102 protein-coding genes (1 of these 102 running past the window's edge) are annotated in these 114,197 nt (G+C 63.7%); 62 read left to right on the forward strand and 40 right to left on the reverse strand.

Annotation, left to right across the window (positions count from 1 at the left end; translation table 11 throughout):
* The 7 genes from cysD to DXT59_RS04605 all read right to left on the reverse strand — a co-directional run.
* On the reverse strand, nt 1–687 hold a 687-nt coding region (cysD, locus tag DXT59_RS04575), incomplete at its 3' end, for a sulfate adenylyltransferase subunit CysD (RefSeq protein WP_116135858.1).
* A 58-nt stretch (nt 688–745) separates the two neighbouring features.
* Nucleotides 746–1,555, reverse strand: coding sequence for a sulfite exporter TauE/SafE family protein (locus DXT59_RS04580; RefSeq protein WP_116135744.1), 810 nt, complete (start codon nt 1,553–1,555; stop codon nt 746–748).
* Nucleotides 1,556–1,672: 117 nt separating this feature from the next.
* Nucleotides 1,673–2,800, reverse strand: coding sequence for a sulfotransferase family protein (locus DXT59_RS04585; protein WP_116135745.1), 1,128 nt, complete (start codon nt 2,798–2,800; stop codon nt 1,673–1,675).
* A 24-nt stretch (nt 2,801–2,824) separates the two neighbouring features.
* On the reverse strand, nt 2,825–3,862 hold the full coding sequence (locus DXT59_RS04590; RefSeq protein WP_116135746.1) for a hypothetical protein: 1,038 nt from the start codon (nt 3,860–3,862) through the stop codon (nt 2,825–2,827).
* On the reverse strand, nt 3,849–4,565 hold the full coding sequence (gene cysC / locus DXT59_RS04595; protein WP_116135859.1) for an adenylyl-sulfate kinase: 717 nt from the start codon (nt 4,563–4,565) through the stop codon (nt 3,849–3,851). Before cysC ends, DXT59_RS04590 begins: the two co-directional genes overlap by 14 nt.
* 93 nt (nt 4,566–4,658) lie before the next feature.
* Nucleotides 4,659–6,320, reverse strand: coding sequence for a methyl-accepting chemotaxis protein (locus tag DXT59_RS04600; protein ID WP_116135747.1), 1,662 nt, complete (start codon nt 6,318–6,320; stop codon nt 4,659–4,661).
* 399 nt (nt 6,321–6,719) lie between these two features.
* The gene (locus DXT59_RS04605; protein ID WP_116135748.1) at nt 6,720–6,938 is read right to left on the reverse strand and encodes a hypothetical protein; all 219 of its coding nucleotides are present in this window, start codon (nt 6,936–6,938) and stop codon (nt 6,720–6,722) included.
* Nucleotides 6,939–7,434: 496 nt separating this feature from the next.
* Here DXT59_RS04605 and sap1 point away from each other — a divergent pair, with 496 nt between their 5' ends.
* Complete coding sequence (gene sap1 / locus DXT59_RS04610) at nt 7,435–7,779, forward strand: surface attachment protein Sap1 (protein WP_116135860.1); 345 nt, start codon at nt 7,435–7,437, stop codon at nt 7,777–7,779.
* Nucleotides 7,780–8,028: 249 nt separating this feature from the next.
* On the forward strand, nt 8,029–8,583 hold the full coding sequence (locus DXT59_RS04615) for a YaeQ family protein (protein ID WP_116135861.1): 555 nt from the start codon (nt 8,029–8,031) through the stop codon (nt 8,581–8,583).
* A gap of 41 nt (nt 8,584–8,624) precedes the next feature.
* Here DXT59_RS04615 and DXT59_RS04620 read toward each other — a convergent pair whose 3' ends face one another.
* On the reverse strand, nt 8,625–9,050 hold the full coding sequence (locus DXT59_RS04620) for a VOC family protein (protein WP_116135749.1): 426 nt from the start codon (nt 9,048–9,050) through the stop codon (nt 8,625–8,627).
* Between the two features lie 509 nt (nt 9,051–9,559).
* Between DXT59_RS04620 and ada the strand changes: the two genes are divergently transcribed.
* The 4 genes from ada to DXT59_RS04640 all read left to right on the forward strand — a co-directional run bounded on the left by ada (nt 9,560) and on the right by DXT59_RS04640 (nt 13,964).
* Nucleotides 9,560–10,678, forward strand: coding sequence for a bifunctional DNA-binding transcriptional regulator/O6-methylguanine-DNA methyltransferase Ada (ada, locus tag DXT59_RS04625; protein WP_116135750.1), 1,119 nt, complete (start codon nt 9,560–9,562; stop codon nt 10,676–10,678).
* The gene (locus DXT59_RS04630) at nt 10,675–11,607 is read left to right on the forward strand and encodes a DNA-3-methyladenine glycosylase family protein (RefSeq protein ID WP_116135751.1); all 933 of its coding nucleotides are present in this window, start codon (nt 10,675–10,677) and stop codon (nt 11,605–11,607) included. Before ada ends, DXT59_RS04630 begins: the two co-directional genes overlap by 4 nt.
* A 231-nt stretch (nt 11,608–11,838) precedes the next feature.
* Nucleotides 11,839–13,455 carry a glutamate--cysteine ligase gene (gene gshA, locus DXT59_RS04635; RefSeq protein ID WP_116135862.1) on the forward strand — a complete coding sequence of 539 codons (1,617 nt, stop codon included), beginning with the start codon at nt 11,839–11,841 and terminating at the stop codon, nt 13,453–13,455.
* Nucleotides 13,456–13,526: 71 nt separating this feature from the next.
* Nucleotides 13,527–13,964, forward strand: a complete 438-nt coding sequence (locus tag DXT59_RS04640; RefSeq protein ID WP_116135752.1) for a hypothetical protein — start codon at nt 13,527–13,529, stop codon at nt 13,962–13,964.
* Between the two features lie 6 nt (nt 13,965–13,970).
* On the opposite strand, the gene DXT59_RS04645 is transcribed toward DXT59_RS04640, so the two are convergent.
* Nucleotides 13,971–15,524 carry a DHA2 family efflux MFS transporter permease subunit gene (locus DXT59_RS04645; RefSeq protein ID WP_116135753.1) on the reverse strand — a complete coding sequence of 518 codons (1,554 nt, stop codon included), beginning with the start codon at nt 15,522–15,524 and terminating at the stop codon, nt 13,971–13,973.
* A gap of 233 nt (nt 15,525–15,757) precedes the next feature.
* Here DXT59_RS04645 and DXT59_RS04650 point away from each other — a divergent pair, with 233 nt between their 5' ends.
* Nucleotides 15,758–17,248 (forward strand): efflux transporter outer membrane subunit, encoded by a 1,491-nt coding sequence (locus DXT59_RS04650; RefSeq protein WP_116135754.1) that lies wholly within the window; start codon nt 15,758–15,760, stop codon nt 17,246–17,248.
* A gap of 56 nt (nt 17,249–17,304) precedes the next feature.
* On the opposite strand, the gene gspN is transcribed toward DXT59_RS04650, so the two are convergent.
* The 8 genes from gspN to gspG are packed head-to-tail and all read right to left on the reverse strand — an operon-like array spanning nt 17,305 to nt 23,315.
* Complete coding sequence (gene gspN / locus DXT59_RS04655) at nt 17,305–18,081, reverse strand: type II secretion system protein N (RefSeq protein WP_116135755.1); 777 nt, start codon at nt 18,079–18,081, stop codon at nt 17,305–17,307.
* A 52-nt stretch (nt 18,082–18,133) separates the two neighbouring features.
* Nucleotides 18,134–18,655: a type II secretion system protein GspM gene (gspM, locus tag DXT59_RS04660; protein WP_116135756.1), complete on the reverse strand. Its 522-nt coding sequence runs from the start codon at nt 18,653–18,655 to the stop codon at nt 18,134–18,136.
* Nucleotides 18,652–20,079: a type II secretion system protein GspL gene (gspL, locus tag DXT59_RS04665; RefSeq protein WP_116135757.1), complete on the reverse strand. Its 1,428-nt coding sequence runs from the start codon at nt 20,077–20,079 to the stop codon at nt 18,652–18,654. The genes gspM and gspL overlap by 4 nt, the downstream gene beginning before the upstream one ends.
* 30 nt (nt 20,080–20,109) lie before the next feature.
* Nucleotides 20,110–21,246, reverse strand: coding sequence for a type II secretion system minor pseudopilin GspK (gene gspK / locus DXT59_RS04670; protein WP_116135758.1), 1,137 nt, complete (start codon nt 21,244–21,246; stop codon nt 20,110–20,112).
* A gap of 3 nt (nt 21,247–21,249) precedes the next feature.
* On the reverse strand, nt 21,250–21,933 hold the full coding sequence (locus tag DXT59_RS04675) for a PulJ/GspJ family protein (protein WP_116135759.1): 684 nt from the start codon (nt 21,931–21,933) through the stop codon (nt 21,250–21,252).
* Nucleotides 21,911–22,306, reverse strand: coding sequence for a type II secretion system minor pseudopilin GspI (gspI, locus tag DXT59_RS04680; RefSeq protein WP_116135760.1), 396 nt, complete (start codon nt 22,304–22,306; stop codon nt 21,911–21,913). The genes DXT59_RS04675 and gspI overlap by 23 nt, the downstream gene beginning before the upstream one ends.
* A 1-nt stretch (nt 22,307) precedes the next feature.
* Nucleotides 22,308–22,790 carry a GspH/FimT family pseudopilin gene (locus DXT59_RS04685; RefSeq protein WP_116135761.1) on the reverse strand — a complete coding sequence of 161 codons (483 nt, stop codon included), beginning with the start codon at nt 22,788–22,790 and terminating at the stop codon, nt 22,308–22,310.
* A 60-nt stretch (nt 22,791–22,850) separates the two neighbouring features.
* Nucleotides 22,851–23,315 (reverse strand): type II secretion system major pseudopilin GspG, encoded by a 465-nt coding sequence (gspG, locus tag DXT59_RS04690; protein WP_116135863.1) that lies wholly within the window; start codon nt 23,313–23,315, stop codon nt 22,851–22,853.
* 138 nt (nt 23,316–23,453) lie between these two features.
* Between gspG and DXT59_RS04695 the strand changes: the two genes are divergently transcribed.
* Nucleotides 23,454–23,867 (forward strand): general secretion pathway protein GspC, encoded by a 414-nt coding sequence (locus DXT59_RS04695; protein ID WP_116135864.1) that lies wholly within the window; start codon nt 23,454–23,456, stop codon nt 23,865–23,867.
* 78 nt (nt 23,868–23,945) lie between these two features.
* Here DXT59_RS04695 and gspF read toward each other — a convergent pair whose 3' ends face one another.
* Genes gspF through gspD form a run of 3 tightly spaced genes read right to left on the reverse strand, consistent with a single transcriptional unit; the run spans nt 23,946 to nt 29,050 of the window.
* Nucleotides 23,946–25,163 (reverse strand): type II secretion system inner membrane protein GspF, encoded by a 1,218-nt coding sequence (gene gspF, locus DXT59_RS04700; protein WP_116135762.1) that lies wholly within the window; start codon nt 25,161–25,163, stop codon nt 23,946–23,948.
* 3 nt (nt 25,164–25,166) lie between these two features.
* Nucleotides 25,167–26,663 carry a type II secretion system ATPase GspE gene (gspE, locus tag DXT59_RS04705; RefSeq protein ID WP_116135763.1) on the reverse strand — a complete coding sequence of 499 codons (1,497 nt, stop codon included), beginning with the start codon at nt 26,661–26,663 and terminating at the stop codon, nt 25,167–25,169.
* Nucleotides 26,660–29,050 (reverse strand): type II secretion system secretin GspD, encoded by a 2,391-nt coding sequence (gspD, locus tag DXT59_RS04710; RefSeq protein ID WP_116135764.1) that lies wholly within the window; start codon nt 29,048–29,050, stop codon nt 26,660–26,662. The genes gspE and gspD overlap by 4 nt, the downstream gene beginning before the upstream one ends.
* A gap of 441 nt (nt 29,051–29,491) precedes the next feature.
* On the opposite strand from gspD, the gene DXT59_RS04715 reads away from it, so the two are divergent.
* Both DXT59_RS04715 and DXT59_RS04720 read left to right on the forward strand, forming a co-directional pair.
* Nucleotides 29,492–29,935, forward strand: a complete 444-nt coding sequence (locus DXT59_RS04715; RefSeq protein WP_116135765.1) for a lytic transglycosylase domain-containing protein — start codon at nt 29,492–29,494, stop codon at nt 29,933–29,935.
* 135 nt (nt 29,936–30,070) lie between these two features.
* The gene (locus DXT59_RS04720; RefSeq protein ID WP_116135766.1) at nt 30,071–31,405 is read left to right on the forward strand and encodes a GTP-binding protein; all 1,335 of its coding nucleotides are present in this window, start codon (nt 30,071–30,073) and stop codon (nt 31,403–31,405) included.
* A 142-nt stretch (nt 31,406–31,547) separates the two neighbouring features.
* On the opposite strand, the gene DXT59_RS04725 is transcribed toward DXT59_RS04720, so the two are convergent.
* Nucleotides 31,548–31,826 carry an HU family DNA-binding protein gene (locus DXT59_RS04725; protein WP_018441348.1) on the reverse strand — a complete coding sequence of 93 codons (279 nt, stop codon included), beginning with the start codon at nt 31,824–31,826 and terminating at the stop codon, nt 31,548–31,550.
* A gap of 423 nt (nt 31,827–32,249) precedes the next feature.
* On the opposite strand from DXT59_RS04725, the gene mnmC reads away from it, so the two are divergent.
* The 6 genes from mnmC (at nt 32,250) to DXT59_RS04755 (ending at nt 40,117) form a co-directional block, all read left to right on the forward strand.
* A complete protein-coding gene (gene mnmC, locus DXT59_RS04730; protein ID WP_116135767.1) occupies nt 32,250–34,217 on the forward strand; it encodes a bifunctional tRNA (5-methylaminomethyl-2-thiouridine)(34)-methyltransferase MnmC2/FAD-dependent 5-carboxymethylaminomethyl-2-thiouridine(34) oxidoreductase MnmC1 in 1,968 nt (655 codons plus the stop codon).
* A gap of 860 nt (nt 34,218–35,077) precedes the next feature.
* The gene (locus tag DXT59_RS04735; protein WP_116135768.1) at nt 35,078–36,286 is read left to right on the forward strand and encodes a cation:proton antiporter; all 1,209 of its coding nucleotides are present in this window, start codon (nt 35,078–35,080) and stop codon (nt 36,284–36,286) included.
* Nucleotides 36,287–36,313: 27 nt separating this feature from the next.
* Complete coding sequence (locus tag DXT59_RS04740; RefSeq protein ID WP_116135769.1) at nt 36,314–37,432, forward strand: YbdK family carboxylate-amine ligase; 1,119 nt, start codon at nt 36,314–36,316, stop codon at nt 37,430–37,432.
* A 549-nt stretch (nt 37,433–37,981) separates the two neighbouring features.
* Complete coding sequence (locus DXT59_RS04745) at nt 37,982–38,629, forward strand: MarR family winged helix-turn-helix transcriptional regulator (protein WP_116135770.1); 648 nt, start codon at nt 37,982–37,984, stop codon at nt 38,627–38,629.
* Between the two features lie 115 nt (nt 38,630–38,744).
* On the forward strand, nt 38,745–39,464 hold the full coding sequence (locus DXT59_RS04750; RefSeq protein ID WP_116135771.1) for a glutamine amidotransferase: 720 nt from the start codon (nt 38,745–38,747) through the stop codon (nt 39,462–39,464).
* A gap of 185 nt (nt 39,465–39,649) precedes the next feature.
* Nucleotides 39,650–40,117 carry an SET domain-containing protein gene (locus DXT59_RS04755; RefSeq protein ID WP_116135772.1) on the forward strand — a complete coding sequence of 156 codons (468 nt, stop codon included), beginning with the start codon at nt 39,650–39,652 and terminating at the stop codon, nt 40,115–40,117.
* A gap of 28 nt (nt 40,118–40,145) precedes the next feature.
* Here DXT59_RS04755 and DXT59_RS04760 read toward each other — a convergent pair whose 3' ends face one another.
* Both DXT59_RS04760 and DXT59_RS04765 read right to left on the reverse strand, forming a co-directional pair.
* Complete coding sequence (locus tag DXT59_RS04760; RefSeq protein ID WP_116135773.1) at nt 40,146–41,609, reverse strand: sensor histidine kinase; 1,464 nt, start codon at nt 41,607–41,609, stop codon at nt 40,146–40,148.
* 97 nt (nt 41,610–41,706) lie between these two features.
* Complete coding sequence (locus DXT59_RS04765) at nt 41,707–42,393, reverse strand: response regulator transcription factor (RefSeq protein WP_116135774.1); 687 nt, start codon at nt 42,391–42,393, stop codon at nt 41,707–41,709.
* 119 nt (nt 42,394–42,512) lie between these two features.
* On the opposite strand from DXT59_RS04765, the gene DXT59_RS04770 reads away from it, so the two are divergent.
* A complete protein-coding gene (locus DXT59_RS04770; protein WP_116135865.1) occupies nt 42,513–42,734 on the forward strand; it encodes a DUF3717 domain-containing protein in 222 nt (73 codons plus the stop codon).
* A 20-nt stretch (nt 42,735–42,754) separates the two neighbouring features.
* Here DXT59_RS04770 and DXT59_RS04775 read toward each other — a convergent pair whose 3' ends face one another.
* Both DXT59_RS04775 and phhA read right to left on the reverse strand, forming a co-directional pair.
* The gene (locus DXT59_RS04775; RefSeq protein ID WP_275895762.1) at nt 42,755–43,072 is read right to left on the reverse strand and encodes a 4a-hydroxytetrahydrobiopterin dehydratase; all 318 of its coding nucleotides are present in this window, start codon (nt 43,070–43,072) and stop codon (nt 42,755–42,757) included.
* Between the two features lie 136 nt (nt 43,073–43,208).
* Nucleotides 43,209–44,096, reverse strand: coding sequence for a phenylalanine 4-monooxygenase (gene phhA, locus DXT59_RS04780; protein ID WP_240324402.1), 888 nt, complete (start codon nt 44,094–44,096; stop codon nt 43,209–43,211).
* 137 nt (nt 44,097–44,233) lie between these two features.
* On the opposite strand from phhA, the gene DXT59_RS04785 reads away from it, so the two are divergent.
* Nucleotides 44,234–44,725, forward strand: a complete 492-nt coding sequence (locus tag DXT59_RS04785) for an Lrp/AsnC family transcriptional regulator (protein WP_162877952.1) — start codon at nt 44,234–44,236, stop codon at nt 44,723–44,725.
* A gap of 39 nt (nt 44,726–44,764) precedes the next feature.
* Here DXT59_RS04785 and DXT59_RS04790 read toward each other — a convergent pair whose 3' ends face one another.
* A complete protein-coding gene (locus tag DXT59_RS04790; RefSeq protein WP_116135778.1) occupies nt 44,765–45,298 on the reverse strand; it encodes a class IV adenylate cyclase in 534 nt (177 codons plus the stop codon).
* 207 nt (nt 45,299–45,505) lie between these two features.
* The gene (locus DXT59_RS04795) at nt 45,506–46,402 is read right to left on the reverse strand and encodes a LysR family transcriptional regulator (protein ID WP_116135779.1); all 897 of its coding nucleotides are present in this window, start codon (nt 46,400–46,402) and stop codon (nt 45,506–45,508) included.
* Nucleotides 46,403–46,550: 148 nt separating this feature from the next.
* Between DXT59_RS04795 and DXT59_RS04800 the strand changes: the two genes are divergently transcribed.
* The 27 genes from DXT59_RS04800 to DXT59_RS04925 all read left to right on the forward strand — a co-directional run bounded on the left by DXT59_RS04800 (nt 46,551) and on the right by DXT59_RS04925 (nt 75,475).
* A complete protein-coding gene (locus DXT59_RS04800) occupies nt 46,551–48,248 on the forward strand; it encodes a GMC family oxidoreductase (RefSeq protein ID WP_116135780.1) in 1,698 nt (565 codons plus the stop codon).
* A gap of 253 nt (nt 48,249–48,501) precedes the next feature.
* Nucleotides 48,502–49,281 carry an ABC transporter ATP-binding protein gene (locus DXT59_RS04805; RefSeq protein ID WP_116135781.1) on the forward strand — a complete coding sequence of 260 codons (780 nt, stop codon included), beginning with the start codon at nt 48,502–48,504 and terminating at the stop codon, nt 49,279–49,281.
* 35 nt (nt 49,282–49,316) lie between these two features.
* Nucleotides 49,317–50,045: an ABC transporter ATP-binding protein gene (locus tag DXT59_RS04810; protein ID WP_420823358.1), complete on the forward strand. Its 729-nt coding sequence runs from the start codon at nt 49,317–49,319 to the stop codon at nt 50,043–50,045.
* Between the two features lie 94 nt (nt 50,046–50,139).
* Nucleotides 50,140–51,360, forward strand: a complete 1,221-nt coding sequence (locus DXT59_RS04815) for an ABC transporter substrate-binding protein (protein WP_116135783.1) — start codon at nt 50,140–50,142, stop codon at nt 51,358–51,360.
* 66 nt (nt 51,361–51,426) lie between these two features.
* Entirely contained in the window at nt 51,427–52,311 is an 885-nt protein-coding gene (locus DXT59_RS04820) for a branched-chain amino acid ABC transporter permease (RefSeq protein WP_116135784.1), read from the forward strand.
* Nucleotides 52,311–53,282 (forward strand): branched-chain amino acid ABC transporter permease, encoded by a 972-nt coding sequence (locus DXT59_RS04825; protein WP_116135785.1) that lies wholly within the window; start codon nt 52,311–52,313, stop codon nt 53,280–53,282. Before DXT59_RS04820 ends, DXT59_RS04825 begins: the two co-directional genes overlap by 1 nt.
* A gap of 200 nt (nt 53,283–53,482) precedes the next feature.
* Nucleotides 53,483–53,893, forward strand: coding sequence for a hypothetical protein (locus tag DXT59_RS30445; RefSeq protein WP_162877950.1), 411 nt, complete (start codon nt 53,483–53,485; stop codon nt 53,891–53,893).
* Between the two features lie 60 nt (nt 53,894–53,953).
* A complete protein-coding gene (locus DXT59_RS04830; RefSeq protein WP_116135786.1) occupies nt 53,954–55,111 on the forward strand; it encodes an ABC transporter substrate-binding protein in 1,158 nt (385 codons plus the stop codon).
* Nucleotides 55,112–55,245: 134 nt separating this feature from the next.
* Nucleotides 55,246–56,301, forward strand: coding sequence for a branched-chain amino acid ABC transporter permease (locus DXT59_RS04835; protein ID WP_116135787.1), 1,056 nt, complete (start codon nt 55,246–55,248; stop codon nt 56,299–56,301).
* Between the two features lie 3 nt (nt 56,302–56,304).
* Nucleotides 56,305–58,092: a branched-chain amino acid ABC transporter ATP-binding protein/permease gene (locus DXT59_RS04840; RefSeq protein ID WP_116135788.1), complete on the forward strand. Its 1,788-nt coding sequence runs from the start codon at nt 56,305–56,307 to the stop codon at nt 58,090–58,092.
* Entirely contained in the window at nt 58,092–58,850 is a 759-nt protein-coding gene (locus DXT59_RS04845) for an ABC transporter ATP-binding protein (protein WP_116135789.1), read from the forward strand. The genes DXT59_RS04840 and DXT59_RS04845 overlap by 1 nt, the downstream gene beginning before the upstream one ends.
* A 206-nt stretch (nt 58,851–59,056) precedes the next feature.
* Nucleotides 59,057–61,027: a tRNA uridine-5-carboxymethylaminomethyl(34) synthesis enzyme MnmG gene (gene mnmG, locus DXT59_RS04850; RefSeq protein ID WP_116135790.1), complete on the forward strand. Its 1,971-nt coding sequence runs from the start codon at nt 59,057–59,059 to the stop codon at nt 61,025–61,027.
* Nucleotides 61,024–61,710 carry a 16S rRNA (guanine(527)-N(7))-methyltransferase RsmG gene (rsmG, locus tag DXT59_RS04855; protein ID WP_116135791.1) on the forward strand — a complete coding sequence of 229 codons (687 nt, stop codon included), beginning with the start codon at nt 61,024–61,026 and terminating at the stop codon, nt 61,708–61,710. The genes mnmG and rsmG overlap by 4 nt, the downstream gene beginning before the upstream one ends.
* Nucleotides 61,711–61,776: 66 nt before the next feature.
* Nucleotides 61,777–62,547, forward strand: coding sequence for a ParA family protein (locus tag DXT59_RS04860; RefSeq protein ID WP_116135792.1), 771 nt, complete (start codon nt 61,777–61,779; stop codon nt 62,545–62,547).
* Between the two features lie 26 nt (nt 62,548–62,573).
* Nucleotides 62,574–63,461, forward strand: coding sequence for a ParB/RepB/Spo0J family partition protein (locus DXT59_RS04865; protein ID WP_116135793.1), 888 nt, complete (start codon nt 62,574–62,576; stop codon nt 63,459–63,461).
* Between the two features lie 58 nt (nt 63,462–63,519).
* Entirely contained in the window at nt 63,520–64,668 is a 1,149-nt protein-coding gene (locus DXT59_RS04870; protein WP_116135794.1) for an SLC13 family permease, read from the forward strand.
* 238 nt (nt 64,669–64,906) lie between these two features.
* Nucleotides 64,907–65,440, forward strand: coding sequence for an ATP synthase subunit I (locus tag DXT59_RS04875; protein ID WP_116135795.1), 534 nt, complete (start codon nt 64,907–64,909; stop codon nt 65,438–65,440).
* A 130-nt stretch (nt 65,441–65,570) separates the two neighbouring features.
* The gene (gene atpB / locus DXT59_RS04880; RefSeq protein WP_116135796.1) at nt 65,571–66,419 is read left to right on the forward strand and encodes a F0F1 ATP synthase subunit A; all 849 of its coding nucleotides are present in this window, start codon (nt 65,571–65,573) and stop codon (nt 66,417–66,419) included.
* Between the two features lie 85 nt (nt 66,420–66,504).
* Nucleotides 66,505–66,774 carry a F0F1 ATP synthase subunit C gene (gene atpE, locus DXT59_RS04885; protein WP_007180033.1) on the forward strand — a complete coding sequence of 90 codons (270 nt, stop codon included), beginning with the start codon at nt 66,505–66,507 and terminating at the stop codon, nt 66,772–66,774.
* A 140-nt stretch (nt 66,775–66,914) separates the two neighbouring features.
* Nucleotides 66,915–67,385, forward strand: a complete 471-nt coding sequence (locus tag DXT59_RS04890) for a F0F1 ATP synthase subunit B (protein ID WP_116135797.1) — start codon at nt 66,915–66,917, stop codon at nt 67,383–67,385.
* A gap of 2 nt (nt 67,386–67,387) precedes the next feature.
* Nucleotides 67,388–67,927: a F0F1 ATP synthase subunit delta gene (locus DXT59_RS04895; protein WP_116135798.1), complete on the forward strand. Its 540-nt coding sequence runs from the start codon at nt 67,388–67,390 to the stop codon at nt 67,925–67,927.
* Nucleotides 67,928–67,979: 52 nt separating this feature from the next.
* Entirely contained in the window at nt 67,980–69,521 is a 1,542-nt protein-coding gene (gene atpA / locus DXT59_RS04900; protein ID WP_116135799.1) for a F0F1 ATP synthase subunit alpha, read from the forward strand.
* An 89-nt stretch (nt 69,522–69,610) separates the two neighbouring features.
* A complete protein-coding gene (gene atpG, locus DXT59_RS04905; RefSeq protein ID WP_116135800.1) occupies nt 69,611–70,486 on the forward strand; it encodes a F0F1 ATP synthase subunit gamma in 876 nt (291 codons plus the stop codon).
* A gap of 57 nt (nt 70,487–70,543) precedes the next feature.
* Nucleotides 70,544–71,938 carry a F0F1 ATP synthase subunit beta gene (atpD, locus tag DXT59_RS04910; RefSeq protein WP_116135801.1) on the forward strand — a complete coding sequence of 465 codons (1,395 nt, stop codon included), beginning with the start codon at nt 70,544–70,546 and terminating at the stop codon, nt 71,936–71,938.
* Nucleotides 71,939–72,039: 101 nt separating this feature from the next.
* Nucleotides 72,040–72,468, forward strand: a complete 429-nt coding sequence (locus DXT59_RS04915; RefSeq protein WP_116135802.1) for a F0F1 ATP synthase subunit epsilon — start codon at nt 72,040–72,042, stop codon at nt 72,466–72,468.
* A gap of 208 nt (nt 72,469–72,676) precedes the next feature.
* On the forward strand, nt 72,677–74,398 hold the full coding sequence (locus DXT59_RS04920) for an AMP-binding protein (protein ID WP_116135866.1): 1,722 nt from the start codon (nt 72,677–72,679) through the stop codon (nt 74,396–74,398).
* Nucleotides 74,399–74,995: 597 nt separating this feature from the next.
* Complete coding sequence (locus DXT59_RS04925) at nt 74,996–75,475, forward strand: CoA-binding protein (RefSeq protein WP_116135867.1); 480 nt, start codon at nt 74,996–74,998, stop codon at nt 75,473–75,475.
* Nucleotides 75,476–75,499: 24 nt separating this feature from the next.
* On the opposite strand, the gene DXT59_RS04930 is transcribed toward DXT59_RS04925, so the two are convergent.
* Nucleotides 75,500–76,312, reverse strand: coding sequence for a transporter substrate-binding domain-containing protein (locus DXT59_RS04930; protein ID WP_116135803.1), 813 nt, complete (start codon nt 76,310–76,312; stop codon nt 75,500–75,502).
* 178 nt (nt 76,313–76,490) lie between these two features.
* Between DXT59_RS04930 and hemE the strand changes: the two genes are divergently transcribed.
* Nucleotides 76,491–77,591 carry a uroporphyrinogen decarboxylase gene (gene hemE, locus DXT59_RS04935; protein WP_116135804.1) on the forward strand — a complete coding sequence of 367 codons (1,101 nt, stop codon included), beginning with the start codon at nt 76,491–76,493 and terminating at the stop codon, nt 77,589–77,591.
* A 452-nt stretch (nt 77,592–78,043) separates the two neighbouring features.
* Entirely contained in the window at nt 78,044–80,323 is a 2,280-nt protein-coding gene (locus tag DXT59_RS04945; protein ID WP_116135806.1) for a primosomal protein N', read from the forward strand.
* Between the two features lie 407 nt (nt 80,324–80,730).
* On the opposite strand, the gene DXT59_RS30450 is transcribed toward DXT59_RS04945, so the two are convergent.
* Complete coding sequence (locus DXT59_RS30450) at nt 80,731–80,904, reverse strand: hypothetical protein (protein ID WP_162877953.1); 174 nt, start codon at nt 80,902–80,904, stop codon at nt 80,731–80,733.
* Nucleotides 80,905–81,192: 288 nt separating this feature from the next.
* Between DXT59_RS30450 and putA the strand changes: the two genes are divergently transcribed.
* The 5 genes from putA (at nt 81,193) to DXT59_RS04970 (ending at nt 89,461) form a co-directional block, all read left to right on the forward strand.
* Nucleotides 81,193–85,146 carry a trifunctional transcriptional regulator/proline dehydrogenase/L-glutamate gamma-semialdehyde dehydrogenase gene (gene putA / locus DXT59_RS04950; protein WP_116135807.1) on the forward strand — a complete coding sequence of 1,318 codons (3,954 nt, stop codon included), beginning with the start codon at nt 81,193–81,195 and terminating at the stop codon, nt 85,144–85,146.
* An 85-nt stretch (nt 85,147–85,231) separates the two neighbouring features.
* Nucleotides 85,232–86,380: a branched-chain amino acid ABC transporter substrate-binding protein gene (locus tag DXT59_RS04955; RefSeq protein WP_116135808.1), complete on the forward strand. Its 1,149-nt coding sequence runs from the start codon at nt 85,232–85,234 to the stop codon at nt 86,378–86,380.
* Nucleotides 86,381–86,610: 230 nt separating this feature from the next.
* Complete coding sequence (locus DXT59_RS04960; RefSeq protein WP_116135809.1) at nt 86,611–87,765, forward strand: methionine aminotransferase; 1,155 nt, start codon at nt 86,611–86,613, stop codon at nt 87,763–87,765.
* Between the two features lie 10 nt (nt 87,766–87,775).
* Entirely contained in the window at nt 87,776–88,657 is an 882-nt protein-coding gene (locus tag DXT59_RS04965; protein WP_275895763.1) for a carbon-nitrogen hydrolase family protein, read from the forward strand.
* An 18-nt stretch (nt 88,658–88,675) separates the two neighbouring features.
* Nucleotides 88,676–89,461: a transporter substrate-binding domain-containing protein gene (locus DXT59_RS04970; protein ID WP_116135811.1), complete on the forward strand. Its 786-nt coding sequence runs from the start codon at nt 88,676–88,678 to the stop codon at nt 89,459–89,461.
* Between the two features lie 12 nt (nt 89,462–89,473).
* Here the strand turns inward: DXT59_RS04970 and cadR are convergent, their stop codons facing one another.
* Entirely contained in the window at nt 89,474–89,905 is a 432-nt protein-coding gene (gene cadR, locus DXT59_RS04975) for a Cd(II)/Pb(II)-responsive transcriptional regulator (protein ID WP_116135812.1), read from the reverse strand.
* Between the two features lie 82 nt (nt 89,906–89,987).
* Here cadR and DXT59_RS04980 point away from each other — a divergent pair, with 82 nt between their 5' ends.
* The gene (locus DXT59_RS04980) at nt 89,988–92,324 is read left to right on the forward strand and encodes a heavy metal translocating P-type ATPase (protein ID WP_116135813.1); all 2,337 of its coding nucleotides are present in this window, start codon (nt 89,988–89,990) and stop codon (nt 92,322–92,324) included.
* A gap of 406 nt (nt 92,325–92,730) precedes the next feature.
* A complete protein-coding gene (locus tag DXT59_RS04985) occupies nt 92,731–93,057 on the forward strand; it encodes a hypothetical protein (RefSeq protein WP_116135868.1) in 327 nt (108 codons plus the stop codon).
* Between the two features lie 3 nt (nt 93,058–93,060).
* Here the strand turns inward: DXT59_RS04985 and DXT59_RS04990 are convergent, their stop codons facing one another.
* The 3 genes from DXT59_RS04990 to mnmE form a co-directional block, all read right to left on the reverse strand.
* Nucleotides 93,061–94,107, reverse strand: coding sequence for a S1C family serine protease (locus DXT59_RS04990; RefSeq protein WP_116135814.1), 1,047 nt, complete (start codon nt 94,105–94,107; stop codon nt 93,061–93,063).
* A 200-nt stretch (nt 94,108–94,307) separates the two neighbouring features.
* Nucleotides 94,308–94,655 (reverse strand): outer membrane protein assembly factor BamE domain-containing protein, encoded by a 348-nt coding sequence (gene bamE / locus DXT59_RS04995; protein ID WP_116135815.1) that lies wholly within the window; start codon nt 94,653–94,655, stop codon nt 94,308–94,310.
* Nucleotides 94,656–94,810: 155 nt separating this feature from the next.
* A complete protein-coding gene (mnmE, locus tag DXT59_RS05000) occupies nt 94,811–96,214 on the reverse strand; it encodes a tRNA uridine-5-carboxymethylaminomethyl(34) synthesis GTPase MnmE (RefSeq protein WP_116135816.1) in 1,404 nt (467 codons plus the stop codon).
* 434 nt (nt 96,215–96,648) lie between these two features.
* Here mnmE and DXT59_RS05005 point away from each other — a divergent pair, with 434 nt between their 5' ends.
* Nucleotides 96,649–97,071 carry a helix-turn-helix domain-containing protein gene (locus DXT59_RS05005; protein ID WP_116135817.1) on the forward strand — a complete coding sequence of 141 codons (423 nt, stop codon included), beginning with the start codon at nt 96,649–96,651 and terminating at the stop codon, nt 97,069–97,071.
* 114 nt (nt 97,072–97,185) lie between these two features.
* Here the strand turns inward: DXT59_RS05005 and yidC are convergent, their stop codons facing one another.
* From yidC to rpmH, 4 genes are all read right to left on the reverse strand, one after another.
* Nucleotides 97,186–98,841 carry a membrane protein insertase YidC gene (gene yidC, locus DXT59_RS05010; protein ID WP_116135818.1) on the reverse strand — a complete coding sequence of 552 codons (1,656 nt, stop codon included), beginning with the start codon at nt 98,839–98,841 and terminating at the stop codon, nt 97,186–97,188.
* Nucleotides 98,842–98,871: 30 nt separating this feature from the next.
* Nucleotides 98,872–99,102 carry a membrane protein insertion efficiency factor YidD gene (gene yidD / locus DXT59_RS05015; protein WP_116135819.1) on the reverse strand — a complete coding sequence of 77 codons (231 nt, stop codon included), beginning with the start codon at nt 99,100–99,102 and terminating at the stop codon, nt 98,872–98,874.
* An 86-nt stretch (nt 99,103–99,188) separates the two neighbouring features.
* On the reverse strand, nt 99,189–99,671 hold the full coding sequence (rnpA, locus tag DXT59_RS05020; RefSeq protein WP_116135820.1) for a ribonuclease P protein component: 483 nt from the start codon (nt 99,669–99,671) through the stop codon (nt 99,189–99,191).
* A 25-nt stretch (nt 99,672–99,696) separates the two neighbouring features.
* Nucleotides 99,697–99,831, reverse strand: coding sequence for a 50S ribosomal protein L34 (rpmH, locus tag DXT59_RS05025; protein WP_004198824.1), 135 nt, complete (start codon nt 99,829–99,831; stop codon nt 99,697–99,699).
* Between the two features lie 439 nt (nt 99,832–100,270).
* Between rpmH and dnaA the strand changes: the two genes are divergently transcribed.
* From dnaA to DXT59_RS05050, 4 genes are all read left to right on the forward strand, one after another.
* Complete coding sequence (gene dnaA / locus DXT59_RS05030; protein ID WP_116135869.1) at nt 100,271–101,887, forward strand: chromosomal replication initiator protein DnaA; 1,617 nt, start codon at nt 100,271–100,273, stop codon at nt 101,885–101,887.
* Between the two features lie 252 nt (nt 101,888–102,139).
* A complete protein-coding gene (gene dnaN / locus DXT59_RS05035; protein ID WP_116135821.1) occupies nt 102,140–103,243 on the forward strand; it encodes a DNA polymerase III subunit beta in 1,104 nt (367 codons plus the stop codon).
* Between the two features lie 194 nt (nt 103,244–103,437).
* Nucleotides 103,438–105,909, forward strand: a complete 2,472-nt coding sequence (gene gyrB / locus DXT59_RS05040) for a DNA topoisomerase (ATP-hydrolyzing) subunit B (RefSeq protein ID WP_116135870.1) — start codon at nt 103,438–103,440, stop codon at nt 105,907–105,909.
* A 725-nt stretch (nt 105,910–106,634) separates the two neighbouring features.
* Entirely contained in the window at nt 106,635–107,033 is a 399-nt protein-coding gene (locus tag DXT59_RS05050) for a VOC family protein (protein ID WP_116135823.1), read from the forward strand.
* A gap of 47 nt (nt 107,034–107,080) precedes the next feature.
* Here DXT59_RS05050 and DXT59_RS05055 read toward each other — a convergent pair whose 3' ends face one another.
* Nucleotides 107,081–107,803: an SDR family oxidoreductase gene (locus DXT59_RS05055; RefSeq protein WP_116135824.1), complete on the reverse strand. Its 723-nt coding sequence runs from the start codon at nt 107,801–107,803 to the stop codon at nt 107,081–107,083.
* 130 nt (nt 107,804–107,933) lie between these two features.
* Between DXT59_RS05055 and DXT59_RS05060 the strand changes: the two genes are divergently transcribed.
* The 3 genes from DXT59_RS05060 to DXT59_RS05070 all read left to right on the forward strand — a co-directional run bounded on the left by DXT59_RS05060 (nt 107,934) and on the right by DXT59_RS05070 (nt 112,156).
* Nucleotides 107,934–108,839 carry a LysR family transcriptional regulator gene (locus tag DXT59_RS05060; RefSeq protein WP_240324403.1) on the forward strand — a complete coding sequence of 302 codons (906 nt, stop codon included), beginning with the start codon at nt 107,934–107,936 and terminating at the stop codon, nt 108,837–108,839.
* A 190-nt stretch (nt 108,840–109,029) separates the two neighbouring features.
* Nucleotides 109,030–110,595 carry a methyl-accepting chemotaxis protein gene (locus DXT59_RS31425; protein ID WP_116135825.1) on the forward strand — a complete coding sequence of 522 codons (1,566 nt, stop codon included), beginning with the start codon at nt 109,030–109,032 and terminating at the stop codon, nt 110,593–110,595.
* 133 nt (nt 110,596–110,728) lie between these two features.
* The gene (locus tag DXT59_RS05070; protein ID WP_116135826.1) at nt 110,729–112,156 is read left to right on the forward strand and encodes a cytochrome P450; all 1,428 of its coding nucleotides are present in this window, start codon (nt 110,729–110,731) and stop codon (nt 112,154–112,156) included.
* Between the two features lie 13 nt (nt 112,157–112,169).
* Here the strand turns inward: DXT59_RS05070 and DXT59_RS05075 are convergent, their stop codons facing one another.
* On the reverse strand, nt 112,170–113,414 hold the full coding sequence (locus DXT59_RS05075) for an NAD(P)/FAD-dependent oxidoreductase (protein WP_116135827.1): 1,245 nt from the start codon (nt 113,412–113,414) through the stop codon (nt 112,170–112,172).
* 20 nt (nt 113,415–113,434) lie between these two features.
* Nucleotides 113,435–114,197: the 3' portion of an ABC transporter substrate-binding protein gene (locus DXT59_RS05080; protein WP_116135828.1), read on the reverse strand. Its footprint extends 17 nt past the window's final position; 763 of the gene's 780 nt are visible here — the last part of the coding sequence; its start codon lies off the right edge, out of view — the gene reads right to left on this strand; it ends in the stop codon at nt 113,435–113,437.

Raw genomic sequence — 114,197 nt, forward strand, 5'->3', positions numbered from 1 at the left:
GATGTACTGCCACACGTCCAGTTCGGTCCAGTTCGAGATCGGGAACACGCGCAGGTGCTCGCCGTTGTGCAAACGCGCGTTATACAGGCTCCACAATTCCGGACGCTGCGCTTTGGGGTCCCACTGACCGAATTCGTCGCGGAACGAGAAGATGCGCTCCTTGGCGCGCGCCTTCTCTTCGTCGCGGCGCGCCCCGCCGATCATCGCAGTGAAGCCGTGCTGCTCGATCGTCTCGAGCAGCGTCACAGTGAAGCCGTGCTGCTCGATCGTCTCGAGCAGCGTCACCGCTTGCGCGGCGTTGCGCGAATCGGTCTCGCGGCGCAGCCGCACCGTGCCGCGTTTGATCGAATCCTCCACGTGACCGACGACGAGTTCGGCGCCGATCTCGGCCGCGCGCCGATCGCGGAAATCGATCACCTCCGGATAGTTGTGCCCCGTGTCGATGTGCACGAGCGGGAACGGCAGCGTCGTCTTGCGCTGAGCGCCCAGGCCGAACGCCTTGAGCGCCAGATGCAGCACGACGACCGAATCCTTGCCGCCCGAAAACAGCAGCGCCGGCTTGCTGCATTCGGCCACGAGCTCGCGCAGGATGTGAATCGATTCCGCCTCGAGCCAATCGAGGTGGTCCATGCGGGTGGCCGCCATCGGCACGGCCGCCGCTTTGGCGGGGTCTAGAAGGATAGACATGGTGTTTTTTTGCATTCGACGATAAACATACGTTGCGCCGCAAACCAACGAGGTACGGCTAGTGCAAGCTTCGGTAAGCGATATAGACGGCGATGGCCAGCAGCAGGACCGCGAACACGCGCCGCAGCGCGTGGCCCTTGACGGCGATCGCCTTCGCGGCACGCATTCCGCCATGGCCGCCCAGCACGCCACCGGCCACGAGCGCGGCCGCCAGCGGCAAATCGACCTTGCCGGCCACCGCATAATTGACCGCCGTGGTCGCCCCGAATACCACGACGGACACGAGCGATGACGCGACGGCCTCCAGCATGGACACCCGCGCGACGATGTGCAGCGCCGGAACAGACAAGAACCCGCCGCTGATGCCGAACAAGCCCGCCAAGCCGCCCACGCACGCGCCCGCGCCGGCCGTGGCCAAGTCGCGGCTCGCGACCGGCGTCAGGCTCGCCGCCGCCTGCGCGCCATGCCCCGGAGCCGCCGATGCGCGCGTGCGCGAGAGCATGAGCACGGCGACGAGCGCGACGATCATCGCAAGCAGCAGCATGAGGGCGCCGCCGTCGATATGCAGGGACCAGCGCGAGCCGCCGAATGCGCCGCCCATGCCGGCCGCGGCAAATACGGCGCTCGTGCGCCAACGCACGAGCCCGGCGCGAGCATATGAGACGAGATTGACAAGCGCCGTAACGGCGATCGCGGCGGCGGTCGTGCCGATCGCCACGTGCGCGTCGCCGATCTTGACGACATACAGCAGCAGCGGCACGGATAACGTGCCCGCACCGCCGCCGACCAATCCCAGGGCGAAGCCGATCGATAGGCCTGACAGCGAGGCGAGCACGATCTGCACCTGCAGGGTGAATGCTATCGGCATGATTGGTTTTCTCTCAGGTTGCACGGCCGTCCGTCAGCGCCGGTGCGCGCGGGTCGCGCGCGTCAGGCGCATGCGGCTGGTCTCGGTGCGTTTATCGGAACAGCGGTGTATCCCGGCTTAGTCTGTCACTTCGAATGCCTCGGTCAACTCGTCCAGCTTGACGGGCGCCGAATCGTGCCGCCCCAAGCGGGCCTGCGCCCATTGCTGCATGCGCGCGCGCACCGCCGCTAAATATTCGGCACGATGCCGCCGCAGCGCGAAGTCGCGGAAATTGGTCCGTTCGAGCGTCTCCCACGCGCGTCCGCGGGCGGCATCGGAGGCGGCACGCGCCGCCTCGAAAGCCGACGCGTCGATCTTCGCGGTCGCATCGGTCAGGCGGGCATAACCATAGCGCGCCATGTAATCGGACGTCAGCGTCTCGATTACCGAGATCTCGTCCGCCGACAGCACCTTTTTGTACTTGTCGATATTCGCCGCGATCGGCGCGAAGCAATTGCTCGACCAGAGCGCCGACATCCGCGAGATCTGCTGGGCTTCTCGAGAGCGGGCCACATCCACCATGGCGGGCAAGAAATCGATGCCGAAGAACGCGCAGACTTGCTTGAGCACGGCTTGCTCGTCGGCCAGGAAGTCTTCGTAGCGGATCGTCATGGTCCGCTCGGGATACTCGGTCACTACCGCATCGGCCGCGCGATGCGCTTCGAGCCAGGTATGGGTGTTCAGCAGCGTATCGAAGTCGTGAATGATCGCTTTGTTCATCGACGCGATCTGCGCGCGCGGATCGCGTACGACGTTCAAAAAGAGCATGTCGGGGAACTGCCGCATCAGCGAATCGGCGTAATGGACGCTGTCGAGCGATTTGTCCATGACCACGCGCGCGCCGCGTTGGTCGCCCGCCCGCAGCAGCAACTCTCCTACGATGCGGTGCACGCTGCGCGGCTCGCGACGAATCGCTTCGAAGATCTCGACGGGATCGAATGCGATTCCCGGCCACTTGACCATGCTCGCCGCTTGCAGCCCGACGACGTCGCTCACGAGACGAAAGTACGCTCGATCGTCCTCGAGGTTGCCGTAGAGCGGCACGATCGGCATGAAATCGACGATATGCAGGGGATACGGCGAATAAAAATCGGGGTTGATGTTCAGTCTCAACCGCAGTGCATGGCTTCCGCACCGGCGCAGCGGAATCATCAGTACTGGCCGTGGGCGCCCTTGCTCGGGTGCCCGATCTCGTGCATCGCTCATTTTTCGAATCCTCATTTCTTCTTGCTAGCTTCTAACTTCGGCGGAACGGCACGTCTGGGCACCGCCCGATGCCTCGGTCGTGAAATAGTTGAAAAACGCCTCGACGAACGCATCGAGGCCGGCGGCCGGGACCGCGTTGACGCCCGCTGCCGCGCGCCGCCCGCCGCCGCCCTCGAAGCCCTCGCATAGCGTGTTGGCCGGCCGCGCCTCGGGATGCGCCGAGCGGACGCTCGCGCAGAACGAGCCGTCGGCGCGCTCCGTCAACACGGCGAACGACCGGCCGCCGCGCTCGTCGCCGAGTTGATTGGCGAACGTGCCCGAGATGCGCCTAGCCCAAGGCGCGTTCGGCAGGACGTAGACGGCGCCGGCGGTGCCGCTTCGATAGGGCGCAAGCGCATCGGCGTGAGCCAGATCGTCGCGATATCCCTCGTCCAATCGCGTAAAGCACGGCGACTCACGGACGAAATCGCGCGGATCGGCGAACGCATGCAGCGCGCGATAGAGCACCTCGGGGTGAATGTGCAGATCGTCGATCGTCTCGCCGTAGGCGTTGTAGTTGAGCGTCCGCCCGAGCGTTCGCAACGATTCGATCGCTCGCTCGTCGAAGCCTTCGGCTCGCGCCAGCGCATGAGCGGTGGCATCGAGGTTGTCGCCGAATGCGCCGGCGATTGCCCATGGCCGGTACCGTCCGCCCAGCGCGCGATCGACGATCAGGCTCGTGCATACGCGCGGCGAGTCGTCCCACTCGAGACGCAACCGAGCGTGAGCGAATGCGCGGCGTGCCGAATGGTGGTCGTAGTACTCGACGCGCGCGCCCGCTTCGAGCAAGGCGGCGAGTGCATCGGCGTTCGCATCGAGCGAGACGTCCAACACCGTGACGTCGATGCCCGCCTTCGCGGGCACCCGCCGCAGCAGGGCAATGTCGCGCTTGGCGCCCGTCACGCACCGCGCTTCGCGCGGCGTCGCGAGCCGCAACTGATGCAGGGCGCATAGGCCGTCGGCATCGCCGTTGAATACGTCGTAAGCCTGCGCTGCCGCATCGATCGCTTCACTCGTCGACATGGCCGGCTCCCTGCGCCGCATCTCGAAGCGCCAACTGCGCGCGCAGCAACGCCGCGGCGTCGCCGGGCCGCAGTTGCGCGGTATCGAGCGTCAACGCCGGCGCGAGCGGCGCCTCGTAGGGCGCACTCACCCCGGTGAATTGGGGCAACCGGCCGCTGCGTGCCTTGCGATAAAGGCCTTTGGGATCGCGCGCCTCGCACACTTGCGGCGACGTGCTCACATACACCTCGACGAAGCACGCCTCGCCGATGATGGCCCGCGCGGCGGCACGGTCTTCGCGCAAGGGCGACACGAGCGAGATCACGACCACGAGGCCCGCATCGTTCATCATGCGGGCGACCTCGGCCGTGCGGCGAATGTTCTCGCGCCGGTCGCTGTCCGAGAAGCCGAGATCCCGGCTCAGCCCCGAGCGCAGGTCGTCGCCGTCGAGCACGACGCACGGACGGCGCTCGATCCTGAGCCGTTGCTCGAACTCGAACGCGATCGTCGATTTACCGGCGCCGCTCAGTCCCGTCAGCCAAAACGTCCGCGGCGGATATCCAAATTGAAGAGCGCGCGCTTCGCGCGACTCGGGGCCGATATGGCGAAACACATTGGCCGGCGCATCGGGCGCATGCACATACCGCACTGCGCTTTCGTGCGCGTCGGGCGCGGCAGTGCAAGGACGCTGCTCGATGCCGCATACCGATCCTTGATGTTCCATCGATTTGTTCTCCACCATGTATCGGACGACCGTTCGCGGGCAGCGAGCATCGCCGCACAAACGTTTGCGCGACGAGCCGCAGCGCGAGAAACGTCAGGCAGCCTCATAGACGAGTCCGGCTCCAGCCGTGACGGCGCGACGTTCATACGCCGACGCTCGCGCACGGGTCTGCCCGGTCGCGGCCTCGCGCAGCTTGAATACGCTGACGGCTTCCACGAGCGCGCCGGCCTGCTCGCGCATCGATTCCGCGGCGGCAGCCGCTTCCTCGACGAGCGCGGCGTTCTGCTGCGTGACCTGGTCCATCTGCGTGAGCGCCTGGTTGATCTGTTCGATGCCGGTAGCCTGCTCTTCGCTCGCGTTCATGATTTCGCCCATGATCAGCGTCACGCGTTTGACGCTACCCACCACTTCGCGCATCGTCGTGCCCGCTTCATCGACGAGCCGGTTGCCCAGTTCGACCTGTTCGACCGAGCCGCCGATCAACGCTTTGATTTCTTTCGCCGCCGTGGCGGAACGCTGGGCCAGCGAACGGACCTCGGAGGCCACGACCGCGAAGCCGCGGCCTTGCTCGCCCGCCCGCGCCGCCTCGACGGCTGCGTTCAGCGCGAGGATGTTGGTTTGGAAGGCAATGCTGTCGATCACGCCGATGATCTCGACGATTTTTTGCGACGCCTGATTGATCGCACCCATCGTCTGCACGACCTCCGAGACGACGTTGCCCGCGCGTTCCGAAACGTGCGACGCCGAGGCGGCAAGCTCGTTCGCTTGGCGCGCGTGCTCGGAGTTGCGCTTGACCGTCGCCGTCAGCTCTTCCATCGATGCCGCCGTTTGCTCGAGCGAGGCTGCTTGCTCTTCGGTGCGCGAGGACAGATCCAAGTTGCCGCTCGCAATCTGGCCCGCCGCCGACGCGATGGCGCCGGTACTGACATGAACTTGGCTCACGATGCCGACGAGGCTCGTACGCATCGTTTTCATCGCATGCATGAGGCTCGTGCTATCGCCGTGCTTGATGTGGACTTCGGTGGTCAAGTCGCCGGCGGCGACGCGATCGGCGGCCTGCGCCGCATCGGCGGGCTCGCCGCCGAGCTGCGCGATGATGCCGCGCGTAATGAGCGAAGCCGAAACGACGCTTACGACGAGCGCGGCGATCGCGAGCCCGATGATGCCGAGGCGGCTCGTCGCATAGGATGCCTTCGCATCGACGGTCAACGCATCGTTTTGCTTATGCTCTAGTTCGCGCAAGCGGCGGACGTAGCCCCACCACTTGGCTTGGATCGGCCGCAATTCGAAACGAAGCAGGTGATAAGCGTCGTCGCGTTGACCCGCGAGCGCGAGCGCCTTGGCACGTAGCATCAGCGGCACCGCAAGCGCGCCTTGCTCGTTGATTTGGTTCAGCAACTCCGTTTCTTCCCGCGTCGTTCCCGGCGCCGCGAACATTCGGGCCAGTTGTTGCCGACTCGTTTCGTACGCCGCCGTTTCATCCTCGAAGCGCTTGGTCTCGATCGCCACCTGGTCTTGTTGATCCGCCTGCAGCAGGATGAGATTGCGCAACGCAAGCGCCCGGTTCGAAATACTTTCGTCGAGCCGGTTGGCCAGGGCGGCCTCGACGGCATTGATGTCCGTGATGTCGGTCATCGATGTCTCGAGTTCAGACATGCGCAGGAGCGCGAATGCCGTCACTACGGCGAGCAGTATCGACACCAAGGCGAAACCGATTCCCAATCGAGTCGCCACCTTCATATGGGTAAAGTTCATCTTTTGCTACCTTTTAATAAAAGGACGTCTCTCACCGTCCACGGGTGCCATCCCCGATAGCACCGTCACAGGCCCGTGAACGGCATATAGGGAAATAGCCTTAAGTGATTTATCCGATGAAATCGTTTTTAATGACGAGAGAGTTGGAAGATGGTCTAGACCTAATTCTTTTAAGTATGACGAATAGCGGGGAGCAACCCTCTTGTATAGCGCGACCCTTCGGGCTGCGTTTTGACCGAGGGCAATGGCCCCGTTTGTTAGTGGTATTACAGGAGCGCGATGGCCAAGCGAGCCGCTTCGCGGACCAGGCGTTTCGTTTGACTATTTAGTTGGACCGCTCGCGATAGCCCAACCGCGGGCGCGGGTCGGCCGGGGTGAAAAGCGCACCGCAGGCGCCGGCTAGTGCCGGTGCAATAAACTGCGCAGCGGATGCCGCCAATCTAGGCGGCGTGCGTCGGGATCGCGCGCTTGACGCACATGGTCCTGCCACAATTCGTCGGAAAACAGGAACGCCACGATCAGCAGCGGCAGCACGAGAAACGCACCCAAAATCACTCGTTCGATCACGATGAGTCTCCCGTGCCCGTAGAAGGCGTCAGCTTGCAACGTGAGATTCATTCTAAGCGCATGCCGCGTCGGCGGCGCGATCGGGAGTGCGCATTTCGTTCGGCCGCGCTCACCGGGGGTAAGCCTCGGACCTTCGGGAACGATGCGTATCGGGCCGGGCATCGTTTTTGTCCTGTAGCTAAACCGTTATTAAGCGTTTTTGCCCCGCGGCGCAAAACGACTTTATGTGCGGCGCGGCAAAACCGATTTTCGATTTATTAAGCGGCTTAATTCGTTTTCGGCGCAAATCGCGCGCATGGCTGGAAGCCTTGCACCAGGCGGGGGCGCCGCCTTACGAGCCGCCTGAGGCTGCGTCCGGCAAGGGCCGCGAAGGAGCCGTACAGCATGCCGGAAGGTACTCAAAATGCCTGCGACAATCCGTCGCTTTTGCAACCGCACACAGAATGTGCTTGAGCTTTCATACACATGATCTACGCTAAAAACCGCGGGTTTTGTATTGCCTTTAAATACATAGCTAACCTACGTAAAAACCCGCATGGAGGCAGATATGAAAAAACGAGCCGGCATGCTTTTGTTGATGGTGGGGCTCACCGCTGGCGCGACGATCGCGCAAGCGCAGGACGATGTCCTGAAGCCTCAACAGACGTTTCAATTCAAGGCGAATGCCTACGGTTGCTTGTCCAAGGATAAGCTGGATGCGGCTTATGAGCATGCGCAAGCAGGCGAACGGCAAAAGATGCAGGAATTCTTCTCGGGATTCCAATGCCTGTCCGCTCCCGAGCATGCCGATTTCCGCGTCGTACGCGTCGTCGGCCGGGACGTCGAATTCGTGAATGCGGCCAATACCGATACCGAGGGTCTATGGACCCACGCCGAATTCATCAAGCAATAAGGCGCTAGTTCGGCGGGGTGTGGCCACCGCCCGGGCGAGATCGCCCGTGCGCCATTCGCATGGCCGCGCTCGTGCGCGCTTTACTCGTCGACTCATCGATTCGTCGGAGCCGGCCCGGTGCATGAACCGGGCCCTTTGGCATTGGCCGGTTCGTTTTTCGATATCATCACGCGCCGAGAGCGGCCGTGCGCATCGCATGCGCCGCGGCCCCGCGATCGATTCGCGCAAACGACGAACTTCCCACGCCGCATGGCCCTCAAATCGACGATTTACAAAGCCGAACTGCAAATCGCAGACATGGATCGGCACTACTACGGCGATCATTCGCTGACGATCGCTCGCCATCCCTCCGAAACCGACGAGCGAATGATGGTGCGCCTGGCTGCGTTTGCGCTGTTCGCGAGCGAGCGGCTGGAACTTGCCAAAGGCCTCTCGGATACGGACGAGCCCGATCTTTGGGAAAAAGATCTCACGGGCGCGATTCAAACATGGATCGAGGTGGGGCAGCCCGACGATCGGCGGCTCGCGAAGGCGAGCGGACGCGCCGAGGACGTCAACGTGATCGCTTACGGCGGGCGCACGTCGCAGATCTGGTGGGATGCGCTGCGCGGCAAGGTCGAGCGGCTGCGCAATTTGCAAGTGTGGTCGCTCGCCGAAGGTACCGGCGAGGCGCTCGCCCGAGTGGCGCAACGCACGATGCGGCTCCAGTTCACCGTGCAAGACGGCTCCGCTTGGATCAGCAGCGCGAGCGCCGACCCCATCGAGCTGCAATGGACCGTGCTCAAAGCACGAAACGAGACCTAACGGAGCTAGGGCAGGGGCTAAGGGCGCGGCGGTATGCGCACTTAGAGCGTCGTTGCCCGAGCCGCTTCCGGCGGACCCTTGAGTTCGACCATATTGCCCTCGGGGTCGAACAGATAAAGCGATCGGCCATAGCCGTCCGCACCGTAGCGGCGCCCCTCGGGCCCGAGCCGGGCGCCGTGCGCGGTCAAATACGCGGTGAGTTGCGCCGCGTCGTAATGCTCGATGCGCAGGCAGAGGTGATCCATGTTGCGCCCGGCGCCCGGCACGCCGCTGTCCGTACGGTCGATCGAAGCGCCGACGGCCAGTACATCGATCATCGAGCGCCCCGCCCGCAACTGCGTGAGGCCGATGTCGGCTTGCTCCTTTTCGATCGTGCACCCGAGTGCGTCGCAGTAGAACCGCGCCAGGGCCGAGGGATCTTTCGCACGAATGACGACGTGGTCGATTTCGCGAATCGTCGGCTTCATCGAGGCTTTCCTCCATATCGAGCGGCCGCCCGCCCAACGAGCGGCGCAGGGATCCCGGTGAGTGTACGGCAAGGCGCCGCGTGCGGCGAAGCCGCGCTGAGCGCTCACGCCAGGAGCAGGCGGGCGGGCAAAAAAAAGCCCGCCTATGTGGGCGGGCTGAATCCATATCAGGAGGAGACATGGAGGAGACGGTTCCAACTATACACACGTCGATGGTGCAATGCAATATCTTTTTAATGACGGAAAATGACGAAGGTTTCCCGTCATCGTGGATAGCGGCTTGAAGGCGCGCCGGCAGGCCGAGCCAGCGCCGGCCGGCGGCGAACGCCGGCCCGGTTCGAGGAATGACTCTAGACCGCGGAACTCCCTAGGGCCCGATTGTCCGGCGCAAATCGACGAATGCGCCCCACGCCAAAATGGCGCAAATTAGACAGCAACATTCGGCGCGCACGGCCGCGCGAGGACGCATAAAGTTGGCATCGTTGATCGAGCCAATATCGAGGACCATCATGGATACCGCCTATCAAACGGATACCGAGCGCTGGGACGCCGTGACCCATCGCGACGCCCAGGCGGACGGCGCGTTCTTTTACGCAGTCGCGACGACGGGCATCTTTTGCCGGCCGTCGTGCGCGTCGCGCTTGCCGCTCCGGGAAAACGTCGCGTTTTACGGTACGGCCGACGAAGCGCGGGCAGCCGGTTTTCGCCCTTGCAAGCGCTGCCGGCCGGAAGGGCTGCCGCGCGAGATGGCCATCGTCGAACGCGCATGCGCCGCGCTCGATGCCGATCCCCAAGCGAGGATGACGCTCGCGCAGTTGAGCGAAGCCGTGCATCTGAGCCCGTTTCATTTGCAGCGGCTGTTCAAGCGCGTCGTCGGCGTCTCGCCGCGCGAATACCAGGCGGCGCGGCGTGGCGCGGCCCTGCGCGATGCGCTGCAACGCGGCGAGGGCGTCACACGCGCCGCGCTCGATGCAGGATTCAATTCGCCGTCGCGGCTTTACGACAGCGTGGCGGGCGAGCTCGGGATGGCCCCCTCCGTCTACCGAAAACAAGGGGAGGGCCTGCGCGTGCATTATGGCAGCGCCGCCACGACCCTCGGCCACGTGCTCGTCGCGGCGACCGATCGGGGCATCTGCCGCATCGCATTCGGCGACGATCCTGCCGAGCTCTTTCAGGCGCTCAAGCAGGCTTTCTTGAAAGCCGAACTCGTGCAAGAGCCCCGGCGCATCGCGCCGTTCATCGATCAGATCGAAGCCTATCTGCACGGCCGCCGCGAGACGTTCGACTTGCCGCTCGATATCAGCACCACGGCGTTTCGTCAGAGGGTATGGGACGCCTTGCGCCGCATCCCCTACGGCGAGACGCGCAGCTATACGCAGATTGCCGAATCGCTCGGCGTGCCGCGCGCCGTGCGCGCCGTGGCGAGCGCTTGCGCCTCGAATCCGGTCGCGCTCGCAATTCCCTGCCACCGCGTGCTGCAAAAGGGCGGTTCGCTGGCCGGCTACCGGTGGGGGCTCGCACGCAAGGCCGCCTTGCTCGACGCGGAGGCCCGGCGCGCATCGGTCGAGCCCGCGCCGGCGAGCGTCGCAGCGGCGGCGGCGCATCAAGACATGGACGACGCCGCTTGAGCACCGCACTCGCAACGAGCTTCGAGCTGCCTTTCAAGGCACCCTACGATTGGCCGCGCATCCTGCGCTTCTTCGCCGGCCGCGCGACGCCGGGCGTCGAAACGGTCGAGCAGGGCAGCTACCGGCGCGCGATCGAATGGGCGGGCGAGAGCGGCACGCTTAGCGTCGCCCGCCATCCGCGCAAGCACCGTCTCGTCGTCACCGTCGAGGGCGACGCGGGGCGCCACGCGCAAGCGCTCGCGCCGCATGTCGCGACGATGTTCGACGTGGGCGCCGATCCGCGCCTGATCGGCGCCCACCTCGGCCGCGATCCCTGGCTCGCGCCGCTCGTCGAGGCCGCGCCCGGATTGCGCCTGCCGGGTGCCTGGTCGGCATTCGAACTCGTCGTACGCGCGATCGTCGGGCAGCAAGTCAGCGTGAAAGCCGCGACGACGCTGATCGGCCGGCTCGTCACCCGAGCGGGCGCGCTTATCGAGGACCATCCCCACCCCGGTACCGCCTGGCGCTTTCCCACCCCGGCCGCGCTGGCCGACGCCGATCTCGCGCAAATCGGCATGCCGGGCAAACGCGTCGCAGCGCTGCAAGGGCTCGCACGCGCCGTAGCCTCCGGTGAAGTACCGATCGACGACATTGACGCCGCCCGCATATCGCCCGCGGCATTGGGGCAAGCGCGGGCCGCGCTGCTCGCGCTGCCCGGGATCGGGCCATGGACTGTCGAATATATCGCGATGCGCGCGTGGCGCGACGTCGATGCGTTCCCCGCGACCGATCTCGTGCTGATGCAGGCGATCGCGGCGCGCGATCCGTCGCTCGCTCGCGCACCCGCCCAACGCGCCCGCACCGAGCGTTGGCGGCCGTTCCGGGCGTATGCCGCGATTCATTTGTGGAACGAAATCGCCGATCGCGCGCAGGGTCAGCGCGGCGGCTAGCGGCAACCGTTTAGCGTACGCTCCATAGCGCCTGCCGCACCGCGAGGCGCAAACCCAATCCCCCCTGCCGCACCGGCGCAGCACGCGCGCAAGCGCTCCGCCACCGGCCGCTTTCCCGCGCCCACATTGGCTGCAAGCGAGGTTCGCGGCTCGGTGTTAAAGTGCCCGCTACTCAAAAATAATTGCATCGCGGTGTGGCGCGCAGTGCGGCGCAATGCCCGATCGGCTTCGATGTCAGACATTCAAACACTGTCCCTGCCGGAAGCATTTGCCCAGCGTTTGTCGGCGTTGACCTCGCCGGCCACGCGAGGCTTGCTCGCCCATGGTTTGCGCGGCATCGAGAAGGAGAGCCTGCGCGTCGGGCGCGACGGCGCGCTCGCGATGACGCCGCATCCGCGCGCGCTCGGCTCCGCGCTCACGCATCCTTCGCTCACGACCGATTATTCCGAAGCGCTGCTCGAGTTGATTACCCCGGCCGAGGCCACGCCCGAGCAGGCGATCGCGCAACTCGACGCATTGCACCGTCTCGTTTATTCGCAGCTAGGCGACGAATTGCTGTGGACGCACTCGATGCCCGGCCGCTTGCCGGCCGACGATGAGATTCCCATCGCCGAATACGGCACATCGAACATCGGCCGGCTCAAACACGTCTATCGCCACGGGCTCGCGCTGCGCTACGGCCGGACCATGCAGTGCATCGCAGGCATTCACTACAACTTCTCGCTCAGCGAGGAGGTGTGGCGCACGCTGCATGCGCAGCGCCCGACGAATGCCACCGCCGTCGATTATCAGTCGGCCTGCTACCTCGCGCTGATCCGCAACTTCCGCCGCACGAGCTGGCTGTTGATGTATCTGTTCGGCGCCTCGCCCGCGCTCGACGAGCCGTTCCTGCGAGGACGGCCGCATGCGCTCGAGCGGTTCGACGAAAGCACGCTCTATCGCCCCTACGCGACGAGCCTGCGCATGAGCGACCTCGGCTATTCGAATACGACGGCTCAGGCGGCATTGCAACCGGACTACGACACGCTGCCCGGTTATCTGGATGCGCTGGCGCGCGCGGTGAGCGAACCGTATCCCCCCTATGAGGCGATCGGCACGCATCGCGCGAACGAGTGGGTGCAGATCAACACGAACGTGCTGCAAATCGAGAACGAGTTTTACTCGACGATTCGCCCTAAACGCGTGACCTACTCGGGCGAGCGTCCGTTGCACGCGCTCGCCTCGCGCGGGGTGCAGTACGTCGAGGTGCGCTGCCTCGATATCGATCCGTTCGAGCCGTGCGGCATCAGCGCCGAGACGGCGCGTTTTCTCGATGCCTATCTGGTCGCTTGCGCGCTCGAGGACAGCCCCGCGTTGCCGCCCTCCGCCTATGCCGAAGCGAACGCGAACTTCGGCCGCGTCACGCTCGAGGGGCGGCGCCCCGGCTTAGTGCTCTCGCGCGACGGTAAGAGCATCTCGATGCGCGATTGGGCAGACGAATTGATGGTGCCGATCGAGGCCGCGGCGCGCGCGCTCGATGCGATCGGCGGCAACGATGCGCACATGCTCGCTTGTGCCGCGCAACGCGACAAATTGCGCGATCCCGAAGCGACCCCTTCCGCCCGCGTCCTGCGAACGATGCGCGAGCGCGGTCAGAGCTTTCTCGCATTCGGCTTGGCGCAAAGCGAAGCGCATGCGGCCTACTTCCGCTCGCGGCCGCCCGCGCCGGAGGCGTTGGCGGCCGCACGCGAGCTCGCCGAGCGCTCGCTCGAGGAACAAGCGGAACTCGAACGCCGCGACGCGCCGGCCTCGTTCGACGACTTCGTCAACGAGTACCGCGGTTATACGCTGGAGCGCTTCAGCGTTTAGCCGGGCCGCAGACAGGCATCGCTCGCTCGAGCGGCGCGAAAAGTGCTCCGAGATAGGAGGAGGACTTGCCTATGAAAGCGATTGGACCCGTGCTTGCCTGTCTGGCGTTCGCCGGTTGCGCGGCGACGAATCGAGTCGATCCCGACACGATGTTGATTGCCGCGCAACCGCTCGTGTGCCGCGCCGACGAATGCACGCTGTGGTGGCAACGCGCGCGCGAGTGGGTGACGGGGCATACGCAGTACGCGTTGCAGACCGATACGAGCCAAACGATCGAGACGTCCGGTCCGACGGGCGGCAGCGGCGAGCCCGCCTTCCAAGTCACGCGGGCCCGCAATCCCGACGGCTCGTCGACGATCGGCTTCGCCGCGCATTGCGATCGCCCGGCGGCCGGATGCCGCCCCGACCCGTGGAACGCCGCCGCCGATTTCAAGCAGTTCGTCAGATCCGGCGTCGAGCCGGCGCAAGGTCGGGGCGATACGGCTGCGCAGCCGCAACAGCAGCAGTAGCCGAACTCAATGCCCCATGGCGGCGCCGGCGCCGCGCTTCGGTTTAGTGATCCAGACGAGAACGGCCAAGAACACGAACGCGGCGCACGAAATACGGAAGAAGTCGTTCGTCGCCATCATGTAGCCTTGCTGCGTGACGAGCGAATCCAACTGCGCCCGGACGGTGTCCCCGGCCATACCGAGCGCGCCGAGCGCGCTTTGGTAGTCTGTCGTGCTTTGCGAATAGGTGCTGACCGATTCCGACAGCACGGCATGATGGTAGATCGCGTCGTTTTCCCAAAACGTGGTGCTGATCGCCGTGCCGATCGCCCCCGCGAGCGTGCGTAGAAAATTCGACAGCCCCGACGCGCTGGCCAGACGTTCGTCGGGAACGCTCGAGAGCGTGATCGTCGTCATCGGCACGAAGAAGCAGGCCACGCCGATACCCTGCACGAGACGCGGCAAGATGACATGGCCGAACGGGACGTCGAGCGTGAACGTGCCGTTCCAAATCGAAACGACCGCAAACACCGTAAAGGCCAAGCTCGCCACCATCCGCAAATCCAGCCGATGCAAGTTACGGCCGATGATCGGCGAGAGCACGAGCGCGAGCAGGCCCACCGGCGCCGTCGCGAGCCCGGCCAACCCGGCCGTATAGCCCATCACTGTCTGCAGCCACAACGGGAAGATCACGACCGACCCGAAGAACGTCATGTAGCCGAGAAAGATGATCAACGCGCCGAGCGCGAAGTTGCGATCCTTGAACAGCGTCAAATCGATGACCGGCGTTTTCTCGGTGATTTCCCATGCGAGCAGGAAGGCGAGGGCGACCGCGGCGATCAGCGCCAGCGTGACGATGAAGGTGGAATTGAACCAATCGCGGTCCTTGCCCAAGTCGAGCATCATTTGCAGGCACGACACGCCGACGACGAGCAGCGCGAGCCCGACCGCATCGATACGCTGCTTGGTCGTCTTCGTTTCGCGGCCGCGCAGCAAGAAGTACGACGACGACGCCGAGATCAAGCCGATCGGCAAGTTGATGTAAAAGATCCACGGCCAGGAATAGTTGTCGGTAATCCAGCCGCCCATGACAGGGCCGAAGATCGGCGCGACGATCACCGTCATCGCCCACAGCCCCAACGCCAACCCCCGCTTTTCCGGGGGATAACTGCGCATCAAGATCGTTTGCGAGAGCGGCACCATCGGCCCCGACACGAGCCCCTGCAACAGCCGGAATGCGATCAGCGACGGAAAATTCGCGGCCAAACCGCAAAGCGCCGACGCCATCGTGAACGCCAGCACCGACATCGTGAACAACCGCACCTCGCCCACACGCCGCGCGAGCCATCCCGTCAGCGGTACGGCGATCGCCGCGGCCACCGAGTACGACGAAATGACCCAGGTCCCGTCGCTCGTCGCCACGCCCAAACTGCCCGAAATCGTCGGCACGGCGACGTTGGCGATCGAGGTGTCGAGGACCTCCATGAAGGTGCCGAAGGCCAAACCCACCGTCAGCAGCGCCAGCGCGCCGCCCTTGAGCGGGGCCGGGCCCGCGGGCGGCTTCGATGCCGCGTTCGTCATACTCGTTCTCCTTGTTCTCGACGTACCGGCACCACGACTGCAGCGCCGCACTGTTACCGTTCGCGCAAATATCGTCGATATTTACTTGCCCTGTCAATATTTTTCTATGCAATGATGGCTTCGTCCTGTAAACGGGGCGAAAATCAGCGACGGTAACGGCGGTAACCTGCCGTAACTTCGGCCCCGTGCCCCGTGCGTTACCATCGCCGCATTGCACGGAAACTCACGTCGGCATGCTGTCTCATCGCACTTACTCCCTGGCCGCCTCACTGGCTTGCGCCGCCGCGCTCGCCGGGTGCGCCGTCGGCCCCGATTACCACCGGCCCAGCGCACCGGTCGCGGCGTCCTATAAGGAAACGCCCGCGGGATGGAAGCGCGCCGAACCGGCCGATCACGCCGATCGCGGCAACTGGTGGTCGATCTATGGCGATGCGCGTTTGAACGCGTTGATGGATCAGCTCGATGCGTCGAACCAGACGATCGCGCAGTACGCAGCCGCCTATCGCCAAGCGCGTGCGCTCGTCGCGCAGGCGCGCGCCGCGTACTTCCCCACGCTCGGGCTGTCGGCCAGCGCCACGCGCTCGGGGCAGCAGCTATCGCGCGGCACTACGCTCGGCCAGACGAGCCGGGGCTCCGGCGTCGGCAACGTGTTCGATGCCACGCTCGACGCGTCGTGGGAGCCTGACTTGTGGGGCAAGGTGAGCCGCTCGGTCGCGGCCGAAAAGGCGGGGCAGCAAGGCGCCGCGGCGGATCTCGCGAACGCGCGGCTGTCCGCGCAGGCCACCCTCGCCCAAACGTATTTCCAGTTGCGCGCGCTCGATGCGATGCAGCGCCTGCTGGACGACACGGTGAGTGCCTATGCTCAAGCGCTCAAGCTGACGCAAAATCAATACGCGCAGGGCGTCGCCGCCCGCGCGGACGTGATCCAAGCTCAGACGCAATGGCAGTCGGCGCAGGCAAGCGCGATCGATAACGGCGTCGCACGCGCGCAAAACGAGCATGCGATCGCGGTGCTCGTCGGACAGAGCGCGTCCACTTTCTCGATTCCGCCTATTCCGCTCGAAGCGGAGCCGCCGCCGGTCCCGGTGGACGTGCCTTCGGCACTGCTCGAGCGGCGCCCGGACATTGCGGCGGCGGAACGCCGCACGGCCGCGGCCAACGAGCAAATCGGCGTGGCGATCTCGGCCTACTTTCCGTCGCTGACGCTATCGGCGCAAGGCGGGTATCAAAACTCGGTGCTGTCGAACTTGTTCACGCTGCCGTCGCGTTTTTGGAGCGTCGGACCGCAACTCGCGGCCACGCTGTTCGACGCGGGGCTGCGTCACGCGCAAACGCAAGCCGCCCGCGCCGCGTACGACCAGCAAGCGGCCGTCTATCGGCAAACGGTGTTGGGCGCGTTCCAAGAGGTCGAGGACGCGCTGGCCTCGCAGCGAATCCTAGCGCAGGAGGTCGTCGTTCAACGCGAAGCGGTCGATTCGGCCAAGCAGGCGCTCGCGATCGTGACCAATGAATACAAGGCCGGCACCGTCGCTTTCGTCAGCGTGTTGACCGCGCAGACGACCGCGTTTTCAGCCGAACAAAAGCTCGCCAATTTGGCCGGGCAACGGATGGTGTCGTCGGTCGGGCTCGTCAAGGCGCTCGGCGGCGGATGGGATACCGCTCAGATCGATCGCGAAACCGGTGCGATGGCGGCGCCCGCGGCTTCCGCTCCTCGCACCGAGTAAGGACGCGGCGCGGTTCGCCGGCGCCATTGGCGCGAGCGCCCGGGCCGCGCCGGCCGCTACCGGTTGTAGTCGAGCGAAACGACCCCGTCGCCCGTGGGGCGACCGAGCAAATTGAGCAGCCCCGCGAGATTGTCCCGCGTCTCGCCCGTCGCGCTCGCTTGCCCATGGAACGAACTCGCGTTCGCGCCGAGCGTGCCGTGCCCGCTCAGCAACAGCGAGCCGCTGAGCGTGGCGAGATCGATCGTCGACGAGTCGCCCTGCGCTTGCAGCGTCACGCGGTAAGAACCGAGCGGTTTGACCGGCGATACGCGCGAACTCATATCGGTCAGCGTAATGACGAGTTGCCCGTATGAGCGCGCGCCGAGCAGCCGCCAAGGCGTCCACGCGAGCTGCACGGCCCCTTGCAAATCGAGCGTATTGAACGGCGCGCCCAAGCCCGTGAGCAACGCCGCCGGCACCGCGATCTCGCCGGACGTGACCGTCGCGGCGCGCGCGGTCGCGTCCACCTCGATCGCCGCGGGCATCGCCGGCGTCTGCCGCATGCGCATCTTCAACCGGCCCGCGAAGAGCGGCCAAAACGCCGTATCCCAGCTAACGCGGCCCGGCAGCAACGTCCCCGCGCTACCCCCGCCCGCGGCCAGCACGAGCGTAGCGGAGCCATGCCAAAACGAGCCGGACGGGTCGACGAGGTTGACGTGGCCCTGCGTCGCTTTGGAAAACTGCGGCGTGATCCAAGCGGCCGGCGCCATGACGACGAGGGTCACCCCGCACGACACGACGGCGACGACGAGCCACGGCGCAACGGCGAGCAAGCGCCGCCACGCCCCGGTCATACGCAACCTCGCGGCCGGCGCGCGCCATGCGCGCTCGTCATCGAGGCGGCCGTCATTGCGCGGTCCTCGCCGGGGCCGTGGCCGGTTGCAGCATGACCGTGAGATCGACTTGCCCGTCGTCCTTCAACGCCGTCGCATGAAGTTCGATGACGCGCACCTTGAACTGCTTGCGCGCATCGTCGAGCCACATCGTCCACGCGGGGAACGAGGCGTTCTTGGCGTCGATCTGCACCGCATCGCCGGTCAGACGCAATTGCGTCGTCGCGAGGCTCGCTTGGGTCAGCGACGCCGTCAGCGCATCGCGCAGCGCGCCGCCCGTGGGCGCGGCACCTTGCGCAGCGGGCGCGAGCGCGCGCGCCTCGTCGGCCTGCGCCGTCATCTGCGCGATCTGGCGTTGCATGGCCGGCAGCGTATCGCGCAGGCGGGCGCGGCCTTGCTGCGCCGGGGACCATAAGACCGAATAAGCGATGACGACGGCGACCGCGGCGCCGCCCCACGTCAGCAACATTTTTTCGCGCGCGGTACGCGGCTCCCAGAAGCCGGCCCAGAGATCGCCGAGTGTGCCCAGATTCATTGCCCGCCCCCGTTTCGAATGACCCATTTGCCCGTGTTCGTATCGATTTCGCCGCCGAGCCCGTTTTGCGCGAGCCGCTGCGTGAACGCGGGATCGGGTTTCACGTCGGGTTTGAACGTCACGTCGAGGCGGCGGTCGTGATAGTCGAGTGCGGCAATGCCGTTCACGGGGATGCCGCCGAGCGAATGCTCGAGCCGCGCGGCCAGCGAAAGGTAGTCGTCGGGCGACAGTTCGCCGGCGGCGACGCGCAAATGCTCGAGTTGGGTCGTCATTTGCGAGGCCGGGTCGAGCACGACCGTGGTCTTAGGGAATGCGTTGAGCAGCAGCTCGGTCATCTGCGCATTGAGCGCGTCGTGCTCGCGCGTGAGCATCATCCACTGCACATTGGCGCCGATCACGGCGGCGAGGAGCGCCGCGCACGCGAGCGCGATCGGCAATCGCAGGCGGCGCAGCGTGGCGCGATCGAGCCGCCACGGCCGCGATTCGAATTCGAACTGGCACAGATCGAACCGGCCGGCGAGCGCATTGTGCGCGAGCGTTTCGAACGGCAGCGGCGCGACGCCGACGTGCACGCCGTGCGCCGGGACCGCCTCGCCCGCCAGCGTCGGCTCTCCGCCCGGCAACTCCGTCAATTCATAGGCCGTGACGGGCGCATCGCCGGCCAATGCGGCCAGCGTGCTGCCAAGCGCCGAGAGCGGCACCGCGAGCCCCTCGCCATGTTCGCCGCGAGCGAGCGCAAGTTCGACGCGCGGCTCGACCGCATCGACGAACGCCGGCTCGGGCGTAGCGGCGAGCACGGCATCGGCCAGAATCGCGGGCGCCGTTTGCGCGACGGTGCCGAGCACCGCCGCGACCAGCGGCGTCGATGCCGACGGCAGCGCGTCGACGCCGGGCAGGGCAGGCGCCGGCTCATCGAGCGCAACGGCGCCGACCGCCTCGGCAGCGGCCGCCTCCGCTGCGGCAACGGCTCCGGCGGCGACATCGGGCACGGGCAGACACCGCGTGACCGGCACCGCCCGTAAGCTGCGGTGACCGGCCGCGTTGAACGCCTCGACGATGAAGCGGAACCAGCCTCGATCGATGACGGCCAGCATGCGCTTGCCGTCCGGCAGCGGCTGCGGGTCCAGCGCGATGTGGCAAGTCTGCGCGTCTTGAATCAGATAGTCCTCGACGACGTTCGGCAAGGCTTGCTTCAGCCTCGGCCCCTTCAGCGGCGGCAGCGTCGCGGCCAGCATCAGCAGGTCGCGGGCCGCGACGATCAGCACCGTCGTGGAGGCGCGCGGCAAGAACGCCAGCGCCGCGCGGCCCGCGCGTTCCTTGCGCCCGGTCTTGTCGAGAAGAATGAACGGCATCTCGGGGAGTTGCCATTCCTGCGACGGCACCGCCGGATCTCGCGGCGGCAGTAAGACGATCAACGTGCTCAAGGCCCGTCCTCTCTTGGTTTCGAATCCGGTTCAAAGCTGATCGCTTACACGCACGACGCGGGTCGTGTGGGTAAGCGGATCGCGGTAGATGAGCGTCGTGCGATCCACTTCCGCTCGCTCGTATTGCACGCGGCCATGGACTAAAAAGTAGCTCGTCGTCACATCGATGGGAAGCTGGCTGATATCGAGGCCCGGCACCAACGCACCGGCCCCCTGCAACGCAAGCTGCACATCGGACGTGTTGCGGAAGAACGCGGTTTGCCGGCGCGAGACCAGCGTTTGGGCGCTCGACAGCGACATACCCGGCACCATCGCGGCAATTACTTCCGCCGGGGCCGTATTCATATTGACGGGCGTTTGCGTAGGCAGCACGGTCACGAACGGACGCAGCCGCGCGACCATGTCGGGCGTGAATCCCGGCACGTTCAATAGCGAGTCGACGCCCGTAAACTGCAACGGCTCCGCGTCGATACTGCCGGCGCTCGTTTCGTCTTGAGGCCCCTGCTGATCGGTGGAGCTATCGCCGCCGCCGGCATTGCCGGGCTGCAGCGTTTGCGCCGCCGAACCGAGGCGGTTGCTGAGCGGATTCTGGAACCGCGTGGCCGATTGCAATAACGAGGCGCGCATACGCACCGCGACGGTCTTGGCCAAACCGCCATCCAAACCGAGCGACGCCAATAGGCGGGCAAAAATCGCCGTTTCGGTTTGATCGACTTGCAGCAAGCCGGGCGCCGGTACCGCGATCAGATTGCGCAGGTTGAATCTCGCCTGGGCATCCTCGATCGATCCCGACAGATAGGTTTGAGCGCCCTCGGCTGCGTCGGCCTCGCTGACCTTGCCGAGAAAATCGGAGAGCCGCGTTTTCGCGATGGGCACGGCCCAAATACCGCCGAGATACGTGACGGTTGGCGCCGTATCGGCTTCCGACCGCAGGATCAGGCGCGTCCAATCGACGGCGCCACGCGAAACCCAGAGCGCCTGCGACATCAATCGCTGGTTTTGGATACGCCGGATTTGCACTTGCTGGCGCCAGAGCACGCCGGCCACGAGAATCGCCGACAGCGTGACGACGAGCAGCGCACTGATGATTGCCGCGCCGCGCTGACGCTGGCGCGCGGCGCGCGGTCGCGATACCGGATGTTTGAGCGAAGCGAATGAGGATCGCATCGATCACTCCCCGACGACGAACATGCGCCGGATCGGCACATGCAACGAAGGCGCGCCGATCGACACTTCGAGGCCCGTCACCGCTCGGCTGAGCGGTGCGCCGCCGAACTGCGGCACTTTGACGTTATTGGCGCTGCGCGCGATCTCGGCCGTCACGTCGTCCATCTTCGTCGTCCAACCGATATTCGGGACGTACATGCGGGCCGTGATCTTGCCGACACCGGCGATGAGCGGCACCGCGCTCCAATCGCCGCCCGTACTCGAGGCGGAGAGCGCGCGGCGCAATTGACCGACCGTTGCCACGGGCGGCGACGCATAGCGCGTGACGCGGCCCTCCTGCACTTGGTAGCGCACGACTTGCAAACGCGGCGCCTCGCCGCTGAGCCCGAACGCACGCACGATTTGCAAACCCTCGCTCGTGGCCGATACGGCCGGCTGGCCGACTTCGTCGTCGGTGGCGGCTTGGCGCGCATCGACGCGAAGCTGATCGAACAATTGGACGAACACGCGCTCGTCTTCCATCGCCGTCGAAATCGTCTGCCGGCCACGCATGATTTGGTCCAGCCCGCGCCACGACAAGATGGCGATCACGGCCAGGATGGCGATCGCCACCATCAGTTCGATCAGCGTAAAACCACGCTGGCGCCTCATGGCGCGTCTGCGCTCAAAGCCCACGGTTCGTCTCATTGGCGACCACGGTCACGAGTTGGGCGAGATCGCCGGAGCGCCCCGGGGTCGTGACCGAAATTTCGACGCGGCGAAAGATCGGATTCGGCGTCGCGCTGACGCGCTCGGTACAGACGAGCGGCAAATTGCCTTGCGAACAATCGAACGTGACGACGCCGAGGTCGGGCCACTCGCGCATCAAATGCACTTCGGTCAGTGCGTTATCGGCGCTCCATCCGGCGAGCAGGCGCCGATGCAGTTCGCCCTCGTCGTTCGCGAGCATGCCCACCGCGCGCAGCGACGCGGCCAGCGCGACCGCGATGATCGCCAGTGCGACCAGCACCTCGATCATCGTGAAGCCGCGCGCAGGCACGGTCGGACGGGAGGCGCGCATGTCAACGCACCTCGTAGCGGCCGTTGCCGGTGCCGACGATCGTTGCACGGCCGACCGCCGAGTAGAGCGTGACGGTCACCGCCTGACCGATGCTTTCCACACCGAACACCACACGATCGGGATGCAAGTCGGAGCCCGGGTAATCGATGGTCACGTCGGTCACGCCCCCTTCCCAGTTGCGTTGATGCAATAGATCGTCGCGCAAGATCGGGCGCCAGCCGTCCTCGGTATGCATGTCGAAACGATAGCCGCCCGTCACGGGCTGCCAAGCGATCGGCCGCGAGCGCACCTGCGCTTCGTCCGACGCCGATTCGAACAGCAAGGCAAGACGCTGCGCTTGTTCGTTCAGATCCGTGCGCGGATTACGCGTGAGCGAAACGGACGCGAGCGAGACGAGCAGCCCCGCGATCACGAGCACGACCATCATCTCGAGCAGCGTGAACCCCCGTGCGCGAGACGAGCCGACGCCGCCGTCGAGCGGCATGCGGGTTCGCAATGTCGAAGCGTCAGGGCTGCTCACGCGCCGTATCCGGCATGTGCCGCGTTACTGCCACGAGCCGATATCGGCATCGTTGCCTTCGCCGCCGGGCTTGCCGTCGGCGCCGTAACTAAACACGTCGATCTCGCCATGCACACCGGGATTCAGATATTGGTAGCTATTGCCCCAAGGATCGTTGGGCAAACGCTCGAGATAGCCGCCGTCTTTCCAGTTATTCGGGATCGGATCGGTCGTTGGCTTTTCGATCAGTGCGCGCAGCCCCTGGTCCTGCGCGGGATAGCGGCCATTATCGAGACGGTAGAGCTTCAGTGCTTGCATAATCGTCCCAATATCTTGTTTTGCCGCCACGCGGCGCGCTTCGTCGGGGCGGCTCATGATCTTGGGCACGATCAGCGCAGCAAGAATGCCGAGAATCGCGATCACGACCATGATCTCGATCAGCGTAAAGCCTCGTTGGCGCCGCGCGCGCAAAGCGGTTGCTTCGTTACGGCGTAGATTCCACAGTTGCATCATTCGCTACCTCGTTTCAATGAATAGTTCGCGAAGCACGAGCAAGCGCGCTTCGCATGGCGTCGTCGATTGTAATGGCCCGCTCATCAGGGTTCGAGTATGAGCGCAAAGCCGAAAATAGCCCTTACAATGGCACGCATGAATACACTCCAAATCCGCCTACTGTCGCTCGCGCTGTTCGCGGTTTTCTGCGCGACGCTCACCTATTGGATCGTCGTGCTCACCGCGCATCGCGCGCCGCCGCCGCCCGCGGCCGCCGTCGCACCGAGCGTATCCGTCGAAGACGCCGCGGCGCTGTTCGGCGGCAAGCTCACGCGCGAGGTCAATCGCAACATCAAACTCGTCGGCATCCTCGCACTGCGCGAAGGCGCCGCCGCCATCGTCGGCGTGGGCGACGATCCCGCCCGCGCCATCGCGCGCGGCAGCAAAATCACCGAAGGCACGACGCTCGCCGAAGTGCGCGCTCGATCGATCGTCGTCGATCACAACGGCGTGCGCTCCGAAATCCCGCTCGCGCCGAACGCCGGCGGCCCCACCATCTACGTCCGCTAAACCGTCCGAACCGGCCGCGTCGACAAGTGCGCGCCGTGCTCACGATCGCGCGGCCACGCCGCGCGATTGCCGCCTCTTCTACTGCACCATATTGTTCAAATCGATGATCGGCAGCATCACGGCCAGCACGATCACGAGTACGACCCCACCCATCGCCAAAATCAGCAGCGGCTCGAGCAAGCTCGTCAGAAACATCGTGCGGCGTTCGAGTTCGCTCGCTTCGCCTTCGGAAGCGCGATCGAGCATCGTCGTGACGTCGCCCGTGGCTTCGCCCGAGCGGATCAAGTGCACGAGCACCGGCGGGAACGTCTTCGTATTGCCGAGCGCGCGCGAAAGCGACGTACCCTCGCGCACGCGCACGATCGCATCGTCCACGTTGCCGCGCATCGCCCGGTTGTTCAGCGTCTCGCCGGCCGCTTGCAGCGCGCGCAGAATCGGCACGCCGGCCGCCGTCAAAATCGCGAGCGTGCTCGCGAAGCGCACGGTGTTGTAGCCCCGCACGAGTTTGCCGACGAGCGGAGCGGTCAGCAACCAGCGGTCGAACGAAAGACGCGGCCCCTTCTGCGACAAAACCGCGCGCACCGCGTAGACGAGCACCATGACGCCGATCAGCACGGCCCACCACCAATGACGCACGAAGTCCGATAGCGCCATCATCAGTACGGTCAAGATCGGCAAGTGCTGCTTCGTCGAAGCGAACACGTTGACCACCTGCGGCACCACGTAACTGAGCAGAAACGTCACGATGCCGAATGCGATCAGCGTGACGATCGCCGGGTAAGTGAATGCGAGCAAGATCTTTTGCGTGAGCGCGTTACGCTGCTCGATGTAGTCGGCCAAGCGCGAGAGCACGAGGCCGAGCTTGCCCGTATGTTCGCCGGCCGCCACGAGCGCGCGATAAATATCGGGGAAGTCGCGCGGATGCTGCCCCAGTGCATTCGCGAACGAATGTCCGCCCAACACCTCGGCGCGGATCGCCGCGACGAGCTCGCGAATGTAGTCGCGCTCGGCTTGATCGGTCAGCACGGCCAGCGCTTCGTCGAGCGGCAGCCCGGCCGTCAGCAGACTCGCCAGTTGGCGCGTGAGAATCGCTTGCTCGCGTGCCGATAGCTTGCGCCCGATCGACAAACGCTTCGTTCGCTCGCCGCGCGCGGCGCTACCGGCCGGCTCCACGACGAGCGGCGTAAGCCCTTGCGTGCGCAATTGCGCGCGGGCGGAACGCGCACTGTCGGCATCGAGGACCCCTTTTTGCGGGTGCCCGGCCGCATCGATCGCCTCAAAGCGAAAGGCCGGCATGGGCTACACCCCGCCCGTCACGCGAATCACCTCTTCCAGCGAGGTGACGCCCGAGGACAGCCAGCGCTCCGCATCCTCACGCAACGTGCGCATGCCTTGCGCGCGGCCGGCGGCCAGGATCTCGGCATCAGCCGCGTTGTGATGGATCATCGTGCGGATCGCATCGTCGATCGTCAGCAACTCGTACACGCCGCGCCGTCCCGAATAACCCGATCTCGCGCACTTGTCGCAACCGACCGGGTGCCATTGCGCGCGGCCTTCCTCGACGCGTTCTTCCTTGCAGACGGGGCACAAGCGGCGCACGAGCCGCTGCGCGAGCACGCCGAGCAACGACGACGCGAGCAGATACGGCTCCACGCCCATGTCGGTCAAACGCGTCACGGCCGAGGCCGCGTCGTTCGTGTGCAGCGTCGCCAACACCAAATGGCCCGTCAGCGACGCTTGCACCGCGATTTGCGCCGTTTCCAAATCGCGGATTTCACCGATCATGATGATGTCCGGGTCTTGCCGCAGAATCGAGCGCAGCGCGCGCGCAAAGGTCATCCCGATCCGCTCGTTCACCTGCGTCTGACCGATGCCGGGCAAGTCGTATTCGATCGGGTCTTCCACCGTCATGATGTTCGTCGTCGCCGTCTCCAAACGAGAGAGCGACGCATAGAGCGTGGTGGTTTTACCCGAGCCCGTCGGCCCCGTGACGAGCACGATGCCATGCGGACGTGAAATTAATTTGTCGAATTTCGCTAGCGTGTCGGGCCCCATGCCCAGCGCTTCGAGGTTCAGATGCTGCGCGTCCTTTTCGAGCAGACGCAGCACCGCGCGCTCGCCGTGGCCGGTCGGCAGCGTCGAGACGCGCACGTCCACCGCGCGGCCGCCCACGCGCAGCGTAATCCGGCCGTCTTGCGGCAGACGCTTCTCGGCGATATCGAGCTGCGCCATGATCTTGATCCGCGAGATCAGCGCGCCGTGCAGCGCTTTTTTGGGCCGCACGACGTCGCGCAGCGTGCCGTCCACGCGAAAACGCACGACCGACGCGTTTTCAAACGGCTCGATGTGGATGTCCGACGCATGCTCGCGCGCCGCTTGCGTGAGCAGCGCGTTGATCATGCGGATGATCGGCGCGTCGTCTTCCGATTCGAGCAAATCCTCGACCTCGGGGATGTCCTGCATGAGCCGCGACAGATCGACTTCGCCTTCGACTTCGCCCACGACCTGCGCGGCGCTGCCGTCGTTGCGTTCGTAGGCCTGATTGATCGCTTGCGCGAGCTCGTCGGCCGGCAGGCGCACGGCCGTCAGCGCGCCGAAATTGCGCGCGACCTCGGCCAGCGCCGCGGCACTCGTGCGCTCGCTGATCCAAACCTCGATGCCCTCGGCACGCTGATGCGCGACGAGGATCTGCCCGTTGCGCGCGAACCCATAGGGCACGAGCCGGGCCGCGAGCGGCGAGGGCGGTTGACGCTCGCCCGGCGCGCCTTCGCTGGAAGAAGCGAGAACGTCGCTCACTGGGCCGCTCCCGGCGCTCCCGGCGTGGCCGTTTGCGGCTGTTGCGGTTGAGGCTGAAGCGGCGCGGCCTGCGGCTGCGGCTGCGGGACGGCTTGCGGTTGCGCGCCCGGCGGTGGAGCCGACGGTAGCTGCTGAGGCGCGGGCGCGCGCGCTGCCGGGTTGTTCGTCATCTGCCGCAGGTCGAATAGATTCGCCGCGGGGGAGGCGCCCTGGTTCGGCCCGGCCGGCATGGGCGGCACGACCGGGAAGTCCTTGTCGCGCATCACGCGGTTATCCGAGCGATACCCGTCCGTCACGCCTTGGACGTAGTTGTAGCGATTCTCGGTGATCTGCTGGGCCGTATCGCTGTCGCTGATGATGACGGGACGCAGGAAGACCATCAAATTCGTCTTCGTGCGCTGCTTCGTTTCCGAGCGGAAGAGCTGGCCGAGCCAAGGAATATCCCCAAGCAGCGGTACCTTGCTGTTCGACACTTGGTAGTTGTCTTGCATCAAGCCGCCGAGCACGATGATTTCGCCGTTATCGGCAAGCACGGTCGATTGGATCGAGCGCACGTTGAACGTCGGCCCCGGCGAGTTCGCCACCGTCGTTGCGGCGATGCTGCCGACCACCGAAGAATCTTCCGTATAGAGCTGCAGTTTCAGAATGCCGCCTGCGGTGATCTGCGGCTTTACGTGCAGCGTCAGGCCGACATCGCGGCGGTCGTAAGTATTGAATGCGGTACCCGCGTTGCCCGACGTCAGGCCCTGATACGAGCCGGTGGGGATCGGCACGTTCTGGCCCACGACGATCTTCGCTTCCTCGTTATCGAGCGTGATTAAGTTCGGCGTGGAGAGCACGTTCGCATCGCTCACGCCGGCGAAGTACTGGAGCAGGCCGCCCAAGCCTTCCACGCCGAACATGTTGTGTAGCCAACCAACGTTCAGACCCTGGCCGAGCGTACTCGGCAGCGACGCCACGCCGCCGCCGCTCGCGAGCGGCGCGGCGAGGCCCGCCGTCACGGCGAGAATGTTCGAGCCGGATACGTTGCCGGCGGTACTCGCAAGGTTGGTGCCCGCGAGCAGGTTACCGTTGGCCACTTGCCACTGAATGCCGAGATTGCCGGCCCGCGTCGAGTTCAGTTCGACGACGAGCGCTTCGATATAGACCTGGGCTCGCCGCTTATCGAGTTGATCGATGACCGCGCGCAGGTTCCGATAGACGGGATCGGCCGCGGTGATGATGAGCGAGTTCGTCGCCGCATCGGCCTGGATCATGCCGCCCGGCTGATTCTCGTCGCTGTTTTCGCCTTGCTTTTCGCCAAGGAAGCCGCCGCTGTTGGAGCCGCTCGCGCCGCCCATGCCGCCGCTCGTCGAACCCGACAGCGAGCTGCCGCCGAGCGAGCTGCCGCTGCTGCCGTACGACGACGGCAGCGGCGGCGTGCCGCTCGTGCCCGTGGAGGTCGAGCTGCCGCTCGAATTGCCTTGGCTGAACGAGCTCGCATTGCTCGAATCGGCGCTGTTGCCGGAGCTGCCCTTGCCGAGCATCCCGCGCAGCGTCTTCGCAAGCGTCACCGCGCTCGCGTTGTTGATATGCACGACGTGCATGTTGCCGGGCTGCGAACCGGGCGCATCGAGTTGCCCGACGAGCCGTTTGGCGGCCTCGAGCCGCGCCTTGTTCGACGCGCGCAGCATCAAGGAATTCGTGCGCGCATCGGCCATGACCGATACCTTCAGCGTCGCATCGGTGCTGCCGATCGAGCCCGGGTCGAGCAGCTTGGACAATTGCGGCTCGAGATCGAGCGCATTGGCATTCTTCAGCGGCACGACCACGATCTGCTGCCCGGCCGCGTTATCGACGCCCGCGATGATGGCCGCGATGCGCCGGACGTTGTCGGCGTAATCGGTCACGACGAGCGTGTTGTTGGCCGGATAGGCCGCAATCGTGTTGTTCGGCGAAATCAGCGGGCGCAGCACGGGCAGCAGGTTGTTGGCCGATTCGTTATGAAGCTCGAACACCTGCGTGATGATCTGATCGCCGCGTGCCTGCGGCGCGTTACCCACGTATGTCGGCGCGCCTTGCAGCTTCGCGTCGGCTTCGGGCAAGACCTTGAGCACGCCGTGGTCCTGCACGATCGCGAAACCTTGCATGCGCAGCGCCGCCTCCAGCGTCTTCAGCGCTTGGTCCTCGGGAACGGGATTTTCCGACACGAGGTTCAACTGCCCCTTCACGCGGGGGTCGACGATGATCGTCTTGTTGGTCGCGGCGCCGATCGCCTTGGCCACTTGGTCGATGTCCGCGTTCACGAAGTTCAACGTCACTTCCGCGTGCGCGGCTTGTGCGGTCATGAGCCCGGCCATCAGGAGCGCGGTAGCGATGCGACGCAGTGCCATACGATTTCTTGTCATGGAAGATAGGTTCGATGCGTAAGTGCTGGCCCTGGGCGGTCACGCCTCACGAACACCGCGCGGCCCTCGCCGGTGTAATAGTGTCGGATGTTCGCCCCGCCTCTCAAGAAAACGAACATTAGCAGTTTTTTGTGTCCGATTAATCACGAAGCGCCGAGCATCGCTTCACTTTTAGCTCGGAAATTTCCGAATTTTCATCGTGTCGTTCCTTAACGGGGCGACAATGAGCGCCGTTTTCCCTTCGCTGTCCGCCAATGGCTCGGTGATGTCGGACGGCATGATGAGGAGCACGCGCGGTACCCGGTATCATACGGGCGAATATTTCGACTGAATCGCACGGCAAGCTCGGGTTTTCCCCAGCCTGCCCGCGTGACGCCGGCCCCGGCCGGGGCAGAGCACGCAGCGCGAATAACAAAGTTATCTGTCGAAGGCACTCGAACCATGAAACGGACAATTCTGATCTTGGCGGCTTGGCTCGCGTCGTTCGCGTCGGCGAGCGGGCGCGCGGACTGCTTCGACGAAGCCGCGAAGTACCAAAAGGTCAACCCGTTGATCCTGCGCGCGATCGCCTGGCAAGAGTCGCACAATCGTCCGGACGCCTTGCACAAGAACGCCAACGGTTCGACCGACTACGGGGTCATGCAGATTAATTCGGTCCATCTGCCGACGTTGGCCCAATACGGGATCTCCTCCGATACGCTGATGGAGCCTTGCAAGAACGTATACATCGCGGCATGGCATCTGCGGCAAAAGATGAACAAGTACGGCAACAGTTGGGCCGCCGTCGGCGCGTACCACTCCGAAACGCCCTCGCTGCGCGACCGTTACGCGCATCAGATCATCGACATCCTTTCGCAGTGGAAGCTGCTGCAAGCGCAGCGCTGACGAGTTCCAACGCGCGCTCGATCCCGGCCTGAGACAGCGCGCGCGGGGTGGGGGGCCGGCGTTTGGTGCACAATGCTCCCTACGCCCTTCATGCGGCGGCGCCTCGCGCCATCGCCCCACCCGATGTCGACTGCAATGAACCATCCGCCTGTGCCCGTCACCGTGCTCTCCGGCTTCCTCGGAGCGGGCAAGACCACGCTGCTCAATCACATTCTCGCCAATCGCGCCGGCCTGCGCGTCGCCGTCATCGTCAACGATCTGGCGGCGGTAAATATCGACGCGTCCCTCGTCAAGGACGCCGCGTCGCTCTCGCGCGTCGAAGAGCGGCTCGTCGAGCTTTCCAACGGCTGCATCTGCTGCACGCTGCGCGACGATCTATTGGCCGAGGTGCGCAAGCTCGCGAGCGAAGGCCGCTTCGACGCGATTTTGATCGAATCCACGGGCATCGCCGAACCGATGCCGATCGCTGAAACGTTCGCATTCACCGACGATGAGGGCCGTACGCTGGCCGATGTCGCCCGGCTCGATACGATGGTGACCGTTGTGGACGCATTCAATTTTCTGCGTGACTACGCTTCGGCCGATGCCCTCGCCGAACGCGGCCTAGCCGCCAGCGAGGAAGACGACCGCACCATCGTCGAGCTGCTGATCGAACAAATCGAATTTTGCGACGTACTCGTCGTGAACAAGGCCGATCTCGTCGACGCGCCGGCGCTCGAACGTCTCGAACGGATCCTGGCCCGGCTCAATCCCCGCGCGGTCCAACTCGTGAGCCGCTTCGGCGAAGTGTCCTTGAGCGAAGTCATCGATACCAAGCGGTTCGACTTCGAAGCCGCGGCGAGCGCGCCGGGCTGGCTCGCTTCGCTCGAACACGAACACGAACACGAACACGAACACGAACACGAGCATGACGCCGATCACGCTCACGGTCATAGCCACGGCCATGGCGCTCACTCGCACGTCAGCGAAGCCGATCAATACGGCATCGGCAGCTTCGTCTACCGGGCGCGCCGGCCGTTCCACCCCGAACGGCTCTGGGCGTTGCTGCACGAGCAATGGCAGGGCGTGCTGCGCAGCAAGGGCTTTTTCTGGCTCGCCACGCGCAACGACGTCGCCGGCTCGCTGTCGCAAGCGGGCGGCGTCTGCCGCCATGGGCCGGCCGGCATGTGGTGGGCCGCCCAGCCGCGCGACGAATGGCCGCAAGACGACGAACTCGCGGCTGAGATTGCCGCCGATTGGTACGGCGCGGCCGACGATGCGACGATCGGCGATCGCCGTCAGGAACTCGTGCTGATCGGCATCGGGCTCGATGCCGATAGCTGGCGCGCGAAATTCGACGCCTGCCTATTGACCGACGACGAATACGCGCTGGGCCCGCGGGGCTGGGCCGCGATGTCCGATCCGTTCCCCGCGTGGGACATGGACGCCGACGATCACGAAGGCGACGACGAAGGCCAAATCGTGCACTGAAGCTTCCCGCTAGACGCGCCCGGCGTGTAATGCTCCGGGCGCATTAGTCGAGAACAAAGGGCGAACAAAGCGCGGACGAAAAAAAACCCGCCGTGGGCGGGTGTCGACAAGACGTCAAGCGGGGCCGCTTTGGGCCCGCGGCTTAGCGCTTGTTGACGGCATCCTTGAACGCCTTGCCTGCCGTGAACTTGACGGTCTTGGCTGCCGGGATCTTGATGGTCTCGCCCGTCTTGGGGTTGCGGCCCGTGCGCGCTGCGCGCTTGCCGGAGCCGAAGCTGCCGAAGCCGATGAGCTGCACCGAGTCGCCCTTGGACACTGCCTTCTTGATCACTTCGAGCAGCGTGTCGAGCGTTTCGCCGGTTTGAGCCTTGCTGGCGCCCGTCTGACCTGCGACGGCGTCGATCAGTTCCTGTTTGTTCATTAACGTTCCTCTTTATCAGATTGAAGTGACACGGACAGCGCAAAACGCGCCGAATTATACGTACGCAAGCTGTGCCGTCGAGTAGCTGTGGCGAAGCGTGCGCCGCTCGGTCGCGCTGAACCCCCGGGCCTGCGGCCTTGCGGCGCTTGCTATGATAGCTCAGCGCAAACCCAATAACGGCAAGGCTTCCAAAGAATTTAACGCGGAAGAGCCTTGTCGGCGCTGGGTTTGAGCATTGTCGTACTCGCGAACCCTTGCTGCCAAGGGCTTCGCGCGGTTAACCGGGTATCCCGTTGGATTTTGCCAACGCCCGCGGAGCCCCGCCCCATATGGGTTTGCGGCCAATTGGCGCTAGTTGCGCGTGCGTAGGTTAGGGTAGCCCCTTATCCCGGCGCGCGCGCCTCCTACCGTTTCGCTTTTCCGATGAGTGCCAAGCTGATCCCCGCCATTCCGGCTTTTCGCGACGACGGAACGCCGTTTTCGCCCGCCTACGACGACATTTATCACAGCGCCGCCGGTGCTTTCGCGCAGGCCGAGCACGTTTTTCTGCGCGGTAACGGCTTGCCGGAGCGTTGGCGCGGACGGCGCCTCGTCACCGTCGTCGAGACCGGCTTCGGCATCGGCGCGAACTTTTTGGCTACCTGGAAAGCCTGGCGCGCCGACCCCGAGCGCTGCGAGCGCCTGGCGTTCGTCTCGATCGAAAAGCATCCTTTCAGCGCCGCCGACCTGAACGCGCTCCATGCGCGTATGGTCGACGACGCCACGCTTGCGCCGTTGGCCGGACAATTGACGCAAGCGTGGCCGATACTGACGCCGGGGCTGCACCGCCTGGAGTTCGAGGACGGGCGCGTGACGTTGACGATTGCTTTCGGCGATGCGCTCGATCTCCTGCCGAGGCTTTGGCTGCGCGCGGATGCGTTCTATCTCGACGGTTTTTCTCCGGCCAAGAACCCCGATCTGTGGTCGCCGCCCGTCTTCAAGGCATTGGCCCGGCTCGCCGGCGAAGGCGCGACGCTCGCCACCTATAGCTGCGCAGGTCACGTGCGGCGTGGCTTGACCGACGCGGGTTTCGAATGCGAGAAGGCGCAAGGCTTCGCGGGCAAGCGCGCCATGCTCGCCGGCCGGTTCATGCCGCGCTGGCGCGTGCGGCGGCATGAGCCGCCGGTGCCGTTCGCCGCGAGCGAGCGCCACGCGATCGTCGTCGGCGCCGGTTTGGCCGGCTGCGCGCTGGCTGAACGGCTCGCCGCGCGCGGCTGGCGCATCACGATCGTCGAACGCCACCCGCACTCCGGGGCCGAGGCATCGGGCAACCCGGCAGGCGTGTTTCACCCGTTGATTTCGCGCGACGACAGCGTGGCCTCGAAAATCACGCGCGCCGGCTTTCTCTACGCCCTCAACCGGTGGCGCGCGCTCGAAAAGGCGGGACACGCGTTCGCGCGCACGCACGAAGGCTTGCTGCAAATCGCCGAAGACGAGCACGAGGCCCTCGCGCTGACCGAGGCCATCGACGCGAGCGGCTATCCGCAAACACTCGTGCAATCCGTATCGGCCGATCAAGCACGCGCGATCGCCGGCCTCGGCGTGCCGCGCGCGGGATGGTTCTATCCCGAAGGCGGAGCGCTCGATCCGGCCGCGCTGTGCGCGGCGCTGTGCGCGCAAGCGGGCGACGCGCTTACCTGGCGCACCGGCATTGCCGCGCAGACGATCGAACGCGACGGCGATGCGTGGACGGTCCTCGATGCCGGCGGCCGGACGATCGCGCGCGCCCCGGTCGTCGTCTTCGCCAATGCGCGTGACGCGGCGCGCCTCGCCGGCCTACGCTACGGTCAAACGCGCATCGTGCGAGGTCAACTGACGCGCCTGCCGCCGAGCGTCTCCCCTGGCCTGCGCGTACCGCTGATCGGCGACGGCTATGCCGTTCCGCTCGCGGACGGCTTACTGACCGGGGCCAGCTACGACGTCGACGATACCGGCGACGATTTACGCATCGAAAGCCATGCCGAAAACCTCGAACGCTTGGCCCGCCTGCTGCCGGGTTTCACCACGGTGCGCTCGATCGAGCCCGCGACGCTGGCCGGCCGCGTCGCGTTTCGCTGCGTGACGAGCGACCGTCTGCCGATGATCGGCCCGCTCGCCGACGAAGCCGCGAGCGCCGCTCGAGCTGACTCGCTGCGCGGTGCTTGGCCGCTCGACCTACCGCGCGCCTCGGGTCTATACGGCAGCTTCGCTTTCGGCTCGCGCGGCCTCGTGTGGGCATCGCTGGGCGCCGAACTCGTCGCCTCCCAACTCGAAGGCGAACCGTGGCCGCTCGAACGCGATCTGGCGGAAGCGCTCGACCCGGCCCGGCAACTGCAGCGCGCTTTACGACAGGGCGCGCTCGATCGAACTTAACTCGACAGCCTGAACTGACAACAATCCGGCCTGTTGCGCCAAGTTATCCACCGGCAGGTGTGGATAAGCAGGTGAATCGGCGGTGAAATGCGTGTGGGGCCGATGTGGACGTAAACGGGACAACTCTGGCCGCGCCGAAAATTGTCGAAAGTTATGCTTCGAATCCCGGGCGCCCCACACATGCTGCACATGCGGTTATGCCTTCACTAAGACGTTGATCTATCTCGGTAAGCAAGGGTTTTGCACAGATTTGCCGAACCCTTGTTAACTGCTACTACGTATACATACGTAAACAGTAAACCCTATCTAACCGCGCACGCCTCGGGACACGAACTGTCCAAGCACCAGCGAACCGCGGGAAGGCGCGCTTCCATCCGACCGAAACCCGGTGCGCAAGCCAGAACCAAGCCGGAATCGGCCATTTTTCCCCCGCAATACGAAATTACATGTCGTTTGTACCGAGATGGCGGCAAATGGACGATGAATGCTGCGAGTTGTAAGCAAGCTATGGCACAATCGGCGTTCCTCTTGCACAAGTTGCATGGCGGCGCACCGCTCGCGCGCCGCATCCATGGAGGCGGTGAAGCCATCCCGGCCAGTGTGAGCCGGCCGCAAGCATTACCGCTTCCGATCCGCCCGCGCCGGGCACGCGCCGCGCTCTGCCTGAGCGCTCGGCGTCACGCATCGCATCCGGCGCGTTTCGTCGCCGCCACGGTCGGCAGCCGCCGAACCGCCGGCAATCACCGTTTTCGTCCGCATGGCGGCATCTCGCCGCACAACCGGACAAGCAAGCCACGAGAATTCGCCGCGAGCGAGGTCTGCCGCCTTGCCCGGCCTATCCGTAAAGGAGCAGCTATCAGATGAAATCGGCGTTTTCCTTCCTTCCGCATTGGCCCTCCGTGCCCGATGCCGTCTTTTGGGCCGGCCTGGTCCTACTCGTCGCAGGCCTGCTGGGCGAGCTTTGCTACCGTGCTTGGCGGCTGCCGCGCATTTCGGGCTACGCCGTGATCGGTCTCATCGCGGGCACGGCCGGCTTCGGCACGGGCGCCATCGACGCGAGTTTCGGCGGCACGTTGCGCTTGTTGCTCGACGTCGCCTTGGGGCTGCTCTTGTTCGAGCTCGGCGGCCGCTTGGATCTGCGCTGGATTCGCCGTAACCCCTGGCTCGTGGCATCGAGTTTGGCCGAGGCCTCGTTGACCTTCGTACTCGTGCTGCTCGCCCTGTTGGCCGCGCATATCGGCGGCGCCGTCGCCACGGTGATCGCCGCCATCGCCATGTCGACCTCGCCGGCCATGGTGATTCAATTGAAGACCGAATTGCGGGCGGAAGGGCAAGTCACGCAGCGGCTCCTGACGCTAACGGCACTGAACAGCATGTACGCGGTCGTCATCGAGAAAATCGCCTCGGGTTGGCTGCATCAGGAAGTCTATGGGAACGTTTTCGCGACGATCGTGCAGCCGCTGTATCTGCTCGTCGGTTCGCTCGTGCTGGCTTACCTGCTCGCCAAGGCCTGCATGTTCTTCTATCGCTTCATGCAAGTGCAGGACGAACATTCGTTCGTCGCCTTGTTCGGCCTCGTGCTGCTCGCGATCGCCATCGCCCACCTGTTCAAGCTTTCGACGATCCTGAGCCTGCTCGCGGCCGGCATCATTGTGAAAAACCTCGAAGCCAAGCCCCAGCTTTGGCCCGAACACTTCGGCACGGCGGGATGGCTGCTCACCGTGATCCTGTTCGTCCTCACGTTGACCGCCTTCGAATGGCACGACATCGCGCTCGGCGGGCTCGCCGCGGTATTGCTCATCGTGGCTCGTTTCGTCGCCAAGCTCGTCGGCGTGCTCGCCTTCGCCAAGCCGAGCGGCATCGGTTACAAGCAGGGCGTGGCGCTCGGTTTGTCGCTCTCGCCGATGTCGGCGCTGGCCTATTTGCTCGTCGACGACACCTATGCGCTCTACCCGAACTTCGACCCCACGCTGCGCGCCGTCGTCATGTGCGCGATCGTCGTGTTGCAACTCGTCGGGCCCTGGCTCGTCTACCGCTCTCTTACGTTGGTCGGCGAACGGCGTACTTGAGCCCGCTCGCACTGCAAGGAAATCATCATGGCACTTGAACCGTTCATCAATTCCAAACCGTTCACGTTCGGCGTCGAGCTCGAGATCCAGGTCGTCAACACGCACGACTACGACCTGACGAAGGCCGCCTCCGATCTCATGCGGCTCGTGAAAGACCACAAGGTGCCCGGCAACATCACGCCCGAAATCACCGAGAGCATGATCGAGCTGTCCACGGGTATCTGCAATTCGCACGAGGAAGCGCTCTCGCAGTTGCGCACGCTGCGCGATACGCTCGTCGCGGCGGCCGATCAGCTCAACGTCGGTTTGGCCGGCGGAGGCACCCACGCGTTCCAGCAGTGGAGCGAGCGGCAAATCTTCGATGCGCCGCGCTTTCAGTACCTCTCCGAGCTGTACGGGTATTTGGCGAAGCAATTCACCGTATTTGGGCAACACGTGCACATCGGCTGTCCCGACCCGGACAGCGCGCTATTTCTGCTGCACGCGATGTCGCGATTCATTCCGCATTTCATCGCGTTGTCGGCTTCGTCGCCGTACGTGCAGGGGGTGGATACCGGATTCCATTCGGCACGGCTGAACTCGGTGTTCGCCTTCCCGTTGTCGGGCCGCGCACCGTTCGTGCTGACCTGGACGGCCTTCGAGGAATATTTTTCGAAGATGGTTGCAACGGGCGTGGTCAACAGCATGAAAGACTTTTACTGGGACATTCGACCGAAGCCCGGGTACGGCACCATCGAAGTTCGCGTCATGGATACGCCGCTGTCGGTCGACCGCGCGGCGGCGATCGCGTGCTACATCCAAACCTTGGCGCGGCACCTGCTCGTCGATCGGCCGTTCGTGCCGAAGGAGGACGACTATCTCGTCTACACGTTCAACCGGTTCGAAGCGTGCCGCTTCGGGCTCGGAGGAACCTGCATCAATCCGCAGACTGGAGAACGCCGGCCGATATTCGAGGATATCCTCGAGACGCTTCGCGTGATCGAGCCGCATGGCGAAGCGCTTCATTCCTCAGCCGCATTGCGCGAAATTGCCGGTATCGCACAAGGGCAAGTCAACGATGCGACTTGGCTGCGCACCGTCGTCGCAAAAGAAAAGTCGTTGCATGAAGCGGTTCGTCAGCAGTGCTTGCGATGGCGCGGGGTTTAGTTTGTTTACGTTTACACGTATACATACGTAGTAGTAGTTAACAAGGGGCCGGAGCGTCTGTGGAAAACTCGATTTTTTCTTGACGCTTCAACCACCTGGAGAAACCATAACCGTATGGTTCTCGCGTGTGGAACTGGCATGAGGCCGGGGCAACTCAAGAGGCATTTCAATTTGGTCCGATGTTATCCAGAAATGCCGCACAATCGTCTCGACTCGTTATACACGGCTTGTCCACAACCGCCACTGAATAACTTAGCTGTACTATTTTTCCTCGTCGCTTAAAATGGCGCGTCTGTCGGGTCCAAAGTCACACCGATGACGCGGCTTCGAGGTAAAACAAATGCGCTGATTGGCCCGTGACGGGCCGCCCTCGGGAGGGCGGGAATTACGTCGCAACGGGCGGGCGCTTCTGAAATAGTAAAATCGGCACGCCGTGAGCACGAGGCGAGCCGTCCCACGGGGCTGCCGGGGCGCCGCGAGGCAAGGCGCGAGCAGGCAACCGAATCAGCAGCGGCATGCTGTCAAATTGCGAAATAGCGAACAAAGACTATGAGCGAAGGTGTATACGGAGAGCAGGCTACCGGGCGCGTGACCCACAGCTTGCTACGCTTAAGCACGGCGATGCGCAGCCAAGCGTGGGAATGGGCTGAAAGCGCGGGGCTTACGCCTACGCAGGGGGAGATTCTCGTGCTGCTGATGCAGCGTAAGACTCCCATGCGGCTCGGGGAGATCGCTCGCGAGACGGCGCTCACGGCGGCCACCACGAGCGACGCGGTCAGCACGCTCGAAGCGAAAGGACTCATCGAAAAACGACGCACCACCGAGGACGGCCGCGCACTCGCGGTCAAGCTCACCGCTCGCGGCCGCACGGCTGCCAAGCGCGCTCAGCAGTGGCCCGATTTTCTCTCGGAGGCTATCGGCACGCTGCGCGACGAGGAACAAGCCGTCTTCTACCGCATGATGATCAAGATGATTCGCCAATTGGAAGTGCAAGGCGATATTCCGACGCATCGCATGTGTGTGACTTGCAAGTATTTCGAACCGAGCAAGAACCCGAAAAAAGTCGCGCATCGCTGCGCGGCCCTCGAATTGCCCATCGGCGACGCCGAGTTGAGGCTCGATTGCCCGGTGCACGAAGAGGCCGACTCGCTGACGCAAAAGAAAACCTGGAAGATCTTCGCGCAAAACGCCGCCTAGCCGGCTCGCGCGAACATCGTCCCCGCCCGCGGGGCGTGCCGACGTTGTGTTCCTGCAAAACGAATGAGATGCCGGTGCGCGCCGCCGCATTGTCCATGTTCGCCGTGAGGGATCGATGAATCGCGAAGCGCTCGCCGTCCGCCATGTGCACTTCGAGGATCTCGGCACGCTCGAACCCGTCCTAGGGGAGCGTGCGTGGTCGGTACGTTATCTCGATGTCGGGCTTGCCCGCGTGGATGCGCCTAGGCCCGAGGGGCCCGCGCTGACGGTCGTGCTGGGCGGTCCGATCGGCGCTGACGACGATCTGGCCTACCCGACGCTCAAGCCGCTGCTCGCGATGCTCGAAAAGCGCATTGCCGCGGGCCGGCCGACGCTCGGCATTTGTCTCGGCGCGCAATTGATCGCGCGCGTGCTCGGTGCACGCGTGCATAGCGCGGGCTGCAAGGAAATAGGCTGGTCGCCGCTATCGTTGACGCAAGCGGGGCTCGATTCGCCCGTGCGGCACCTCGACGAATCGCGCACCTCGATGTTTCATTGGCACGGCGATACGTTCGATTTGCCCTCCGGCGCCGTACGGCTTGCTTCCACCGCCGTTTGCGAGAATCAAGCATTCGCTTGGGGCTCGAATGTGTTGGCATTCCAATGTCATCCTGAAATCCGCGCCGATCGTTTCGAGCGCTGGCTGATCGGCAATGCCAACGAAATCGGTACGACGCCGGGGATCGACGCGACGCGTTTGCGCGCGGATACCGAGCGTTTCGGCCCGGCGCTGGAACGTGCCGCGCATGAGACGTTCGGCGAGTGGCTGGACTCGATCGCGGCTGCTCACGGATAAAGAAGATGCAAATTCGTCCGCGCGACGTTGAACGAAGTTGCCGTCCGCGTGTACGATTGGCGCTTTGTGATGTCGACGACGTCACTGCCTAGCGCGGCGCCCCTCCGGCGCCGCGTTTTCCATCCCGCGATCGAAAACGCACTGCCGCTTGAATGCGGCACCCAGGTTTTTCTGAGGATTTATCGATGAGTTCACGCAAGTTGGTCGTGCGCCAGTCCGGCGTGCATGGCAAGGGCGTATTTGCCGCCGTGCCGCTGAAGGAGGGTGAGCGTCTGCTGGAATACAAGGGTGAGCGCATCTCGTGGAAGGAAGCGTTGCGACGGCATCCGCACAATCCCGCCGAACCCAATCACACGTTCTACTTCGCGCTCGAGGACGGCCGCGTCATCGACGGCAAGGTGAACGGCAATAGCGCACGCTGGATCAACCACTCGTGCGCGCCCAATTGTGAAGCGGAGGAAGTCGATGGCCGCGTGTTCATCCATGCGTTGCGCGATATCGCGGCCGACGAGGAGCTTTTTTACGACTACGGCCTCGTGATCGACGCGCGCCAGACGAAGAAGCTCAAAAAGGAATACGCATGCCGATGCGGCGCGCGTAAGTGCCGCGGGACGATGCTTGCGCCCAAGCGCGGTAAAAACGGGAAAGGCTAGGCTTGCCGTGGGGCGATCGGCTTCGGGATCAGGGGTGCGCCGTTTGTGCCGTTTCCTGAGCCGCTTGCGTCCCGATCGCGAGCGGCAGGCGTAGCACGAAGCGCGCGCCGCCTCCCGTGGCGTCCTCGTAACGCACGCTGCCGCCGTGCAGGTTGACGATGTCGTGGACGATCGCGAGGCCCAAGCCCGCACCCGATTCGACGCCCGGATCGGCGGCATCTCCGCGAAAGAAACGTTTGAACAAATCGGCTTGCAAGGCGGCCGGCACGCCCGAGCCGTTGTCCTCGACGGCGATCTCCGCGAAGCGCACGCCGTGTTCGTCGGCCGTTTCTCCCACCGTGACGGTGACGTTGCCGTCCGGTCTCGCCGACGGCAAATACTTGAGTGCGTTATCCAGCAAATTCGCGATGACTTCGCGCAGCAGCACCGGGTTGCCGCGTACGTTGAGCGGTTTGTCTTGCGCCGCTCCATCCAAACGTTGATAACCGAGGTCCACGTGGGCGGCCAATGCGCGCGGTACCCATTCAGCCCCCGTTTCGAACGCCAGCGCGGCGATGTCGAGTTCGGCGAAGCGCGCCGCTTGCGCACCCGGCTCCGCCCGGGCGAGCGATAACAATTGGTTCGATAGTCGCACGGCGCGATCCGCGGCGGCTCGCAACTCGTGCACGGCCGAGAGCGTCTGATTCGGATCGCGCGCGTTGGCCGCCTGCTCCGCGTGAAGTTTGACGGCCGTCAGCGGCGTGCGAAGCTGATGCGCCGCATCGGCGATGAATTTTCGCTGCGCATCGAGGGCCGTCTTCAGCCGCACGACGAGCGCGTTCATGGCGCTCGTCAGCGGTTGAATCTCCATCGGCACGAACGTCTCATCGACGGGTTCGAGCGACATATGGGTCTGCCGGTTCAACGAATCGGCCAGCGCCGTCAACGGATTGAGCTGCTGATTGACCACGCGCCAAACGATGCCCCACCCCGCAAAGAGCAGCAGCAGCAGCGGCATCATGATCGCGACGAGGAATTCGGCGGCGATGCGGTACCGATAACGCAGCGGCTGAGCGACTTCGACGATGATCGGGTTGCCGACGTCCTGCAGTACGCGCACCTGCGCCACGCGCACGTGCATGCCTTGGAATTGCGCTTCGAAGACGTAGGCCGCGCGCTGCTCGCGCACCTGCGTGCCGAATAAAGGCAATTCCTTTTCGCCCGCGATTTCGTGTTCGCCGTCGCTGATGCGGTAGATCAGTCGGTCGTTCGGATCGGAGAACATCGCTTGGGCGAGCGGCGGCACCGTCGAGCGTGCGTTCGGACCGGCGATTTGCACCTGCTTCGAGATCGCCGTCGCGAGGTCGGCCAACGAGCGATCGATGACGTGTTGCGTGTATTGCCAAGCGAGCCAATACGCGATGAGGCCGCTCATCAGCGCGAGCATGGAGAGCGGCGCGGCGAGCCGGCGCAAAAGCGAGCGGCGCAAGCTGGTCGCGGCGGGGCGCTGCATGGTGGCGGTCGCTCTCAGACGGGAAGGAAACGATGACGATGGCGCGTTCGGCCGCGGGCCGGCGCGGCGAGGCGCGGACGGCCCAGGCGTGCTCATCTCAAGACGCTTGGCGGATTTCCTGCAACAGATAGCCGAAACCGCGCACCGTCACGATTTCGACGCGGCAGTTTTCCAGCTTTTTGCGCACTCGGTGCACGTAGACTTCGATCGCCGTATCGCCGAGGTCGCCGCCGAAGTGCGTCAGGTGGTCCTGCAATTGCGCTTTGCTGACGACGCGGCCATGGCGCAGCAGCAGCATCTCGAGCACGGCGAATTCGCGCGGGGACAGCTCGAGCGGCTTATCGTCGTTGAAGATGCGGCGATCGACGCCCGATAGGCGGACACCGCCCAGCGATACTTCGGGCCGCGGCACGTCGCTATGCGGGCCGCTGCGGCGCATGACCGCGCGAATCCGCGCTTCGAGCTCGGCGGGCTCGAATGGCTTGAGCATGTAGTCGTCGGCGCCAGCATTGAGTCCTTGTACGCGGTCGTTCAATTCGTCGCGCGCCGTCAGCACGATGACGGGCGTGTGGCGGTTCGACTGGCGAAAGCGCGAGAGCAGCGTCATGCCGTCGATGCCGGGCAGGCCCAAATCGAGGATGACCAGTTCGTGGCGGTTTTGCGTGAGGGCCTGCTCGGCAAAGATGCCGTCGTGGACCATATCGACGGTGAAGCCGGCTTGTTCCAGGCTGCTTTGAATGCCGCGCGCGATAGGGCGGTCGTCTTCGATCAGAAGGAGTCGCATAAGATTCGCTCAAGTACAATGGATTACGCGTTCTTGGCACGCCGACCGGCGATGCCTTCGCCACACAGCAAAGCGTGCCGCAGCAAGTGAAGCTTCGGCGCTCCCAAACGATCACGAACATGTCCGAGATCACGATCAACGAACTGGAAGCCGCGATCAATTTTTGGCGCGCCCGCTCGCCCTCGAGCGGCGATGAGCTCAGCTTGTGCAAGGAGGCTAGCGCACTGTCCAAGCCGTATGCGCTGATGATTGTACAGCGTCGTGGCACCGTATCGTCGGACGGGCTCGATGCGGCCGCGCGCGATGCGTGGGAAGCATACGTACGAGCCGGGCGCGATTAAGCGCGATCGCCGGGACTGCGTTAGCCGCGCATCCGTTTCGCGGCGTCCTCGATGAAATGCGCGAGTTCGATGTCGCGCTCGGTCACGCCCCCCGCATCGTGCGTCGTCAGCGTGATATCCACCGTGTGATAGACGTTGAACCATTCGGGGTGGTGGTTCATTTCCTGCGCTTTGATCGCGACGCGCGTCATGAACCCGAACGCTTCGTTGAAATCGGCGAACTTGAATTGCCGGTGGATGGCGTCGCGCCCCGTCACGGCTTGCCAGCCGCTCAGTTCCGAGAGTTGCTTCGCGCGTTCCTCCGAAGTCAGTTTGTGGATCATAACAATCACCTCCATTCGTTTTAGCCGGGGGCGGGGATCGACCCGATCGCCGCGCGCCATGGCCGCTCGGTCATTCTTTCACAAGTAGGGGCGGCACGCTTGGCGCGGCGGCGCCGGCCTGCGCGGCCGGCTCATGCGGGCTCGGTTGCGTTCAAACGTCGCCTTCGTGCGCCCAGCCCTCGCCGGTGCCTCGCGCGATCACGGTGTCGCCCGGCGCGATTTCGCCGGCGGCGAGTGCCGGGGCATCGGCGAATGCGTCGATCAGCGCGGCGAAGTCGGCCTGCGCGATGGCGAACAGTTGGCGGAAATCGTCGATGACGAAGTAGGTCTTTTGGAACGTGTCGATCCGATACCGTGTGCGCAAGACCCGCTCGAGGGCGAAGCCGAGCCGGTTCGGGCTGTCGCTCTCCAGACTGTAGAGCGTCTCGCTATGGCTCGAAACAATCCCCGCGCCGTAAATGCGCACGCCACCCGTCGCCGATGCGTCGCGCATCAAGCCGAATTCCACGGTGTACCAATAGAGCCGAGCAAAGAGCGGCAGGGCTCGCGCGTCATGCGCGAAGGCGAGCGCGGCGCGACCGTATGCCTCGATGTAATTGGCGAAGACAGGATCGATCAAAAGCGGCACATGGCCGAATAGATCGTGAAAGCAATCGGGCTCTTGCAGGTAGTCGAGCTGCTCCGGCCGGCGCATCCACCACGTCACCGGAAAGCGCCGGTTGGCGAGATGCTCGAAGAATACGCGATCGGGGACGAGACCAGGTACCGGCACGATCTCGAAACCGGTCGCGGCGCCGAGCCGGCGATTGAGCGCCGCGAAGGACGGCACATGCTGCGCGGGCAAATCGAGCTTGGCCAATCCCGCGAGGAATTCGTCGCATACGCGGCCCTCGAGCAGCGCGGCTTGACGCGCATACAACTGGGCCCAAACGGCGTGATCGGTAGCGTCATACCGCTCGAGCGGCTGCTCGATCTTGAAATCGTCGCGCGGGACGAGGCGTGTTTCGAAGCTTTCGTTGAGCTCGGCGGTGGCTGACATGGTGAGGGCCTGCATGAATGTGTCGTTCGATGCAAGTGTAGTGCGGGCCCCGCGCGGAAAGGGCGCAATATGGGTGTATGCGACGCGTTGTATGCGATAATTGCGCGCGTTAACCCATATTCATGCGGAAATCGCTCATGCTCGACCTCGATCACTTCGATTTGGCGTTGCTCGAAGTGCTGCAACGCTTCGGCCGTGCCACGCATCAGCAACTCGGCGAGCGCGTGCCGCTTTCGCCCTCGCAGATCGGCCGCCGGCTGCAACGGCTCGAAGCGCTCGGCGTGATCGACGGCTATCGCGTCGTACTGAGGCCGGAGAAACTCGGCCTCGGCGTCATGGCGTTCACGAGTCTTAAATTGAAGCACCACGGAGATTCGATCGTGGAACAGTTCCAGCAACAGATCGACGTGCTGCCTGAAGTGCTCGAATGCCACGCGGTGGTCGGCGACGCCGACTATTTGCTGCGCATCGTCGCCCCGGATTTGAACGCGCTGTCGTCGTTCGTCATGAAAAAGCTGATGCGCGTACCGGGCGTCGATAGCGTGCGCTCGAATATCGTCCTCACGACGTTCAAGCGCAACGGCCCGCTACCGCTCGATCATCTGTCGCCGGGGACGGCGCCCGCCTGAGGCCGCCGGCATGCGCCGCCCTTTATGCAGCCGCGGCTTCTACGCGGCGCGCTTGCCGAGGCCCTCGTTGAGCAGATCGACGTAGGCCACGGCCACGAGATCGGCCTGCGATACGCCGAGCTTGGCGAACAGCGCGTGCGCTTCGGCCGCGCCGTCTTCCTCGTCGTCGTCGGGTGCCAGGACGACTTCGAGTTCGACGAAATCTCCGAGCCCATCGACCCGATCGAGGTGGATCCGGGTCCGCCCGGCCAGATAGACGTGGCGTTCCTTGGTCACGATGCCGCGCGTCGTCAGCGCTTGCGCGAGCAACGCGTGCATGGCGTCGGCATTCGTCACGGGGCTGCGCGAGTAATACGAAGCCTTCGGTCCGTCGCGATCGTCGCGCTGGTAGAAGATCAGCTCGGCGGGCGTGCCGTCATCGAATTGACGCAGTTTCAGACGTCCGCGCGGCACGTCGTAGAAGAAATCTTGTTGACGAAAGATGAGCGGCGCGTCGTCCGACAGCGCGGCCGCGCGTTCGCGCAGTTCTTCGAATGCGCGGGCGTGCGCTTTGAGTTCAATATTGCGTGCCATGTCGAGCTCCTGAGCAAACGTGAAGTGAGTCGGGGCGGCCGGCCGAGCGGGAGCGGATCGAACGCATCGATGAGCCGGTTCAAGCGGCGTGACGTAAAGGACAACGGGAAGCGTGAATCGAGGCAAACACGCGCGGGGTCAGCGCGGTGCGCGTAGAGAGGAATCTAACAAAAAGCGGCGATCCGTGTCCGCCAATATCGCACCGGGTCAAACGGCCCATTGCGCTTCGATGAGCTTGAACGCGCAGGCGATGGCGGGTTCGTCGATTCGTGCGGCGAGCGCGATGAAGGTCAATTGAGTCGGGACCGTCACGCCTTCGACGATCGTCAGCGCATGCGTATGGGCTTGTTCGATCGCAATGGCGTCGCGCGCAAGAGAGAGTCCCACGCCCGATTTGACGAGATCGAGCATCGACGTCTCTTGATCGACCTCGGCCACCTTGACCGGATCGGCGCCAGCCTGCGCGAAGACGCGCGAGAGCAGCCGGTTGTGCGCGGAGGCGGGCGGCGTCCAGATCCACGGCAGCATCGCAAGCGAGCGCCAATCGGGCGAGCGTCCGATCCGTTCTTTCCAGCCGGCGGGGCCGAGCACGCGGTATTGAAAGCGCGTCAGCGCGGCGGTATGAAAGAGCCCATCCGGCATGCCCTCGTCGGCCGGTTGGCCGATGTAGTAGCCCACGTCGAGTTCCCGCGCGCGTATTTGCTCGGCCACCCAGCCCGACATTCCGTGACGCAGCGCGGTTTCGATTTGAGGATAGGTCTCGACGAGCTGCTTCAAGAAGCCGCCGAGCCGTAGGAACTGCGGGTCGAGAATCGTGCCGATGCGCAGCCGTCCGCGTACTTCATGGCGCAATGCGGCCGCGGCGCGCTCGACATCGCCGGCGGCGGCGAGCGCGCGCTCCGCATGCGGCAACAGCGCCTGCCCGTCACGCGTCAGCACGAGCCCGTGCGCGGTGCGCGCGAACAGGGCAACGTCGAGCGCCTCCTGCAAATTTTTCAATTGCAGGCTGACGGCCGGCTGCGTCAGATGCAACTGAGCCGCGGCGCGCGTGAGGTTGCCGACGCGTGCCACGGTTACGAAAGCGCGAAGCAAGGTGAGATCCATGACGGCGATATTAGCGCGGCTTATATTGCAGTTGAGCAGAACTCATTGGATTTGGGCTTCGATACGCGCGTACGCTCGCCGTGCCGGGCGCGCGAATGCGGTGTCGGCCCGGACTTTTTATTCCAATCGATGAGAGGCGGGAGACGCCATGGGCGAGACGATTTTCGAAGGCGAATTCGACTATGTGATCGTCGGAGCCGGTACGGCCGGATGCGTGCTGGCGAACCGGCTCAGCGAGGATGCGGACGTCAGCGTCCTGCTGCTCGAGGCGGGCGGCAAGGACAACTACCACTGGATTCACGTGCCGGTCGGCTATCTGTATTGCATCGGTAATCCGCGTACGGATTGGCTGTATCGCACGCGCGAGGAGCCGGGTTTGGGCGGCCGCTCGCTGGCGTATCCGCGTGGGCGGGTGCTCGGCGGCAGCTCGTCGATCAACGGCATGATCTATATGCGCGGTCAGCGCGAGGATTACGACGAATGGGCGCGTGCGACCGGCGATGCGTCGTGGTCTTGGGACGCCGTGTTGCCCGTGTTCAAGCGCAGCGAGGATCACCATGGCGGCGCCGATCCGTGGCATGGCGCGGGCGGGCCGTGGCGCGTCGAAAAGCAGCGCTTGAAATGGCAGGTGCTCGAAGCGTTCCGGGAGGCCGCGCAGCAAAGCGGTATCCCCGCGACCGACGATTTCAATCGGGGCGACAACAGCGGCGTCGGCTACTTCGAAGTCAATCAAAAGCGCGGCGTGCGATGGAACGCGTCGAAGGCGTTCTTACGCCCGGCGCTCGGCCGTCCGAACCTCACGGTCGTCACCGGTGCGCAAGTGCGCAGGCTGACATTCGAAGCGAAACGCTGTACGGGCGTGGTCTATCGCCGCGAGGGCGCCTCGGGCACGCGCGAGTTCGTGGCGCGCGCCCGGTGCGAGGTCGTGTCGGCCGCGGGCGCCGTCAATTCGCCGCAATTGCTCGAACTGTCGGGTATCGGCAATGGGGCACGCCTGCAACGCCTCGGCATCGAGGTCGTTCACGATGCGCGCGCTGTCGGCGAGAATCTGCAAGACCATCTCCAGTTGCGCACCGCGTATCGCGTGCGCGGCGTGCGCACGCTCAATACGATGACGGCGCATTGGTGGGGCAAGCTGCTCATCGGCATGCAATACGCGCTCCGGCGCAGCGGGCCGATGTCGATGTCGCCTTCTCAATTGGGCGCCTTCGCGAAGTCGTCGCAGGACGATGCGTCCATCACACGGCCCGATATCGAATACCACGTGCAGCCGCTCTCGCTCGATCGCTTCGGCGAACCGCTGCATCGCTTCAACGCCTTCACGGCGTCCGCTTGCCCATTGCGGCCGACCTCGCGCGGTAGCGTCCATATCGAATCGCCCGATCCGCAGGCGCCCCCGATGATCGCGCCGAATTATTTATCGACCGACTACGATCGGCATGTAGCGGCCAACGCGTTGCGGCTCACGCGCCGCATCGTGCAAGCGCCGGCGCTCGCACGCTACGCGCCCGAGGAAATTCTTCCGGGGCCCCAGTATCAAACCGAGGAAGAACTCGTGCGGGCCGCGGGCGCCGTGGGCACCACGATCTTTCATCCCGTGGGCACATGCCGCATGGGTGCGGCCGACGACCCGGGCGCCGTCGTCGATACGCGGCTGCGCGTGCTCGGCGTGACGGGATTGCGCGTGGTCGACGCGTCGATCATGCCCACGATCACCTCGGGCAATACGAATTCGCCCACCCTCATGATCGCCGAGCGCGCGAGCGAGATGATTCGCGCGGATCGCCGCGCGCGCGCTTCGTCCCTGCCCGAGGTAGGAATCGCTTCGACCGTGACGGCCGTATGACGCCGGCGCGCAGTGCCGCGCGCCGCGCCGGGCCCGTATTGCTTGCCTGCGCAATTAAGCACTAGTGCAAATCCCTATGATTGCGCTGCATCAATGGCGCGACAATGCGCGATGCCGCATGGGGCTGGGCCGGCCTCCCTCGCATTGATGCACCATGCCATAAACGGCGGGGGATGCAGCGCCCGCCAAGCGCCGCGCTCGATAAGCGCGGGCGTTTATGCAGTGCTTCGCCTGACTTCGCATGGAAGGGGACATGATTCTCGGCGACACGATTTTGGAGACGCGCGGGTTGACCAAAGAGTTCAAGGGCTTCACGGCCGTGAACGGTGTGAACCTGCGTGTGCGCCGCGGCTCGATCCATGCGTTGATCGGCCCGAACGGCGCGGGCAAGACGACCTGCTTTAACTTGCTGACGAAGTTTCTCGAACCCAGCGCGGGGCAGATCGTCTTCAACAATGTCGATATCACGCGCGAGCGCCCGGCCCAAATCGCACGACGCGGCATCATCCGCTCGTTCCAGATTTCGGCCGTCTTCCCGCATCTGAGCGTTTTGCAAAATGTCCGCGTGGGGCTGCAGCGCGCGCTGGGCACCTCATATCACTTCTGGCGCAGCGAGCGGACGTTGCATCAGCTCGACGAGCGCGCGCACGAGTTGCTCGCGCAAGTAGGCTTGACCGATTTCGCCGATACGCCCACGGTCGAACTTTCTTATGGACGCAAGCGCGCGCTCGAGATCGCGACGACCCTCGCGATGGAGCCCGAGCTCATGCTGCTCGACGAACCGACGCAAGGCATGGGGCATGAGGACGTCGATCGCGTGACGGCATTGATCAAGAAAGTATCGGCGGGCCGCACGATCCTGATGGTGGAGCACAACATGAATGTGATCGCCGGGATCTCGGACACGATCACTGTCTTGCAGCGCGGCGAGGTGCTCGCGGAGGGCAGTTACGCCGAGGTATCGAAGAACCCGCTCGTGATGCAGGCTTATATGGGCAGCGCCGACGCTGCGTTGACGGGGGCGCACGGATGAATCGCACCGAGCCGGAAACCGTTGCCGTGAGCGGCATGAGCGAGTCGAGCGCGGACGCGGCGGCCGCATTGACGATATCGGACCTGCAAGCGTGGTACGGCGAATCGCACATCTTGCACGGCGTCGATCTGACCGTGCGGCGCGGCGAAGTGGTGACCTTGCTCGGCCGCAACGGCGCGGGACGGACGACGACCCTGCGCGCGATCATGGGCCTCACGGGCCGGCGCACGGGCTCCGTGCGGATCGGCGAACGCGAAACCATTCAAATGCCGACGCATAAGATCGCGCACTGCGGCGTGGGCTATTGCCCCGAGGAGCGCGCGATCTTTTCGAGCCTCTCGTGCGAGGAGAATCTGTTGTTGCCGCCGATGGTCGGCGCGTCGAGCAACGCGATGTCGCTCGACGAGATTTACGAAATGTTCCCGAATCTGAAGGAGCGCCGGATGAGCCAAGGTACGCGGCTTTCCGGCGGCGAGCAGCAGATGCTGGCCGTCGCGCGCATCTTGCGCACGGGTGCGAACTTGCTGCTGCTCGACGAAATTTCCGAAGGTCTCGCCCCTGTCATCGTCCAAACGCTGGCGCGCATGATTCTCGCGCTGAGGGCACGCGGCTACACGATCGTCATGGTCGAGCAAAACTTCCGCTTCGCGGCGCCGCTGGCCGATCGCTTCTACGTCATGGAGCACGGACGCATCGTCGAACATTTCGTCGCGAGCGAACTCGAAAGCAAGATGCCGGTGCTGCATGATTTGCTCGGCGTTTGACGCCCGGGCACCGCGGTAGCGGATGCGTCCATCTTCACGGGCGCGCCGACAAAACAGTTGCACGCACAACCAATAAGCGAAGAAGGAGATACCAATGAGGACCAAGTTGCTCGCAAGCGCTGTTCGCACTCTCGCGGTTACCGGTACGGCGCTCGCCGCCGCTTTGGCCGCGCAGCACGCGCAAGCGGCCGAGAATCAAGTCACGATCGGCTTCATCACCGACCTGTCGGGCCTATATGCCGACATCGACGGCAAGGGCGGCGCTACCGCGATCCAAATGGCGATCGACGATTTCGGCGGCAAGGTGAACGGGCTGCCGATCAAGCTGCTCACGCAGGATCACCAAAACAAGGCCGACATCGCCGCCTCGACCGCGCGCAAGTGGATCGATACGGAAGGCCTCGATATGCTCGTCGGCGGCACGAACTCGGCCACGGCCTTGGCGGTCAACGACGTCATCAAGGACAAGAAGCGCCCGTATTTCTCGATCGGCGCGGGTACCGATGCGCTGACGAACAAGGCGTGCACGCCGTATACGGTTCACTACGCGTACGACACGACCGCGCTCGCCCGCGGCACGGGTTCGGCAATCGTCAAGCAAGGCTTTAAGAACTGGTACTTCCTGACCGCCGATTACGCTTTCGGCAAATCGCTCGAGGACAACACGGCGAAGGTCGTCGAGGCGAACGGCGGCAAAGTCCTCGGCAACTCGCTGCATCCGCTGTCCGCATCCGATTTCTCGTCGTTCTTGCTCCAAGCGCAATCGTCGAAGGCGCAGGTGCTGGGCCTCGCGAACGCAGGCGGCGATACCGTGAACTCGCTGAAGGCGGCGAAGGAATTCGGCATCTCGAAGTCGATGAAGATCGCCGCGCTGCTGATGTTCCTCGACGATGTGCATAGCGTCGGCTTGCAGACCGCTCAAGGCCTGCTGCTGACCGATAGCTGGTACTGGGACCAGAACGAGAAGTCGCGCGCATGGGCGCAGAAATACTTCAAGAAGACGGGCAAGATGCCCTCGAGCCTGCAAGCGGCGGACTACTCGGCCACGATGAGTTACTTGAACGCCGTGAAGGCCGTCGGCTCGACCGATCCCGACAAGGTGATGGCGCAGTTGCACAGCCAGAAGATCGACGACTTCTATGCGACGGGTTCGATCCGCGCGGACGGCGTCATGCTGCACGACATGTATTTGTTCCAAGTGAAGACGCCGGCCGAATCGAAGAAGCCTTGGGACTACTACACGCTTAAGGCGACGATCCCCGGCGACCAAGCCTTCGGCACGAAGGCTGAAACGCAGTGCGGCCTGTGGAAGTAAACGCTCGCTCGACGCGGTAACGACGCGCGCCGCGCGCGCGTCTATTTCTCTCTGACGGCAGGTTCAATGGATATCTTCGGCATTCCGTTGCAGGCCATGCTGGGCCAGCTCTTGCTCGGGCTTGTCAACGGGTCGTTCTATGCGATCCTGAGTCTCGGGCTGGCCGTGATCTTCGGCATGCTCAACGTCATCAATTTTGCGCATGGTGCCTTGTTCATGCTCGGCGCCATGCTCGCGTGGATGGGCCTTTCCTATTTCGGCCTGTCGTATTGGACGATGCTCGTGTTGTCACCGGTCATCGTCGGCATCGTCGGCATCGTCATCGAACGCTCGATGCTGCGCTGGCTCTATCGCCTGGATCACTTATACGGGCTGTTGCTGACGTTCGGGCTCACGCTCGTCGTCGAAGGCGTGTTCCGTTCGATCTACGGCTCTTCGGGGCAGCCGTACGAGGTGCCGGAGTTGCTCGCCGGGGCGACCAACGTCGGCTTCATGTATCTACCCAACTATAGAGCGTGGGTCGTGCTCGCCTCGCTCGTCGTCTGCTTTGCCACCTGGTTCGTGATCGAAAAGACCCGGATCGGCGCCTACCTGCGCGCGGGAACCGAGAATCCGAAAATCGTGGAAGCGTTCGGCGTCAACGTTCCACTCATGATCACGCTGACGTACGGCTTCGGCGTGGCGCTGGCCGCGTTCGCGGGGGTGCTCGCCGCGCCCGTGATCCAAGTTTCCCCGTTGATGGGCCAGCCGATGATCATCACCGTGTTCGCCGTCGTCGTGATCGGCGGAATGGGCTCGATCATGGGCTCGATTCTTACCGGGCTGATGCTCGGGATCGTGGAAGGTTTGACGCGCGTGTTTTATCCCCAGGCTTCGGCAACGGTCGTGTTCGTGATCATGGCGCTCGTGTTGCTCGTGCGCCCCGCGGGTCTTTTCGGCAAGGAGCGGTAATGCAAAGAAAAGCGCTTTACGCCCTCTTGCTCGTGGGGCTCGTGCTCGCGCCGTTGCTCGGCGTCTATCCCGTGTTCGTCATGAAGGTGCTGACGTTCGCGCTGTTCGCGGCCGCGTTCAACCTGCTCATCGGCTACACGGGGCTGCTCTCGTTCGGCCACGCGATGTTTCTCGCCACGGCGGGATATGTAACGGGCTATGCGATTCAGACGATCGGTCTGACGCCCGAACTCGGCGTGCTCGCGGGCACGGCCGCTGCCGCGTTGCTCGGACTCGTGGCCGGCTTCTTCGCGATCCGGCGCCAGGGCATCTACTTCGCGATGGTGACGCTCGCGCTTGCCCAGCTCGTCTACTTCGTCTTCCTGCAGGCGCCGTTTACGGGCGGCGAGGACGGTTTGCAAGGCGTCTCCCGCGGCAAATTGTTCGGCCTCCTAAGCTTGTCGCCCGATCTGACGCTTTATTACGTCGTGCTCGTCGCGATCGGGGCGGCCTTCCTGTTGATCGTGCGTGTCGTTCACTCGCCGTTCGGCCAGGTGTTGAAGGCGATTCGCGAGAACGAGCCGCGTGCGATTTCGCTCGGCTACGACACCGACCGGTTCAAGCTGTTGGCCTTCGTGCTCTCCGCCGCGATCGCCGGCTTCGCGGGCGCGCTCAAAGTGCTCGTGCTCGGCTTCGAGACGCTCGGCGACGCGTATTGGACGATGTCGGGGCTCGTGATTCTGATGACGCTCGTGGGCGGCATGGGCACGCTCTTCGGGCCGCTGCTCGGCGCGGCGCTCGTCGTGACGCTCGAGGAGCGGCTAGGCGATATCGGCACCGCGCTCGCCGCGCTGACGCACGTCGAGTGGTTCAATTCGCTCGGCGATTCGACGACGATCGTCATCGGCATCGTCTTTATCGCTTGCGTGCTCGCGTTTAGACGCGGAATCGTGGGCGAAATCGTCGCTCGCGTGCGGCCCTTGCGCGGGTGAGAAACACGGTTGTGGCGGGATTGCGCTGCGGCGCGCCATCGCGTGCGCAAGCCACGCTTGCACGATCGAGGGGCGCGGCCACCCTTGAAGAGATGAGGCTGTCCGGCGATGCCGCGTTGGGCGGTACTCGCGCGCGGCCTGAAACGATGCGCGCTTGCTCGAATTGTGTGCTGCTATGCACCACTAGGGAAAGTGCTAGGTTGTGGGAGAAGACGGGGTTGTTTAATCTTCGTCTCAGTTCTGATGCACCGAATTTACAGGTGGAGAACGAGGAGACAATCGAGGCACTCAGTGCCCGGACGGAAGCGCTGTTGGATGGTATCCAACAGCGCTTTTCATTTGTGCGTTCAAATTCGTGCGTTCAATACACGCATCCACTGATCGTTGCCGCGCGCGTCGGCAACGCATCGCCACGAGTTCCCGTTTTTTCCTTGAATGGCTGCGAGACGTACCCGGCTCGGTTGCGTTCCCTCTCGCGCATTTTTTCTTTTCCGTGTGTTTTTTTGTTGTTTGCGCGCGGCATCGAAGGCCTGCGCCGGCACGATCGGCTACGATCGGTCGGTGGATGCATTCGCCCGCGCGAATCTCGCATTCGCAATACCAATGATTGAGCCGCTTGATAAGCCGGCAATGACAACGCGCTTTCTCGCGAAAGCCTCAGGAGATCAGTAATGACGATGAAGCAATGGGTACGCGGCAGCTTGGCGGTGGCGATGATGTGCGGTGCGACGGCCGCTTTCGCGCAGGTGAAGATCGGCGTCGTGCTCTCGACGACGGGACCCGCCGCATCGCTCGGCATTCCCGAGAAAAATACGATTGCGTTGCTGCCGAAGGAGATCGACGGCAAGAGCGTGCAGTACATCGTGCTCGACGACGGTTCCGATACGGGAAAAGCGGTGCAAGACGTGCATAAGCTGATCGACGAAGATCACGTCGACGCGATCGTCGGTTCCACGGTGACACCCAATTCGCTCGCGATGCTCGATCCGACATCGGCCGCCAAGACGCCGATGATTTCGCTGGCCGCGTCCGCGAAGATCGTCGAGCCGATGGACGATAAGCGCAAATGGGCGTTCAAGACGCCTCAAAACGACGGTCTGATGGCCAACGCGATCGCCGACTACATGGCCAAGCACGGCGTGAAGACGGTCGGCTTCATCGGCTTTGCCGATGCGTATGGCGAAAGCTGGAACGCCGAGTTCGGGAAAGCGGCGGCTGCCGATCATCTGAAGATTGTCGCGAACGAGAAATACAACCGCACGGACGCTTCCGTCACGGGCCAGGTGCTGCGCGTATTGAGCGCCAATCCCGATGCCGTGCTCATCGCGGGTTCGGGTACGCCCGCGGCGCTGCCGGCGAAGGAGCTGAAAGCGCGCGGCTACAAGGGCAAGGTTTATCAGACGCACGGCGTGGCTAACAATGACTTCCTGCGCGTGTGCGGCAAGGATTGCGAGGGCGAGATCCTGCCGTCGGGACCGGTGCTCGTCGCCGATCAACTGCCGAGCGGCAACGCCGTGAAGCAATCGGCGCTTGCCTATAAGAGCGCGTATGAGAAGGCCTACGGAGCGGGCAGCGTCGTGACCTTCGGCGGCCATGCGTGGGACGCGGGCCAGATGCTGCAGCGTGCGCTTCCCGAGGCGCTGAAGAAAGCTCAGCCGGGTACCGAGGCGTTCCGCTCGGCGCTGCGCGATGCGCTCGAGAACATCAAGGAGCTGCCGATCTCTCAAGGCGTCATGAATACATCGCCGGCCAACCACAACGGGCTCGATCAACGCGCGCGCGTCATGGTGGAGGTAGCCGACGGCAAGTGGAAGCTGCTCAACGACTGACGCCGCAACGAGCGGGCCCGCGTCGCTCGCTTTTTTCCGTGTACCGCGCGCCGGCACGTTCGTGTCCTCGGCGCGCGGTATCTCTTTTGATTTCCGTCGATTCCTAGAGTCGTGCCTACAGGGCTCAAACCAGCATGGATTTATCGATTGCGGCGATCCTCGCGCAAGACGGCATCACGACCGGGGCGATCTACGCGCTGCTCGCGCTGGCGCTCGTACTCGTTTTCTCCGTCACCCGGGTCATTTTCATCCCGCAAGGGGAGTTCGTCTCATACGGTGCGCTGACGCTTGCGATGCTGCAGGCGCAGAAGTTTCCGGCCACCGCCGTCTTGTTGCCCGTGCTCGGGGCGGCGTGTTTCGTTCTTGAAGCGGCGGCGCTCGCGCGGCATGCGCAGCGGCGCCGACATGCGGCGCGTACGCTCACGTCGCTCGCTAGCCGGTATCTGCTCGCACCGATCGCCATTTACGCGATCGCGCAGCACGCTTATGCGCTTGCGCTGCCGATGGCGGCGCAAATCGCGCTCACGCTGGCGATCGTCGTGCCGATGGGCCCGTTCATCTACCGCTTGGCCTACGAGCCGTTGGCGGAGGCGAGCACGTTGCTGCTGTTGATCGTCGCCGTCGCCGTGCACTTCGCGATGGTCGGCTTGGGCTTGCTGATGTTCGGCGCCGAAGGCTCGCGTACGACACCGTTCTCTGAAACGTCGTTCAGCCTCGGCGGCGTATCGGTCTCCGGCCAAAGCGTCTGCGTGGTCCTCTCCGCGCTCGTCATGATCGTCGCGCTCTATTTGTTCTTCGATCGTTCGATCGCGGGCAAGGCGTTGCGCGCGACGTCGGTGAACCGGCTCGGCGCGCGGCTCGTCGGGATCGGCACGACCCAAGCGGGCAGACTCGCTTTCACGCTCGCGGCGGGGCTCGGCGTGCTCAGCGGCATCCTCGTCGCACCGTTGACGACGATCTACTACGACTCGGGTTTCTTGATCGGTTTGAAGGGCTTTGTCGGGGCGATCATCGGTGGGCTCGTGAGTTATCCGCTCGCGGCGGCCGGCTCGATCCTCGTCGGGCTGCTCGAATCGTATTCGTCGTTCTGGGCGAGTGCCTACAAGGAGGTGATCGTATTCACGCTCATCATTCCGGTGCTGCTGTGGCGCAGCTTGGTCACCGTGCACATCGAAGAAGAGGAGGAGTGAGCGATGAAACGTTTGTTTTCGGGCAAGGCGCCGTTCTGGGCGTTTCTCCTGGTCCTATTCGCATTGCCGGTGCTGCCGCATCCGCTGCACGTTCCCGAGTATTGGATCACGCTGCTCAATTACATCGGGCTTTATTCGATCGTCGCGCTCGGGCTCGTGTTGCTGACGGGGGTGGGCGGCATGACGAGCTTCGGCCAGGCGGCCTTCGTCGGTGTCGGTGCTTATGCGACGGCTTATCTGACGACGCGGTTCGGCATCTCGCCATGGGTTGCGCTCTTCGTCGGCATTGCGCTGACGGCGCTCGTCGCGCTCGTGATCGGCGGCGTCACGATGCGGCTGTCGGGGCATTTTTTGCCGCTCGGCACCATTGCTTGGGGCTTGTCGCTGTACTACCTCTTCGGCAACCTCGAAGCGCTCGGCAAGTACGACGGTATCAACGGCATTCCTGCGTTGAGCGTGCTCGGCATCTCGTTCCAATCGGGCCGCGGCATTTACTACCTGATCTGGGTCGTGGTGCTGCTGGCCGTCGTCTCGATTCAGAATCTGCTTAATAGTCGCCCCGGGCGCGCGATCCGCGCACTGCGCGGCGCGGGCGTGATGGCCGAGGCGATGGGCGTCAATACGGCATGGATGCGTGTCGTGATTTTCGTCTACGCGGCCGTGCTCGCCGCCATCTCGGGATTCCTTTACGCCCACTTGCAGGGCGCCGTGAATCCGACGCCGTTTGGCCTTAATCACGGTATCGAATATCTATTCATGGCCGTCGTTGGCGGTATCGCGCATGTCTGGGGTGCGATTCTCGGTGCGGTGATCCTCACCGTTGTGCAGGACTATCTGCAGTCCTTGCTGCCGGTCTTGCTCGGGCAGAGCGGCAATTTCGAAGTCATCGTATTCGGCGTATTGATGGTGGCGCTGCTCCAGTACGCGCGGCAGGGTGTGTGGCCGTTCGTCGCGCGCTGGTTTCCGCGAGGTCCGCGTGCACGCGTGCCCGAGCGAGCGGAGTCCTTGCCTCGGCGGCAGAAACCGGCGGCAGGCGAGCCGCTGCTCGTCGTCGATCAGGCGCGCAAGGAGTTCGGTGGGCTCGTGGCCGTCAACGACGTGAGCTTCGACGTTCAGGCAGGGCAAATCGTCGGGCTCATTGGTCCGAACGGCGCGGGCAAGTCGACGACGTTCAATCTCGTCACCGGCGTTCTGCAAGCGACACGCGGGTCGATCCATTTCCGCGGTGAGCGTATCGATGCGCTCAATTCACGTGAAATCGCCAAACGCGGTATCGGCCGCACGTTCCAACATGTCAAGCTCCTCCCGACGATGACAGTGCTGGAGAACGTTGCCATCGGCGCGCATCTGCGCGGCTCCAGTGGCGTGTGGCGCAGCTTGGCGCGGCTCAATGGGCGGGAGGAGGGCCAACTGCTGCTCGAGGCCGCCGAACAGATTCGGCGGGTCGGGCTCGAGCAGCATATGTACGACGAGGCGGGCTCTCTCGCGCTGGGCCAGCAGCGAATCTTGGAGATCGCGCGGGCGCTGTGCGGCGATCCGACGTTGCTGCTGCTCGACGAGCCGGCGGCCGGGCTGCGCTATCGCGAGAAGCAACAGCTTGCCGAATTGCTGCGCAAGCTAAAGGCGGAGGGGATGAGCGTGCTGCTCGTCGAGCATGATATGGATTTCGTGATGAACCTTGCCGATCGGCTCGTGGTGATGGAGTTCGGCACGCGGATCGCGCACGGACTGCCCGAGGAGGTTCAGAACGATCCGGCCGTTGTCGAAGCCTACTTGGGCGGGGTGGAGTAATGAACGAAACGACGACTATGCCGATCTTGTCGGTGGCCGGACTGTCGGTGCGGTACGGCAAGGTGGAGGCGTTGCACAACGTATCGATCGATGTGCGTCCCGGGCAGATCGTCAGCGTGATCGGGCCGAACGGCGCCGGCAAATCGACGCTGCTGAACGCCGTCATGGGCGCGCTGCCCGGGACCGGACACACGAGCGGGCCCGTACGCTATCGCGGCGAGGATGTCGGCGCCTTGCCCGTTGAAAAGCGGGTGGAGCGGGGCATGTGCCTCGTTCCCGAAAAGCGCGAGCTGTTCGCGACGATGACGGTCGAGGACAACCTCGTGCTTGGCGCCTATCGCCGCAAGCGGGCCGGGGAACGCGACTTCCTCGACCAGCTCGAGCCTGTGTTCGAGCGCTTTCCGCGCTTGAAGGAACGGCGCAAGCAGGCGGCGGGCACCTTGTCGGGCGGGGAACGGCAAATGCTCGCGCTCGGCCGCGCCTTGATGGGCAAGCCGGACTTGCTGATGCTCGACGAGCCCAGCTTGGGCCTCGCACCGCTGATCGTGAAAGAGATTTTCCATATCATCAGCGCGTTGCGAAGCACGGGTGTCGCAACGCTGCTCATCGAGCAAAATGCGCGGGCGGCCTTGCAGATATCCGATTACGGATACGTGCTCGAGACCGGTGAACTGGCGCTCGAAGGGGCGGCCGATTCATTGGCGAGCAATCCTCGCGTTATCGAAACGTATCTCGGGTTGGCGAAGAAGACCGCTTAAGGGACGGCGGGCGAGGCTGGGCCGGTCCGCGTTTTTCGATGTTCCACGTGAAACATCGCGGTTGCCGAGTCGTGAAACGGGCCAGTTATTTGTAAAATCAGGTTCTTAGCCCGCGCGGCCGACCCGCCTCACGCGCGATCCCCGCTATAATTTCGCGCATACATTTTCCCGAAAGGCCCACGCACTTCACGCTGCGTGGGATCGCGATGCTTTATCCCACAGAATTTGACGTAATCGTCGTCGGCGGAGGTCACGCCGGCACGGAAGCCGCTTTGGCGTCGGCCCGCATGGGCGCAAAGACGTTGCTGCTGACGCACAACATCGAAACGCTCGGCCAGATGAGCTGCAACCCGTCTATCGGCGGCATCGGTAAGGGCCACCTCGTCAAGGAGGTCGATGCGCTCGGCGGTGCAATGGCGGCCGCGACCGATGAAGGCGGCATCCAATTCCGCATCCTCAACTCGTCGAAGGGGCCCGCGGTGCGCGCAACGCGCGCTCAGGCCGACCGTATCCTTTATAAAGCGGCCATCCGGCGGCGGCTGGAGAATCAACCGAATCTGAGCTTGTTCCAGCAAGCGGTGGAGGATCTGATCGTCGAGGGCGATCGCGTCGTCGGTGCGGTGACGCAGGTCGGTGTGCAATTTCGCGCGCGCGCCGTAGTGCTCACGGCCGGTACCTTCCTGGACGGCAAGATCCACGTCGGCCTCAACAACTATACGGGCGGACGCGCCGGCGATCCGGCTGCGGTCTCGTTGTCGGGTCGATTGAAAGAACTCAAGCTTCCCCAAGGGCGGCTGAAGACCGGGACGCCGCCGCGGATCGACGGACGGACGATCGATTTTTCGAAGCTAGAGGAACAACCGGGTGATCTGGACCCGATCCCTGTCTTTTCGTTTCTAGGGCGCGTGGACCAGCATCCGCGGCAGGTGCCGTGTTGGGTCACGCATACGAACGAGCAGACGCACGACATCATTCGAAGCGGGCTGGATCGCTCGCCGATGTACACGGGGGTGATCGAGGGCGTGGGGCCGCGGTATTGCCCGTCGATCGAGGACAAGATTCACCGCTTTGCATCGAAGACGTCGCACCAGATTTTCCTCGAACCGGAAGGGCTGACGACGAACGAGTTTTATCCGAACGGCATCTCCACGAGCCTACCGTTCGATGTTCAGCTCGATCTCGTTCATTCGATGCGCGGGCTTGAGAACGCCCACATCCTGCGGCCTGGCTATGCGATCGAATACGACTACTTCGATCCTCGGGGCTTGAAGGCGTCGCTCGAGACGAAGGCAATCCGGGGCCTTTTCTTCGCGGGCCAGATCAATGGAACGACCGGTTACGAAGAGGCGGCGGCGCAGGGCCTGCTGGCCGGCATCAATGCCGGGCGATACGTCCAAGAGAAAGAGGCGTGGTGCCCGCGTCGCGATCAAGCCTATCTAGGCGTCCTCGTGGATGATCTCGTCACGCGCGGCGTCTCGGAGCCGTACCGGATGTTCACGAGCCGTGCGGAGTATCGCCTAAGCCTTCGTGAAGACAACGCCGACATGCGCTTAACCGAAATCGGCCGCGAGTTGGGCGTCGTGGATGACGTCCGTTGGGACGCTTTTTGCCGGAAGCGCGACGCTGTTTCACGTGAAACAGAACGCTTGCGCTCGACATGGGTGAACCCGAAGACGCTGTCCGCCGAAGAGGCTACCGCATTGCTCGGGAAGCCAATCGACCACGAATACAACCTGGCCGACCTGCTGCGGCGCCCGGGTATCACTTATGACGGCATCTGCGGTCTCCGCGAGGGCGCTTGTGGTCCCGAGGCACCCCTTGCCGAGGATCCCGTGCTCCTGGAACAAATCAAGGAGCAGATCGAAATCGGCGTCAAATACCAGGGATACATCGAGCGGCAAGCTGACGAGATCGAACGCAACGAGGCAAACGAAAACACGCGGCTACCTGAAGGTATCGATTATTCGGTCGTTCGGGGACTCTCGTTCGAGGCACGCCAAAAGCTCAACCAATTCCGCCCCGAAACGATCGGTCAAGCCTCGCGGATTTCCGGGATCACGCCCGCCACGATTTCGCTGCTGATGGTTCATCTGAAGAAAGGGTTGGGCAGGCGGACCTTGGCGGAGCCAAGCACTATCGAAAGCAGCGGGGCCGATTCGGCTCCCGATGTCCAATGACGGCGTCGCGCGCCCAAGGGGCGCATTCGAATGACCGAGCTGCCTGGCTCGACCTATTGCGAGCCGGAGCAGGAGAGTTGGGCGTGTCGCTTTCCGCCGAGCAATTCGACCGGCTCGCCGATTACGTTGCGCTGCTGTCGAAATGGAACGCCGTCTATAACCTGACGGCGATCCGTGATCCGCGCCAAATGCTCATCCAGCACATTCTGGATTCGCTTTCGATCGTGCCGCACTTGGCGGCGCGTGGTGGCCGGGCGATTTTGGATGTCGGGTCGGGCGGTGGACTGCCCGGCATCGTCCTCGCCATTGCGCTGCCCGAATGCAGTGTCACGTTGAACGACATCGTCCAGAAAAAAACCGCATTCCAGGCGCAAGCGAAGGCCGAGCTCAAGCTCGATAACCTGTCTGTCGTCACCGGGCGTGTCGAGAATCTTCGTCCGGGCATCGAGGTTCCGGGAAAATTCGACGCAATCGTCTCGCGCGCATTCGCAGAGCTCGCCGATTTCGTTACACTTGCGCGTCATTTGGTGAACGAGCAGGGATCGATCTGGGCCATGAAGGGAGTGAGGCCCGACGCCGAAATCGAACGGTTGCCGGCGGGCGCGCATGCGACTGAGGTCGTGCAATTGCGCGTCCCATTTCTCGACGCCGAGCGGCATCTGGTGCAAGTCGTATTCGATTGAGCGCGATTGAGCGGTTCCCTGCGTCAACGTCAGCAGTGCAACAGCGGTAACTAGGATCTCCGAACGATGGCAAAAATCTTCTGCGTGGCGAACCAAAAGGGCGGTGTCGGCAAGACGACGACGGCGGTCAATCTCGCCGCAAGTCTCGCTTCGCAGGGGCAGCGCGTCCTATTGATCGACCTCGATCCGCAGGGCAATGCGACGATGGGAAGCGGGATCAATAAGGCCGAATGCGAGAACACGGTCTACGAGGTGCTCGTCGACGGCCTTTCAGTGGCCGATGCCCGTATCAAGTCGGAAGCCGTTTCGTACGACGTGCTGCCGGCCAATCGCGAACTGGCAGGTGCCGAGATCGAACTCGTCAGCGTCGACAATCGCGAAAGGCAATTGAAAGCTGCGCTGGCCGCGGTTGCCGACGACTACGACTTCGTGCTGATCGATTGCCCCCCGGCCTTGTCGCTGCTGACGCTGAACGCGCTTTGCGCGGCGCACGGTGTCGTCATCCCGATGCAGTGCGAGTACTTCGCGCTCGAAGGTCTGTCCGATCTCGTCAATACGATCAAGCAGGTCCACGCGAACCTCAATCGCGATTTGAAGGTTATCGGCTTGCTGCGCGTGATGTTCGATCCGCGCATTACGTTGCAGCAGCAAGTGTCGGATCAGCTCAAGGAGCATTTCGGCGACAAGGTGTTCGACGCGGTGATTCCGCGCAATGTCCGCTTGGCCGAGGCACCGAGCTACGGGCTGCCGGGCGTCGTATTCGACCGCGCTTCGCGCGGCGCGCAGGCGTATGTCCAGTTCGGCGCCGAAATGATTGAACGCGTGCGTGCGCTATGAGCACTGCCCGGGACCGAGGAAACGCAATGAATGCCGTAGCAAAAAAGAAGGGATTGGGTCGTGGCTTGGAAGCGCTGCTGGGCGGCAGCGCCGATATCACGACGGCCGTGCGCAGCGAAGGGCAGCCGAGCGTGCTGCCGCTTGGGAAGCTGCAGGCGGGCAAGTATCAGCCGCGCACGCGAATGGACGAAGGCAGCTTGCAGGAGTTGGCGGCGAGCATCCGTGCGCAAGGCGTCATGCAGCCGATTCTGGTGCGTCCCGTCTCGGCTGAAAAATTCGAAATCATCGCGGGCGAGCGGCGCTTCCGGGCCGCGCACATCGCCGGGCTGGCGGAAGTGCCGGTACTCGTCAAGGACGTCCCCGACCAAGCCGCGGCAGCGATGGCGCTCATCGAGAACATTCAGCGCGAAGACCTGAATCCGCTGGAAGAGGCGCAGGGCATTCAACGTTTGCTCGACGAATTCGACTTCACCCACGAACAAGCGGCCGAATCGGTGGGCCGTTCGCGTAGCGCCGTCTCGAATCTGCTGCGCCTGCTGAACCTCGCGCAGCCGGTCCAGACGATGCTGCTTGCCGGCGATCTCGATATGGGACATGCTCGCGCGTTGCTGGCCGTCGATTCCGCGACGCAAATCACGCTCGCGAACCAAGTGGTCAACAAGCGCATGTCGGTGCGCGAAACTGAGCGGCTCGTTACCGCGACGACGAAAGCCGAGCCGGCGGTCAAAGCGCGAACGAATCAGGACGGAGGCCGCGATACGCGCCGTCTCGAAGAAGAATTGTCGGACCTGCTGGCGGCTGCGGTGAAGATCAAGCTCGGGCGTCGCGGGCGAGGCCAATTGCAGATCGAGTTCGGCGATCTCGATGCGCTCGACGGAATCTTGGCGCGATTGCGCGGCGGCGCGGCCGTTTGAGGTCGGCACGTATTTCGCACGCTGACCGCTTGCGTCCTTATCCACACTTAGTCCATCCATGCCGACCGTAGACGATACGCGCTCGCGGCGCGCGGGCGTGCCGCGCAAAATCGTTTCGTTCGCACTGAAAGAGCCGGTCCTGACGATCCTCGTCGTCGTGCTCGCGGCGCTTCAGTGCGTTCGTCCGCAGCGGTGGTTGAAACTGCCCGGGATGGTCGATTGGCCGACCGTACTGACGTTGGCCGGCCTGTTGATGTTGACGAAGGCGATCGAGCTATCCGGTCTGCTGATGTGGCTCGCCCATCGCGTCGTTCATCACGTGCGTTCAGAGCGGGCGCTGGCGTGCTTGTTGATCGGGTTGGCGGCGGCGCTCTCGATGTTCGTCACGAACGACGTTGCGCTGTTCGTCGTCATCCCGCTCGTGCTTTCGCTGCACGCGCTCACGCCGTTGCCCGTCAAGCGCTTGACGATATTTTTGGCGCTCGCCGTGAATGCCGGCTCGATCCTCACGCCGCTCGGCAATCCGCAGAACCTTTTCCTATGGCAAGTCGGCGGCGTTTCGTTCGGGCGTTTCGTCTGGGCATTGGCGCCGCTGTGCGCCGCGCTGACCGCGATGTTGTATGCGCTGGCTTTCTTCGCGTTCAAGCCCAAGACGCTCGACCTGTCGAAGGATACGGCCAAGGAGCGCGTCGATCGCGCCTATGCGAGCGTCGCGGCCGTGCTGTTCGTCGCGTTCGTCTTGCTTGCCGATTCGCATCACGCCGGGATCGGACTCATCGGCGTAGCCGCCGGCTTTTTGTTGTGGCGGCGCGACGCCGTGCTGAAAATCGACTGGGCGTTGCTGCTGATTTTCGTGCTCATGTTTATCGTCCTGCGCAGCGTGGCCGAGCTGCCGTGGGTGCACGATACGGTCGCGCGGCTGGGTCTGCAATCGAGCGAGCGCGCTTATCTCGCGGGCGCCGTACTGTCGCAGGCCATCAGCAACGTGCCGGCCGCGATCATGTTGGCGGAATTCACGAAGGATTGGCGAGCGCTGGCGTTCGGCGTGAGCGTCGGCGGCTTCGGCATTGCCATCGGATCGCTCGCGAATCTCATCGCCGTACGGCTCTCGAAAACGCGCGGCGTCTGGCTGCCGTTCCACCTCGTCTCGATTCCGTTTTGGCTCGTGGCTACCGCGATCGGCGCGTGGCTGCTCGCGCACCTGTGACCTTGACGCCGCGCGGCGCCTCGTTCGCCCGCGCAAGCGAGCGTCGCGCCTTTCGGTTTCGTCAGATCCGCGGGCCGCGCACCCACGCCGGGCGTCGCTTCCAAGCAGTTTTTTGTCGCGGCTAAAGTCTTGAATCGCCTGCAACTATCGCTTACAATCGCCCGGATTTATTAGCTAGGCAGCCCCGTAAGCGCGGCGAAAGCTTCGGGTTGGAAAATGGGTTTTGCAGGATAGGGCGATGGCGGATCGAGAGCCGGGCACAAGGCACGACGAACGCGCGCGACATGATCCTTCTTCCGCTCGCGTCGTAGGTCGTTCGGAAACGTTCGACGATGCGTGGGATGCCGAGCAGCAAGATAACAATTTCGTTCCGCTTACGCGGGCCGAGGCCGAAAGGCTCTTTGGCTCGGACGTGAGCCGCCCCTCGCGCGTCACGCCGTTCAAGGTGGTGAAAGCGCAAGTGGTTTTGTCCCTGGTCGTCACGCTGGTCTGGTGGCTGTTTTATAAGCCGCCGGGTCCTGCTGCGCTGTCGGCCCTGCTGGGCGGAGCGATATGCTGGGTGCCGAGCGCATTGTTCGCGGCACGGTTGAAAGGAGCGGGCGGCGCCGGATCGATCCTGACGTGGATGATCGGCGAAATGCTCAAGATGGGGGTGACGGTCGCGATGTTCGTCGCGGTAGCCGTTTGGTATCACGACGTGCGGTGGCTGCCGCTGCTCGTGACCTTCCTCCTTACCCTTCAAACGTACTGGCTGGCGCTCGCTTGGCGCTGAGATGGATGGGATGACGGCGGACGGCCGGCGGCGTACGCGGCGATCGGCGCGGCGCGCTGGCGTTTGCCGCGTTCGCGCGGCGCGTGCGAACACCGAACGATTTTCGACAATTTAGGTGGCAATAAACGATATGGCAGCTACAGAAAGCACGCACTTGGATCCGTCCGAGTACATCTCGCACCACTTGCAAAATCTCGCCACCGCGCACCAGACGTCGATCATCGACATGCACGTCTTGAATCTCGACACGCTGTTCTGGTCGATCGTGTGCGGTCTCGTGACCATCTTCATTCTGCGCATGGCCGCGCGCAACGCGACGCCGGGCGTTCCGGGCCGCTTCCAGTGCGCGATCGAGATGCTCGTCGAAATGGTCGAAGACCAATCGAAGGCGATCATTCACGGCAATCGCACGTTCATCGCTCCGCTGGCCCTGTTCGTTTTCGTCTGGGTCGCGCTGATGAACTCGCTCGACTTCATCCCCGTCGATCTGCCCGGCCGCGTGATCGGCTGGCTCGGTTTGTCGGGTGTCATCTCGCACCACCGTCTCGTGCCCACGGCCGATCTGAACGGCACGTTCGGCATCGCGCTCGGCGTGTTCGTGCTGATGATTTACTACAACTTCAAGATCAAGGGCGCCGGCGGCTTCATCCATGAACTGCTGTCGGCCCCGTTCGGCGCGCATCCGTTGCTGTGGATCCCGAACCTTGCACTGAACATCATCGAGTTCGTCGCCAAGACGGTTTCGCTCGCGTTGCGGTTGTTCGGCAACATGTACGCGGGCGAGCTGCTGTTCCTGCTGATCGCTTTGCTCGGCAGCATCTGGACGTTCGGCGCGGACACGACGGTGCTCGGCTTCATCGGCCACGTGATCGCAGGCAGCGTTTGGGCGATCTTCCACATCCTGATCGTCCTGTTGCAAGCGTTCATCTTCATGATGCTGACGCTCGTGTACATCGGCCAGGCGCACGATTCGCACTAACCCCCAAGGGCGAGTCGTTGCGAAGCAGATTCGTTTTTCGTTTCTTTAAATCCAGTTCCAAAAAGTCTTTTACAAAGGAGTGATCATGCAAGCTTTCATCGCCAACATCCAAGGTCTGACCGCCATCGGTATCGGCATCATCATCGGCCTGGGTGCAATCGGCGCCTGTATCGGTATCGGCCTGATGGGCGGCAAGTACATCGAAGCTTGCGCGCGTCAGCCTGAACTGATGAACCCGCTGCAAACCAAGATGTTCCTCTTGGCTGGTCTGATCGACGCGGCGTTCCTGATCGGCGTCGGTGTGGCAATGCTGTTTGCGTTCGCGAACCCGCTGCTCTCGAAGTTGGCAGGCTAAGGTTTCTCGGAAGTTTGCGCCGCGGCTTGGCAATGGGCGGCGCAGGGGCGAAACGACAGGCTTCGGGCGCTGATCGAACGTAACGTCGATGAGCGCCTTGCCGTTTCACTTTCCGATATAGCAACGTTTAAGGAAACACCGTGAATCTCAACGCAACTCTGATTGCGCAAATGGTCGTGTTCCTGATCCTCGCGTGGTTCACGATGAAGTTCGTGTGGCCGCCGATGGTCAAAGCCCTCGACGAACGTGCGAAGAAGATCGCCGATGGCCTCGCGGCCGCCGAAAAGGGCAAGACGGAACTCGAAGCGGCGCACAAGCGCGTCGATCAGGAACTCGCGCAAGCGCGCAACGACGGCCAGCAGCGCATCGCCGACGCCGAAAAGCGCGCCCTCGCGGTAGCCGAGGAAATCAAGGCGAACGCGCAAGCGGAAGCCGCGCGCATCATCGCGCAGGCCAAGGCCGAAGCCGAGCAGCAAGTCGTGAAGGCGCGCGAATCGCTGCGTGCCGAAGTGGCCTCGCTGGCGGTCAAGGGCGCCGAGCAGATCTTGAAGCGCGAAGTCGATCAAGCGGCGCATGCCGAACTGCTCAATCAACTGAAAGCCGAGCTCTGATCATGGCCGAACTTGCAACCATCGCCCGTCCCTACGCAGAGGCGCTGTTCGGCGTCGCCGAAGGCGGTGACCTCGCTGCTTGGTCCGCTCTCGTGCAGGAGCTGGGCCAGGTTGCGCGTCTGCCCGAGCTCATGTCGGTCGCCTCGAACCCGAAGGTGAGCCGCGCACAGGTCGTCGACCTGCTGCTCGCCGCAGCCAAGTCGCCGCTGAAGGATTCGCCGCAAGCGAAGAACTTCGTGCAAATGCTGGTCGACAATCACCGTCTCTCGCTGCTGCCCGAAATCGCCGTCCAGTTCGAAGAACTGAAAAACGCTCGCGAAGGCGCGGCCGACGCGCTCATCGTCAGCGCGTTCCCGCTGCAAGAGGCCCAGCTCGCCGATCTCGTCGCGAGCCTCACGCGCAAGTTTGGGCGCAAGCTCAAGCCGACGGTCGAAGTCGATGCTTCGTTGATCGGGGGCGTTCGCGTCACCGTCGGCGACGAAGTGCTCGACGCCTCGGTTCGCGCACGGCTCGCCGACATGCGCACGGCGCTGACCGCGTAAGGCGGAGCGCTCGCGCACGGCACGCAACAGAATTGACTATCAGGAGCGAATAATGCAACTCAATCCCTCTGAGATCAGCGAGCTGATCAAGAGCCGGATCCAGGGCCTTGAAGCGAGCACGGACGTTCGCAACCAGGGCACCGTGATCTCCGTGACCGACGGCATCGTGCGCATTCACGGTCTGTCGGACGTGATGCAAGGCGAAATGCTCGAATTCCCGGGCAATACGTTCGGCCTCGCACTGAACCTCGAGCGCGACTCCGTCGGCGCCGTGATTCTCGGTGAATACGAGCACATCTCGGAAGGCGACATCGTCAAGACGACGGGCCGCATTCTCGAAGTGCCGGTCGGCCCCGAACTGATCGGCCGCGTGGTCGATGCGCTCGGCAACCCGATCGACGGCAAGGGCCCGATCAACGCGAAGATGACCGACGCGGTCGAGAAGATCGCCCCGGGCGTGATTTGGCGTAAGTCGGTGTCGCAGCCGGTGCAAACGGGTCTGAAGTCGATCGACTCGATGGTGCCGATCGGCCGCGGCCAGCGCGAGCTGATCATCGGCGACCGTCAGTGCGGCAAGACGGCCGTAGCAGTCGACGCGATCATCAATCAGAAGGGCAAAGACCTCGTCTGTATTTACGTCGCGATCGGCCAAAAGGCTTCGTCGATCATGAACGTCGTGCGCAAGCTCGAAGAGTCGGGCGCGCTCGAGTACACGATCGTCGTGGCGGCATCGGCGTCGGAATCGGCTGCGATGCAATACCTCGCGCCGTACTCGGGCTGCACGATGGGCGAATACTTCCGCGATCGCGGCCAAGACGCCCTCATCATCTATGACGATTTGACCAAGCAAGCTTGGGCGTATCGTCAAATCTCGCTGCTGCTGCGCCGCCCGCCGGGCCGCGAGGCTTACCCCGGCGACGTGTTTTATCTGCACTCGCGTCTGCTCGAGCGCGCCGCGCGCGTTTCGGAAGAGTACGTCGAGAAGTTCACGAACGGCGAAGTGAAGGGCAAGAGCGGTTCGCTCACCGCGCTGCCGGTCATCGAAACGCAAGCCGGCGACGTGACGGCGTTCGTTCCGACGAACGTGATCTCGATCACGGACGGCCAGATCTTCCTCGAAACCGACTTGTTCAACGCCGGTATCCGCCCCGCGATCAACGCGGGCGTGTCGGTGTCGCGCGTCGGCGGCGCCGCGCAGACGAAGGTCGTGAAGAAGCTCTCGGGCGGTATTCGTACCGACTTGGCGCAGTACCGCGAACTCGCCGCGTTCGCGCAGTTCGCCTCGGATCTCGACGAAGCCACCCGCAAGCAGCTCGAGCGCGGCCGCCGCGTGACGGAACTGTTGAAGCAGCCGCAGTATCAGCCGCTGCAGGTGTGGGAGTTGGCCGTGTCGCTGTTCGCCGCGAACAACGGCTACCTCGACGACCTCGAAGTCAAGGACGTGCTGTCGTTCGAAAAGGGCGCGCGCGAATTCCTGAAGACGAGCCATGCCGACCTCATCAAGCGCATCGAAGACACGAAGGACTTGTCGAAGGACGACGAAGCAGCGCTCCACGCCGCTCTGAAGGACTTCAAGAAGTCGGGTGCTTATTGATCGAGGCATAGGGACCTTGAAGCGGCGCGCGTAGGGTGAAATGAAGCATCGACACCCCAGCGAGCGCCGCTTCGCTCCAGGAGCAAGCAATGGCTGGAATGAAGGAAATCCGCGGCAAGATCAAGAGCGTGCAAAACACGCGCAAGATCACGAAGGCGATGGAGATGGTGGCCGCATCGAAGATGCGCCGCGCTCAGGAGCGTATGCGCGCTGCTCGTCCGTATGCCGACAAGGTTCGTGACATCGCCGCGCACATGAGCCGTGCGAACCCCGAGTACCGTCACCCGTTCATGGTGGCGAACGAAGGCGCGAAGGCAGCCGGCATGATCCTCGTCACGACCGACAAGGGTCTGTGCGGCGGCTTGAACACCAACGTCCTGCGTGCGACGGTGAACAAGTTCAAGGAACTCGAGGACAAGGGCCAAACCGTCGAAGCGACGGCAATCGGCACCAAGGGTCTCGGCTTTTTGAATCGCGTCGGCGCGAAGGTGGTCTCGCAAGTCGTGCAGCTCGGCGATACGCCGCACCTCGAAAAGCTGATCGGCGCGGTGAAGGTGCAGCTCGATCTGTATTCGGAAGGCAAGATCTCGGCCGTGTATCTCGGATACACGCGTTTCATCAACACGATGAAGCAAGAGCCCGTGATCGAGCAATTGCTGCCGCTATCGGCGGAGCACTTCGAGACGGACGAAGCGACGCCGAAGTCGGCGTGGGACTACATCTACGAACCCGACGCGCAAGCTGTCGTCGACGAGTTGCTCGTTCGCTACGTCGAGGCGCTCGTGTACCAGGCCGTCGCGGAAAACATGGCGTCCGAGCAATCGGCGCGCATGGTCGCGATGAAGGCCGCGTCGGATAACGCGAAGACGGTGATCAGCGAATTGCAGCTCGTGTACAACAAGAGCCGCCAAGCCGCGATTACGAAGGAACTGTCGGAAATCGTCGGCGGCGCAGCCGCGGTCTGACGCCCGTCCTACGCGCCGTTTGCGCGAGTGAAGAATTGAGTATCTAAAGGAAAAGCGATGAGTACTACTGCTTTGGTAGAAGGCAAGATCGTACAGTGCATCGGCGCGGTGATCGACGTGGAATTCCCGCGTGAGCACATGCCGAAGGTCTACGACGCCCTCGTGCTCGAAGGCACGGAACTGACGCTCGAAGTCCAGCAGCAACTGGGCGACGGCGTCGTGCGCACGATTTGTTTGGGCGCATCCGACGGTCTGCGCCGCGGCGTCATGGTGAAGAACACGGGTTTGCCCATCAGCGTGCCCGTCGGCAAGCCGACGCTCGGCCGCATCATGGACGTGCTCGGCCGTCCGATCGACGAGGCCGGCCCGATCGAAAGCGAGACGAAGCGTTCGATCCACCAAAAGGCCCCGGCGTTCGACGAACTGTCGCCGTCGACGGAACTGCTCGAAACCGGCATCAAGGTTATCGATCTGATTTGCCCGTTCGCGAAGGGCGGTAAGGTGGGCTTGTTCGGTGGCGCCGGCGTGGGCAAGACCGTGAACATGATGGAGCTCATCAACAACATCGCTAAGGAACACGGCGGTTACTCCGTGTTCGCGGGCGTGGGCGAGCGTACCCGTGAAGGGAACGACTTCTACCACGAAATGAAGGACTCGAACGTGCTCGACAAGGTCGCGCTCGTGTACGGTCAGATGAACGAGCCGCCGGGCAACCGTCTGCGCGTGGCGCTGACGGGCCTGACGATGGCCGAGCACTTCCGTGACGAAGGCCTCGACGTGCTGTTCTTCGTCGACAACATCTACCGTTTCACGCTGGCCGGTACCGAAGTGTCGGCACTGCTGGGCCGGATGCCGTCGGCCGTGGGCTATCAGCCGACGCTGGCTGAAGAAATGGGTAAGCTGCAAGAGCGTATTACGTCGACGAAGAAGGGCTCGATTACGTCGGTGCAAGCCGTGTACGTGCCTGCCGATGACTTGACCGACCCGTCGCCGGCTACCACCTTCGGCCACTTGGACGCAACGGTCGTTCTCTCGCGTGACATCGCATCGCTCGGTATCTACCCGGCCGTCGATCCGCTCGATTCGACCTCGCGTCAGATCGACCCGAACGTCATCGGCGAAGAGCACTACACGATCACGCGCCGCGTGCAGCAAACGCTGCAACGCTACAAGGAACTGCGCGACATCATCGCGATTCTGGGCATGGACGAACTGTCGCCGGAAGACAAGCTGTCGGTGGCGCGCGCGCGCAAGATCCAGCGTTTCCTGTCGCAGCCGTTCCACGTCGCGGAAGTGTTCACGGGTTCGCCGGGCAAGTACGTGCCGCTGAAGGAAACGATCCGTGGCTTCAAGATGATCGTCGACGGCGAGTGCGATCATCTGCCCGAGCAAGCGTTCTACATGGTCGGCACGATCGACGAAGCCTTCGAAAAGGCCAAGAAGATCCAGTAACGGTCAGTGTGATCGCTTGAAAAGCGAGTCCGGCGTTCGCCTCGAGCGCGCCGGGCTCGCCGCACGCATCACGCTCAACCGAGGCTTGCACAGGAATCGATATGGCAACCATCAAAGTAGACGTCGTCAGCGCGGAAGAGCAGATCTTCTCGGGCATGGCGAAGTTCGTCGCGCTGCCGGGCGAAGCCGGTGAACTCGGTATCTTGCCGGGTCACACGCCGCTCATCACGCGTATTCGTCCCGGTGCCGTGCGCATCGAGGCTGAAGACGGCCAGGAAGAGTTCGTGTTCGTTGCCGGCGGCATTCTCGAAGTGCAACCGGGCGCCGTGACCGTGCTCGCCGATACGGCGATTCGCGGCAAGGATCTCGACGAGGCGAAGGCCGAGCAGGCCCGCAAGCTCGCCGAGGAAGCGCTGCAGAACTCGGGTTCGAACATCGAGTACGCGACGGCGCAAGCCGAGTTGGCCTACGCGACCGCGCAGCTTGCCGCGATCGCGCGCCTGCGCAAATTGCGCTCGCAAAGCCACTAACGAACGGCCACAGGTCGCTCGTCGCACCGCGATGGGCAACTTCGTGCGAGAACAAGACGACTAATAGGATGTTTAACGCCGCTAGGTCTGCGCCTAGCGGCGTTTTTTTCGTCTTTTGCATTTTCTGAGGGTAAGACTTGATGTGGGCTCACCGCGGCCGGTGGCACAATCGATCGGAAAATATTTCTTGAACGGCGGAGACATCGAGATGGCGACTCAGCACGCGGAGGAGGGGGCGCTCATTGCGCCGGCAGGCGGGCGCGCATATGTGCGAGGCAGGACCGACATCGCGCTGTCGGAGGCCACCATCGGCCGGCTGCTGAACGAAACGGCCGCCCGCTTTCCGGCGCGGCCCGCCGTCGTGTTCCGCGAGCAAGGGATTCGATGGACGTGGCGCGAGTTCGCGGACGAAGTCGATGTCTTGGCAGCGGGTTTTGCCGCTGCCGGTATCCGACCCGGTGATCGCGTCGGGATCTGGTCGCCGAATCGTGTCGAATGGCTGTTGACGCAATTCGCCACCGCTCGGATCGGCGCGATTCTCGTCAACGTCAATCCGGCCTACCGGCTCGCTGAGCTCGAATATGCGCTGAACAAGTCGGGCTGCTGCGCCATCGTTACAGCCGAAAGCTTCAAGACGTCGAAGTACGTCGAGATGCTGCAGGCCCTGGCACCGGAGTTGGCCCAATGCGAGCCTGGGCGGCTGCGAGCGGCGCGTTTGCCCGAGCTTCGGCTCGTGGTCCGCATGTGCGATACCCAGACGCCGGGCATGCTGACGTTCTCGGAGCTGATCGAGGCCGGGCGCGTGGCGCGCCAAAGCGCCGACCCGGGAGACATCGACGCGACGTTGTCGGCGCACGATCCCATCAACATCCAATTTACAAGTGGTACGACGGGCAACCCGAAAGGGGCCACGCTCACGCATCGGAACGTCGTCAACAACGCCCGTTATATCGCCATGGCGATGCGTTTGACGGAAGAAGACGCACTGTGCATCCCGGTGCCGCTTTATCACTGCTTCGGGATGGTCCTGTCGGTGCTCGCGAGCGTATCGGTGGGCGCCAAGATGGTGTTTCCCGGCGAGGCGTTCGAACCCGCCGCGACGCTGGCCGCGTGTGCCGAAGAGCGCTGTACGGCGTTGCACGGCGTACCGACGATGTTCATCGCCGAACTCGATCTACCGCAGTTCGCGTCCTTCGATCTCTCTACGTTGCGCACCGGCATCATGGCCGGCTCGCCGTGCCCGATCGAGACGATGAAGAAGGTCGTGGCGCGCATGCATCTGTCCGAGATCACGATCGCGTACGGCATGACGGAAACCAGCCCCGTGTCGTTCCAGAGTGCGACGGACGATCCGCTCGATAAACGGACATCGACCGTAGGGCGCATCGCGCCGCATTTGGAGGCGAAGGTCGTCGATCCGGCGGGCAATACGGTTGCGGTGGGCGAAACGGGCGAGTTGTGGACGCGCGGGTACTCGGTGATGCGCGGATATTGGGAGGACGAGCCTCGCACGAAGGAAGCGATCACCGACGGTTGGATGCATACGGGCGACCTCGCCACGATCGACGAAGAGGGGTACTGCAATATCGTCGGCCGCCTCAAGGACATGTTGATTCGCGGCGGCGAGAACATCTATCCCCGCGAAATCGAGGAGTTTTTATTTAGGCATCCTAAGGTGCAGAGCGTGCAAGTCTTCGGCGTGCCCGATGAAAAATACGGCGAAGAGGTGTGCGCGTGGATTGTCGTGCGGCCGGGGGAACAGTTGACCGAAGAGGAGATCAAGGCCTTTTGCCAAGGGCAGATCGCGCACTACAAGGTGCCGCGCTACATCCGCTTCGTCGATGAAATGCCGATGACGGTGACTGGGAAGGTCCAGAAGTTCGTGATGCGCGAACGGATGATCGGCGAACTCGGTGAAGGCAAGCGCTAAAGCGCAACTGCGGCCGACTGCGCTGCATGAGACCGGAGTAAGACGCTAAAGCGTCAACTCCGGATCGCAAAAAAAAAGCGGGCTTGATAGCCCGCTAAAAACCACACGCTACGGGGTTAGCGCGAGGAGACCAACGAAGGAGCCGCTGCACACAATTCGCATCAATCGCTGCCAGCAGCAACGACTCCAACAGAGATGCCCGAAACCATTCGGTAGCCATTCGCTCAAGCCCTGCCGCACCCTCTTTTGCAGCAACCCAAACGCCGACACATCCGTGTTGAAACCGTTGAGGGGCATTGTGGGCGAATTAGGAAAAGCACGCGGTAACAAAGTGTTTCAGGTTGTAACGCCCGCCAGATAAGGCGTTGCGGGATTTTTTACCCGGTCTATGTCGAATTTACGTCGTTATTTCCGATTAATGAGAAGAAAAGAAATGTGTCGCCCAATACCCTCAAGATATTTTATCCAAAAATTTGGACGAACCGGTTTCGTCTATCGAATGACCGGCTTAAGATGCGCATTCAGTTCGGATGCGACGTGAATTTCGACCGAGGCTTGCGCGCCGCGATAATTCTTACCAATCGACGTAGCAACACAATGAACGAGCCCGATGTCTTGAAACGTATCCTCGACCGCGATCGGGTCATCGCCGTCGTGGGCTTGTCCACGCACCCCTACCGGCCGAGCCACTCGGTGGCCGCCTACATGCAGTCGCACGGTTACCGCATCGTGCCCGTGAACCCCGCCTACGCGAACGATACGGCGGGCGTGCTCGGCCAACGTTGCTACGCCTCGCTGGCCGACGCAGCGCAGGCGCTCGCGCAAGAAGGCGCCGCCATCGAAATGGTCGACGTCTTCCGCAGGCCGGAGCAGGCAGCGGCGGTCGCCGATCAAGCGATCGCGATCGGGGCCAAATCGCTCTGGCTGCAAGTGGGCGTCGTCAACGATGAAGCGGCTGCGCGCGCGAGCGCCGCGGGACTCGACGTAGCCATGAACGTTTGCGTCAAAGTGGAGCATGAGCGGCTCCTTGGCGCGACGCACCGCGCCAATGCCCCGTCGCCGCGCGTACCCGAATGAGCGATCGTCCTCGCCTATGCGGCATCATTTGAGCCATTTGTCCGAAATCGACTGAAATTCCCCGGTCGCACGCGCTAAATGCAGCCATTGATCGACATATTGCTGGAACGTCACATCGCCTTGCGGCAGCATGTACGCCTTCTCGCCGTATTGGAACGGCCTATCGGGGTGAACCGAACATAGGCCCGGGTTGAGCTTTTGCTGCAGCAGGGTCTCCGATGCATCCGTGACCATCACGTCGGCTTTCTCGTCCAAAATCTGTTTGAAGATCGTGACGTTGTCGGGATACACCGTCAGCTTCGCGTGCGTGAAGTACTGCTTTGCAAAGCGCTCGTTCGTTCCACCGGGGTTGACGATTACGCGCGTGTCCGGTTGATCGATTTGGGCGAGCGTCTGGTATTTCTCCGTATCGGCGCAGCGCACGATCGGCGTTTTGCCGTCGATCATGTACGGCTGCGTGAAAAACACATGCTTTTGGCGTTCCAGCGACGTCGAAACACCGCCGGCGGCCACGTCGCATTTCGCGAGGAAGTCGTTCATGAGGCCCGACCACGTCGTTTTCACGTAATCGGTCTTCACGCCGAGCGATTTCGCCAGCGATTCGGCCATATCGATGTCGATGCCTTCGAACTTGCCGTCAGGCTTAAGAAACGAGTAGGGCTTATAGTCGCCCGTCGTGCAAACGCGCAGCGTGCCGCGCGCGAGAACGGCGTCCAGCCGGGAACTTGCCGTGGCGGCCGGCGCCGTTTGGGCGAACACGACCCCGGTGCCGGACGCCGTCAGCGTAATCAGCGCGATCGCCCCGAGCGCGATGCCTGCGCTTCGTTTCTTGTTCATTCGATGTCTCCTGTTCTTCGAATGCGAGCCGGCGGGCCGGACTCGTCATGGGGCTCGATGATAGCCGTATCAAAATGACGCAGGCGGTTCGGGCCCGAAAGCGGGCGTCGGACGCGTTCGCGCCGTGCGGGTCCGGTAAAATGGCGGTCTCTCTCGCCTTGCCTCGCGGCTGACCCAAGTGCCCTCGTCCTTGCTCAACGATACGTTCCTGCGCGCGCTGCTGCGCCAGCCGACCGAATACACCCCCATTTGGCTCATGCGGCAAGCCGGCCGTTATCTGCCCGAATACAACGCAACGCGCGCGCGCGCGGGCAGTTTCCTCGGATTGGCGAAGAATCCCGATTTCGCGACCGAGGTCACGCTGCAGCCGCTCGAGCGCTTTCCGCTCGATGCCGCGATCTTGTTTTCGGACATCCTTACGGTGCCGGATGCGATGGGGCTCGGCCTCTCGTTTGCCGTGGGCGAAGGGCCGCGGTTCGCGCACCCGGTGCGCACGGAGCAAGACGTTGCGCGGTTGCGGGTGCCCGATATCGATGCCACGCTCGGTTACGTGACCGACGCCGTGAAGTCGATCCGCCGCGCGCTGACCGATGCGCAAGGGCGGCAACGCGTGCCGCTCATCGGTTTTTCGGGTAGTCCATGGACGCTCGCCTGCTATATGGTGGAAGGCGCGGGCTCGGACGACTTCCGCACGGTCAAGTCGATGCTTTATGCGCGTCCCGATCTGATGCATCGGATCCTCGAAATCAACGCCGAGGCCGTCGCTGCCTATCTCAACGCGCAGATCGTGGCCGGCGCGCAAGCCGTCATGATTTTCGATACATGGGGCGGCGCGCTTGCCGACGGCATATTTCAGCGTTTTTCGTTGCATTACATCGAAAAGGTCGTCGGGCAGCTCATACGCGAGCATGACGGGACCCGGGTCCCGGTCATCACATTCACGAAAGGCGGCGGGCTCTGGCTCGAAGAGATCGCGGCTTGCGGCGTCGATGCGGTCGGCCTCGATTGGACCGTCAATCTTGCGCGCGCGCGCGAGCGCGTAGGCTCGCGCGTGGCGCTGCAGGGCAATCTCGATCCGTCCGTGCTGTTCGCCCCTCCCGGAGCCGTCCGCGAGCAAGCGCGCGCGGTGCTCGATAGTTACGGCAACCATCCCGGGCACGTCTTCAATCTGGGCCACGGAATCTCGCAATTTGCGCCCCCCGAGCACGTCGCCGAACTCGTGGACGAAGTTCACCGCTATAGCGCGGCGATGCGCTCGTCGAGTGACGGCGCGGCCTGATGTGAGGATTTTGTTGCACCGCACCCAACTGGGCTCTCGATCTAGGGAGCGAATTGCCCGGCGGATGGCATCGCCGGGCTCTCTTGCAATTGTCAAGACTTGACTTATGCACATTCCTCTCGTTGCGGCGCGGTAGAGCGAATGATGGTTGACTCCGGCATGCAAAGCATGTACCTCCCGAGTCGGTGCCTTGACAGACAAGGGTTTGCGACCGAACGCCGAAATGTGCGGTTTCCCACAGAATGTCAGCGGGGCGGCCTCTTCTCGGTTCCGTCGGGCCACTTTTCAACAAAGTTATCCACAGGCGGTCGCGGTCGAACGGCAAAGTCGAGCGAGATCCAGAGGTTAGCGGCGAATCTCATGTTTCACTTTAAGTTCGTATCGCGCGCTCCGCGCCAGATCTTGGGATCAGGCTTCGGGAGCCGGGGTGAAACGACGCGGGGCCGTTACCGATGAGCGAGGCCTTCGTTCGGGTTGCACTCGATCATCCCCTGCCCACGCTGTTCGATTACCGCTGCGTCGAACCCGCGCCCGTCCCCGGAACGCTCGTGGCCGTTCCGTTCGGCAAGCGCAGCGTCGTCGGACTCGTGGCGGAAGTGAGCGCTCACAGCGACGTCCCGACGCAGCGGCTGCGCAACGTCGAATCGATATGCACAGGCTGTGCGCCGCTCTCGAGCGAGTGGCTCGCGCTCGCCGCTTTCGCTGCCGACTATTATCAGCGCTCGCTCGGCGAGGTCGCTTTGCCGGCGTTGCCGCAGGCTTTGCGCGATCCGGCGCGATGGCCGCGGCTATTCGCCGCCGCGCCGCGTTTCCGGCTGACCGGCGCCGGCCGGGCCGCGTTACCGGACGCGCTGCCCGCTCGCGCGGGGGCCCTTCGCCGGCTCGCGCAAGCGCTCGCGGACGCGCCGTCGCTCGATGGGTCCGATGCGCGGGCGCTTCATGCGAAAGCCAATGCCACGCTCGCCGACTGGCAGGCGCGAGGTTGGGTCGAGATCGACGCCAATGTCGATGGTGAACCGGGCGGCGCTTTTGGAGGGGACGCCGGCGGCGCGGCGCAAAAACCGCGCGACAGCGCGCGTGCGCCCGTGACGCGGCCCGTTTTGACGGCCGAGCAAAGTCAGGCTGTCGACGAAATCGCCGCGTCGCAAGGCTTTGCCCCCTTCCTGCTGCACGGCGTAACGGGCAGCGGCAAAACGGAGGTTTACCTCCGCGCGCTGGAACGGTTGTTCGAAGCCGCCCCGCAAGCGCAGGCGCTCGTGCTGGTGCCGGAGATTAACCTGACGCCGCAATTCGAAGCCGCCTTCCGGGCGCGCTTCGCCATGCTGACCGGGCACGATTCGATCGTCACCTTGCACAGCGCGATGGCCGACGGCGAGCGAGCCCGCAGTTGGCTCGCCGCCCATACGGGGCGCGCCCGCATCGTGCTCGGCACGCGCCTAGCGGTGCTCGCCTCGTTGCCCTCGTTGGCGCTGATCGTCGTCGACGAGGAGCATGAGCCGGCTTACAAGCAGCAAGAAGGTCTGCGCTATTCGGCGCGCGATTTGGCCGTTTGGCGAGCGAAGCAGCGCGGTATCGCCGTCGTCCTCGGCTCGGCCACGCCGTCGCTCGAGAGCTGGTGGCATGCGGAGCAGGGGCGGTACCGGCGGCTTGCGCTGTCTCGGCGCGCGGTGGCCGACGCCGCCCTGCCGGCGGTGCGGCTGATCGATCTCGAGGAAGAGCGGCGGCGCGGGCGCGGCAGCGTCGACGGCATCTCGGGGCCGCTCGCCGCCGCGCTGAAGGCGCGGCTCGAGCGCGGCGAGCAAAGCCTCGTGTTTTTGAATCGGCGCGGCTATGCGCCGGTGCTCGCCTGCGACGCCTGCGGCTGGCTAGCAGGCTGCCCGCGCTGTAGCGCCTACGTCGTGCTGCATAAAAGCGAACATGCGCTGCGCTGCCACCACTGCGGATGGGAGGCACGCGTGCCGCGCGCTTGCCCCGAGTGCGGCAACGTCGATATCGCGCCGCTCGGCCGCGGCACGCAACGCGTCGAGGAGACGCTGGCCGCGCTCGTGCCCGGCGCGCGGGTATTGCGTATCGATGCGGACAGCACGCGCCGCAAAGGCAGCGCGCAGACGTTGTTTTCGAACGTGCACGCGGGCGAGGTCGACATCTTGGTCGGCACGCAGATGATCGCGAAAGGGCACGACTTCCAGCGCGTATCGCTCGTCGGCGTGCTCAACGCCGACGCGGCACTCTTTTCGCACGACTTTCGCGCCGGCGAGCGGCTATTCGCCCAGTTGATGCAAGTGAGCGGGCGCGCGGGCCGGGCAGGGTTGCCCGGGGAAGTGCTCGTCCAAACGCGCTATCCGCGCCACGCGCTGTATCACGCGCTCGGTCGTCACGACTATGTCGGGTTTGCGAACGCCACGCTGGCCGAGCGGCGCGAGGCGCGCCTGCCGCCGTTCGTCTATCAAGCGCTTTTGCGCGCCGAAGGGCGCACGCTCGACGCGGCGCTCACGTTTCTCGCCGACGCCGGCGCGGCGCTGGCCGGCATTCCCGGTTCCGAGCGGGTGACGCTCTACGACGCGGTGCCGATGACGATCGTCAAGGTGGCGAACGTCCATCGGGCGCAGTTGCTGCTCGAAAGTGCGTCGCGCGCGGCACTGCTGGCGACGTTGAGAGCGTGGCAGCCGGTGCTGCGCTCGCTGAAGGGCGTTCTACGCTGGAGCGTGGAAGTCGATCCGCTCGATATCTGACCGGACCCAGGGCCGGCAGGCATCGATGCGGCCGGCGCGTCATGCGGCGGCGCACCGGCGGGAAAGGGAACCGAAAATCCGTAACCGGTTCAGTATCGAAGGCGGCTGCGCGCGTTGCGGGCGTGCGTGCGGACGCGGTTCGAGTAGCTGGGCACCGGCGAGGCGAGGGGGCGCGCGCATGCGGCAAACGGGCCGCGGCGGCGTTGTCCGGTCAGCCTAGTGCGGGCGGACGACCGGCTTTCGTTCGAGCAAATCATGTCAGGTCTCGAGTGGGGTGCGATCTGAATTCATGCGATTGCGCCGGGCGAGCCGGATAACGCTCGCCGGGACGCCCCTGTCGCTCGGTTGCGCCTTGACGCAGCCGAGGCAGTCGCTCCCTTGTTGTGGGCGGAGACTTCTTCCGCCTGTTACCCGCGCTCGGCGACGAGCGCGTCGTTCGCCGCTTCGGCCTTGAGCCGCGCCCGGCGTACGCGCGCAAGCGCCACCGCGCGGCTATGCGCCGGCGATGCGCCTCGCACGAACAGCGCGAGACACACCACGGCCATCGTCCATACACCGCCAATTACGATCCACTTTTCCATTTGGCCTCTCCTTTCCCGGCGCTTACCGTGCGCTAGAACGCTTTCCTGCGTTAACGGCATTCCTCAGCCTTGGCGTAGGGCCGTTACAACCTTTTCGCGTCAGGGAAAACACCGAGCGCAACCGGCGCTGCCGAACCCGTGCCGGTTTCCCGGCAACCCTTGATGGCAAAGGGTTTCAAAGGGGTGCAACCGCGACGGGATTTTGGTTGCACCTTTTTATTGGGAGGCGTACGATTCCGCCAACTTTTTAGTCATCGGCCGGCGCCATCGCCGGCGATCGAAGGAATCATGGCCAGTACTACTCTCGGCGTCAAAGTCGACGACCTCCTCCGCACCCGTCTCAAAGAAGCCGCCTCCCGCCTCGAGCGCACGCCTCATTGGCTGATCAAGCAGGCGATCTTCGCTTATCTCGAAAAAATCGAACATGGGCAATTGCCGCCGGAGCTCTCGGGCGTTTCGAGTCTCGGCGATTTGGGCGAGGGTCCGGCCGCGGAGCAAGAGGATGACGGCGCGCCGCACCCGTTCCTCGATTTCGCGCAAAACGTGCAACCGCAATCGGTGCTGCGCGCGGCGATTACGGCCGCCTATCGCCGTCCGGAGCCCGAATGCGTGCCGTTCCTGATCGGCGAGGCGCGCCTGCCCGAGCCGCTGGCGGCCGATGTCGGCAAGATGGCCACGAAGCTCGTCGAAACGTTGCGCGCAAAGCGCACGGGCGGCGGCGTCGAAGGGCTCATCCACGAATTTTCGCTGTCGAGCCAAGAAGGTGTCGCGCTGATGTGCCTAGCCGAGGCGCTGCTGCGTATTCCCGACCGCGCGACGCGCGACGCGCTGATTCGCGACAAGATCAGCAAGGGCGACTGGAAGTCGCACGTGGGCCACGCGCCGTCGCTGTTCGTGAACGCCGCGACCTGGGGGCTCATGATCACGGGCAAGCTCGTGACGACCAATAGCGAAGCAGGTCTGTCCTCGGCGCTCACGCGCTTGATCGGCAAGGGCGGCGAGCCGCTGATCCGCAAGGGCGTGGACATGGCGATGCGCCTGATGGGCGAGCAGTTCGTGACGGGCGAAACGATTTCCGAAGCGCTCGCGAACAGCCGTAAGTACGAAGCGCGCGGTTTCCGTTATTCGTACGACATGCTCGGCGAGGCGGCCACCACGGAGGAAGACGCGCAGCGCTATTACGCGTCGTACGAGCAGGCGATCCATGCCATCGGCAAGGCGGCCGGCGGTCGCGGCATCTACGAAGGCCCCGGCATTTCGATCAAGCTCTCGGCGCTGCATCCGCGCTACTCGCGCGCTCAGCAAGAACGCACGATGACCGAATTGCTGCCGCGCGTGCGCTCGCTCGCCGTACTCGCGCGCCGCTACGACATCGGCCTCAATATCGACGCCGAGGAAGCCGACCGTCTAGAACTCTCGCTCGACTTGCTCGAAGCGCTGTGCTTCGACGCCGAACTCGCGGGCTGGAACGGGATCGGTTTCGTCGTTCAGGCCTATCAAAAGCGCTGCCCGTTCGTGATCGACTACGTCGTCGATCTCGCGCGCCGCAGCCGTCACCGCATCATGGTGCGGCTCGTGAAGGGCGCGTATTGGGACAGCGAAATCAAGCGCGCTCAGCTAGACGGGCTCGAAGGCTATCCCGTCTACACGCGCAAGATCTACACGGACGTCTCGTATCTCGCCTGCGCAAAGAAGCTGCTCGGCGCGCCCGACGCCGTCTACCCGCAGTTCGCCACGCACAACGCGTATACGCTTTCGGCGATTTATCACCTCGCGGGCCAGAATTACTACCCCGGACAGTACGAGTTCCAATGCCTGCACGGCATGGGCGAGCCGCTGTACGAGGAGGTCACGGGCCGCGAGAAGCTCAATCGCCCGTGCCGGATCTACGCGCCGGTCGGTACGCATGAAACCTTGCTCGCGTACCTCGTGCGGCGCTTGCTCGAGAACGGGGCGAACACGTCGTTCGTCAATCGCATCGCCGACGAAACCGTGCCGGTTGCCGCGCTCGTCGCCGATCCGGTGGACGAAGCCTCGAAGATCGTCCCGCTCGGCGCGCCGCACGCGAAAATCCCGTTGCCGCGCGATCTGTTCGGCAGCGAGCGGTTGAATTCGATGGGGCTCGATCTTTCGAACGAGCATCGCCTCGCTTCTCTGTCGTCGGCGCTGCTCGCAAGCGCCCACCATCCGTGGCGCGCGGCGCCGATGCTCGAAAGCGGCGAATTGGCCGCATCGAGCACGGCGGGCCGTAGCGAACACGTCGTGCGCAATCCGGCCGATCATCGCGATATCGTGGGCACCGTCGTCGAAGCGACGCGCGAGGACGTCAATGCGGCACTGGCCGCGGCGGTCGCCAGCGCCCCGATCTGGCAAGCCACTCCCGTGTACGCGCGGGCCGATTGCCTCGCCCGTGCGGCCGATTTGCTCGAAGCGCAGATGCACACGCTGATGGGCCTCATCGTGCGCGAAGCAGGCAAGTCGTTGCCGAACGCCATCGCGGAGATTCGCGAGGCCGTCGATTTCCTGCGCTATTACTCGGCGCAGATCCGCGAGGAATTCTCGAACGACACGCATCGTCCGCTCGGCCCCGTGGTGTGCATCAGCCCGTGGAACTTCCCGCTCGCGATTTTCATGGGCCAGGTGGCGGCAGCGCTCGCGGCCGGCAACACCGTGCTCGCCAAACCGGCCGAGCAAACGCCGCTGATCGCGGCCCAGGCCGTGCGGCTGCTGCGCGAAGCCGGCGTTCCGGCGGGCGCCGTCCAGTTGCTGCCCGGCGACGGTGAAACCGTCGGTGCCGCTCTCGTCGGCGATACGCGTACGCGCGCCGTCATGTTTACGGGTTCGACGGAAGTCGCGCGCCTGATCAACAAGACGCTTGCCGACCGGCTCGATCCGGACGGCAAGCCCATTCCGCTGATCGCCGAGACCGGCGGACAAAACGCGATGATCGTCGACTCGTCGGCGCTCGCGGAGCAAGTGGTCGCGGACGTCATGCAGTCGGCTTTCGATTCGGCCGGTCAGCGTTGCTCGGCGCTGCGCGTGCTGTGTCTGCAAGACGACGTCGCGGACCGCACGCTGACGATGCTCAAGGGCGCGATGCACGAGCTCACGCTCGGCAACCCCGATCGCCTCTCGACGGACGTCGGTCCCGTCATCGATGCGGAAGCGAAGCGAACGATCGACACGCACGTCGCCGCCCTGCGCGAAAAGGGACGTCAAGTTACGCAATTGCCGCTGAACGAAGCGTGCGCCCATGGCACGTTCGTCCCGCCCACGCTGATCGAACTCGACAGCATCGACGAGTTGAAGCGCGAAGTGTTCGGCCCGGTGCTGCACGTGCTTCGCTATCGCCGCAGCGGCCTCGACAAATTGCTCGAGCAAATTCGCGCAACGGGCTATGGCCTCACGCTCGGCATCCACACGCGTATCGACGAAACGATCGCGCATGTCATCTCGCGCGCTCACGTGGGCAACATCTACGTCAATCGCAATGTGATCGGCGCCGTGGTCGGCGTGCAGCCGTTCGGCGGCGAGGGCTTGTCGGGCACGGGTCCGAAGGCGGGCGGCGCGCTTTACCTCCAGCGCCTGCTGGCCAAGCGTCCGTCGGGCTTGCCCAAGTCGCTCGCGGCCTCGCTCGTGGCCGATGCCTCGATCGAGCAAGACAAGAGCGATGCGCCGCTCTCGCCGCGCGCCGCGCTCACGGCGCTTCGCGATTGGCTCATCGCCGAGCGGCAGCCGGCCATCGCGGCCCGTTGCGACGGCTATCTCGCAAACATGCCGGCCGGCGCGACGGCGGTATTGCCTGGGCCGACGGGTGAGCGCAACACCTATTCGTTGGGCGCGCGCGGCACGGTATCCTGCGTGCCTTCGACGGCGAGCGGCGCGCGGGCGCAATTCGCGGCGGTGCTGGCCACCGGTAACCGCGCGCTGTTCTCGGGCGCGGCCGGCGAGGCGCTCGTCGCGGCGCTGCCGGCGCAGCTCAAGGCGTTCGCCGACGTGCAAAAGGGCGGCGAGGCGCAGATCGACGCCGTGTTGTTCGAGGGCGACAGCGATGAGCTGCTCGCGCTCGTGAGGGAAGTGGCCAAGCGTCCCGGGCCGATCGTCTCCGTGCAAGGCGTTTCCACGCGCGCACTGGAAAACGGCGACGAAGACTACGCGCTTGAACGGTTGCTGACGGAGCGATCCGTCAGCGTGAACACGGCCGCCGCCGGCGGCAACGCAAATTTGATGACGATCGGCTGAGCAACCCTTGTCGATGGATTCAAAAGCGGGAGCAGCGCGGCGACCCCGAAGCCGCTCCCAACTACCTTGGTATCTAGGAGAAGCTATGCAGCACAAAATGAAAACGCTGGCAGGCGCGACGCTCGTTGCGGCAATGTCGCTGGTGGGGACCGCAAATGCACAGCAAGCCGAACAAGTGAAGATCGGTTTCGCAGGCCCGATGACGGGTGCGCAAGCGCACTACGGCACGGACTTCCAAAACGGCGTGAAGCTCGCGATCGCCGACATGAACGCAACCAAGCCCGTGATCGGCGGCAAGCAAGTCGAGTTCGTGCTGGACGCGGCCGACGACCAGGCCGACCCGCGCACGGGTACGACGGTTGCCCAAAAGCTCGTCGATGACGGCATCAAAGGCATGATCGGCCACTTCAACTCGGGCACGACGATCCCGGCTTCGCGCATCTACGCGAACGCGGGCATCCCCGAAGTGGCGATGGCGACGGCGCCGGAGTACACGCAGCAAGGCTTCAAGACGACGTTCCGCATGATGACCTCGGACACGCAGCAAGGTTCGGTCGCGGGCACGTTCGCGGTGAAGAACCTGAACATGAAGAAGATTGCGATCGTCGACGACCGCACGGCATACGGTCAAGGTCTAGCCGATCAATTCGCGAAGGCAGCCAAGGCCGCCGGCGCAACGATCGTCGACCGCGAATTCACGAACGACAAGGCAGTCGACTTCAAGGGCATCCTGACGAAGCTGAAGGCCGCCAACCCTGATCTGATCTACTTCGGCGGCGCCGACTCGCAAGCCGCGCCGATGGCCAAGCAAATGAAGTCGCTGGCGATCAAGGCTCCGCTCATGGGCGGCGAAATGCTGCACACGCCCGACTTCCTGAAGATCGCCGGCCCGGCTGCCGAGGGTACGTATGCCTCGCTCGCCGGCCTGCCGCTCGCGGACATGCCCGGCGGCAAGCAATACGTCGAGAAGTACAAGAAGATGTTCGGCACGGATGTCGAAACGTACTCGCCGTATGCCTACGACGGCACGATGGCGCTGCTGACGGCCATGAAGAAGGCCAACTCGACCGATCCGGCGAAGTATCTGCCGGAGCTCGCGAAGACCAAGATGCCCGGCGTGACGACGACGAACCTCGCCTATGACGAGCACGGCGATCTGAAGAACGGCGGCATCACGATCTACAAGGCCGAAGGCGGCGAGTGGAAGGCAGTGCAAAGCGTCGGCGCGAAGTAATTTCAACCGCCATTCGCTAGTCGCGCCGGTTCATCGGCGCGGCAATCGAAGCCCCGCGAGACTGTCGTCCGCGGGGCTTCGTCGTTGATGGCGCCGTGCCGGCGCCATGAGGAAAACGCATGGCACGTATGAAGAAGTTTCGATTGTGCATGTTTTTTCGTCGTTGCTAAATCTGACTCCATGCAAGGCGGGCGACGAATAGCTCGCCGGTAAACGCCTAAGGAGAACAGATGCGAAGCGCCCTCGAGCCTCGCTCGAAGCTGCCCGACGTGGGTACGACGATCTTTACCGTGATCGGCCAACTCGCGGCCGAATACGATGCCGTGAACCTCTCTCAAGGGGCGCCCAATTTCGCGCCCGACCCGGCGCTGATCGACGCGGCGACGGCCGCGATGCGCGCGGGACACAACCAGTACGCGCCGATGGCCGGCGTCGATCGGTTGCGCGAGGCGCTCGTCGAGAAAGTCGAACGTCTTTACGGCGCACGCTACGACGCCGCCCGGGAAGTGACGGTGATCGCCAGCGCCAGCGAGGGCCTGTATGCAGCGATCAGTGCGCTCGTACACGCCGGCGATGAAGTCATCTATTTCGAACCCTCGTTCGATAGCTATGCGCCGATCGTGCGGCTGCAGGGCGCAACGCCTGTGGCGATCAAGCTTTGCGCGGACGACTTCCGTATCGATTGGGATGCCGTTGCCGCGGCGATCACGCCGCGCACGCGCATGATCATCGTGAACACGCCCCACAATCCGAGCGCGACGATATTCGAGGAACGCGACATTGCCCGCTTGAGCGCGCTCGTCAATGGGACGGACATCGTCGTGCTCTCCGACGAAGTCTACGAGCACGTCGTGTTCGACGGCGCCTTACATCAAAGCATGGCGCGGTATCCGGCGTTGGCCGAGCGCAGCGTCATCGTTTCGTCGTTCGGCAAGACGCATCACGTGACGGGTTGGCGCGTGGGCTATTGTCTGGCGCCGGCGCAGTTGATGACCGAGATCCGCAAGGTACATCAGTTCATGGTGTTTTCGGCTGATACGCCGATGCAATATGCGCTCGCCGACGCGTTGGCGGACCCCGCCAGCTACCTCGGGTTGGCCGCGTTTTACGCGCGCAAGCGCGACTTGCTGGCGCAGGCGCTCGCGCCGTCGCGCTTCGAGTTGTTGCCGAGCCAAGGCAGCTTTTTCATGCTGGCACGCTTCCGGCATTTCTCCGCGGAGCGCGATAGCGACTTCGTGCAGCGTCTCATTCGAGACGTACGCGTGGCGACGATCCCGCTTTCCGCGTTCTATACCGACGGCACCGACACGGGCGTGATTCGTCTCAGTTTCTCGAAAGACGATGCGACGCTCCTCGAGGGCGCGCGACGGCTTTGCGCGGTTTAAGGAGGCGAGCGTGAGCGTTTCGAATGAGGAGGTGCGCGATGTTACGGCTGCCGTCGTGCAAATGAGCAGCACGGACGACGTCGCATACAACCTCGGACAAGCCCGGCGCTGGATCGAGGCGGCGGCACGCGAAGGCGCGAGGCTAGCCGTGTTGCCCGAATACTTCTGCTGGATCGGCACCGACGAACGTAAGCGCGTCGCGTTGGCCGAGCCGTTCGGCGACGGGCCGATTCAATCGGCCTTAGCCGCGTTGGCGCACGACACGGGCGTTTGGCTGATCGGCGGCACGCTCCCGATTCGTACCGGCGCTTCGGCGGCCGGCGAGCGCGCCTACAACACGTCGTTGCTGATCGATCCCGATGGCCGCGTCACGGCCCGCTACGACAAGGTGCATCTATTCAGCTTCAGCGACGGTCGCGAGTGCCATGCCGAAGCCGACACGATGGCCGCGGGCGAGCGCATCGGCCATGCGCCGACACCGTTCGGCGAGGTGCGGCTGTCCGTCTGTTACGACCTGCGCTTTCCGGAGCTCTATCGCGCGCCGCCGGCCCCCGATTTGATCGCGGTGCCGGCCGCCTTTACCCATACGACGGGACTCGCCCATTGGGAGCTTTTGCTGCGCGCGCGGGCGGTCGAAAACCAAGCATACGTGCTTGCCGCGGGGCAGTGCGGCACCCATCCCAACGGTTGGCGCACGTTCGGCCGGAGCATGATCGTCGGCCCGTGGGGCGATGTCCTCGCGTGCGTCGAAGCGCCCGAGCCCGGATTCGCGCTTGCGCGGCTCGAGCGTGCCGCGCTCGAGGAGCTTCGCACGCGCTTGCCGGCGCTCGCCCACCGAAGAATGGTTCAATCCGCGGCCATCGCGCCGCAGTTGCACGGCATCGCACGCTAGCGAAAGGGGAGATCGAGTATGAAACGGATGGACATTTGGCTTGCGCTTACCTGCGCGTTGGCAAGCGTGGCGACGCCCGCGTGGGCCGATTCCGCGTCGATGCGCTTCGGCATCGAGGCACAGTACCCGCCGTTCGAATCGAAAGATGCGAGCGGACATCTGCAAGGTCTGGACATCGATATCGGCAATGCCGTCTGCAACCAGGCGCACTTGACCTGCACATGGGTCGAGACATCGTTCGACGGGCTGATTCCGGCATTGCAAGGACGCAAGTTCGATGCGATCAACTCCGCGATGAACGCGACGGCGCAGCGGCGGCAGGCGATCGATTTCACGACCGTCATCTATCGCGTGCCGACACAACTGATCGCTCGGGCCGACCGCGGGTTGGCCGCGTCGCCGGAGTCGCTCAAAGGCAAGCACGTCGGCGTGCTGCAAGGCTCGATTCAAGAGACTTACGCGAAGGCGCATTGGGCGCCGGCCGGCGTCGATGTCGTCTCGTATCAGGATCAGAACCAGGTCTACACCGATCTCGTCGCGGGCCGGCTCGACGCGACGCTCGTCCTCGCGCCGGCGGGGCAGAAGGGGTTCCTGTCGCGGCCGGATGGAAAAGGCTTTGCCTTTGTCGGGCAACCCGTGCGCGACGAGAAGATCCTCGGCAGCGGCATCGCATTCGGCATTCGCCGCGGCGACGACGCATTGCGCACGCGGCTCGATGCCGCCATCGAAAAGCTGCAAGCCGACGGCGTGGTGAAGGCGCTCGCGCGCAAATACCTCGGCGATATCGACGTATCGGCGAAGTAGGCGCTCAGCCGCTCAGCCGACGTGCGTTCGCTTCACGGGCGCCGGTAGCGTTTCCATCGCTGCCAGCCCGTGGACGATACCGCACGCATCGACAGTACCTTCGCCGTTGCATTGCACGCGCAGCTCGATCAGTTGCGCTTTGAGGTGTTGAAGTTCCGCCAGCCGTGTATCGACATGGCCGATGTGCGCATCGAGCAGCGCGTCGATCGATTCGCAGCGATCGGAGTGGCGGTCCATCAAACGCAACAGCATGCGAATTTCGTCGTGCGTCATATCGAGCGCGCGGCAGTTGCGAATGAAGCGCAAACGCTCGATGTGCTCGGGCCCGTAACTGCGGTAATTCGCATCGGTGCGCTGAGCGTCCGGCATCAATCCTTCTTTCTCGTAGAAGCGGATCGTCTCGGTCGTGCAATGGGCGGCTTTCGCCAATTCGCCGATTTTCATGGGGCTCCCTGCGGCCGTCGGTTGACCTTGGAGTGGCTACAAGGTGTTTACTGTACTCCAACGGCTTTCCGAGGACTTGCCCATGACGCGATCGCATCGCGCAGACCACGCCCACGACGTCGAAACTGTCGACGACGCCCCGATTCACACCGGACATACGCATGCTCATAAGCACGAGCACGAGCACGAGCACGAGCACGAGCACGAGCACGAGCACGAGCACGAGCACGAGCACGAGCACGGCGGATGTTGCGCACACGAAGCGGCGACGCTCGCGCCGCTGCCCGCGGCGACGCGGCGCGCCGACGGCGTCGAAACGACGATCCGCATCATGCAGATGGACTGTCCGACCGAGGAGGCGCTCATTCGCGGCAAGCTCGGCGGTATGGCGGGCGTGACGGGGCTCACGTTCAATCTCATGCAGCGTACGCTCACCGTCGTGCATGCTCCGGGCACCGAGCAGGCGATTCTCAAAGCGATTCGTTCGCTGGGTTTCGTCCCCGAATTGCCCGATCCCAAAGCGGATGCGCAGACGCTTGCCGAACCGGTGCGGCCGTGGTGGCCGCTCGTCGTGGCCGCCGTCGCGGCGCTCGTCTCCGAAGCGGCGACATGGTTCGGCCTATCTCCATGGCTCGCGGGCGGCTGCGCCGGTCTGGCGTTGGCGTTGAGCGGACTGGGTACGTATCGCAAGGGATGGATCGCGATACGAAACGGCAATCTGAACATCAATGCGTTGATGAGCATTGCCGTGACTGGCGCTATGGCCTTGAGGCAATGGCCCGAGGCGGCGATGGTCATGGTGTTGTTTGCGCTGGCCGAGCGGATCGAGGCCATGTCGCTCGATCGCGCGCGCAATGCGATCCAATCGCTGATGAAGCTCGCGCCCGAGCATGCGACAGTGCAGCGAAGCGATGGGAGTTGGGACAGCTTGGATGCGAAGACCGTACCGATCGGTGCGCGTGTGCGCGTCGCGCCCGGTGAGCGCATCGCGCTCGACGGGCACATCCTTGCCGGCCGATCGAGCGTGAACCAAGCCCCGATCACCGGCGAGAGTTTGCCCGTCGACAAAGGGCCCGGCGACGCCGTATTCGCGGGCACGATCAACGAGGCCGGCTCATTCGAATATCGCGTGAGCGCATCGGCCGAGGGCACGACGCTCGCGCGCATTATCCATGCGGTCGAGCAGGCACAGGGCAACCGTGCGCCCACGCAACGTTTCGTCGATCGGTTCGCGCGCGTCTACACGCCGATCGTCTTTGCTTGCGCGCTGCTGGTGGCGATCGCCCCGCCGCTGCTGGCGGGCGGCGCATGGCGCGAATGGGTCTACCGCGCGTTGGTGATGCTCGTGATTGCGTGCCCGTGCGCGCTCGTCATTTCGACGCCGGTGACGATCGTGAGCGCACTGGCCGCCGCCGCGCGCCGCGGCATTTTGATCAAGGGCGGTATCTACCTCGAAGAGGGCCGCAAGCTCGCCTGGCTGGCTCTGGACAAGACCGGCACGATAACGACGGGCGAACCGGCTCAAACCGATTTCGAACCGCAGGGCGGCATGCCGGCGAGCCACTGTCGCCGGATTGCCGCCGCGCTGGCGGGCCGCTCCGATCACCCGGTGTCACGGGCCATCGCGGCGGCGGCCGTCCTGGTTCGGCAGGAACGCGAAGACGGGGCGGCGGCACCGGGTGTGGAGCGTTTCGAGGCACTGCCGGGCCGAGGGGTGGCGGGTGTGATCGAGGGGATGCGTTATTGGCTCGGCAACGCGCGGCTCGCGCGGGAACAAGGACGAATGACCGGCGCGCTCGAGATCCGCGCGCAGGAGCTGGAGCGGCTGGGTCGATCGGTCGTCTTGCTGATGGACGAGGTGAACGTGCTGGCGTTGTTCGCGGTGGCGGACACGGTCAAACCGACGAGCCGCGCCGCCTTGGCTCAGTTGCACGCGCTTGGCATTCGCACGGCGATGCTGACGGGAGACAACGCCCATACGGCGCGTGCGATCGCGGCCGAAGTCGGCATCGACGACGCGCGCGGCGACCAATTGCCCGAGGACAAGCTGCGCGCGATCGAATCGTTGGCGGCCGACGGCAGCGCGGTGGGGATGGTGGGCGACGGCATCAACGATGCGCCCGCGCTCGCGCGCGCGCGCATCGGCTTCGCGATGGGGGCGATGGGCAGCGATGCGGCGATCGAGACGGCCGACGTGGCGTTGATGGACGACGACTTGCGCAAGATTCCCGCGTTTGTGCGCTTGTCACGTTCCACGTATGCGGTGCTCGTGCAGAACATCGCCTTTGCGCTGACGATCAAGGTGCTCTTTTTGGCGCTGACGCTCGCGGGGCTCGGGACGATGTGGATGGCGGTGTTCGCCGATGCGGGCGCGAGCCTCGTCGTCGTCGCGAACGGACTGCGGCTGCTGCGGCGGTGAGGTGACCGTGCGCCGCGATACGGCGCAATTAAGGCGCGGTTGCGTGGCCTTGATCGAATCTCGACGGCTCGCTTATGAGAGCGAGAGGGCGCGCTTTTTGCAGGGTCATCCAGTGCATTCCAGTGCGGTATCGACGGCGCCGGCCACGATGAGCCCCGGAGGCCGTCGATCGATGCAATACGCATACGATGTGGCGCATCGAGGCCGGAGCCGGCGAAACGCACGCCGATGTGCTTCGAACGGCGAGTGCTTCATCGAGCCCGTCGCCTAAACTGGAAATGCCATTCGCAGCTTCGTTGCGCGCGGTGTCTAGCTTGCCTAACGAGGCGGGCGGATGACGACTGGGGCAATCGCATTCGTTCGATTGCCGAGGCTCGTCTAGGACCGGTTCGTGAAGGAGTCGACCATGCTGCAAAGTAGCGAAATTCAAAAGCGGTTTTCTCATATTCAGCAAACGATCAGCGAAGCATCGCGTAGCTGTCGAAGCGCGCAGTCGGTGCCGCAGGACCTGAAAAGTTGTGTCGAGGAACTCGACAAGCAATGCCAAACGGCCCAGTCGGCGATGAAATCGCAGGATGAGGAAAGAATGCGCCAATGCATCGACTCATTGGAGCAAATCGGCGATCGCGCCGAGCGTGCTTGCCAGCAAGCGGGGAATGTAGACGGCGAACTGAAGCGCGCCGTCTCGACGATGCATTCCGAGTTGTCGGACCTGAAACGTCAGTTGCATTGAGGCTCAAGTTGCGCGCGCGGAGGCCGGCTCGACCGGCGTGACGCGCAACGAGAGCTTTTGCGTCAATCGCAGTACGGTGATCTCGACGGTACGATCGATCCTCGACGCATCGAGCACGCGCTGCAGCGCATCGACGCCATCCACGGCCATGCCGTCGATGGCGACGATCGTATCGTCGACACGCAGCCCGCCCTGTGCGGCGGGGCTGCCTTTGCCGATTTCCATTACGCGCACGCCCGTTGTGGTGTCGAGCCCGAAGTAACGCTGAGCCTTGCGCGCGATCGGTACGGTCGTGCCGGCTACGCCGATATACGCGCGCCGTACCCGGCCGTGGGCGAACAACTGCATGATGACCCACTTGGCGGTATCGATCGCGGTGGCGAAGCAAATAGCCTGGGCGCCGGGAATGATGGCCGTGTTCACGCCGATGACCTGTCCCGCGGAATTGACGAGCGGCCCGCCCGAGTTGCCGGGGTTCAGGGCTGCATCGGTTTGAATCACGTCGTAGATCATGCGGCCTGAGGCCGAGCGTAGCGACCGGCCGAGCGCCGAGATGACGCCGGTCGTGACCGTCTGGGCGAGCCCCAGCGGATTGCCGACGGCAATGGCGATTTGGCCGACGCGCAGCTTCGACGACTCGCCGAGTTCGGCGTGCGGCAGGGGTTCGGCGGAGCCGATCCTCAGTACGGCGAGATCGGTGCTTGGATCGTCGCCGACGAGCGCGGCTTCGTGATGCGAGCCGTCCGCGAGCGTGACGTGAATCGCGGTCGCGCCGTGCACGACATGGCTGTTCGTCAGCGCGTAGCCGTCGGGGGTGAAAAGGAAGCCGGAGCCCGTGCCGGCGTGGCGCTCGTTCTTGCCGGGGAGCGTTCGCTCGACGGAGACAAAAATGACGGCCTGCTGAACGCGTTCGAGCGCGTTGATGACGGTGCGCGAATACGCATCGAGCAGGGCGTCGTCGCGCTCGGTGATGACGTCGTTCGCGGATTCGCCGCCCGGCGCGGATGGCGTGCGGGCGAAATCATCGATAAAGGAGGGCCGACTTCCCATGATCGTCGTTCTCCAAGGGGGTGGAGGCGCGAAGATGCGGGGTGGGGGCGGGGTTTTTCAAGGGGTGCTCGGGCAAGCCGAGATCGATGCCATGGGAAGGCCGTGAGCGAGGTGGTACACCTTCCTGCCATCCAATAAAAAGGCATGTAACCGCGCGTGGGCAGTTACAGGCCTCGTACTCCGATCTCGATCTACCGAGCTTACATATTGTGCTGCCCGCGGCCCAAGGCGGTGACTACGCCCTTCTTATTGAAGCGCACGGTCAGGTTATGCTCTTCTTCCGACTTGCCCATCATATTCGCGATGGGAATAAACGCCATGGCAGTGGTCTTGACGGTCTGATAGGTCCAGACCTGTTCGCCGCCTTGCTGCAATTCGACATCGCCCGGCTTGCCGAGCGTGCGCTCGACGTCCTGCATCGTCGATTTTCCGATTTGAATGGACGACACCTTCTGTTCATCCGTGATCGACGCGTTACCGGTAACGCAGCCACTCAACGTCGAGCCGGCTGCGGCCGCGATGAGCGCACATGCGATGATTTTTTTCATGAAATTTGGCCTTTGCTTACAGAGTTGTTCTTGTCGCACGGCGGGAACGTGGATCTGTTTCTTATTCGCGCCGTGCGTAAATATCGGCAAAAGCCGGCAAAACTTTAGGGCATTGCAGAGCAGATGCTGTTGTTTTCCTATTTTTTACCCACCAATCACTTCCCAATACAAAACCGGCTGAAAATCACGCCGAGCAGATCGTCGGACGTGAACTCCCCGGTGATCGAGTTCAACTGATCCTGAGCGAGCCGAAGTTCTTCGGCGAATAAGTCCAGCGACTGCGCACGCTCTTGCGCATGCGCTTGCGCGAGCGCCGTATGCTCCTGCGCCGCGCGCAAGGCGATGAGGTGCCGTTCACGCGCAAGGTAGACGCTTTCCGTCCCGGCTTGCCACCCCGCGATGCGCAACAGTTCCGCGCGCAATAGCTCGATGCCTTCGCCGCGCTTAGCCGACAAGCGAATCTCGCAGACTTCAGGTACGCCCCCCGGCGGCGTATGCCGGCTCACGCACGCGCCGATCGACGTCAAATCCGTTTTGTTCAACACGCGCACCACGGGTACCCCCGCTGGAAAGCGCTGTGCGATCACGACATCTTCCTCGGTCATCCCCGAGCGCGCATCGAGCAGATGCAAGACGACGTCCGCACGCTCGATCTCAGCCCACGTGCGGGCGATGCCGATTCGCTCGACCTCGTCCTCGGTGTCGCGCAGCCCGGCCGTATCGATGACGTGCAGCGGGATGCCTTCGATCTGAATCGTCTGGGTCACCTTATCGCGCGTCGTTCCCGCGATCGGCGTGACGATGGCCAGCTCCGCTCCGGCGAGCGCATTGAGCAGCGACGATTTGCCGACGTTCGGCTGCCCCGCGAGCACGACCGCCAACCCCTCGCGCAGCAGCGCGCCTTGGCGCGCTTCCCCCAAAATGTGATCGAGCCGAGTGCGAATATGCGCCAGTTTGCCGTGCGCATCGGCGGCTTCCAGAAAGTCGATTTCCTCCTCGGGAAAATCGAGCGTCGCCTCGACGAGCATGCGCAACGCGATCACCTCGTCCACGAGCGCATGAATGTCGCGCGAGAACGCGCCGTCGAGCGAGCGCCCCGCCGAACGCGCCGCGGCTTCGGTGCTGGCCTCGATCAGATCGGCGACGGCTTCCGCTTGGGCGAGATCGAGTTTGTCGTTCAAAAACGCACGCCGCGTGAATTCGCCGGGCTCGGCGAGCCGCAGATTGAACGCTCGACCCGCTTCGAGACAGCGTTGCAGCACGAGTTGCAGCACCACAGGTCCGCCGTGACCTTGCAACTCGAGAACATGCTCGCCCGTGTACGAGTGCGGCGCGGGAAAGTAGAGCGCAATGCCGCGATCGAGAACCTCGCCAGCCGCATCGACGAACGGCACATAACTCGCGTGGCGCGGAGCGAGCATTTGGCCGCAAAGCGCCTTCGTCAACGCGTGCGCGCCGGCCTCGCCGGCGCGTCCGAACGATACGCGCACGACACCGATTCCACCCCGTCCGGGAGCGGTGGCAATGGCGACGATCGGATCTGAATCGAGAGGCAGCATGGTCGAACGGAAGCAATAAGGAGGAAAGTCGCGCGCGCCGAATGAGCACGGTGTCGCGCCAGCAATTCGAGCAATTGGCACGCAAAAAAATACGCCAGCCGAGTAGCGGGTCCAGCCGCGGTCCCCGAGGCGCCCGCGCTTGGCATTGTAACGTGCTCAAGCATAGGCCTCGGCCGGACGGCTGAGCGTGCCGTCGGCCCGATAACATAGTTAAGATTTATCTCATTCGAGATAGTCTAAAATTAGGACGAACGGAAGTATGCCGATTGTGTTCTGCCGGCCCAAGTCCAAGCACCAAGCGGGTTTGACAAAATCGGCACCGGCTTGAATGGGGCCGCCTGTCAATTCAGAACAAATGTTATTCGTGCCCGATCAGGCTAAAGCTGACCCGGCTGGTTGTCTCCTCGGTGTGGACGGGATTGCACAATTTGCCGATGCCAACCGTCGATGAAAAAGCGGCGTTCTCGGAGCGCCTCAAGTTCGCGTTACAGCGCAGCCCTGAAAAAGTGGCGGGCGGGACGCAGCTTGCGCTGCATTTCAACTTACGCCACCGCGGCGAACATCCGATTTCGCCGCAAACGGCCCATAAGTGGCTGACCGGCCGCACGATTCCGACACCCGACAAGCTGCAGACGCTGGCGGAGTGGTTGCGCGTCGATCTGCACTGGCTGCATTACGGTCCGGCGCCGAACGCGGCCGCGCGCACGACGCCTAAGCCGCTCCCGCGCGACGAAAAGTATCCGCTCACGCCGGAGACGATAGAACTCGCGTCGAAGATCGAGTCGCTGTCGGCTCACCATCGCTATCTCGTGCAGGAATTGATCGAACAGTTCTACGGCGATCGTCCGGAACGTTGATCGCGCTTTAGACGATCGTTCAGCCAAAAAAAATCGCCCGGCATGCCGGGCGTTTTTCTTTTGCGCTGAGTCTGCCGGATCGCACGGTAAGCACCGTGCGCCGGCGTTCGGCGATCAGGCCGCCTTCTTCTTGTCCGCGCCCATCACGCGCGTGATGTAGTACTGCTGCGTGATCGACAGCACGTTGTTCACGACGTAGTACAGCACGAGGCCGGCCGGGAAGAAGAAGAACATGACCGAGAATGCGATCGGCATGAACATCATCATCTTGGCCTGAACGGGGTCCGGCGGCGTCGGGTTCAAGCGCGTCTGCAGGAACATCGACACGGCCATCAGTACCGGCAGGATGAAGAACGGGTCCTGCTGCGACAGGTCGTGGATCCAGAGAATCCACGGTGCGCCGCGCATTTCCACCGACGAGAGCAGCACCCAGTACAGCGAGATGAAGACCGGAATCTGGATGACGATCGGCAAGCAGCCGCCGAACGGGTTCACCTTTTCCGTCTTGTACAGCTCCATGAGCGCCGCGTTCATCTTTTGCGGGTCGCTCTTGAAGCGTTCGCGCAGCGCTTGCATGCGCGGCGTGATTTCCTTCATACGTGCCATCGACTTGTAGCTGGCCGCCGACAGCGGGAAGAACACGGTCTTGATCAGCACCGTGAGCAGCACGATCGCCCAGCCCCAGTTGCCCACCACGCCATGGATCTTCTCTAGCAGCCAGAACAGCGGCTTGGCGATGATCGTGACATAGCCGTAGTCCTTCACGAGTTCGAGGCCCGGCGCCACGCCTTCGAGCACGCGCTCTTCCTCGGGGCCCGCGAACAGGCGAGCCGAGACGTCCGTCGATTTGCCCGGCTCGATTGCGGGCAGCGGCTGCTGCACGCCGATGCGATAAAGCGTCGGGTCGACCTTCTCGATATAGATGTTGCGCGGGGCGTCTTGCTGCGGAATCCAGGCCGTCGCGAAATAGTGCTGAATCATCGCGATCCAGCCGTTGTTCGCGGAGGTGGCTACGTCGACTTTGTTCTTGTCGATGTCGCTGAACGTGATCTTTTGGAAGTGATGCTCGTTCGTATAGACGGCCGGGCCGAGGAACGTGTGCGAGAAGCGCGGGGTTTCGACGGCTTGGCTGTCGCGCACGATTTCCATGTAGAGGCTCGGCTTGACCTTCACCGCGCCGACGTTTTCGATCTTCGTATCGACGCCGATCACATAGCTGTCGCGCGTGAACGTGTAGGTCTTCACGACTTTCACGCCGCCCTTGACGGGCGATTCGAGCGAAACCGTCAGCGTCTTCTGATCGGGACTCAGCGTGAGCGGTCCCGGAACCGGCGTGAAGATGTCGTTGTGATTCGGGAAATCGCCGCCGATGAGGCCCGTGCGCGCGAGATACGTATGGCTCGCGGTGTGATCGAACAGCGTGACGTTGAAAGGCGCGCCGTTGGCATTGGCGTTCTTCGTCAGCACGAGCTTTTCGAGCGTGCCGCCGCGCGTGTCGATTTCGCCGTCATAGACGTCGGTGCTGAAGTGAATCAACTGTGCTTGCGCCTGCGGCTGAGCCGGCGCCGTGCCGGCGACCGGCGGCGTTGCGGCGGGCGTGGCGGAAGCTTCCGAACCGGGCGTACCCGAAGCGGGGCCCGTGGCCGTCTGCGTGTGCGTCGGGTTCGGGAAGAACATCGACGGGCGGCCATGATCGCGTTGCCAGTTGTCGAACAGCATGACGGCTGACACGAAGAAGATCGCCCATAGGATGGTGCGTTTGATATCCATGCGTGGTCTCAGAGTCGATGGAGCGGCGTTTCAGCGCTTTTTCGGGGGTGCGGGTGGAACGAGATCGATTCCGCCCGCGGAAAACGGATGGCAGCGGCATAAGCGCCTCACCGCGAGATAACTCCCGCGCGCGGCGCCATGATACTGGATTGCCTCGCGCGCGTAATCGGAACAGGAGGGATAAAAACGGCACCGGCTGCCGAGCAAAGGGCTGACGGCAACCTTATACAGACGCAGCAACGCGATCAGTACCGTTTGCATAGCATCGGGGAGCGAGGCTCCCGGCGAGCGGCAGGGCGCGTGCAACGGATGCCGGCGGGCATCGGGGCGCACGTGCGCATGCCGAGTCAATCCTGCGCCGAATCGGGCGGCGGTGCTGCCTGGCGCCGCGCGATCTCGCGCGCGACCTTGCCGAGCAGCATCTCGATTTCCGTCCGGCACAACGCTCTCAAAGGCGGCGAGACTGCGCTTGGCATCGCGGCTTTGTCGAAGCGCGTGGACAAACGCAGCAGCACGTCCCAGCCGTCGAATTCCGCGCGGCGCAGCCGAAAGCTCTCGCGCGCGATCCGCTTCACGAGATTGCGCGTCGCCGCGCGCGCGGCAAACTTCTTGCCGACGACGAGTCCAAGACGCGCCGCCTGGCCGGTCGGCCGCGCATAGACGACGAAGTGCGTCGAGCGGCGCCACGGGCGCAAACGAAAAACGGATGAAAATTCATCCGTTTTGAGAAGCCTCGCGGCTTTGGGGAAGGCTGCTGGTGCTCGCAACGGAACCGGGCCCGATGAGGAAGTGCAGCCCGTGCCGGCAGCCCCCGCGCATGCGCGAGAGATAGCGACGGCGCGTGTCGCCTTCGACTTAGATGGCCAGACGCTTGCGGCCCTTGGCGCGGCGAGCGTTGATCACTTTGCGGCCGCCGGCGGTCTTCATGCGCACGCGAAAGCCATGGGTGCGCTTGCGGCGCGTAACGGACGGTTGGTAAGTACGTTTCATGTCGATCTCACTTGAGAATGGACCGCGTACGCATCGGCACTAGGCGCGCTTTAGACAACATTAAACGCTAGGCAATGGGCCGGGGTCGAAAAAAGGGTGTTCGCTTTCGCGGGAACCCGCTATTTAAACCGCTTTTCTCTTGGCCGTCAATACCTTACGTGCAGTTCGCGCGCGCAGGCGCTGCAATGGCCGCCTGCCAAGCATGCGCGCGGCGCACGATCCGGCCCTGTGGATAACTTCCTGGGCCTGCGCGTTTGGCGGTAGAATCTCGCCTTACTTCAAGAATCCAGCACGCCGCTCCGCCAGGGCCGGATCGCCGCAATCGCTTGTGGCGACGGGCCGCGGGGCTCTCTCGCTTTGCCGCGTGGGATCCTTTTGCCGCGCGACGCTCGGGGAGAGCGGCGGCGGGTCGCCGTGCCTCAAAAAAGATATCGCCTTGATGAACGAATTCTGGCAACACTGTTCCGCACTGCTGGAGCGTGAGTTGACGCCGCAGCAGTACGTAACGTGGATCAAACCGTTGGCCCCGGTCGCCTTCGACGCTGCCGCGAACACGCTGTCCATCGCCGCGCCGAATCGCTTCAAGCTCGACTGGGTCAAAAGCCAGTTTTCGGGCCGTATCTCCGATCTCGCCCGCGATTTTTGGCAGGCCCCCGTGGAAGTCCAATTCGTGCTCGATCCGAAGGCAGGTATGCGCGCGGGTGCCGGTACCGGTTCCGGCGTGCCGCTGCCGCGCGTGCCGGCGTCGGCGGCGGCCGCGATGAGCGCGGCCGGCCTGACGCTCGACGGCGGCATGGCCGCGCCGGCTGCGAAACCGGCTGCCAACGGCTTTGCCGGCAACCCGGGGGCGAACGGCGGGGCGGGCAGTGGGGCCATGGGGGCCAGCATGTCCAATGGTGCGAACGCCGCGCCAGACGACGCGGCCGATCTCGATCTGCCGAGCGTCGACGCGCATGAAGCCGCGGCCGCGCGCCGCACCTGGCGTCCGGCCTCGGGCGCCGCGCCGGGCAGCCCCGAATCGGAATCGATGTACGAGCGCTCGAAGCTCAATCCCGTCTTGACGTTCGACAATTTCGTCACCGGTAAGGCGAACCAGCTCGCCCGGGCGGCCGCCATTCAAGTGGCCGACAACCCCGGCATCTCGTACAACCCGCTGTTTCTGTACGGCGGCGTGGGCCTGGGCAAGACGCACTTGATTCATGCGATCGGCAATCAGTTGCTGCAAGACAAGGCCGGCGCGCGCATCCGCTATATCCATGCCGAGCAATACGTGTCCGACGTGGTGAAAGCCTATCAGCGCAAGGCGTTCGACGATTTCAAGCGTTATTACCATTCGCTCGACCTGCTGCTGATCGACGACATTCAGTTTTTCTCGGGGAAGTCGCGGACGCAGGAAGAATTCTTCTATGCGTTCGAGGCGCTCGTCGCGAACAAGGCCCAGGTCATCATCACGAGCGACACGTACCCGAAGGAGATTTCGGGGATCGACGACCGTCTGATCTCGCGTTTCGATTCGGGGCTCACCGTCGCGATCGAGCCGCCCGAGCTCGAAATGCGCGTGGCGATCTTGATGCGCAAGGCGCAGTCGGAAGGAGTGAGTCTTTCCGAGGACGTCGCCTTTTTCGTCGCGAAGCACCTGCGCTCGAACGTGCGCGAGCTCGAGGGCGCGTTGCGCAAGATCCTCGCGTACTCGAAGTTCCATGGCCGCGAGATTTCGATCGAGTTGACCAAGGAAGCGCTCAAGGATCTGTTGACGGTGCAAAACCGCCAGATCTCGGTCGAGAACATCCAAAAGACCGTCGCCGACTTCTACAACATCAAAGTTGCCGACATGTACTCGAAAAAGCGTCCCGCGAACATCGCGCGGCCGCGGCAGATCGCGATGTATCTGGCCAAGGAGCTGACGCAAAAGAGCTTGCCCGAGATCGGCGAGCTTTTCGGCGGACGCGATCACACCACGGTTTTGCACGCCGTGCGCAAGATCGCCGACGAGCGCGGCAAGGACGCCCAGCTCAATCACGAATTGCACGTGCTCGAACAAACGCTGAAGGGCTAGGCGCGGCTTCGCGCGCCCGTTCCCGGGATGCGCGCGCATGGCCCCCCGTTTTGGCTGGAGCCGGTGATTTTTCAGGCACAATATAGGTTTAGCCCCCCGTGCTTCGCAGCGCGATCGAGGCGGGGATGAAAGCGCGGGAACAACGCGCGGGCAGAATGGCGAAAGCGCGCAGCAAATGCGGGGTATCGGCGCTTTCGTCGAACAAACTGCCGGGTGAGGCGGAGTTTGCCGTCATATCAACGAAGGAACCCTATGCAACTGGTCAAGACCGAACGAGATAACCTCCTAAGGCCGCTGCAAACCGTGAGCGGCATCGTCGAGCGCCGCCACACGTTGCCGATCCTCGCGAACTTGCTGATCACCAAGAACGGCCCGGATGTGTCGTTTCTGTCGACTGACCTCGAGTTGCAAATCACGACGCGCGCCGACTTCGGCGTGGGCGGCGAATCGGTTGCGACGACCGTCGCGGCGCGCAAGCTGCTGGACATTTTGCGGGCGATGCCGGACGGGCAAGTGAGCTTGTCGCTGGCCGACAAGCGGTTGACCGTGCAGTCGGGCAAGAGCCGCTTCGCGCTGCAGACGCTCGCGGCCGACGAATTCCCGACGGTTGCCCAGGCGAAGGATTACGGCGCGAGCCTGACCGTCCCGCAAAAGACGTTCCGCCAATTGCTCGGCATGGTGTATTTCGCCATGGCGCAGCAAGATATCCGCTACTACTTGAACGGGATGCTGCTCGTCGTGGACGGCGGCCAGTTGATGGCCGTGGCGACCGATGGTCACCGTCTCGCGTTCTCGTCGATGAAGATCGAGGGGGACTTCCCGCGTCAGGAAGTGATCATTCCGCGCAAGACGATTCTGGAGTTGCAGCGTTTGCTCGAGGATATCGACGACACGCTGCGCATCGATATTGCGTCGACGCAAGTCAAGTTCACGTTCGGCCAGGTGGAACTCGTCTCGAAGCTCGTCGAGGGCAAGTTCCCCGACTTCCAGCGCGTGATTCCGAAGGCGCACAAGAACACGTTCGTGATCGGACGCGACGAGTTGCAGCGCTCGCTGCAGCGCGCGGCGATTTTGACGTCGGACAAATTCAAGGGCGTGCGCTGCGTGATCGAGCCGGGCCAGCTCAAGATCATGTCGACGAACGCCGATCAGGAAGAGGCGCAGGAAGAACTCGAGATCGCCTACCAGGGCGACACGATCGACATGGGCTTTAACGTCACGTACCTGCTCGACGTGCTCGCGAATTTGAAGGTGGACATGCTGCAAGTGAGCGTCGGCGACGCCAGCTCGAGCGCGTTGATCACGATTCCCGAGAACGAGGAATTCAAGTACGTCGTCATGCCGATGCGTATCTAACGCGAAGCGAGCACGAGACGAAACCAAGGGGCGCATCGCCCCTTTGGCGTTTCTAAAAGGGCGGATGAAATCGAGCCGCCCGCCGCCGGCCCCCACCGCGGGTGCAAGAAAACCAGTGCCGCTGCCTGGCTTTTCTGGGGCGTTCGACGTATCGCGCGGCACAACCGCAGTGAATGCAGAACCGGAACATATCCATGAGTGAACAGCACAATACGCAACCCGACAACAGCTACGGCGCCTCGTCGATCCAGATCCTCGAGGGTCTGGAGGCGGTGCGCAAGCGCCCCGGGATGTACATCGGCGACACGTCGGACGGCACCGGTTTGCATCACCTCGTGTTCGAGGTACTCGACAATTCGATCGACGAAGCGCTGGCCGGCTATTGCAACGACATCCACGTGATCATCCACGCGGACAACTCGATCTCCGTGACCGACAACGGCCGTGGCATTCCGACGGGGATCAAGCGCGACGACAAGCACGATCCGAAGCGCAGCGCCGCCGAGATCGTCATGACCGAGTTGCACGCGGGCGGCAAGTTCGACCAGAACAGCTACAAGGTGTCGGGCGGCTTGCACGGCGTGGGCGTGTCGTGTGTGAACGCATTGTCGAGCTGGCTGCGTTTGACCGTGCGCCGCGACGGCAAGAAGCACTTCATGGAGTTTCACCGTGGCGTGCCGCAAAACCGCGTGATCGAAGAGGTGGACGGCGAGCGCGTCTCGCCCATGCAGTTCGTGGGTGAGACCGAGAATCGCGGCACCGAAGTGCACTTCATGGCCGACGAGACGATCTTCGGGTCCGTCGAGTACCACTACGACATTCTTGCGAAGCGTATTCGCGAACTCTCGTTTTTGAACAACGGCGTGCGTATTCGCTTGACCGATCAGCGTTCGGGCAAGGAAGACGATTTTGCGCTGGCCGGTGGCGTGAAGGGCTTTGTCGAGTTCATCAACAAGACGAAGCAAGTGCTGCATCCGACGATTTTCCATATCAACGGCGAGAAAGACGGCGTGGGCGTGGAAGTGGCGATGCAGTGGAACGACAGCTACAACGAAAGTGTGCTGTGCTTCACGAACAACATCCCGCAGCGCGACGGCGGCACGCACTTGACCGGCTTGCGCGCGGCGATGACGCGTGTGATCAACAAGTACATCGCCGACCACGAGATCGCCAAGAAGGCGAAGGTCGAGACCTCGGGCGACGACATGCGCGAAGGCTTGTCGTGCGTGCTGTCGGTCAAGGTGCCGGAGCCCAAGTTCAGTTCGCAGACGAAGGATAAGCTCGTGTCGTCGGAAGTGCGCGCGCCCGTGGAAGAAGTGGTGGCCAAGGCGCTCGAGGAGTTTCTGCTGGAAACGCCGAACGACGCGAAGATCATTTGCGGCAAGATCGTCGATGCGGCGCGTGCGCGCGACGCGGCGCGCAAGGCGCGTGAGATGACGCGCCGCAAGGGTGTGCTCGACGGCGTCGGGCTGCCGGGTAAGCTCGCCGATTGTCAGGAGAAGGATCCGGCGAAGTCCGAGATTTATATCGTCGAGGGCGACTCGGCGGGCGGCTCGGCCAAGCAAGGGCGCGATCGTAAGTTCCAGGCGATTTTGCCGCTGCGCGGGAAGGTGCTCAACGTCGAGAAAGCGCGCTACGACAAGCTGCTTTCATCGGAGCAGATCGTTACGCTGATCACGGCGCTCGGTTGCGGCATCGGCAAGGAAGACTACAACCTCGATAAGCTGCGCTATCACCGCATCATCATCATGACCGACGCGGACGTGGACGGCGCGCACATCCGCACGCTGCTGCTGACGTTCTTCTATCGGCAAATGCCGGAGATGATCGAGCGCGGGTATATCTATATCGCGCAGCCGCCGCTCTACAAGGTCAAGGCCGGCAAGGACGAGCGGTATTTGAAGGACGGCGCCGAGTTGAACGCGCATATGCTGCGGCTCGCCTTGCAGGGTTCGGAGCTCGTGCCTGCGGAAGGCGCCGCGCCGATCGCTGGGGACGCGCTGGGCGAACTGGCGCGGTCGTATCTGTTGGCGCAAGCCGTCGTGGAACGGTTGAGCCGGTTGTACGACGCGCAGGCGCTCGAAGCCGTGATGGATGGCGTGGCCATCGACTTGTCGAGCGAAGCGGGCGCAGAAGCGTCGGCCAAGGCGCTCGAAGCGGCGTTGCAGAACGATCCGTTGAAGCCCGAAGTGCGTGCGCATGCGATGTACGACAGCGTCCGCGAGTTGCGCTCGATTTGCGTCGAGCGGCGGCATCATGGGAACGTGAAGAAGTCGGTTATCGATGCGGACTTCTTGCTGACGGCCGATTATCAACAGCTCGTGAATACGGCGAATACGTTCAAGGGGTTGATCGGTGCGAATGCGCTCATCAAGCGCGGCGAGCGGAGTATGGCCGTGTCGGACTTCAAGGGCGCGATGCGGTGGTTGATCGCCGATGCCGAACGCAACGTTTCGAAGCAGCGGTATAAGGGGCTCGGCGAGATGAACCCCGAGCAGCTCTGGGAAACGACGATGGATCCGAACGTGCGGCGCTTGCTGCGCGTGCAGATCGAAGATGCGATTGCGGCCGATGGGATCTTTACTACGCTGATGGGCGATGAGGTGGAGCCGCGGCGGGCGTTTATCGAAAGCAATGCGTTGAGGGCGGGGAATATTGATGTTTGAGGGGGCTTGTAGATAGCCTTCTAATCTTCGACAAGCGGACCTATAGGTGTCTCAACCTATAGGTCCGTTTTTTTGTTGGGGGGCGCGTTTTTCATTGTTCATCCAGTGCATGAAAAAGGCAGTTCTTTCGGCTACGAAAAGAACGCGCAACGACCGCGACGTCGCCGGCTGCGCGTTGTTTAATTGCAAGAAGCACCACCTGTGCTTGTATTCTTGCAAATAAATAGCGCACGCGAGCGGGCGTGTGCCGGAAGCGCCGTTGCAGTCGATTGGAGCGGAGACGTTTTGCAACATCGAGGGCAGCCGGGACACGTAGCCTGCTTCATCACGCGGAAGTCCGACGCGCCTGCGATGCCTTCTAGGCGGGCGTCCGTCGGGATGGAGTGACGAACACTGAGCGATCGCCTAGCTGACCGCGATAGCGCTATCCCCTCGTCGATGACGCAGCGGTTTCTCGCACGTTTTGCTTGGTAATCTGCCGATTTCTCATTCAGAAACTCACCTCCGATACGCCGGCGGTCGCGCGGATCTTTAGTCAAAACCTGTTCGACCGCTTTAGCGGTAAAGACGCGGGAATGCTCTTTCCTGTTGAGAAAGACGACCTAAGCGAGAGATACGAGAGCACAATGCTCGGGCGCAACGCGTTTGCGAGGCATTCGGTGTAGCCGGGTCGCCGGCCATGAACAGCGTCGCTAGACAACCATCCCCTCCCTCGAAAAATCGCCATGATTTCCCACATCTGCCTAGGCGTGAACGACTTCGATCGTGCTTTCGCTTTCTATTCGGCGGTCCTATCCGCGCTAGGCCACGAACTGAAGTTCTGCGAGCGAGACAGGCCATGGGCCGGATGGATGGCGAAGGGCAAACCGCGACCGCTCCTCATCATCGGCCGCCCCTACGACGGTAACGCCGCGCAAGTCGGCAACGGCCAGATGGTCGGTCTCTTGGCGATCGACCGAAAATCCGTCGACGGCATATACACCCTGGCCCTCGCGAACGGCGCCACGTGCGAAGGCCCACCCGGCTTGAGGCCCGAGTATCACGCGGACTACTACGGCGCCTATTTCCGCGACCCGGACGGCAACAAACTTTGCGTCTGCTGTCACGATCCGGTGTCCGAGTAGCGGCATCGATCGATACGCGGGCAGCGCCTTTAAACAGCGCAACGAAGCTAAACCAACCGCCCGCCGCCATCGACGTGCAGCACTTCCCCCGTAATAAACCCGCCGGTCAGCAAAAGACCCACGGCCTGAGCGATATCGTCCGGGCGGCCGATACGGCCCGTCGGCAAACTGGCGGCAGCCGATGCCAGCGCTTCGTGTTTGGCGTCTCCGAAGAAACCATCGAGCAGCGGCGTATCGACGAGTCCCGGCGATACGGCATTGACGCGGATCGGCGCGAGTTCAAGGGCAAGCGAGCGCGCGATCGCCTCGATGGCCGCGACGGCGCCCGCGAGAATCGCCCCTCGATGCGTGGGCCGCTCGGCGAGCAACCCCGAGGTCAACACGATCGATCCCGTCGGCCGCAGCCGGTCGAGCGCCGCGCGCACGACCGATAACGGTCCCACGAGCCGTTCCTCCACAGCCGCACGTAAGTCCTCGGCGGTACTCTCGCGTAACGTTTTGAGCGAGGCGGTGCCTGCCGTGACGACGACATGGTCGATCTCCGGCAGCGAACCGAAGAGTCGCCCAAACGCCTCGCTCTGATGCAAATCGCCAACGCACTGCCGCGCGCCGCCGATTTCTTCGGCCGCATGACGTAGACGTTCGGCATCCCGCCCGACGATCGTGACCTCCGCGCCGGCTCTTGCGACGTATCGCGCCACGGCGAGTCCTATGCCGGACGTGCCGCCAACCACCACCACATGCCGGCCTTTCAGCATCGCATCATTCATCGCATTCCCCGATCAAAGAAAAGAAGAAATGCCATGGTGTCGGCGAATAACGACGCAGAGAAGGCGCCCATGCTCAATGATCGTCATCGAATTATTTGATAAATTGCGCGTTATGGACCTTCTTCAAGCCATGCGAGTATTCGTGCGCGTCGTCGAATGCGGAGGACTTTCGGCGGCAGGGCGCGACTTGGGACTTGGGCAGCCCGCCGTCAGCGAACGCCTGCGCCAGTTGGAACGTCATTTGGGCGCTCGGCTGCTCGATCGAAACACGCGCACGGTGAACGTGACCGACAGCGGCGCGGTGTTCTACGCGCACGCCAAGTCGGCGCTAGAAGCGGCCGACGAAGCCGCCGCAAGTGTCACCTCGTTCAACCGCCAATTACGCGGCACGCTGCGCGTGGCCGCGCCGCACGCGCTGGGCGAACTACTGTTGCCCCCGCTACTCGCAACGCTTCAGCAGCAGCACCCCGGGTTATCGATCGACTTGGTGCTCAACGACCGCTTCGTCGATCCGGTGATCGAGGGTGTCGATGTCTCCATTCGAGTGGGCCGGCTCGGCGAAGGTAGGTTCGTCGCGCGTCCGCTGGGCGGCATACGCCGGTCACTGCTGGCGTCACCGAAATATTTGCAGCGGGCCGGTTCACCGACGTCGCCCGCCGCGCTGGCCGCCCACCCGTTCGTCCATATCGATGGATTGGCACGCGACGGAAAGCTTCACTTCGATGGCCCCGACGGCGCACCCGTGATCGCACCCGTGCGCAGCGCGTGGCGCTGCAACCACTGGCGGCCGTTGCTCGCGGCGCTGCTGGCCGGCAACGGCATCGGGGTCTTGCATCGGTATGTTTGTCGCGACGAAATTGCAACGGGACAACTCGTGCAAGTGTTGCCCGATCATCGGCTTGCCGACTTGCCCGTGCATGCGATCTATCCGCCCTCGCGCACGTTGCCGGCGAAGACCGCCACGGTCGTTGCCTGGCTGCAGACACATCTGCCGCCATTGCTCCACGAAGACGACATCATGGCCGAGACGGCGTAAACCCCAACAGGGAACGCGCAAACGCAGCTACGGCAAAAATGGACGGCGACAACGCGGAAGCCGCATGTCGGAAAGCGCTGACAACCCGCAGCCGCCTACTACGCGAGCTTCAGCCTTGGCTGATTTGAAACGTCGAATGAAAAATGAATACTGAGCCTCCGACGTTAATAAAAAAGAGGCATCGCCGTAAATGAAAGATTTAACCGTTAAAGCTCAGCTCGCTTTGATTGCCGGGTCCATGGGCGTTTCGATGGTTGCCGCATCGATTGCCGGCGTTGCGGGCATGAGCAGCGCGAACGAGTCGCTGCGTACCGTGTATGAAGACCGCACGGTATGTATCCAGCAACTCGCGCAAGTTCAAAATCGACTGCAAAACCAGCTTTTCGTGCTCACGCGCAGCACGATCGACCCGCAAACTTATCCGGCTTCACAAAGTATCGGCGACGCCCAAACCAATAAAACCGAACTCGAAGCGCTGTGGAAAGATTACTCGTCGTCATACTTGACCCCGACGGAAAAGCAGATCGCCGATACGTTCAAGGCTCGTTACGATAGTTTCGAAGCGCAAGGGTTCGGGCCGTTGCGCGCCGCGCTCACGGCCGGCAAGGCACAAGAGGCGTCCGAACTCCTCCACGGTACCGTCGAAAAGACGTTTCCCGATACGTTGAAAGCGTTGAAGGACCTCCGGCAACTGCAGGTGGACGTCGCCAAGCAGCAGTACGACGAGGCGCGCGAACGGTACAGCACGCTCAGAATGACGGTGCTCGTCATCGCACTCGGCGGGCTGGGTCTGGGTCTAGCGATTAGCGTCTATATGGCGCGCCGGCTCTATCGGTCCCTCGGCGGCGAGCCCGGTTACGCGGCGCAAGTCGTGCATCGCATCGCCGGCGGACATCTGTCCGATGCCGTCGCCATTCAGGCGAACGATTCATCGAGTCTGCTTCACTCCATCAATACGATGCGCGAGCGGTTGTCGTCGATCGCGAGCGGCATCAAGCGCGCGAGTTCGTCGGTCTCACTCGCGGCCGGCGAGATGTCGGCCGGCAACACCGATTTGTCGCAACGCACCGAGGAACAGGCGGCGTCGCTGGAGGAAACGGCCTCGAGCATGGAGGAGCTCACCTCGACCGTCCGGCAAAACGCCGAGAACGCGCAAGAGGCCAGCACGCTCGCCGCCAATGCGTCCGAGGTCGCTCAGAAAGGAAGTTCGGTGGTGGCGAACGTGGTCCATACGATGATGGACATCAGCGATAGTTCATCCAAGATCGCGGAAATCACCGGCATCATCGAAGGCATCGCATTCCAGACGAACATCCTGGCGTTGAATGCCGCGGTGGAAGCTGCGCGCGCCGGCGAGCAGGGGCGAGGTTTTGCGGTTGTCGCGAGCGAAGTACGAACGTTGGCACAACGTTCGTCGAGCGCGGCCAAGGAGATCAAAGAGTTGATCGGGGCCTCGGTCGAAAAGATTCGGAGCGGGTCGACCTTGACGGAACAAGCCGGCCATACGATGACGGAAGTCACGCAGGCGATCGGACGCGTGACCGACATCATGGGCGAGATCGCGGCGGCCTCCGCCGAGCAGAGCCGCGGAATCGAGCAGGTCAATCAAGCCATCACGCAGATGGACGAGGTGACGCAACAGAACGCCGCACTGGTGGAGCAAGCGGCCGCCGCGGCCAAGTCGCTCGAGGACCAAGGCCGCGTATTGAGCGACGCAGTGGCCTTCTTCCGCATCGAGGAGACACACAGAGCGTAAAGGGATGGGGCTCACGCGCCCCATGAGCATTTGCAAAACGATGCTAATTGGGTGAGTGCTCGATCTATTATGCGAAAGCGCATTTTGGCGTCTACACTAAGGACCGCAACCCAGAGGCCATCGGTAGACGACCATGAACTCGCCCTCCCCCTCCCGCTGCCCGGTGCATCAAGACGCGCCGCCATCGCCATCCTCGTCGGCGCCTAAGCATCCTCCCGGCACATGGCCGCCCGGACCCTTCTGTATCACCGGATGGGGCCAACTGAACAAAATGTCGCGCGACACGCTGGGCACGCTCTCCGAATGGAAAAAGCAATTCGGCGACGTCGTGCATTTGCGCGTCTACCCCTCGCATACCGTCATCCTCACCGATCCCGAACTCGTGCGCGATCTGCTCGTGACGCACCACGAGTCGCTCGTTCGCTGGGAGCACGCGAGGAAGGCGTTCGCGCAAGTGCATGGTCATAGCGTGCTCGTCGCGGAGGGCGAGGCGTGGCGCACGAAGCGGCATGCGATGCAGCCGAGCTTCTCTCCCAAGGCGGTGCAGGGTTTTACGCCGACGATCGCGGATACGGTCCAAAAAACACTCGCGCATTGGCCCGCCCGCGATCCCCATTGGCCGATCGAAAGCGAACTCACGTCGCTCGCGATGGACGTCATCATGCGCATGACGTTCTCGAGCGGCGTCGGCAGCGATGCGCGTATCGCGGAAGAGGCGATACGCGTCACGAGCGTGGCCGTCAACCAAGAGTTTCTCTCGCCCGTGCGCTGGCCCGAGTGGGTGCCTTGGAAGCGCGAGAAGCGACGCGCGATCGCCGATCTGGACGGCCTGATCCGCCGTCATTTGCAAGCGCGATTGAGTATGCCGCCCGATGCATGGCCGGACGATCTGCTGACGATACTGCTCAAACTGCACAAGGAAGATCCATCCGCATGGCCGCTCGAAGCGGTGCGCGACGAGTGTATGACGACCTTTCTCGCCGGCCACGAAACCTCGGCGGCGGGGCTCGTTTGGTGGGCGTGGTGCATGGCTTCGAATCCGGCTGCGCAAGCGGCGGCGCGGGACGAAGTGCGGCGCGTCTTGGAGGGGCGTGCGCCCACCGCGCGGGACTTGCCGTCGATGCAATATCTGACGCAGACGATCAAGGAGACGTTGCGGCTTTATCCGGTCGTGCCGGTGCTGGTCGGCCGTATCAACACGAAGGCCGTGAGCGTGGGGCCGTGGCAAATGCCGGGGTCCACGATGTTCATATTGCCCGTGCAACTCATGCACTACGATGCGCGATGGTTTCCGGAACCCGAAGCCTTCCGCCCCGAACGTTTCGGGCCCGATGCACCGGAGCTGCCGCGCGGCGCCTACATGCCGTTCGGCGCGGGACCGCGCGTGTGCCTCGGGCAGCACCTGGCGATGGCCGAGATGACGGTCATGGCGGCGATGCTGCTGCAGCGCTTCGAGCTATCGGTCCCCGGCGGAATGGCGCCGCCGCGCCCGACGCTCGCCGTCACGCTGCGCCCGGAGCAGCCGCTGCATTTGGCTGTCGCTCCCGTCGAAGTGGAATGAAGGCGGCCATTCGTCAACGAAATCGTTCCGGCCGATAGGGCGCGGGGTCGGTAAAAGGCTGCTCGCCCGTCATCATCTCGGCGAGCAAGCGTCCCGTGACGGGGCCGAGCGTCAGCCCATGATGGTTATGGCCGAACGCGAACCACAAGCCGCGATGGCGCGGCGCCCTGCCGATGACGGGCCGCATGTCGGGTGTGCAAGGACGCATGCCGAGCCACGGCTCGCGGTCGATCCGTTCGCCGATGCCGAATGCCTCGCGGGCCAGCGGTTCGACTCTCTCTAGTTGGACCGGCGTGGGCGGCGCGCCGCGCCTCGCGATCTCGACGCCCGTCGTCAGCCGCATCCGGTCCCCTAGCATGGGCGCCACGACATAGCCGCGCTCGCTGTCGACGATCGGCATGGACAGCGCGGGCCGATCGCTCCGGTAGTGCATGTGATATCCGCGTTTGGCGCGTAGCGGGATGCGATAACCGAGCGGCCCGAAGACGAGATCGGACCAGGGACCGAGCGCCACTACGGCTTGCTTCGCGCCCAGCACGCCCTGCTCGGCGCGTACGCTCCACGCATCGTCGGACGCGCGCAAGGTCGTCGCGTCGCCCGTGAAGATGCGGCCGCCCGCGCGTTCGAATAGCGACGCGTAGCCTTTGACGAGCGCCCCCGGATCGCGGACGCTCTTCGGATCGGCCCAATGGATCGCGCCCTGAATGTCCACGCCCACGGCCGGCTCCCTCGCCCGAAGCGCCGGGCCATCGAGCACACTCGCCCGTAAGCCGTGTTCCCGCACCGCCTGCTCTGCCTCTTTCGCCGCGCGCGCGAAGGCGTTAGGCGTGCGGAACGCTTCGATCCATCCGCGCGCTTGCACGAGATCGTCGAGCCGGGCCCGCTCGATGAGTTTGTCGTGCTCGGCCACGGATGCCGCGATGAGCGGCAACATGTCGCGCGATGCGGCGCCAAGCCGGTGCGGGGCCGATTCCCACCAAAAGCGCGCAAGCCAACCCGCGTAGGCGGGCAGCGCCTTGTAATCCCAATGCAAGTCGGTGGACCGGTTGCGCGCATAGCGAAACAGCGTGCCGAGATCGCGCGGGAAGCCATAAGGCACGACCGAGGAACGCTCGATCAGCCCCGCGTTGCCGAAACTCGTCTCTTCGCCCGGCGCGCGGCGATCGACGAGCGCCACGCGCCGCCCCCGGTCTTGCAGATGCAGTGCCGCGGAAACGCCGACGATCCCCGCGCCGAGCACAATGACGTCGAAATCCATGGTGAGCGAGCCTTACGGCCTTACTTGGCGATGATGTCGCGCTTGAAGTACTTGCGCGAAAGCTGGGTCAGCGTGCCGTCTCGTTTCAGAGCATCGAGCGCGTCGTTGACTTTCGCGAGCAGCGCCGCGTCGCTTTTGCGCAAGCCGAAGCCCGTGCCTTCGCCGAGCGTCGAGGGATCGGAAAGCGGCGCGCCGACGATTTCGTAGCCGGCGCCACTCGGCTTGCCGAGGAAGCCTTCCTCGGCCGTTTGCGCTTCTTGGACGGCGGCGTCGAGCCGTCCCGACGCGAGGTCGGAATACACCTGATCCTGGTCTTGGTAGGACACCACGTCGACGCCCGCATTCGCCCAATGTTTCTTTAGAAAATCCTCTTGCGACGATCCCTGCAGCACGCCCACATGTTTGCCGTGCAGCATCTTCGTATCCGGCAACAAGCCCGAGCCGCGCTTGGCGATCATCACGATCGGCACGACGTAGATCGGCCGCGTGAACGCGATACTTTCCTTGCGCTTTTCGGTGATGTTCATCGCCGAGTTGATCACGTCGAACTTGCGCGCCTGCAACGCAGGGATCAAGCCGTCGAACGCGTTCTCCACCCAGACGCATTTGACCTTCATCTTCGCGCAGACGGCGTTGCCGACGTCCACGTCGAAACCGACCAGCGTGCCCGACGCCGTTTTGCTCTCGAACGGGGGATAGGCGGCCTCGATCCCGAATCGCAAGGTGTCGGCCGTTTGCGCGAAGGTGGGGACGGCCGCGACGGCAACGGCGGCGGCCAGCAAG

It is taken from the genome of Trinickia diaoshuihuensis (assembly GCF_003390925.1).
Lineage (GTDB): Bacteria > Pseudomonadota > Gammaproteobacteria > Burkholderiales > Burkholderiaceae > Trinickia > Trinickia diaoshuihuensis.

What these genes read in the sequence shown, in the direction of transcription:
- DXT59_RS31425 (WP_116135825.1), top strand. Translation starts at nt 109,030, where the DNA reads ATGAAAGATTTAACCGTTAAAGCTCAGCTCGCTTTGATTGCCGGGTCC.
- DXT59_RS04585 (WP_116135745.1), bottom strand. Translation starts at nt 2,800, where the DNA reads ATGAGCGATGCACGAGATCGGGCACCCGAGCAAGGGCGCCCACGGCCA.
- atpA (WP_116135799.1), top strand. Translation starts at nt 67,980, where the DNA reads ATGCAACTCAATCCCTCTGAGATCAGCGAGCTGATCAAGAGCCGGATC.
- gspD (WP_116135764.1), bottom strand. Translation starts at nt 29,050, where the DNA reads ATGACAAGAAATCGTATGGCACTGCGTCGCATCGCTACCGCGCTCCTG.
- DXT59_RS30450 (WP_162877953.1), bottom strand. Translation starts at nt 80,904, where the DNA reads ATGGAAAAGTGGATCGTAATTGGCGGTGTATGGACGATGGCCGTGGTG.
- DXT59_RS04955 (WP_116135808.1), top strand. Translation starts at nt 85,232, where the DNA reads ATGCAGCACAAAATGAAAACGCTGGCAGGCGCGACGCTCGTTGCGGCA.
- DXT59_RS04810 (WP_420823358.1), top strand. Translation starts at nt 49,317, where the DNA reads ATGAGCGAGTCGAGCGCGGACGCGGCGGCCGCATTGACGATATCGGAC.
- DXT59_RS04970 (WP_116135811.1), top strand. Translation starts at nt 88,676, where the DNA reads ATGAAACGGATGGACATTTGGCTTGCGCTTACCTGCGCGTTGGCAAGC.
- rpmH (WP_004198824.1), bottom strand. Translation starts at nt 99,831, where the DNA reads ATGAAACGTACTTACCAACCGTCCGTTACGCGCCGCAAGCGCACCCAT.
- gspG (WP_116135863.1), bottom strand. Translation starts at nt 23,315, where the DNA reads ATGCAACTGTGGAATCTACGCCGTAACGAAGCAACCGCTTTGCGCGCG.
- DXT59_RS04845 (WP_116135789.1), top strand. Translation starts at nt 58,092, where the DNA reads ATGAACGAAACGACGACTATGCCGATCTTGTCGGTGGCCGGACTGTCG.
- DXT59_RS04990 (WP_116135814.1), bottom strand. Translation starts at nt 94,107, where the DNA reads ATGGGAAGTCGGCCCTCCTTTATCGATGATTTCGCCCGCACGCCATCC.
- gshA (WP_116135862.1), top strand. Translation starts at nt 11,839, where the DNA reads ATGTCAGACATTCAAACACTGTCCCTGCCGGAAGCATTTGCCCAGCGT.
- DXT59_RS04590 (WP_116135746.1), bottom strand. Translation starts at nt 3,862, where the DNA reads ATGTCGACGAGTGAAGCGATCGATGCGGCAGCGCAGGCTTACGACGTA.
- DXT59_RS04715 (WP_116135765.1), top strand. Translation starts at nt 29,492, where the DNA reads ATGAAACGGACAATTCTGATCTTGGCGGCTTGGCTCGCGTCGTTCGCG.
- atpG (WP_116135800.1), top strand. Translation starts at nt 69,611, where the DNA reads ATGGCTGGAATGAAGGAAATCCGCGGCAAGATCAAGAGCGTGCAAAAC.
- yidD (WP_116135819.1), bottom strand. Translation starts at nt 99,102, where the DNA reads ATGCAAACGGTACTGATCGCGTTGCTGCGTCTGTATAAGGTTGCCGTC.
- DXT59_RS05050 (WP_116135823.1), top strand. Translation starts at nt 106,635, where the DNA reads ATGATTTCCCACATCTGCCTAGGCGTGAACGACTTCGATCGTGCTTTC.
- dnaN (WP_116135821.1), top strand. Translation starts at nt 102,140, where the DNA reads ATGCAACTGGTCAAGACCGAACGAGATAACCTCCTAAGGCCGCTGCAA.
- DXT59_RS04945 (WP_116135806.1), top strand. Translation starts at nt 78,044, where the DNA reads ATGAGCGAGGCCTTCGTTCGGGTTGCACTCGATCATCCCCTGCCCACG.
- DXT59_RS04785 (WP_162877952.1), top strand. Translation starts at nt 44,234, where the DNA reads ATGCTCGACCTCGATCACTTCGATTTGGCGTTGCTCGAAGTGCTGCAA.
- DXT59_RS04895 (WP_116135798.1), top strand. Translation starts at nt 67,388, where the DNA reads ATGGCCGAACTTGCAACCATCGCCCGTCCCTACGCAGAGGCGCTGTTC.
- DXT59_RS04645 (WP_116135753.1), bottom strand. Translation starts at nt 15,524, where the DNA reads ATGACGAACGCGGCATCGAAGCCGCCCGCGGGCCCGGCCCCGCTCAAG.
- DXT59_RS05060 (WP_240324403.1), top strand. Translation starts at nt 107,934, where the DNA reads ATGCGAGTATTCGTGCGCGTCGTCGAATGCGGAGGACTTTCGGCGGCA.
- atpD (WP_116135801.1), top strand. Translation starts at nt 70,544, where the DNA reads ATGAGTACTACTGCTTTGGTAGAAGGCAAGATCGTACAGTGCATCGGC.
- cadR (WP_116135812.1), bottom strand. Translation starts at nt 89,905, where the DNA reads ATGAAAATCGGCGAATTGGCGAAAGCCGCCCATTGCACGACCGAGACG.
- DXT59_RS04740 (WP_116135769.1), top strand. Translation starts at nt 36,314, where the DNA reads ATGGCACTTGAACCGTTCATCAATTCCAAACCGTTCACGTTCGGCGTC.
- DXT59_RS04775 (WP_275895762.1), bottom strand. Translation starts at nt 43,072, where the DNA reads ATGGAGGTGATTGTTATGATCCACAAACTGACTTCGGAGGAACGCGCG.
- DXT59_RS04685 (WP_116135761.1), bottom strand. Translation starts at nt 22,790, where the DNA reads ATGCCGCTCGACGGCGGCGTCGGCTCGTCTCGCGCACGGGGGTTCACG.
- gyrB (WP_116135870.1), top strand. Translation starts at nt 103,438, where the DNA reads ATGAGTGAACAGCACAATACGCAACCCGACAACAGCTACGGCGCCTCG.
- putA (WP_116135807.1), top strand. Translation starts at nt 81,193, where the DNA reads ATGGCCAGTACTACTCTCGGCGTCAAAGTCGACGACCTCCTCCGCACC.
- DXT59_RS04960 (WP_116135809.1), top strand. Translation starts at nt 86,611, where the DNA reads ATGCGAAGCGCCCTCGAGCCTCGCTCGAAGCTGCCCGACGTGGGTACG.
- DXT59_RS04620 (WP_116135749.1), bottom strand. Translation starts at nt 9,050, where the DNA reads ATGAAGCCGACGATTCGCGAAATCGACCACGTCGTCATTCGTGCGAAA.
- DXT59_RS04835 (WP_116135787.1), top strand. Translation starts at nt 55,246, where the DNA reads ATGGATTTATCGATTGCGGCGATCCTCGCGCAAGACGGCATCACGACC.
- gspM (WP_116135756.1), bottom strand. Translation starts at nt 18,655, where the DNA reads ATGAATCTGGGCACACTCGGCGATCTCTGGGCCGGCTTCTGGGAGCCG.
- DXT59_RS04755 (WP_116135772.1), top strand. Translation starts at nt 39,650, where the DNA reads ATGAGTTCACGCAAGTTGGTCGTGCGCCAGTCCGGCGTGCATGGCAAG.
- DXT59_RS04760 (WP_116135773.1), bottom strand. Translation starts at nt 41,609, where the DNA reads ATGCAGCGCCCCGCCGCGACCAGCTTGCGCCGCTCGCTTTTGCGCCGG.
- DXT59_RS05055 (WP_116135824.1), bottom strand. Translation starts at nt 107,803, where the DNA reads ATGAATGATGCGATGCTGAAAGGCCGGCATGTGGTGGTGGTTGGCGGC.
- DXT59_RS04765 (WP_116135774.1), bottom strand. Translation starts at nt 42,393, where the DNA reads ATGCGACTCCTTCTGATCGAAGACGACCGCCCTATCGCGCGCGGCATT.
- DXT59_RS04870 (WP_116135794.1), top strand. Translation starts at nt 63,520, where the DNA reads ATGCCGACCGTAGACGATACGCGCTCGCGGCGCGCGGGCGTGCCGCGC.
- DXT59_RS04795 (WP_116135779.1), bottom strand. Translation starts at nt 46,402, where the DNA reads ATGGATCTCACCTTGCTTCGCGCTTTCGTAACCGTGGCACGCGTCGGC.
- ada (WP_116135750.1), top strand. Translation starts at nt 9,560, where the DNA reads ATGGATACCGCCTATCAAACGGATACCGAGCGCTGGGACGCCGTGACC.
- dnaA (WP_116135869.1), top strand. Translation starts at nt 100,271, where the DNA reads ATGAACGAATTCTGGCAACACTGTTCCGCACTGCTGGAGCGTGAGTTG.
- DXT59_RS04930 (WP_116135803.1), bottom strand. Translation starts at nt 76,312, where the DNA reads ATGAACAAGAAACGAAGCGCAGGCATCGCGCTCGGGGCGATCGCGCTG.
- atpB (WP_116135796.1), top strand. Translation starts at nt 65,571, where the DNA reads ATGGCAGCTACAGAAAGCACGCACTTGGATCCGTCCGAGTACATCTCG.
- DXT59_RS04920 (WP_116135866.1), top strand. Translation starts at nt 72,677, where the DNA reads ATGGCGACTCAGCACGCGGAGGAGGGGGCGCTCATTGCGCCGGCAGGC.
- DXT59_RS04750 (WP_116135771.1), top strand. Translation starts at nt 38,745, where the DNA reads ATGAATCGCGAAGCGCTCGCCGTCCGCCATGTGCACTTCGAGGATCTC.
- DXT59_RS04875 (WP_116135795.1), top strand. Translation starts at nt 64,907, where the DNA reads ATGGCGGATCGAGAGCCGGGCACAAGGCACGACGAACGCGCGCGACAT.
- DXT59_RS05005 (WP_116135817.1), top strand. Translation starts at nt 96,649, where the DNA reads ATGCCAACCGTCGATGAAAAAGCGGCGTTCTCGGAGCGCCTCAAGTTC.
- DXT59_RS04840 (WP_116135788.1), top strand. Translation starts at nt 56,305, where the DNA reads ATGAAACGTTTGTTTTCGGGCAAGGCGCCGTTCTGGGCGTTTCTCCTG.
- gspF (WP_116135762.1), bottom strand. Translation starts at nt 25,163, where the DNA reads ATGCCGGCCTTTCGCTTTGAGGCGATCGATGCGGCCGGGCACCCGCAA.
- DXT59_RS04805 (WP_116135781.1), top strand. Translation starts at nt 48,502, where the DNA reads ATGATTCTCGGCGACACGATTTTGGAGACGCGCGGGTTGACCAAAGAG.
- mnmE (WP_116135816.1), bottom strand. Translation starts at nt 96,214, where the DNA reads ATGCTGCCTCTCGATTCAGATCCGATCGTCGCCATTGCCACCGCTCCC.
- bamE (WP_116135815.1), bottom strand. Translation starts at nt 94,655, where the DNA reads ATGAAAAAAATCATCGCATGTGCGCTCATCGCGGCCGCAGCCGGCTCG.
- DXT59_RS04640 (WP_116135752.1), top strand. Translation starts at nt 13,527, where the DNA reads ATGAAAGCGATTGGACCCGTGCTTGCCTGTCTGGCGTTCGCCGGTTGC.
- DXT59_RS04600 (WP_116135747.1), bottom strand. Translation starts at nt 6,320, where the DNA reads ATGAACTTTACCCATATGAAGGTGGCGACTCGATTGGGAATCGGTTTC.
- DXT59_RS04615 (WP_116135861.1), top strand. Translation starts at nt 8,029, where the DNA reads ATGGCCCTCAAATCGACGATTTACAAAGCCGAACTGCAAATCGCAGAC.
- DXT59_RS04745 (WP_116135770.1), top strand. Translation starts at nt 37,982, where the DNA reads ATGAGCGAAGGTGTATACGGAGAGCAGGCTACCGGGCGCGTGACCCAC.
- sap1 (WP_116135860.1), top strand. Translation starts at nt 7,435, where the DNA reads ATGAAAAAACGAGCCGGCATGCTTTTGTTGATGGTGGGGCTCACCGCT.
- DXT59_RS04770 (WP_116135865.1), top strand. Translation starts at nt 42,513, where the DNA reads ATGTCCGAGATCACGATCAACGAACTGGAAGCCGCGATCAATTTTTGG.
- rsmG (WP_116135791.1), top strand. Translation starts at nt 61,024, where the DNA reads ATGACGGCGTCGCGCGCCCAAGGGGCGCATTCGAATGACCGAGCTGCC.
- DXT59_RS04860 (WP_116135792.1), top strand. Translation starts at nt 61,777, where the DNA reads ATGGCAAAAATCTTCTGCGTGGCGAACCAAAAGGGCGGTGTCGGCAAG.
- cysC (WP_116135859.1), bottom strand. Translation starts at nt 4,565, where the DNA reads ATGGAACATCAAGGATCGGTATGCGGCATCGAGCAGCGTCCTTGCACT.
- DXT59_RS05070 (WP_116135826.1), top strand. Translation starts at nt 110,729, where the DNA reads ATGAACTCGCCCTCCCCCTCCCGCTGCCCGGTGCATCAAGACGCGCCG.
- DXT59_RS04830 (WP_116135786.1), top strand. Translation starts at nt 53,954, where the DNA reads ATGACGATGAAGCAATGGGTACGCGGCAGCTTGGCGGTGGCGATGATG.
- DXT59_RS04915 (WP_116135802.1), top strand. Translation starts at nt 72,040, where the DNA reads ATGGCAACCATCAAAGTAGACGTCGTCAGCGCGGAAGAGCAGATCTTC.
- atpE (WP_007180033.1), top strand. Translation starts at nt 66,505, where the DNA reads ATGCAAGCTTTCATCGCCAACATCCAAGGTCTGACCGCCATCGGTATC.
- DXT59_RS04580 (WP_116135744.1), bottom strand. Translation starts at nt 1,555, where the DNA reads ATGCCGATAGCATTCACCCTGCAGGTGCAGATCGTGCTCGCCTCGCTG.
- gspI (WP_116135760.1), bottom strand. Translation starts at nt 22,306, where the DNA reads ATGCGCGCCTCCCGTCCGACCGTGCCTGCGCGCGGCTTCACGATGATC.
- mnmC (WP_116135767.1), top strand. Translation starts at nt 32,250, where the DNA reads ATGAGTGCCAAGCTGATCCCCGCCATTCCGGCTTTTCGCGACGACGGA.
- phhA (WP_240324402.1), bottom strand. Translation starts at nt 44,096, where the DNA reads ATGTCAGCCACCGCCGAGCTCAACGAAAGCTTCGAAACACGCCTCGTC.
- gspN (WP_116135755.1), bottom strand. Translation starts at nt 18,081, where the DNA reads ATGACCGGGGCGTGGCGGCGCTTGCTCGCCGTTGCGCCGTGGCTCGTC.
- DXT59_RS04985 (WP_116135868.1), top strand. Translation starts at nt 92,731, where the DNA reads ATGCTGCAAAGTAGCGAAATTCAAAAGCGGTTTTCTCATATTCAGCAA.
- DXT59_RS04725 (WP_018441348.1), bottom strand. Translation starts at nt 31,826, where the DNA reads ATGAACAAACAGGAACTGATCGACGCCGTCGCAGGTCAGACGGGCGCC.
- DXT59_RS04790 (WP_116135778.1), bottom strand. Translation starts at nt 45,298, where the DNA reads ATGGCACGCAATATTGAACTCAAAGCGCACGCCCGCGCATTCGAAGAA.
- DXT59_RS04650 (WP_116135754.1), top strand. Translation starts at nt 15,758, where the DNA reads ATGCTGTCTCATCGCACTTACTCCCTGGCCGCCTCACTGGCTTGCGCC.
- DXT59_RS04925 (WP_116135867.1), top strand. Translation starts at nt 74,996, where the DNA reads ATGAACGAGCCCGATGTCTTGAAACGTATCCTCGACCGCGATCGGGTC.
- DXT59_RS04695 (WP_116135864.1), top strand. Translation starts at nt 23,454, where the DNA reads ATGAATACACTCCAAATCCGCCTACTGTCGCTCGCGCTGTTCGCGGTT.
- yidC (WP_116135818.1), bottom strand. Translation starts at nt 98,841, where the DNA reads ATGGATATCAAACGCACCATCCTATGGGCGATCTTCTTCGTGTCAGCC.
- DXT59_RS04815 (WP_116135783.1), top strand. Translation starts at nt 50,140, where the DNA reads ATGAGGACCAAGTTGCTCGCAAGCGCTGTTCGCACTCTCGCGGTTACC.
- DXT59_RS05075 (WP_116135827.1), bottom strand. Translation starts at nt 113,414, where the DNA reads ATGGATTTCGACGTCATTGTGCTCGGCGCGGGGATCGTCGGCGTTTCC.
- DXT59_RS04865 (WP_116135793.1), top strand. Translation starts at nt 62,574, where the DNA reads ATGAATGCCGTAGCAAAAAAGAAGGGATTGGGTCGTGGCTTGGAAGCG.
- DXT59_RS04980 (WP_116135813.1), top strand. Translation starts at nt 89,988, where the DNA reads ATGACGCGATCGCATCGCGCAGACCACGCCCACGACGTCGAAACTGTC.
- DXT59_RS04720 (WP_116135766.1), top strand. Translation starts at nt 30,071, where the DNA reads ATGAACCATCCGCCTGTGCCCGTCACCGTGCTCTCCGGCTTCCTCGGA.
- DXT59_RS04735 (WP_116135768.1), top strand. Translation starts at nt 35,078, where the DNA reads ATGAAATCGGCGTTTTCCTTCCTTCCGCATTGGCCCTCCGTGCCCGAT.
- gspK (WP_116135758.1), bottom strand. Translation starts at nt 21,246, where the DNA reads ATGCGATCCTCATTCGCTTCGCTCAAACATCCGGTATCGCGACCGCGC.
- DXT59_RS04820 (WP_116135784.1), top strand. Translation starts at nt 51,427, where the DNA reads ATGGATATCTTCGGCATTCCGTTGCAGGCCATGCTGGGCCAGCTCTTG.
- DXT59_RS04825 (WP_116135785.1), top strand. Translation starts at nt 52,311, where the DNA reads ATGCAAAGAAAAGCGCTTTACGCCCTCTTGCTCGTGGGGCTCGTGCTC.
- DXT59_RS04675 (WP_116135759.1), bottom strand. Translation starts at nt 21,933, where the DNA reads ATGAGACGAACCGTGGGCTTTGAGCGCAGACGCGCCATGAGGCGCCAG.
- DXT59_RS04800 (WP_116135780.1), top strand. Translation starts at nt 46,551, where the DNA reads ATGGGCGAGACGATTTTCGAAGGCGAATTCGACTATGTGATCGTCGGA.
- DXT59_RS04605 (WP_116135748.1), bottom strand. Translation starts at nt 6,938, where the DNA reads ATGAATCTCACGTTGCAAGCTGACGCCTTCTACGGGCACGGGAGACTC.
- mnmG (WP_116135790.1), top strand. Translation starts at nt 59,057, where the DNA reads ATGCTTTATCCCACAGAATTTGACGTAATCGTCGTCGGCGGAGGTCAC.